This window comes from Duganella zoogloeoides (genome assembly GCF_034479515.1).
In the GTDB taxonomy this organism is placed as follows: domain Bacteria; phylum Pseudomonadota; class Gammaproteobacteria; order Burkholderiales; family Burkholderiaceae_D; genus Rugamonas; species Rugamonas zoogloeoides.
The window spans coordinates 4413444-4528786 of the sequence record NZ_CP140152.1; the positions used below are offsets into that span (position 1 = coordinate 4413444).

A 115343-nucleotide genomic window follows, 5' to 3' on the forward strand; every position below is an offset into this window, starting at 1 on the left:
ATGACCTGACGGCATTGGCATCAGGTCGCGGTGGACTGCGCTGCCTCGTTCCCAATGCCACCAAGTTAAGAGCCGTCATTCCCGCGAAAGCGGGAATCTATGCTGAGCTCATGACCACGCTTCCTGTGGATTCCCGCCTGCGCGGGAATGACGAATCATCAGTTTGCTGTCGGGAAAGGCTTAACTTGGCGGCATTACCGCCTCGTTCCGGGGTTCAGGTTCGGACGCAGGCTCGGGTTCGGGCTCGGGTTCGGCCGGCGGCCGGGCGGGCGGCAATTCCGGCAACGGCTGCGGCAGCGCGGCGCCGGGCGGTGCATCTGCCGGCGCGGCGCCGGTATTGGCGCCTTGCGTGCCCGGCGTGCCGGGGCCGCTGGCCACGAAACGCCACTCCGAAATCTTGCGCTTGCCCGCCAGGCTCTGGAAGCGCGCCGGGAAATTGCCGATTTTGACCGGCCGCGCATCCGACAGGCTGTACACCGCCATCACGCCGGTTGTCCCGCCCAGGTACACGATGCCCCACTCTGCCTTGCCCGTCATCGGATCGACAAAGATCTTGCGCAAGTGGCGGCGCGGCGTGGGAAAACGCGGGTCGCGCAGCAGTTCCTTGAGCGACGGCGGTTGCGGCGGCTGGCCGGCCGGCGTGGCGTCGGCATAGCTTTGCAGCGCATCGCTGAAGGCGCCGCCAATGACCAGCAGTTGCTGCTCGGCGCGGCTGCGCTGGACCGTGGCGCCCAGCTTGAGCGACGCGGCGGCCACCAGCCCGATGATCGCTACCACGATGATCACGCTCAGGTAGGTAAAACCGCCTTCCCGGCGTGGATGTGCTGGCCGGCCGCGCATCACCAGTCGGCGTAAGGCTTGCCGCTGCGGTCATTGCCCGGCGCCCCGCTCCTGATGTCGTACACATTGCCCTTCAGGCCATCCTCGGGCGGCACGATGATCCAGGTACTGTCGCTATCGGTGATCGGATCGCGCGGCAGCGCACGCAGGTATTTTTTCTCCACCAGCTGGTCCAGCGAATCGGGATAGCGGCCCGTGTCACCGTAATATTGGTCGATCAGCCCGCGCAGGTTGCGCAGGTTATCGGCCAGTACCACCTCCCTCGATTTGTCCACGCTGGGGAAGTAGCGCGGCACGGCCAGCGTGAGCATCAGCGCGACGATGCCCAGCACCACCAGCAGTTCGATCAGTGTGAAGCCCCTGGCCGTTTTTTTCATGATCACCACTTTTTGTAGGGCACGCCGTTCAGGCCCGCTTTCTCGCTCAGGCTGTAGACGTCGTAGACATCGTCGCCCTCGCGCGGATCGTCGGCTTCGCTGGCGTAGCTGCGCTTGCCCCAGGTTTGCGCATCGGTCAGCGCCGCATCGGGATTGAACGGATCGCGCGGCACCCGGCGCAGGAAGTAAATCTTGGCCTGCTTGGGGTTCTGGATGTCAGGCACGCCCTCGACCAACACGTCGAGGCGGCCCGGGTAGCCGGTGGACGTCACGCTGCGCGTCACCCGCCCCTGGTCGTAAGCCAGCTTGTACGCGTCGATGGCGCTGCGGATCTGTTGCAGCGCCTCGCGCAAGTCCTGCTCCTGGCGCCGCTGCACCACCACTTGCGCGGTCGGAATCACCAGTGCGCCCAGCAGGCCGACAATGGCCAGCGTCACCAGCAGTTCGATCAGGGTAAAGCCGCGCGCGCGCATCGTTGTCAGGTCCCGGTCATTGCAGCGGGCGGGGCTGGCCCGACGCCGGCGGCAACGGCGCGGGCTGGCCGCGCGACAGCGGCACATCTTGCACCGGCGGCGGTACCGAGGGGATCGGTGATTCTTCCACCGGCGCTGCTGGCGCAGGCGTAGCTGGCGGTGCAGGTTCGGCCGGCGGCGCGGCCTGCTCCGCCGGCTGACCCGATTGTGGCGGCTGCTGTTGCTGCTGCAATTGCTGTTGCTGCTGCATTTGCTGGAACTGCTGCTGTTGCAGTTGCTGCGGCGACGGACCGGAAGGCTGCGACGGCGACAACGTCACCGGCGCGGTTTGCGCAGGCGGCGCCAGTTCGACCACCGCGCCCACGCCCGGCCGTGGCTGGGCGCCCGGTAGCGCCGGCATTTGCACGGCGGGACGCGCGCTCAGGTCGGGGCGGCGGCGGAAGCTGGCGTCGGTGCCGGCCGAGAATTCCGAGGCGGAGGCCTCGGGCCGCTGCACGTTGCGGATCAGGCGCGGCGTGATCGACAGCACGATCTCAGTCTTCTGGTTGTCGTCGCGCTGGGTGCCGAACAGGCGGCCCAGGATCGGCAAATCACCGGCGCCGGGAATCTTGTTGCCGGTGCCGCGCTGCTCGTTGTTGATCAGGCCCGCGAGCACCTGGTTCTCGCCATCCTTCAGTTGCAAGGTGGTGCTGGCCTGGCGCGTGCCCAGCTGGTACGCGGTGCTGCCATTTTTGGTCGTCAAGGTGCTGACCAGGTTGCTCACTTCCAGCTCCACCTTGATGGCAATTTCGTCGTTCAGGTAAATGGTCGGCTCCACCGCCAGTTTGAGGCCTACATCGACATAGGTCACGCTCTCGCTGGCAAAGCCACCCACGCCGCCCGACACGGTGGGCGTGACCACCGGCAGCTTGTCGCCGATGACGATATTCGCCTTTTGCTTGTTGCGTACGCGGATGCGCGGATTGGCCAGCAGGTTGGAGTCGGTGTCGGTCTTGTTGATGTTGATGGCGCCGCTGATCCCGGACAGCAGGATGCGGTCCGAGTTCAGGTTGCGCAACTCGTTGACCGTCAGATCGCCGGCAAGGTCGGTCAGCGGGTTGATGCCGATGCTGGTCGGCCACTGCACGCCGAGGTTCATCAGCGTGCTGCGTTTGACCTCCAGGATTTCCACTTCCAGCATCACTTCCGCTTCGGGCATGTCCTGGGTGGCGATCACGCGCTCGGCCAGGCGGATCGCCTCCGGGTTGTCGCGCACGATCAGCAGGTTGAGCTTTTCATCGACCACCACGTCGCGCGTCTTGAGGATGGTCTTGAGGGTGTTGGCCACCATCTTGGCGTCGGCGTTGGCCAGGTAGAAGGTCTTGACCGTCATCTCCTGGTATTCCTTCTGCTTGGCGGCCGTATTCGGATAAATCAGTACCGTGTTGGCGTCCATCACCTGCTGCTCGAGCTGGTTGGTCAGCAGCAGGAAATAGATCGCCGCCTCGACGGTGCTGTTACGCAGCAGGACCGTGGTGCGCTGGTCGGTCTTGACGTCCTTGTCGAACACGAAGTTCAGGTTGGAGCGGCGCGAGATCACCTCGAACACCTGCTTCAGCGGTGCATCGCGGAACTCGATGGTGATCGGCTGCTTGTATGCTTTTGCCAGACCGGTTTCGACGGCGGACGGCGCGGTCTTTTCCGTCACCTCGCGCAGCAACTGGCGCGCGGGCTCGTTGGACGGCGTCTCGGTCAGCAGTGCATTGAGGCGCTGTTTGGCCAGGTCGTATTCGCCCCTGGCCACATGCTCGCGCGCGATCGCCAGCAGCTTGGCCTGGCGGGCGTTGCGCTCGAGCGTGCGCAAGCCGGCGCGGGCGCGCTCGTTGGCCGGATCGAGCGCCAGGGCGCGGCGCCAGCCCTGCTCGGCCAGCTCGGGCTGGCCGTCGGCCAACTGGCGTTCGGCCGCGCGGATAAAACCCTGCGCCGCGCGGTCGCGCGCCTGCACGTACGCGGCGCGGTATTCGGCGTTGGTCGGCTCGGCCTTGAGCGCTTCCTGGTACTTGAGCAAACCTGCCTCCACCTGGTCCTGCGCCATCAGCGTATTGCCGTCGCGGTAGGCCATCTGGCCGGCGCAGCCGCCCAGCGCCAGCACCAGGGCCAGCAGCGGCGGCAACGCAAATTGCCGGCCGGTTTTTTTTACATGGCTCGCCATTAGTCTATTGCTCCAATATTTATCTGTTGCACCTGGTTCAATGGCAGGTAAGTCACGGTGAGCAGCGGCGGCGCGATGCGGTCGACGCGCCAGGCACCCTCGATCACGCTGTGGTTGCGGGCGATATAGGTCTTGTCGCCGCGCGCCAGGTACACCTCCCAGGCGCCATCCTGCACGGCCTTGCCGAAATAGTTGAATGGCACCGGCGGCGCCATCGGCGGTGGCGCCGGTGCGTTGGCGGCCGCGCGCTCGGCGGCCGTGGGCTGCTGCTGTTGCTGCGGCGGATTCCAGTTCTGGCCTAGGAACACGCCCTCCCCGGCGCCGAAGGTGGCGTCACCCGCTGCGCCCACCAGCTGCGCGCGCGGCACCAGGCGCGCGATGGCCACGTCGGGCCTGGCCCCGGCCCCGGCACGGTCGCGCACACGGTCCGATACTGCGATGGCAGGCGCGCCACGGCGCACCACCGGTTCGACGATCTCGCCGGCCGGCGTGCGGTCGCCGAACAGCACCAGCGCGGCAGCGCCGGCCAGGGCCAGTCCCATCACGATGTGGTACGGCTTCATGGCGCATCCTTGAGGTAGAACGTGAAGCGCAAGCGCGCCTCCACCACCGGATCGGCAATGGTCTCGCGGCGGAAGCTCACCTCGTCGAGCGCGGCAAACGGCATGTCGCGCAAGCCGTTCATGGCGAACTGCCATAGCGGCTGGTAGCCGCCCTTGACGGGCAGGGTGACCTGGTACGTGCTCACCCGGCGGGCCTTGTCGTAGCTGGATTTATATTCGCCCTGGTTCAGCGCCAGGCCTGCTTTGGCGGCCAGGTCGAACAGGGTGCGCACCTGCTGTTCGGCGTGGCGTTTTTCGCCCAGCGTGGCATAGAAGTCGGCCAGGTTCTGGTTGGCCGACGGCGGCGGCACCGCCGGCTGCTGCGCCAGCAGCGAGGCTGGCGTGGGCAGCGGTTGCGCCATCAGCCGCGCATGGGCGGCGCGCTGCGGCAGCAGCCAGGCCCAGGCTGCCACCCCGGCCACGCACAGCGCCGCCGCCACGCAGGCCGGCGCACCCACGCGCGCCACCGCCAGCCGCGCCCGCAGGATCAATGCCTGCACGCGGGCTGCATCGACGGCGCCGGTGCCCGTACCTGCGCCGGGGGCGGGCTTCACCGATTGACCCATGTGGCCTCCAGTTGAAAGCGCAACGGCCGATGCGGGTCGGTCTCCTGCACGTCGTGCCGCGTGAGGGCCACTGCGCTGAAAGCTTCCTGCTGCTTGAGTTGCGAGACGTAATCCACCATGTCGTCGCTCGATGCCGCTTCGGCGGTAATCTTGAGCACCTGCTTGCGCGCGTCGGGCTCCAGCGCGATCAGCGCGATGGCCGGTGGCGTGGCCGACGCCACGGCGTCCTGCAACTCGCGCCACGGCAGGTTCAGTTGGGCGATGGCGCCGTTGACGAATGCAGCCTCCGCTTCGGGAATGTCCACCATGGCCACCTGCGCCGGCCGCGCCGACATGGCCGCCGCCCGCTCCTGCACGTGTTGCAGCTGCTGCGCGCGGTCGCGCCGTTCGTCGGCCAGCCGGGTGGCGGACAGCACCGCGCCCGTGCACAGCAGCACGCCCAATGCGCCCACCGCCAGCAGCGCCGGATGGGCGTGGAACAGCGTGCGGCGCAGGCTGCGCGGCGCGAAGTCGATGCGCATGGCCCGTGATCTCTTGGTCATCGTGCGCCTCCCCAGGCCAGTTGCGCCACCGGCGAAAAGCCCGCGTACACCGCCTTCCGTGCGTGGTCGAGCGCCTCGCAGCGGACCGGCGCTGCGGCCGTGCCAGCAGAATTGGCCACCCCGGCCGCGCGCAGCCAGGCTGCCGGCACCGCGCCACAGGCCTGCAACAGCGCTGGCGGCGGCAGGTCGAGCAGCAACGCCTCGCGCTGCAAGGTCTGGGTGAGCCAGGCCTGGTCGGCGCCGGGCGGCACCGGCAGTACCCTCAGTGCGCGCACGCCGTCAGCGGCGACCGGGGCCAGCGTCATCAGGCCGTCGTGCACCAGCGCATACCAGGCGCCGGCTTTGAGGCCGCCGTGCCAGCGGTTCCAGGCGCTGATAAAATGCGGCTCCACGCCGACGACAGCCAACCGGAATTCTTCGGCCACCAGCGTGAGCGACGCCAGCAAGGCGCGCGGCACGGCAGCGGCAAAGAACGGCTGCACCGCGCTCCAGTCGGCGCCGATCTGCCAGGCCGCCGGCGGCTCGCCGTACAGCGACTGGAAGCGCAGGCCGGCGGCAGCTTGCAAGTCGTCAAGCCGGGTGGCGCCCTGCGGTGGCGTCACCCGCCACAGGCGCGCCAGTTCGTCGGCCAGCACGAATGCCGCCGGCCAGCGTTCCACGCCCTGCTCGTTCAACAAGGTGCGCAAGGCGTTGGCGATGGCGTCGAACGGGTGCGCGGACGACGCGGCAATGGTGTGCTCGGCCAGCACCGTGACCGGCGCACCTCGCCAGCGGCTCACGCGCAGCAGGCCCACCGCGTGCGGCGCGATGCCGATGCGCAGCGATTGTCCGAGATGCAGCGATTGTCCGATGGCCATTGTCATGTTACGCATGCAGGGTCACCCGCTTGATCTCGGTGAGCGTGGTGCCGCCGCGCTTGACCAGTTCCAGCGCGGCCAGTCGCAGGCTGCGGGTGCCGTTGGCGTGGGCGGCCTGCTTGATCTGGCGGATCGGCCGCTTGTCGACGATCAGCTCGCGGATTTCGTCGTTGAGGGTGAGGATCTCGGCGATCGAACGGCGGCCCTTGTAGCCGGTACCGCGGCAGTCGCCGCACCCTTTGCCCTGCATGAACAGGTAGTCCTGCGCTTCGGCGCGGGTCAGGCCCACGCTGGCCAGTTCGGCGTCGTCCGGCGTGTACTGCGCGGCGCAGTGCGGGCAGTTGATGCGCACCAGGCGCTGGGCCCAGATGCCGTTCAAGGCCGAAACGAACGCGTACGGATCGATGCCCATGTGGGTAAAGCGGCCGAACACGTCGAACACATTATTGGCGTGCACGGTGGTGAGCACCAGGTGGCCGGTCAACGCCGACTGCACGGCGATTTCCGCCGTTTCGCGGTCGCGGATTTCGCCGACCATGATCTTGTCAGGGTCGTGGCGCAGGATCGAGCGCAGGCCCTTGGCAAACGTCAGGCCCTTCTTTTCGTTGACCGGGATTTGCAGGATGCCGGGCAGCTGGTATTCCACCGGGTCTTCGATGGTGATGATTTTTTCGCGGCCGTTGTGGATCTCGGTGAGCGCGGCGTACAAGGTGGTGGTCTTGCCGGAGCCGGTAGGCCCGGTCACCAGCAGCATGCCGTAAGCCTCCTGCGCCAGCACGCGCAGGGTGGCCAGCGACGGCGCATCGAAGCCGAGGGCTTCGAGCGTGAGCGAGCCATAGGCTTCGATCATGGCGCGCTTGTCGAGGATACGGATCACCGCGTCCTCGCCGTGGATGCTGGGCATGATGGACACGCGCAGGTCGATCTCGCGGCCGCCCGCCTCCACCCGGAAGCTGCCATCCTGCGGCACGCGGCGCTCGGCGATATCGAGTTCGGCCAGCACTTTCAGGCGCGAGATGATTTGCTCCGCTACCTCGATACCGTTGACGGCGGTGGCGTGATCGAGCACGCCATCGACGCGGTACTTCACGGCCAGGCCGCCAGCTGTGCTTTCCAGGTGAATGTCAGACGCGCCGGCCTTGAGCGCATCGTACAGCGTGGAGTTGACCAGCCGCACGGCGGGACTGGCCGCTTCCGACACCGACGCGAACGACAGCACGGCGGCGGTCTTGCCGTCGCGCCGCCCTTCGCTGGCGCCGGGCAGCAGGTTGTCGGTGGCGCGCGCCGACTCCTCCTGCTTGGACAAATAGGCCTGGATGTCGGCCCGCAGCGCCAGCCGCATCGGCAGCGGCGCGTGCGGCGTGGCGCGCGCCTGCGTCGATAACCATGTTTGCAGGTCGAGGTCGAACGGGTCGGCGATTACCGCCAGCAGCTGGCCCGCATGTTCCCCTGCCTGCGCCGGCAGCGTGCGCAGCAGCACGCAGTGGCGCGCCATCGCCTGCGACAGCGGCAGCAGATCGAAGGCCGGCGCGCAGGCCAGCATGTCGGCCGTCTCCAGCACCGGCATGGCGAACGGCTGCGCCAGCGCCTGCACCAGCTGGCGCGGCTCCAGCCCGGCCAAGCCTTCGAGCTCCTCGACCAGTGTGCGCTTCGATTGTGCGCGCAAGTGGCGAGCGCGCGCCAGCAGCGCGGCATCGATCACGGGCGCCATTTCTACAGGCAGCGCGTCGGCGCTCATGACATATCTCCCGCCAGATCGAAGATCGGCATATACAGCAGCACCACGATGGCGCCCACCACCAGGCCGATGCCGGCCATCAGCAACGGTTCGAAGGTACGGGTAAAGCGTTCGATCCAGCGCGTGATCTCGCCGTCGTAGAACGCCGCCGACTGGGTGAGCATCGGGCCCATGTCGCCGGTGCGCTCACCCACGCGCAGCATGCGCAGCGAGATCGGCGTGGTCAGCTGGTGCGCCTCGAAGGCGGCGGACAGCGGCTGGCCCGACTCGATGTCGGCACGCGCCGCCTGCAAGTTCTGGCGCAGCCCGGCCGACACCATGCCCTGCACGGTGTTGATGGCGTGGACGATGGTGATGCCGCCTTCGCTGAGCATGCCGAGCGTGAGGTACAAGCGCGAAAGTTCGTAAATGCGCACCCGCTCGCCGATGGCCGGCAGGCGGCCCAGCAAACGCAGCACGCCGCCGTTGCGCAGCAGCCGCCGCACGCCGAGCACCAGCGCCGTCAGCGCAAAGGCGATCATGCCCAGCAACAGCCCGGTGTGGGCGCCGGCGAACTGGCCCCAGTTGAGCATTTGCTGCGACAGCCACGGCAGGTCGCGCCCGGCGCCCTGGTACACCTCGGCAAAGCGCGGCACCACGTAACCGATCAGGAACAGGCTCACGCCACCGCCAACGAGCAGCAGGATGCACGGGTAGATCGCGGCCGACACCAGTTTGCCGCGCACCAGGTCGATGCGCTGCTGGTAGTCGATGAAACGCGACAACGACCTTGGCAGGTCGGACGTGCCTTCGGCCGCCTTGACGATGCCGATGTACAGCGGCGGGAACAGGTCGGGCTGCTCGGCCAACACGGCGGAAAACCGTTGGCCGTCGCGCAGGCCCGCCAGCAGGCGCTCGAGCACGCTGCGGGTGCCGGGGTTGGCCTCCTTTTCCAGCAGCGCTTCCAGTCCCTCCACGATGCCCAGGCCGGCAGTCAGCAGCGCCAGCAGCTCCTGGCTGAACAGCACCAGCGACAGCACGCTGCGCTTGCCGCCGGCACGCAGTCCCTTGCCGGCCGGCGCGATGGCACTGACAAACAGGCCGCGCGCCTCCACCTGGCGACGCGCATCAGCCTCGTCGCGGCCATCGATGACCAGTTCGGAAATGACCATCTCGGCCGACAAGGTGCGTACGTCAAACTGCATGATGAAGTCGGCTTTCGGTGAAGACTGGGCTATGCGAGACGTTTACTGGGAGACGCTCATTGAGAGACGATATCGGCATCGTCGCCGCTGCCGCCAGGCTGGCCGTCGCGGCCCAGCGAGGTGATCTCGAAATCGGCTTTGGCGCCGGGCGCCTTGTACTGGTAAGCACGGCCCCAGGGATCGGACGGCACCTTGGGCAGGTAGGGGCCGTTCCACTTGGCGCCGGCCGTGGGCGGCGCCACCAGCAGCGCGTTCATGCCCTCTTCCGTGTTTGGATAGCGGCCCACGTCGAGGCGGTAAGTGTCGAGCGCCTTTTCAAATGAACTGATTTGCGCCTTGGCCATCGTCACTTCGGACTTGCCCAATTGCGAGAAATATTTGGGGCCCACGTAGGCCGCCAGCAAACCGATGATCACGATGACTACCAGCAACTCCAGCAAGGTAAAACCGCGCGATTTATTGCTGCCCGCTACCGTCTGCGTGCGCATCTTTACCACATCCATCCAACCACTCCCTTCGTGTTACATGCAACTCTAAAAGTCCTGCTGCGCCATGTGGCTACCACTCGACAAGGCTACCATGCTGTTTGCCGGGAAGACAATCTTTTTCAACGAACACGGCCGCAGATAGTGTGGCACTCACGCCGCAAACGCCAGTTGCCGGGACCAGTGTGGCGGCGGTTGTTCGAACAGCCGCAAGGCAGCGCCGCGCGCTATCGCATGGGTTCGGTTTGAAACGCCCAGCAGGCGGTACAGCCGCTGCAAGTGGTTCTTCACGGTCAGCCCGCTGATGCCGAGGATCTGGCCGATTTCGTCGTTCGTCTTGCCCTCGCGCACCCAGTGCAAAATCTCCACTTCGCGCGCGCTGACCGGCCGGGTCAATACCGTGACGCTGGTGATGGCACAGGCAGCACGCCATTGCGCCAGGTGCTGCACCATCAGGTGCAAGTGCGGCAACAGCAGCGCCAGGAAATACGCATGGCGCGCATGCGGCCGCTGCGGCAAGCCCAGCAACACAAACACGCTGGACCCGCCCGGCAAGCGGCTAGTCGCTTGCAGCGCCAGGTTAGTAAAACCCAATGCGCGCAGCTCAAAACGAAAAGGCGCGACGGATTGCGGGGAGGCGCCATCCCCGGCATCATCACCCGGGAGGACATGAGCGCCTTGGGCGGCACGGGGAGCGTCAGCGACCGGGGAACCGTAGGCGGCATGCGCAGCATCAGCACCATCGGCGCCATCGGCAGCATCGAGCAGCAAAGAGCGGTAACCGTGCTGGCGGCAATGGCGCGCCAGGCGTACCGCCAGCCCCTCGTCGCCGGCCAGGCGATGGCGCAGGCCGGCATCGAGCACCGTGCTGTGCTGGCATTCCATGTGCAGCAACCGGTCCTGGCCGTCGAAGTGCAGCGCCACCAGTACCTGGTGCGGCAACAGCGCCTGCAATGGCCCCTGGGTCCACAGGAAAAACTGCCGCGCATCGTCCACCGGCAGCGCCGCTTCCACCGCGTGCAGCAGGTACTCCTGCTCGCGCTCGCTGAGTATGATCATCGCCGGGGTCATCGATGGCGCGCTCACGCCGCAGCACCGACGAAACGGTAGCCGCTGCCGCGCACGGTCTCGATGCGGCGCTGGTAGCCGGCCGGCTGCAGCGCGCTGCGCAGGCGGCCCACGTGGGTGTCCACCGTGCGCTCTTCCAGGTACACGGCGTTGCCCCAGACCTGGTCGAGCAGTTGTGCACGGCTGTGGATGCGGCCCGGATGACGCATCAGCACGTCGAGCAGCTTGAACTCCACCCGGCCCAGCGCCAGCTCGCGCGCCCCGGCCATCACCCGCAGCGTGTGCGGATCGAGCCGCAGCCCGGCGGTATCCAGAGGGTCGTGTACGCCACTGTGCCAGCCGGCGCTGCGCGGCGCACGACGCAGCAAGGCGTGCACGCGCGCCAGCATTTCGCGTGGACTGAACGGCTTGGTCATGTAGTCGTCGGCGCCGCCCTCGAGCGCCATGATCTTGTCCGCTTCACTGGCGCGCGCGGTCACCATCATCACCGGCAGCGCGCGCGTATGCAGTTGCGTGCGCAGGCGGCGCACCAGCGCAAGTCCGGACAGTCCGGACAGTCCGCGCCGACATTCCGGCAAGGTCCAGTCGAGCAGAATCAGGTCGGGACAGTCGTGTTCGAGCAGCATCAGCGCGCTGGCAGCGTCGGGCGCGCAGCTGACGATGTGGCCGGCCATGCCGAGGTTGAGCGCAATCAGTTGCTGGGTCGCGCGGTCGTTTTCGATAACAAGGATGTGGGCGGCTGGCATGGCATATCCGTGTAAAAATAACACTATGCAATATCCAGCACCCACTGACTAATACGTTTTATTTTTGATATTTATATTATCTTCAAATAAATAACCGCAACTTGGGCGTGCGGGTGTCAGGCGGAGAAGCGGCGCCGGCGCGCCACGCCACCGAGCAGCGCCAGGCCGGCGCCCAGCATCAGCCAGGTCTGCGGCTCCGGCACCGCGCTGACCGACGTGCCGATCTGGTTCGCCAGCGACGAGGCGGTGGCGCCGCCCAGCGACGTCCAGTTCAGCACCACCAGTGCATCGCCGGCTGTGCCCAGCGCCACGGTTTTGCTGCTATCGAACAGCGACACCGCGAATGCCGAACCGAGGCCCGACAGGGACGGATCGAGATCGCCGCTGAAGGTCACCGTAAAACCCACCTTGCCGCCGAAATTGACAGCGTGGAACAGGTCGTTGTAGCCGCTCGCGTCGTCGTTACCGATCACGTAGCCGCCAGCGAGCGAACCGCTGACATTGCCAGCCGTCTCGGCCGTGGTCGGATCGCCAAAGCCGACGAAATTGGTCAGCAGCGCCTGGGCATATGGGGTGCCGCCATTACCGGGGTTGAATTGCAGGTCGATCCAGCCGGTGTTGCCGTTCGCGGTCACCAGCGTACTGGTGTCGAGTTCGATCTGGAACACGGAGGCGGCTGACGCCAGGCTGGTGCAGGCACTCAGTGCCAGGACCAGGGCGGCACGGCGCAGGGAAGTCAGAGCAGGTTTGAACATGGTAAATCCTTAAAAATTGCCGCTGTAAACGGTGGTGGTGTAAGTGATGGCGGCGGTGCCGGTCTTGGTAAAGCTCACCGGTACGGTGATGGTGGCGCCTGGCGCCAGGCTGGCCACTGCTGCCGTCAGGTAAGGCGCCCCGCCCTGGTTACCACTGGCATTGGACAACGCCACGCCGGCCGGCAGGTTTTTCAAGGCGATCTGCAACGGACCGGTCAGCGCAGTGCCGGCGGTGTTGGTGATGCTGACCGTGCCGGTCCACTTGCCGCTGGCGCGGGCGAATACCAGCCCCGAGGCCGCGGTGCGCACGCTGGCCGTCACATCGGCCGGAGCGCCCGCCAGGTTCAGGGTCAGCACCACCGGGTCGTGGTCCGATGCGCGGTATGGCGCGTCGGTGTACTTGTCCTGCGGCTTGCCGTCGGTGTTGTAATCGACCGCCACCGGTTCGTCGGCATTGTTGTGCCACTCGGCCGCATCGGCCACCTGGGCGCTGAGCGCGGTGCTGGCCAGCGCGTGGTCCAGGTAGCCGGCTTCGCCGTTGAACACGTACGAATACGGCATGGCGCCGGCGCCGCGCACGAAGCGCTCGAGCTGGTTCACAAAACCCTGGTTGATGATGGTCTGGATCGGATCTTCGTGGCCGTAGGCATTGAAGTCGCCGATCAAGAGCACTTTCGGGTCGCCGGCGGCAGCCACCACCTGCGGTACGAAGGTGCCGACCAGGCGCTGTGCCTGCCGTACGCGGGTGGGGTTCCAGCAGCTCTGGCCATCGCCTTTGTCGGCTTCGGCAGTGCCAGCGGTCGGGCAACTGCCCTTGGACTTCAGGTGGTTGACCACCACCGTGAACTTGCCGCCGTTGGGCGCGACAAAGGTTTGCGCCATCGGCGGACGGTTGTTGATGGCGTCGCTGTCGGTCAGGGCCGTGCCTTGCAGGGTCAGCGCGGATGGCTTGTAAATCATGGCCACGCGGATGGCGTCGGTGCCGGTGGTGACCGGCTTGGGTACGACCGCGTAGGTTTTGCTGCCCGGTGCGATGGCGGCATTGAGAGCGTCCACCAGCTGCGACACCGAATAATCGCCGTCGTTCTGGATTTCCATCAGGCCCACCACGTCGGCATCCAGTGCTTTCAGCTCGCCGACGATCTTGGCGCTCTGGCGCTGGAATTCGAGCAGGTTGTCGGCGCCACGGCAGTTCGAGCGCGACGGCGTGCCGCTGCCCACGCTGCAACCCTGGCCAGTCTGGCCCAGGTGGTTGCCACCGTTGGTAAATGTGGTGAAGTAATTGAGGACGTTGGCGCTGGCCACCTTGACGTTGCCGCTGGCCAGGGCCGGTGGCGCCGGGCGCGGATTGTCCTGCGAGAACACCGGCGGCACGGTCGGCTGCAGCTTGAAGGCCGCACCGCCACCGCCCTTGGCGCCGAAGTCGATCACGCCGGTCAGGCCAGAGACAGTGTCGCCGGCACGCAGCGAACCGTCAGCACCCAGGTAAGGAATCACGGTAGGCGTGGTGAATATGCCGTCGTCGAGAATGATCTGGTTGCGTGCGTTGGCGGCTGCCAGCGCAACGGCCTCGGACGAGCCCGGGCGGTAGCGGTTGGTCGGCGTTTCCAGCCGGCCCGACGACAGCGTCACCTCGCCGCGATCGGCCAGGTACTGCAATTGCGACACGGTCAGGTTGTTATTGAATCGCACCAGCATGCCTTCCACTTGCGTGAAATCGGCGAATGGCAGTTCGATATTGGTGGGCGCGATGGCAATGCCCTTGGACAGGCCGACGATCTCGGTAACGGTGGTCAGCTCGGTATAGGTATGGCTGCTGCCGGTCGGCACGTAATCGGCCACGGTGCCGGTAATGCGGATACGGTCGCCCACCTGCACGGTGGCGGTGTTGGCGGCCGTGGTAAAGATGAACAGGCCGTCCGAGGTTTGCGGATCGCCGTCGCCCGCCTCGTCCTGGATGAAGAAGCCGGAACCGACCTTGGCGGTAACCACGCCCTCGGTCGTCTGCACCGTGCCGGCCACCGGGCTGGCCGCACCGCTGCCCTGGATTTGCGGGATGGTACGGGTGAGCGTGGCCGGTGCGGCAATCTTGACATTGACCGTGCATACCGCCTGCTGCGACTGGTCGTTGTCGAAGCGGATGCTGACCGGATAGGTGCCGGCCGCCAGGCCGGCTGCCACGGTCAGGTTGGCCGTCGCCGTGCCGCCGGCAGCTGGCGCCGACTGGAAATCGGCCAGCGCGATGCCGCCCGCGGCGCCGGCGGTAATCGTTGCCGCATTGACGATGCCGTCGGCATCGCTGGCCGACAGGCCGGCAGCGCCGCCCAGGCCCACGGCCAGCGCCAGGCTGGCCGGGCAGTTGGCCACGATCGGCGGCTGGGCCGGCACGCCGCACTGCTTGGGTTCGCTGGCAGTGGTACGCGGGCTCGGGGTGCCGGTGGCAAAGTCGCTGGCGTTGTTGTCGGTATCGGTGCAGCCGCCGTTGGCGCGCAAGGCGGCCAGGGTATTGGACAGGCCGGGACCGGTAGCACCTTCGAAGCCGCTGGCGTTATAGCCGAACAGGTCCACCAGTGCGCCGCCGGTCGGGCTGGCGCCGGTGAGCGCGGTGCCGTTCGACACCAGCGCCACCTTGCCGGCGGTGCCGCTCATGGCAAGCGTCCCGGTTAGATAGGGCGTCGGCAGGTCGGTCGTGCCGCCGGTGCCAGCCGCCTGCTGGATCAGGAAATACTGGCCCGGCTCAAGCGGGGGCGTGTTGGCCGGCACCCGGGTGGGGTTCCACGAGGTGCCGCTGGCGCTGGCGTATTGCACGCTCCAGCCGCTGATATCGACGGCGGCGCCGCTGCGGTTGAAAATTTCAATGAAATCGTTTTTATAGGTGGCGCCGCTATTGCCGCCGCCGCCATACACCTGGCTGATGACGACGGGCGCATCGGCGCGGGCCTGGGCGGACAAGGCCGCCAGCAGGGCGGCGGCGATCAGGGTACGGGGGCCGGGGATGGCGGCGGCAGTGCGAATGGAGTTCATGTGCGATCCAGGTTAACAAAATGTTTTGAATATTGTATTTTGTATATTATTGGATCTGCATGACGACATCATGACAGGTGCTTGGTCCGAATGGATCAATCACCCCGGCTCGAACGTCACCGCGCGTAGGGCGCCGCCAGCGGATCGCCGATGAACACGCCCTGCGCCGGCCAGGCCACGCTGCGCCAATAAGCCTCGATGGCGCTGTCGCCGCTCAGGTAGCGCTTGAGCAGCACGGCCGGTTGCGGGAATTTTTGCCAGTGGTTGCACGGTTCGGACACGGTGCCGTAACTGGCGGTGGCGCCCGCCTCGAGCCAGCGCAGGCTGCTCATCTGGCTGCTGCCCAGCAGGTCGCCGCCGGCGGACGTCAGGTGGTCGGCCAGCGCACCGGGCAAGAATTTCAGGGTCTCGAGCTTGTCCACCTTGATCATGCCGGTCTGGTACACCATGATGTCGCTGGCGTTTTCAAGCACGTCGGCGCGCATATTCTTGATGGTCAGTTCGTGCGACTTGACCTTGCCCGATGGCGGAAACAGCCGCGCCCGCGAACTGCGCGCGGTATCCGACGTGGTCAGATAATAGGCGCTGGCTTCCGGCAAGCGGAAGTTGCGGGTGGTGCCACGCGCGATCAGGGCTTTGCCCAGGTCGAGCGACGTGGTGGGCAGCAGCATGCTGATGCGCATGGCGGCGGCCGCCGGCGCCAGCGCGTTGCCGTCGCCGTAGTAGGCGCTGGCCTTGCCGGGGCCGCAAGGCGTGTTGCACTGATCGGCATCGTAGCCCAGCGTCAGCGCCGAGGTGATGGCATTGCAGCCCACCGCGTACGGCGCCGTCCACACCATCAGCACGGCGCGGATCTCGGGCCCCAGCTGCCCCAGGATCTGCTGGCGCAACGGCGCGAAGTCTTCAGGGCTGAGCTTGCGGGCGCGCGGATCGAGCCGCACATGGATGATGTTTTTGTCGGGAACCTGGTGCGCTTCGCGGTACACGGCGGCCAGCGTCACGCTGTTGGGCTCGTTGTCGTTGACGACCAGCGCCAGCTGGCTGGGACCCAGCGCGGCATGGGCGCCGCCAGCAATGGCAGCACCCAGCAGCCCCAGCGACAACAAGATAAATGAACGCATCGCCCCACTCCCATGATCCCCGGTCGGCACGACCTGGCTGGCGCCATTATAGGGGTCTGCGGCGGCGCCCCATAAAAAAATCCCCCGGGCTTACGCGCGGGGGATTTTTGTCAGCGGGGCGGCGTTGCCGCCTCACCTGGCTGCTCAGGCAGCGTTTTTAGCTTTGCGACGGCGAGCCATGAAGCCCAGCAGCGCCAGGCCACCGATCATCATGCCATAGGTTTCTGGTTCTGGTACGGCGGTGACGGTGATGTCGCCGCTGTAGGTGGCGCCGCTGTTTGCGGTGCCGAACAGCGACAGCACGAATGGCGCCTTGTCGGTCGAAGCGATATAACCGAAGCTGTATTTGCCGTAGTTATCGAACGTGCCTTTGGTGCCGTTCAGGTTAGACAGGACGCTATTGAAACTCAGGTTCTGGCTGCTGATGGTAACAACCACGTTGTACCAGCCGGCAGCCAAGCCGGTCAGGGTGATGACGTCGCTGCCGCCGGACAGGATGCCGTCGGTTGGCGTGAACTGACCGTTGAAGTGGTTCTGGTCGCCATTGGTCGGGTTGACGAAGACCGGCACGGATTGATCGGCAGCGGCGGCGCTGAACGAAGCGGCGGCCAACAGGCTTGCTACAAGCATCTTGAATTTCATTTGAAAATTCCCTAAAAGTTATGGCTACGCTACGTCGCCAAAAATGTGTTTTTACAACAACTGTGAGGATGATAGCACAATGAATCCCATGTTCCGTTGCAATTTCCTTACTTTAGATAATTTTTTTGAAACCATTTTGCATTGCGGTATAAACATTTCCTGGCAACACAAAAGAGTTCCACAGTGTGAAAATTTCGTTATGAAAGACACATAAAGCGACGCCGAATTCGAAAATTTAGCGAATAAAATCAAATACTTGCGAAGTGTGATGCAAAAAAGCCTCACAATTGTGATCACTTTGGCATTTATGAGAAGTGTGACGAATGTCGAGGGGGAGGAAGCGAGGAATGAGCGGGGACAAGTAACTTGGTCGGGGCAGCGCCAGAGAGCGCTGCCCCGGATATGACATTATTTACGCTGCGATTTCTACCTCGGACCGCGGTTTGCTGCGACGATCGCGGGCATTGGTCCACTCGCTGGCGGTGTACTCGGACACGTGCTTCATCTCGCCTGCGCGATTGACGCTGTATTCCTTAAAGACGATCATTTCTTCCAGGCTCACGTCCTGGAACACGCGCGTGTACTCGAACAACACGCTGCGCACGATCTTGGCACCGGCGCAAATATGGCTGCCGTGGCCGATCCAGGTTGGTCCGATGATGGTGCTGCCAGCCTCGATCTTGCAACCCGAGCCAATGTACACCGGGCCTTCGATGGTGGTGCCTTCCCAGTCGATGCTGGTGTTCAGGCCAACCCAGATGCCATCGGCCAGCTGGATGCCCGGCACGTCCATGTGGGCCACTTCGCCCATCATCACGCTCTGCGACACTTCCCAGTAATCCTTGACGCTGCCGATGTCGATCCAGTTGAACGTGCGGTTCTGGGCATAGAACGGCACGCCCTGCTCGACCAGCAGCGGGAACAGCTGGGAACCGATGTCGAACACGGTGTTTTCCGGGATCAGGTCGAGGATTTCGGGTTCGAAGATATAGATGCCGGTGCTGACAAAGTTCGACAGCGCTTCTTCCTGGGTAGGCTTTTCCTGGAACTGCTGGATACGGCCATCCTTGTCGCTGACGACCACGCCGTAGCTCGACACCTTGTCATAAGGTACTTCGCGGCAGATCACGGTTGCCTTGGAGCCCTTGCGGCGGTGCTCGAACAGCGCCGATTTCAGGTCGAGGTTGATCACCGCATCGCCGCACAGGACGATAGTGGTGTCATCGAAGAAACCGCCGAATTGCTGGATCTTCTTCATGCCGCCAGCCGAACCGAGCGCTTCGGCCACGACTTCGCCTTCGTTGTTGGTGTATCCCTCGAACGAGTAGCCGATCTGGACGCCGTACTGGTGGCCTTCGCCGAAATAATCCTCGATTTTTTCGTGCAGGTAGCTGACGTTGACCATGATCTCGTTGACCCCGTACTTGGCCAGGTGTTCGATCAGGTAAGCCATCACCGGCTTGCCCAGCACCGGTATCATCGGCTTGGGAAGGTCAAACGTCAGGGGGCGCACGCGGGTACCCTTGCCTGCGGCCAAGATCATAGCTTTCATAATGAGGTCCTCTATCTAGATAGTTAAAAAATGTTTGGAACAGGCGCGCGGCACGCAGTACGTCATGGCGCACAAGCAGCCGCAGCAGCCCGAGTAATCAACCCTGTCGGTTGAATCATGACATACCGTCAACTTCTTGACCAGCCCAAAATGCTGCGTGTGCACATTCGCCCCATGGCGCGCGCTTCGGTGACTGGTCTCTTGCAACGCAATATAGCAGAGCCTACCGATCACGCCCGCTTCGACTGGCAGCAGTGCGCGCGACGCCGGCATTAATATCAATTGAATATCGGCAGTGGTAATAATCTATTTCAATAAAAATATTTCGATAGAACAATATGCTTTTGACACCCCTTCATATTCAAATTAAATAGTAACTAAATTTAATAGTCAGTACGCGTTGAATATATGCCATGTCGCTTGTTTTTTGGTTAAACCGGGTCAAGCAGATCCCGCGCAAACCCTGCAACTGCGGGGCTAATCAAGCTTTTTTATGAGTATGGTCAATACGTCCACAATGTGTTGCACGGGTGCTGCATCCGATCGAATTGAATTGAAAAAAATTTCGCTACGGAAAGGGTTTGTGTATAATAAATTTCAGGTTGCGTCATCGCCCTAATCAGTTTGAAATTTAATTCCAGGAGTTAGACATGTTTCTCAATAAACCGTTTTCTGTGTCCGCGTCCCAGCTCACCAAAGTGATCGGCTGGTCGGTGTTGAGCGCGTGCGCCCTGACCTTGAATGTGCAGGCGCAGACCACCACCACCCCGCCGGTGAGCATGAGCACGCCACCAACGTTTGCCAGCTACACCAATCCGTTCAGCGCGCAATCGCTATGGAATGTGCGTCCGGTGAATCCTGTACTCGACACTTCGTACACCATTCCAACCTCCAGCTACTACCCCGAAATCACCTCCGGGGCCTACTCGACCGGCCTGTTCCTGGCCAAAGAAACCGACCTGCCGATGAAGATTTATGGCCAGGGTGGCGCTAACCTGGTCAACAACCCGGACGCCGGCGGCACCACCGAAGTGACGCTGCCACGCTGGCCAGCCAACACCTTGCCCGCTACCGGTAGCGACGGCCACGCTGATATTTATGACCCGGTGACCAATATCATCCATTCGTTCTGGCAACTGAAAAAAGTCAATGGCAAATGGCAGGCCGCCCTGTACGCGTGGTCGCCGGCCAATGACACTGGCTGGGGTACCCCCGCCCACTTCTACCTTGGTGCCCGCGCTACTGGCGTGGCCGCCTCAGCAGGCTTGATCCGCGCACACGAAGTCAATGACGGCTTGCCAATGTACCGTCACGCGCTGGCCATGTCGCTGACCTACAACGCCCTGTCGGCCACCGAGCCTTATGTTTACCCTGCCACCTCGGCCGATGGTGATGCGGCCAAGACCAATACCGGCAAAATTCCGCAGGGCGCGTTGCTGATGTTGCCAGCGAGCTACGATACCTCCAAGATTTCCAACCTCGCCTTGCGCAAAGTGGCGGAAACACTGAAAAATTACGGTGCGTACGTGGTCGACCGTAACGTGGGCACACCATTCGTCATCAACGTGGAAATCGGCGCCACGCTCGGTCTCCACGCCAAGGGCTGGGACAACAATGTTGCCGCCGAACTGGACCGCATGCGCCAGAACTTGCGCCGCGTCGTCGGTGCACAAAGCTGGCAGGATGGTAATGGCAAAGCGTTCGACGTCAACATGCCAAACCTGAATGCGCTGTCGATGCGCGGTCCGTGGGTCAAGCAGTCGGGCACGGTAGCCGGCACGTTCGACACTTGGTCGCAGTCGCTGGTCTTCCCGGCCTCGCCAACGGAAACGGTCATGGCTAACGGCAACTCAACCGGCCTGAGCAAAGTTAAATGGGGCGCGCCGGTCGTTGGCAGCACGCAGCAACTGAAGATCGCTAATGTCAACGGCGCCACCTTGCGCATGATGTTGTACTCGGGCGGCACCATGGTGTTCGACACCGGCTACCAGGGTAATAACTACACCAAGCGCTTCGTCTGGCCGTCCGGCGCATGGTTCGTACTCTACGCCCGCAATGGCATCAACAAGGCATCGAGCGTGCGTGGCGAACTGGTCACCGTCGAACTAGCACCGGCGACCATCGCCGCTAACGCCGCCAAGGCTGCCACACTAAAAACCTTGCTGCAAGCGTCGCCGACCTACACTGGCTCGCGTACCGGCGTGAAATGATCCATGCGGGGTGCCTCTACTGACCCCGCTTCACATAAGAACTGGCCGACCTCGCGTCGGCCAGTTGCATTTTGCAGTGCATCAAAAAACCTACTGTGCGCCCTGGAAGTGGATTAAAATACATCGATTATTGATCAGATTGCATGCGCCGCTCCCGCGCTGCCACGCACTATGAACCGTTTCAGCCTCAGCTCGCTGGTCCTGCTCGGCCTGACCAGCACCTCGTTTGCCGCCACGCCGCCACAATTTGGGACCGCAGAACATCCATTTGCTGTTGACTCCCCTTGGAATGCCCGTCCGGTAAAACCCGTTTTTGGCACCGCCGAAATTCCCACGTCCGACTATTTCCCCAGCATTGGCGGCGGCCCTTTCTCCACCATGAGCTTCCTGGGAGGTAAAGATTCGCCCTCGCAGGAAGTCTTGGGCGCCAAGGGCAAGCCCGATGTGTGGGATTACAACCAGAACGTCCAACGCGCCATTACCGTTACCCACTGGCCGGCGGGGCTCACGCCCGCCAGTGGCAGCGACGGCCACGCTGATATCGCCGAGCCCGACACTGGCATGCTGCATTCGTTCTGGCAACTGCGCCAGCGTGACGGCCACTGGGCGGCGGTCGGCTATGCCTGGACTCGCCTCAGGGGGCGGGGCTGGGGTGATCCCGCCGATTTTTACCAGGGCACGCGCGCGGTTGGCATTCCGTCCACGGCCGGCCTGATACGTCGCCACGAAATCGACGACGGCCTGCCCACCTACCGTCACGCCTTGGCCATGTCACTTACATATAACGGACTGGCAAGCAAGCCGGCCTATATTTTCCCGGCGACCGCCGCTGACATTGACGCTTCGCGCAATACCGGCAGCATTCCCGAAGGCGCGCTGATGATGCTGCCCCCCGGTTACGATAGCAGCAAGATCAGCAACCAACACTTGCGCAAGGTGGTCGATACCCTGAAAACCTACGGTGCCTACGTGGTCGATCGCAACGACGGTACGCCGTTCTTTATCTTCGTGGAAAATGGGAGCGGCTTCAACTTGCACGGCAATGGCTGGAACGTCGAGGTTGCCAAGGAACTGCAACGCATTCGGGCCAACTTGCGCCAGGTCGTCTCGACAGAAGGCTGGATCGATGGCAACGGCAAACCGATGAAAATGGAAAAGCCAACCAACCTGCTTTCCCTGCGCGGTCCCTGGCGCGGCAAAGGCGGTGAATACGACGCCGTCAACGACCAGCTCACGCTCGCAGCGGGCGCCAAGTCGCGCAGCTCGGTGCTGCGCGACATCGGCCGCGTGAACTGGGCCGCGCCATCCGCTGGCGACCAGTGCCGATTTACCGTACGCGCCACCGGCGGCGCCACCCTGGCGCTGCAAGTACGCAGCGAGGACATGAGCCGCCAGCTGTTCGACAGCGGCCCGCTGGCCGACGGCGCCAGTGCGCTGCTGCCCTGTCCTTCGGGCAAGGCGCGTTACGACCTGATCGCCGCTGGCGGCAGCACCGATGCCACCGTGCGCGCCACGCTGACCAAGCAAGATTAATATGATACGAAAGCACCAATACCATGGCTGATGATGCAGACTGGGCGGCCGACCTGGACCGTTACGGCATGCGCCGCCCTTTCCTCAAGGAACAATCGATCTGGGCCGTGTGGCTGTATCGCCGTGGCCGCCGGCTCGATCGTCGCCCGCCCGGTCTCGGGCGCAAGCTCGGGCTGGCCGTGTACTGGGGCCTGTTCCGGGTGATCGAAACCGTCACTGGCGTCAGTTTGCCCAAGAGCGCGGCTATCGGACCCGGCCTGCGCGTCTGGCACTTCGGCAATATCTTCATCCATCCAGACACCGTGATCGGCGCCCGCTGCACCTTGCGCCAGGGCGTCACCATCGGCAACCGCCACGCAGGCGGCCCCACCCCGGTGATCGGCGACGATGTCGAATTCGGCGCGTATGCGCAAGTGATTGGCGGCGTGCGCATCGGCAACAATGCGCGCATCGGCGCCATGTCGGTTGTCCTGTGCGACGTGCCCGACGGCGCCACCGCCGTTGGCGCCCCGGCCCGCATCATTGCCGCGCGGGAGGCTGCATGATTACTGTATTGAGCATTATTCTGTGCGCCGTGCTGGCGCTGCTGGCGATTCCCGTACTGGTGCTACTGGTGCAGTCGCTGCTGGCGGCCAAGCCGGCCGGCCCGGGTCCGGCCATGACCGGCCGCCGCCCCCGGGTAGCGGTGCTGGTACCGGCCCATAACGAACAGGACGGCATCGGCGCCACCTTGGCCACGCTGCTGCCGCAGATGCTTGCCGGCGACCGCGTACTGGTCGTGGCCGACAACTGCTCCGACAACACTGCCGGCGCCGCCCGCGCGGCCGGCGCCGAAGTGCGCGAACGCCACCATGCCGAACAGCGCGGCAAGGGCTATGCGCTGGACTTCGGCGTGCAATGCCTGGCCGAAGATCCGCCCGAAGTCATGCTCATCGTCGATGCCGACTGCCTGGTCGAGCCGGGCGCCATCGACCGCCTGGCGCGCACCGCGCTGGCCAGTGGCCGGCCGGTGCAGGCGCTGTACCTGATGCGCTCGCCTGCTGGCAGCGGCCCGATGAAGAAAATCGCGGAATTCGCCTGGACCGTGAAAAACCTGGTGCGCCCGCTCGGCTTCCTGCGCCTGGGCATCCCCTGTCCGCTGATGGGCAGCGGCATGGCCTTCCCGTGGTCGGTGATCAGCACCGCTTCGCTGGCCAATGGCCACATCGTCGAAGACATGAAGCTGGGCATGGACCTGACCCGCGCCGGCACGCCGCCGCTGTTCTGCCCGTACGTGCTGGTCTCGAGCACCTTCCCCAGCAGCGACGCCGGCACCCAGAGCCAGCGCCGCCGTTGGGAACACGGCCACCTGAGCATGATCGTCTCGGCCGCGCCACGCTTCCTGTTCGAGGGTCTGATGCGTGGCCGCATGGCCATGGTCGGCATGGCGCTCGACCTGATCGTGCCGCCGCTGGCGCTGCTGTCGCTGGTGGTGATCGCTGCGCTGGGCGCCAGCGGCCTGTTCGCACTGATTACCGGCGCGGTTGCGCCACTGCTGTTTGCGCTGTCGATCGCCGTGGCGATGGGCGTGGCCGTGCTGCTGGCCTGGTGGCGCTACGGCCGCCAGACCCTGAGCGCGGCCAACCTGGCAATGGCAGTGCTGTATATTTTCTGGAAGGTGCCGGTCTATATCGGCTTCCTGATCAACCGCCAGGTCGAATGGGTGCGCTCCAAGCGCGACAGCGAATAACTCTTAAAATACCAAGGAATCCTCATGAAAGTTCTGGTTACCGGCGGCGCCGGCTACATTGGCTCCCATACCTGCGTCGAACTGCTGCACGCCGGTCACGACATCGTGATCGTTGACGACCTCTCCAACAGCACGGCCGATGTGGTCGAGCGCGTGACCACGCTGGGCGGCCGCGCGCCGGTCTTCATCGAGGCCGACATCCGCGACCGCGCTGCCATGGAGCAGGTATTTGCCGCCCACGCAGTGGACGCGGTGATCCACTTCGCCGGCCTCAAGGCGGTCGGTGAATCGGTGGCGCAGCCGCTGCGCTACTACGACGTCAATGTCCACGGCAGCATCGTGCTGCTGGAAACCATGGCCCGCCACAACGTCAGGAAAATCATTTTCAGCTCGTCCGCCACGGTGTACGGCGACCCGGACACCGTGCCAATCCGCGAAGAATCCGCGCTGCGCACCACCAATCCGTACGGCGCCTCCAAGCTGATGGTGGAAAACATCATGCGCGACCACGCTAAAGCTGCGCCCGACTGGGGCATCGTGCTGCTGCGCTACTTCAACCCGGTGGGCGCTCACGAAAGCGGCCTGATCGGCGAGGATCCGCGCGGCATTCCCAACAACCTGATGCCGTTCATCGCCCAGGTGGCCGAAGGCCGCCGCGAGCGCCTGTCCGTGTTTGGCGACGACTACCCCACCACCGACGGCACCGGCATGCGCGACTACATTCACGTGGTGGACCTGGCCATCGGCCATGTCAAGGCGTTGAACAAGCTCGACGACAATCACGGCGTGCTGACCTACAACCTCGGCACCGGCGCCGCCAGCAGCGTGCTCGACATGGTGCGCGCTTTTGAGCGTGCCTGCGGCAAAACCATCCCGTACAAGATCGAACCACGCCGAGCCGGCGACATCGCCGTATGCTACGCTGCCACCGACGTCGCCGAGCGCGAGCTGGGCTGGAAGGCGCAGCGCAACATCGAGCAAATGTGCGCCGACACCTGGCGCTACCAGCGTAGCCTGATACGCTAAGCAGCACCTGCCGCACCACACGGAAGGCCGCTCAATGCAGATTGGGCGGCCTTCTTTCTTATGATGCACCAAGATGCTGCGGCGTTACTCGCCGAAATACTCGCGCCGCATCGACGGGGAGATAAAACTCAGGCGGCGCAAACGACGCAGCAGTTCAACCGGACGTTTCACCAGCCACTTCGGGAAATACTGGGTGAATACGCTGGTCGACTTGCTGTGCGAGCCGACGTGGCCAACGCGGTAGACGGCGCCGACAAAGGGCACAGGCGCCAACGGCTTGCCATTGCTTTCCAGAAAATCTCGGATGAAGATATGGCTGCCCAGCATGCGTTTGATGTACTCATCGGAGGCTTGTTCGAAGCTCGCCGGCAGCTCGTAGAGATCGGCCCTGATCAGATAGCAGGTGCCACACAATTTCGAGAAGTCGGCGAAGCGATAGACATAGTTGCTGCCGTCACCCCATACATAGCCTTCACGGATGTACCAGCCATTGGCTTGCGGATTTGAAGCGGCCAGTGCCGCCAGCTTGTTGCTGATAAAATCGTCGTCATCGACTACCATGACATGCTGCATCGGTCCCGCGTGCAACATGCCCGCTAAGATCCGTCGCCCCTTGTCCAGGCGCACCGCCTCATAAAAAATTTCCTTGTCAACGCTGCCCTGCTCGTGCAAAGGGTTGGACTCGAAGTCGACCCACTTGACATCGAAACCCGCAGGCAAAGCTGGCAAATCGGCCCCACGATTGGCGACGATGATCGCTTTCCAGTCGGTGCTTTCCTGCGACGCAATCGACTTGACGGTCGCAGTGAGGTTGCTCTTGAGCTTGCCCCAATCGCGAGCATTGTCCTGGTGGCGGACGGGAATTACAAAGGTCAGTGCTTTTTTCATTTTTGATTCACATCAGTCTGGGCGCTGCAAAAAGAAAGCGGAGGATGGTGTGCAGGCACAACGTCACTGGCCACGCTTGATCAGCACAGCCAACTTGGCCGCTTCGGTATCGATCGAATGGCGCTCGACCGCGCGCAGGTGGGCGCGTTCGCCCATGATCGCGATCTGGTCGAGCGGCGTGGCGAGCACACGCTCGAGGCCGGCAGCGACGGCATCGACATCGCCTGCCGGGATCAGCCAGCCGTTTTCGCCGTCACGCACCAGCTCAGGAATGCCGGCCACGTAAGTGGTGAGCACCGGGCGACGCAGCGTCATCGATTCCATGACCACCACGGGCAGGCCCTCGGCAAAGCTCGGCAAGGCCAGCGCGCGCGATGCCAGGATTTCCTCGCGCACTTGGTCGCTGCTGATCCAGCCGGTGATGCGTACGACATTGTGCAACTGGTGGCGCGCAATCAGGGTTTCGATCTCGCTGCGCATTTCGCCATCACCGGCCAGCACCAGTTCCACGGCGACGCCGCGCGCGACCAGTTGCGCCACGGCGCGCACCAGCAGCAGCTGGCCCTTCTGTTCGCACAAGCGGCCTACACAGACCAGCCGTGGCGCGGCTGGCGGCGGCACGGCGGGACCGGCATGGAACGCCGGCTCCAGACCGCAATGAACGATTTCCACTTTCGGCCAGTCGGTGTACGGAATCCAGCGAAACAGCTGGCTACGGCCAAAGCTGCTGATCGCCACCACGAAGGCGGAACGGGCAATCTTTTCCTTGATGTGCAAAAACTCGGGCTTGTCGAATTCTTCCGGTCCGTGAACCGTAAAGCTGTAGGCCGGGCCACCGAGCGCGCGCGCCAGCATGGCCACCTCGGCCGGATTGGTACCGAAATGAGCATGCAGGTGGCGCACGCCAGACTTGCGCATCCAGCCCAGCATGCGGCACGCTTCGGCCAGGTAGATCAGGTGCAACGGTAACGGCCGGTCGGCACGGCGCGCCATGCGTAGTGCCAGCTTGGCGGCGCCGAGGAAGGATCCCGGTGCGCGTACCAGTTCGCCGAGCATGGCCTTGACCAGGGCTGGCGCGCCGTCGCGCAGCAGGTAGCGGGTTTTTTCGCGTTCACGCAAATCTTCGGCATCAACCAACTGGTCGGCCCAGCCGCGCAGCGCAAAACGCTCGACCTCGAAGCCCTGGCGTTCGAGTGCGAGGATTTCACGACGGATAAAACTATGGCTGACTTTGGGGTACTGATTGATGAGGTAAGCTATTTTCATTGGATGTACTAGTTGACTTTAACGGAGGACGTTACGACCGGATTTCGGCCTCGGACAGGGCTTTTTCCTCCACCACCGGGTCGACCGATTCACGCAACGCTTCCTCGGGTGCCGCGTCTGCGACAACGTCAGCGGTGATAGCAACGGCTGGCATGCGCGACCTGCTGGCGCCGAACCAGCCATTGACCACGTCGGCCCAATGCTTGCCGTGCTTCATGAACCAACTTTCGTAAAACCTGGTCGAACAATAGGCAAGTATGAACAACACGGCGAACAACAGTGGTCGTTTCAGGTATTTGACTATCACGTCGCCGCTGCCCAGCCAGGTGAAGTTCAGCATCGGATGGATTACGTAGAGCGCATACGAAATCCCCGCGACAAATACCAGGGGACGATTATCCAGGCCGTGCACCATGCTGGAGGTGGGCTGCATCAGCGTACCGCCCACCAGCAGCATGGCGAAATAAGGACGCAGGAAATTGAGCCACATGCCCTGCGGCATACTGGAAAAGACCAGCAGCACCGACACTGGCCAGAGCGGCACCACGCGCAGGATATCGCGTGCATGCTTGCCGAAACTGCCGTGATAGACCAGGGCCAGTGTACATCCCGCCAGGATTTCATCGATACGGTAGTAGCTGACACTCGATGCGATCACGCCGTCCCAGACGCGCAGGATGGTAAAACCTACTCCTATGAACGGCAGCAACAACAGGCCCCGTCCGCGCAGGATCGCCACCAGCAGCGCCACGCCGACGTAAAACTGCAGCTCCATGCACAAGCTCCACAGATGCTCGGTCATGGGCGCCAGGTCGTTGGGCATGGCCTGCTCCAACGGCAGGTTGGCGTAGAACAACAGGTGGCTTGCCCACCTGGAAAGCGGCGCCGGTATCAGCAGCAACGCGATGATCATGTACAGCCAGGCCAGCGGCAATACCCGGCAAAAACGTTTGACCAGGAAACCGCCGATGCGCTGATCCCGGAGCAGGAACGAGGTAATCAGAAAGCCCGACAGCGTAAAGAAAATCACCATGCCGAAGACCCCGGCACTGTGGTTGAGCAAAAGATAATGCGGACCCAGTGGCAGCAGGTGCGCAGCCAGCACCAGCAAAATGCTCAAGCCACGCCAGCCGTCGAGGACCGAAAGATGGCCCCCGTGCGGCGTGGCTAAAGCAGGCTCGGGCATTTTTGGATTACTCATGGCTGGCTCAGTAACGAGGCTGAACAGCCGACTGGTATGGCGCCGACATCGGGGCCGCCTGCGAGGCCGACTTGACCGGCGTTGCCGCCATGACGCGCCCCAGCGCGCAGCCGGCGCCCACTGCGAACCACAGGTACCAGTTATATGACAGGTAATAGAACATATTGTCGCTGTAGGAGCAGATCAGGAAACTCAGAACGATCAGGACCAGCGAGAACGCTGCCATCTTGTCGATCTTCAGCAGCGCCGTCAATTGACGGATCATGCTGAGGGATTGCCACAGGAAGGCGAGCAGGCCGATGACACCCAACTCGAAAATCAGCTGAACGTAAACGCTGTGAGCACCGAACTTGGTCTTGCCAGCGAGCGGGAAGAAGATCGGCGAATACTCCTGGAAAGTTTGCAGTCCCAGTCCCGACAAATAGTTGAGGGGAGACATATAGCCAAACGCGCATTCCCACAGGTAAACGCGCCAGGCGTAAGAGTTCAGCACGGCATAGGTAGCCACCTCGTTGCCCTGCCCCAGGTCGAGCAGGCGATCGCCGATGCCGGGGACAAACAGCGCACCGACACCAAGCACCACCATGTAGACCAGGTAGCGGCGCTCGAAAATCAGCGCGTACAACCCGAAGCCGACAGCCGTCGCCAGCCAGGCGCTACGGGTTTTGGTGAGCAACAGCAGCATCAGCAGCAACAGCAGGTAGGCGCCCAGCCCCAGGCGCGCAGCGCCGCTGGCAGTCACCGGCATGGTTTTGAACAAGTAGAAGGCCACGACGATGATCACGGTCAGATAGAACGCCAGCACGTTGGGGTGGGCGAACGTACTTTCCAAGCGGAAGCCGCCGCCGAAATGCAGCGCGATATCGACAAACGAATACAGCACTGGAATCGCCGAGGACCATACCACCAGCCGCATCATGTGACGGAAACTATCGCGGTCGCTGACGCACTGGTAGCCGCCCACGAACATCGCAAAATACGACAGCTGTTGCAGGAACAGACGTATCGATTCGCCAGTGAACGGCGAATGTATCGCGCCAAAGATGAGAACCAGGAGGAACGGTACCCACGCCATGTAGGCACGGCCGGGCAACACCTTGGGCCGTTCGAACACCAGCAGCAATGCCAGCAGAATCACGATGGCATTGATCACGCCACCGATGCCAACCATGTAGCCGCCCAGCGAAAAGCGGGTGAACTCGAGCGCGTTATCTCCTCCCGCGCGCAGCACGACAATGAGCAGCAGCGTGAGCTTGCGGTCGTAAATCACCAGCAGTCCGAACACCATCGCCGCTGGCAATGCCACCAGCTTGGACAAGCTGCCGCCCATCAGGTCCACCAGGATGGGCGTGGCCGCACCCAGCAAACCGGCCAGGCATACTGCCAGCACCACCATCACGTAGACCAGGCGGAACGGGTTCTTGATAAAATCGGGCGCCTTCAACGAGCGCCACGCAGGGCTTTTCAGCAACGCGGGCATAGCATACCTATCTCAAATAATATTTCAGGCCAACTGGGCCGATACGCTCATGCGGCGTTTGCCGGGAAAGCGACGGATCAGCCAGGAACGCACCGCGTTCCATTCGCCGGTCTCTGGGGCATTGGCGGCGCGAAAACGGTTGTAGCGCCACAGCAGGCTGGCTTCGTGCCGCGTGGAAATGGTTTTGCGGTAGGTGAGCTCACGTTCGAGTTCGTCCGACTGGCCCAGCCCGCGCCGCAGTACGTTGGCCATGCGCTCAAATTCAGCGTCGAAATTGCGCTGGCCGTCGACGTCCATCAGGATGCCGCCATGGTTGCAAAATGGTGCAGGGTCGAAATACGGCAACTGGTGCATGGTGCAGAACGCGCGCACCAGGAAACGTGACACATGTAACGACACCTCCATCTGGTCCATGAACCGGGTGGCGCTGACGTTGTTGCCATGCCAGCGGTAGCGAATCAGCTTTTCGGGCACATTGGCGCAGCGGCCCTGGATCGCCAGTTGGCCGAACAAAAAATAATCCTCGGCCAACGACGGCACTTCCAGGCTGTGCTGCGGCGGCAGCACCTTGAGCATGTCGATGCCGTAACGCACGCCCATGCGGCGCACTTCGTCGAAGCGCAGCATCGACGTCGGGTGGGCGATCGGATTACGGAACAGGCTGGCAGCGGCAACGCGCGCGGTGCCGATTGGCATGCTCATTTCGCCGATATTGGCGCCAGCCGCGTCGATCACGTCGGCCTGGCCGCCGATGGCCACGCAGTCGGGCTGGGCGGCAAACGCGGCCAGGCTGACGGCCATGCGCTCGGGAAAACAGACGTCGTCGGCATCATGGCGCAACACGTAGTCGCAGTCAGCCAGGTCGAGGCCGCAATTGAGCAGGCCGGACAATCCCTGCGCTTCGGGGAACGAATGCAGTTCGATGCGCGGATCGCGCTCGTGGTAACGTTCCACCATCTCGCGGCTGCCGTCGGTAGAGCCATGGTCGAGTACCAGAACGCGCCAATCCTGGACGGTCTGCGCCTGGAGGCTGTCGAGCGACTCCGCCAGGAAGTCGACGCCGTTTTTAACCGGCAACAATACGTCTATCTTTGCCACTGTGCAGCTCCTCTAAAACTTGCGCCGTTCCCCTCGCTGCCGACGCTGCCAGTTGTGAGCAAACACGCAAAAATAATATCATGCAAAAAAATACAAAAACAATTGGCTTGCTGCTGCATCCATCGACACTTAGCCGCGATACGGCGTGCGCAGATGCAGCGCCTCGAGTGTCAGCCGGCCCAGCTTCTGGACGCTATGGCGCAAGAACGACACCACGTTGGCGACAGAGCCTTCTGCCTGCAGCGCCGACCAGTAGTAGCCAAAACCACTGCGCGACTGACCGCGATTGAACATGCGGTGACCGATGTCGTAACGCAGCCCGACGATCTCGTGGCGCACCGCCGGCGCCAGCGCCGGGCGCTTGCCGACCAGCGGCGAATCGAGCAATGCCACCAGCACCCGCTCATGGCATTGCAGCGTTTCAACGAAATTGTTGGTCAGGTTGGTCTCATGCGAGGTTTTGTCCACCAGCACTTGCGACTGCAACAGGAAGGCGCCGACATCGGCGCAGCGCAACCACAGGTCGTAGTCTTCAGCCTGGCGGTAGCGCGGATCGAACTGCCCTGCCCGTGCCAGCACCTCGCGGCGGATCACCACGTTCGAGCAGGTACCGACGAAATTGGCTTTCACCAGCGCCTTGAGCGGGTCGTGCATCACGGTGTCGAAAACGATGTCGGGATCGCCCCGGAACTGGTCAAAATGCGCGACCGGGCCGCCGATCGAATGGTCGATCACCGTGTAATTACAGGCCAGAAAGCCCACTTCGGGATGACGCTCAAGCAAGGCCAACTGTACTGCCAACTTGTCGGAAGACCATAAGTCGTCAGCATCAAGAAAGGCGATCAGCCTGCCCTGGCTGGCGGCGATGCCGACGTTGCGCGCATTCGACACGCCACCGTTGGGGATGCTGATGACGCGGACCGCATCGCCGAACTGGGCCAGCTGGCCCATCGTATCATCACGCGAGCCGTCGTTGACCACGATCAGTTCGAAGTCGCTGCAGGTCTGCGCAAGCACCGTCCTGACCGTATCGGCAATAAAGGCCGCGCCGTTATAGACAGGAATGACGACGGAAAAAGTCACGGACATCTAACACTTACCTCTAAAATAAATTGGCGGATCCCGGCGCGGCGCACCGACTGTCCATTCAGCGTACAACCAGCGCGTGACCACGTGCATCGGACGCCGCCACCAGTTGACGCAGGAATTCCTGTTGCACGACATAGGCCGCCGGCGCCTCGGTGTCGTCGCGTACCAGCATCGATGCGCGCACCAGGATGCCATCTGCAACCTTGCCACGCAGGCCATCGCGGAAAATCTGCATGCGCATCGCAAAACCACCCTGAGGGTAGGCGTCGCTGATGCGGGTCCAGTACGTGACCGCTTCAAGCCGGCCCTGGCCGGTAGCCAGCATGTGCTTGCCCGGCAACGCCGGTGCGCCGGCCGACATCGTCAGGGGTGCTGGCGACAACGACATCACCTTGTAGCCTTGCGCCGGATAGCAAATTTCAGGCAGGTGCAGCTTGACGTCCTGGCGCTGCTCCTTGGCGTAGGCCAGCGCCAGCATGACCTGCTGGCCCTGACTGTTGACATAGGTGCGCATCAACACGTCATCATACGGTTGCTCAAGGCTGCGACCGCCATCTTCGGCGGTGGACAGCTCGGCCTGGGTGACCACGCCCTGCAGCTCGCGCCAGTCGCCAAAGCGGGTTGGCACGCTGGCGGCCAGGTCGATAGTTTGCGGATTCGGCGTGAACTTCGGCGTAAGGGCCCAGGCGCCCCCTACTGCCAGCAACATGCCAGCCAGCAGCAGGACGGCAGGACGGGTGGCGATCTGGCCCAGTTGCGCCCAGGCGCCCGGTGCCAGAGATGGCAGTTGCAGACCGGCGCCTTCGTCGCTGGCGCCGCCACGGCGGACCATCCAGCTCAATGCACTATCGACGCCGATGATCAGCAGCAGCGCCGACAGGAACAGTACCAGTCCCGAAAAACCGTGCAGGAAACCTTGGCCGGCTGCATCGCCGAAATGATACGTGATGAGCGACAGGAAAATAATGCGGATGGTATTGGCGGCAAACGAGATCGGGATAATCAGCATGGCCAGCAATACGTTGCGCACCAGCGAAGGATGGCGTACCAGGTTCATGTACAGCAGGCCCAGCGCTTCAAGCGTAAACAGCGAATTCAGGCCGGCGCAAGCATCGGCCACCAGCAGTTGGTAATGGCCGATGGTAAGGATTACGCCGCTGCGCGCGATCGGATAGTTCATCCAGTACAGCAAGTGTTCGGTGGCAGCCGACACGGCGATCTTCATCGGCAAGGTCACCACGTCGACAATCGATGCCGGCAGCGGAATCATGAACATCATGAAGAAGAACGCGAACCACATGCGGCTCCAGGTGCGCACGCCGAACAGCGCAATCATCAGGCCAGCCAGCACCAGGATCAGGGAACCGACTTCCAGCACATGCACTTGCTGCGAACGGCCCAGCACGTAGCACAGCAGGCCCAGCGCCACGACCGGGTAGCCCAGGGCGGGCTTCGGATTGCGCTCGAACATCTTCTGCGAAATCAGCTGGCGGGTTCGAAAATACAGGAAACCGAAGGCCACGGTCATGACGATCGGGCCGTGCGCATTGCGGTCCGAACTCCACGGTCCATGGAACAGGTCGATCAACGTCGGTACATACAGCGCCGCCAGGCCGGCCAGCAGCACGAGCCAAGGAGCGAGCGCAGCAGGCGAAGGCGAAGGTGTCGCGGTAGGGTTGAGCGTATGAGCCATGGCCATATCAAATCAGATCAAAAATTGTTGAGTACGGAACCAACGACATGCACGCGCGCTTCGTTCAGGGAAGCGACCAGGTCGTGCACCTTGCCTACGTGGGTCACGTCCTGGCGAGCCACCACCACGGCGGCACCGGTACGACCGGCTACCATCTGGGCATCGGAAGAATCGCCGCCTGCCGGCGTGTCGATCAGGATCACGTCGTACTGGTCTGCCAGCGTGCGCAGCAACTGGCCCAAGGCCGGGCGGCCCAGCAATTCGGACGGATTCGGCGGCGGTGCACCGGCAGTCAGTACCGACAGGTCGAGCAACGAGGAAACGCGCTGTACCGCTTCGACACTATTACGGCCGGATAACACCGACGACAGGCCGACGCGGTTTTCCAGGCTGAAGATTTCGTGCTGGGACGGGTGGCGCATATCGGCGTCGATCAGCAGCGTGCGCTGGCCTTGCTGCGAGAACACCACCGCCAGGTTGGCAGCGAGGAAGCTGCGGCCGTCGCCACGCTCGGCGCCGGTGACGGCCAACGCTTTACGTTCCTCGCCGGTATCGAACCATCGCCACATCAGCTGGTTGCGCAGGGCGCGCAGCGATTCCACGCGCTCGGTAAACGGCTCGTAGGCGGCGACAACCGATTCGCTGATGGCGCTTTCGCCGCGCAGAAGATAAGGGTAGTCGTACTGGCGCGACAGCGCAAATTCGATGTCGGCTTCGGTCAGCACACCCAGCGCCAGCGCGGCGTCGCCGAAGCGCACATTGCGCTCGACCTGATGCCGCATCACACGCTCGGCATCGGCCACCGACAGACGGCCCATCTTGATCAGGATGGCGCCGATCGAGCGGTCTGGCACGGATGAGGCTGACGATTTTTCACGCATATCGGTGACGATATACGGTTGGATGGGTGGATTCTGGTTCATGGAATTACTCCGTAATAATCTGGTGTCGGCGGTCACTGCTGCGGTTGCGGCAACATGGCTGGCGGCGGGCTGTTCTTGCTGCGCTTGCCGATACGCGGCTTGGCAATCGTGCCCAGCACCGGCAGACCGAAGACGTCCGCCATGTGCGCGGCCGAGCGCACGCGCTGGTCGAGCAATTCGAGCACCAGCACCACGCCAGCGCCAAGGATGGTACCGATAACGATGGCCAGCGCCAGGTTGACGATCAGGCGCGGCGACGTCGGGCTGCCCGGCACTTCGGCCGTGGACAGCACGGCGATATCGGACTGGCGGGCCTGGCCTTCGAGGTTGGTCTGGTTATAACGCTGCATCGCGCTTTCGTACGAGCGGCGGGCATTGTCCACTTCGTTGCTGAGAACTACGAACTCGTCGCGTGCGCCGTTCAATTCCAGCACGCGGGCTTTTTGGGCCGACAGGGCCGAGCGCAGTTCGTTTTCACGCTGCCGGTAGATATTGCTGCTACTGGCCACGCCGGTCGAGGCGATGCGGATCTGCTCGTCCAGGTTCGAACGCAGCTTGTCCACTTCGGACTTGGCCGAGATGTATTGCGGGTGATTCGAGGCCAGACGCTGGGAGGTATCGGCAAACCGTGCTTCTGCCGTGGCCAGCTGCGATTTCAGGCTCTGGATCAGGCCGTTGTTGAGAACGTCTGGCGAGGCGCCTGCATTGCCGGTGGCCTGACGCGAACGCGATTCCGCTTCCATCAGTTGGCCCTGCACCTGCACCAGTTGGCTCGACAGCTCGTTCAGGCGCGCGGTCTCGACATCGACGCGGTTGTCGGCGCTGTAGATGTTGTTTTCTTTCTGGTACTTCGACAACCGGCTCTGCGCCAGTTCGTACTGTTCGCGCAACAACTTGATCTGGGTGTTGATGAAGCCCGATGCCTGCAGTGCCGGATCGGTCTTGAGCTGCACCGTGAAATCGAGGTACCCCTGCGCGAAGGCATTGGCCACCGCTGCAACAAACTGCGGATCGTTGCCACGGAAGTTAATGGTCAGCACGCTGCTGTCGCGCGACGGCTCCACGTCCACCTTGGCCAGCAGCAGACCTGCCAGCCATTCCTTGATCGAACCCTGGCCACCGCGCGCTTCGCGGAACTGCTCCTGCACGGCAGCGCTTTCCGCCAGGCGCAGGTTTTCCACGGCCTTGAGCGCCACGCTCTTGCTGCGGATGATGTCGGCCTGGGTGGCAACATAGCCGGTCATCAGTTGCACTGGCAACGTCACCCCGGTGATGGGATCGACGCCCTTGGTATTGAGCACCAGCGAAGTGCTGGCCTTGTAGACCTTGGGCATCATGGCGGTGATGGCCAGCGCAGCTGCCACCGTGACTGCCAGGATCAGTAAAACAATCTTGTAGCGGGCGCGCAGGGCAAGAAACAAATGAGTGAAATTCATGGTGATCTTTCTCGGTGAAGGTCAGGCAACATCGGCCTTAGAACAGGCTCTCGCGCACGTACAGCACATCGTTGGCGCGAACCAGGTCATCGTATTTCGCTTCGATGATCTCGATCTTGCCGGTAGCGTCACGACGCTTGATACGCAGGCCGCGCTCGGTGCCGCGCTGGGTGAGGCCACCGCCGGCCGCCAGCGCCTGCAACACCGTCATCGAACGTTCAATGCGGAAGATGCCCGGACGCTGTACTTCACCGTAGATGTAGAAGCGCGGGGCGCGTTCGATATACACCACGTCGTTGCCGCTCAGTTCCAGGCTCGCCGTCTGGTCGCCACCACTGAAGACATCGGTAATATCGATCACTTGCTTGGTGGTCTTGCCGTCTGCGGTGCGCAGCACCGTCACCTGGTCGCCGCCTTCGGAATTGACGCCGCCGGCCAGTGCCAGCACGTCAAGCAGATTGCGGCTGGCGTCGAGCGGGAAACGGCCCGGGCGATTGACCTGGCCCAGTACCGACACTTGCTGACTCTGCAGCGAGGTGACCAGCATGTTGACTTGCGGATTTTTGACAAAATTGCCGGACACCAGTGCCGCAGCGATTTTTTTCTCGGCAGCAGCTGCCGACAGGCCAGCCACGCTGACCTGGCCGATCAGCGGAAAGGTGATGGCGCCGTTGGCGCTGACACGGGTTTCCAGGTTCAGGTCGGGATTGTTGTAGACGGAGATCTTGACCACGTCGCCGGTACCCAGTACCAGTTCGTTTTGCGGGGCGGCATTCGCGGTGCCCAGCACCAGGGCCAGCAGTGGCCCCATCATCCAGAGTGCGATTTTTTTCATCATGTGCTCAATCGTAAGTTAGGTTGTTGTCAGTACCGTTATTTCAGGCCAGCCACGCCGCGTGCATGAACGTCTGCGTCCTTGTCGGCCGCAGTGGCGGGTGCTGCGGGTGCGCTCGTGGCAGGAACGGCTGGCGCCGGGCCTGGTTCGTCGGCCTTGTTCTGGTACTCGATCTTGGTGGCTGCGCGCAGACGCGCCAATTCGGCGGTGGCCGCGTCCTTGACACGCGTGTTGGTCAGGAACTGGCCAATCTGCGCTTCGGATGCTTGCAGGGTGACCGGCGTGTCCCTGATCTCGGTTACCGTCATCAGGGTGCTGCGATCGCCTTCGCGGACGATAAACAGTTGGCCTTTCGGCAGATTGACGATTTTTTCGCTCAGCGCTGGCGCCAGGTCCGCAGTGCTGCGACTGATCTGCTGGCGGGCGTACTTGATATTATTGCGGTCCATGAACGCCGCTACCTCGTCGATCGATTTGGCGCTGTCGATTTCCTTCTTCAGGTCATCGGACAAGTCGCTGGTGGCAAGGTTGAGCTGGCGCAGTTCCATGGTCTTGCGCTGCGCGAACAGGGCCGGGTTCTTGTCGAAATATTGTTGGATTTCGTCGCGGGTAGGCTTGGCCGGGGTCCCGGTCTTTTTTTGCATGTAGGCCTGGGCAATAATCAGTGCCTTGGCGCGTTCGATGGCCTGCACCACTTTCGGGTCACGATCGACCTTCTCTTCCATGGCCTGGTTGAGCACGATCTGGCGGTCCACCAGCGATTCCAGCACCTGCTTGCGCGCCTGCGGTTGTTGCGCGGCCGGCACGTTGACGCGCTGCAGCTCTTCATTCAATTGCAGCGCAGTGACTTCTTCCTTGCCGACCTTGACCAGCGCCTGGCCCGACTTGCTTTCGCTTTTGCCGCAAGCCACCAGCGAAACGGCCATGGTCACTGCCAGCGCTGCTGAACCGAGCGTACGCTGCATCTGGGTACCGCAAAATGTATTGTGCTTCAAGATAGTTTCCTCGTTAATCTCGTTGGTTCCATGCGCAGCGTGCGGTCTACGCAAATAATTGCTATTTACCCAAGTTGCGTGCACAAAAAGCAATGTGAGGGTGGGATTATCACACAACTCTCTGCAATGCAGCATTTTTTATTTGTAAGAATGTTATCGCTGGCATCGATGGCTGCCGCAGCAGGCATCAATGCGCATTTTCACGCTTCAAAACCACCAGCACCGTGCGGACAATGATCCACATGTCGAGCCACACCGACCAATTACGCAGGTAGTCGAGGTCATACTGGATACGCGCCTGCATCTTGTCGAGCGTGTCGGTTTCGCCACGCAGTCCGTTGACTTGGGCCCAGCCCGTGATGCCAGGTTTGGCCTTGTGCCGCAACATATATCCCTTGATCAGCTTGCGATACTGCTCGTTGTGCGCAACCGCGTGCGGTCGAGGCCCCACGATACTCATCCTGCCTTGCAAAACGTTGATGAATTGCGGCAATTCATCAAGCGATGTACGACGCAGGAAGCCGCCGATCTTCGTTAACCGCTGGTCGCCCTTCTTGGCCTGCACCACCTTGGCGCCGTCCTCGGCTACCGTCATCGACCTGAATTTATAGACCAGGATTTCTTCGCCATACAGCCCGTACCGGCGTTGGCGGAAAATCACCGGGCCCGGCGACGTCAGTTTCACGGCCAGGGCAATGGTCAGCATGATCGGCGTGAGCATGATCTGGATGATCAGTGCCAGCACGATGTCGCTGATCCGCTTGATCATGCTGTTAAAACCTGTGAATGGCGATTCGCGGATGCCGATCACCGGCATGCCGCCCAGACTGGCGAAGCGCGCCTGCATCAGATCGAAAATATAGATATCAGGCAGGAAGTATACCGAGGCCGTGGTGTCTTCGAGCTCTTCGAGCAGCTTCATGATACGCGGCTGTGCCGAGATGGGCTGGCTGATAACGATCATCTTGATATTGTGCTGCCGTACGTATGCGGGAATGTCGTTCATGCGGCCCAGCATCGGATACGTCATGTTCGTCGGGCGCCGTTCATCGGCGCGATCGTCGAAATAGCCATGCACCGCCATGACCTGGCTCTCGTGGCGGTTGATCGTGGCGGCAAAGCGCACACTGACGTCGTTGGCGCCGATGATCACGACGGACGTCTTTTGTCCCTCGACCGGGGCGGCCCCCACCTTGAGTACCGCCAGGTGTCCCAGCATCAGCACCAGAGGAGTGCAAATGCACCAGGCCAGCAGCACATTGCGGTCGTAGTGCACGAGCATGCCGCTGCTGACGCTGATCAGCGCCAGCACCGTCACGGACAATAACCAGCCAAGTACGATGTCGCGCGCGACCTTGTGCAACTGGCCGGTACGCCAGGTGCGGTAAGGATCGACGTATTTGTACAGGGACGATGAGACAAAAAACGCCAGCACCATCAGAACCAGGTAATAGCCGTTGAAGCCGGTGCCCAGAACGAGAGTGCACAGGTACAACATGCCCATGATGACGAGCGGATCGACAACACGCTCGAAAAAGGAGACGAGAGGGATTTCGTTGACGTTCATGAGACTTAGAAGCTCACGGTAGCGTTAAAGGCAGCACCTTTGGCACGGAAGCTGCCCGTCCGGGCAGCAGTGCTGCCATCGCGTTCGGCATGGAAGGCAGTCAGTCCCAGGCTGAGGTTGCGCAGCGGTTTATAGGTGACGCCGAGGTTGACCGTCTTACTGGTGTCAGTCAGCCCGGTCAGGTTCTGGACTCCTTGCAACGGCTTGAAGTCGCGCTTTTCGTTTTTATAGGCGGCATTGACGTCGATTTTCGAAGTGGCCGACCACTTGGCATTAATGCTTTGCCCCGTCGACAGGGCAGTATTGACGAACACCCCCTCTGCGGCACCAAACTCGCGCCAGACCATGCCCGTCAGCTGTACCGCGGAAAATTTATTGTAGTTGACAATCAATCGGCCGTTGGTGCCTGAAGCGTTGCGCAGGCTGGAGGAGTTGACCTCACGCCGCGCCCAGCCGCCCACGAATGTCACCTGGGAAATGCCGGAAACGTTCCACACCACGTTGAGCTTGAGCTCATCCTGACTGAAGCCATTGTCGATAGACGTGCCGTTATTGAGCGCCTGGACCGGGTATTTACCCTTGATCTGGCGTGCAAGAAGGCCGAAAGTGCTGTTACTGGGCGCCAGATAATCAAACCCGGTTTCGACGGTGTCTTCAGTACGATTGTTAAATTGCTGGGACGGCAGGTCAAAATCGAAATCTTCCGATGTGTAACCGGCACGTAACTGCCACGATGGGTGCAGTCGCCACGCCAGGTTGCCGTATTGTTTTTTCTGGACGCGCAGATTACGAGCTGCAACTTGGAAGTCTGCAAACGAGGCCAGCGACTGGCTGTAGGTCGCGCCGACGTGGCCGCTCAGGGTACGCGCAATGCGCCAATCGAGGTCGAGCACGCCTTCCTTGCCGGTGTAGTCGAGTTCTTCAAAACGATTGAATGTCACCTTCGTAGCGCGCAGACTACCGGTCAGGCGCTGGCGCCCGATCGGGCGGTCGATACCGACGCCGACCACGGCCGAGCGATACGTATCGGAGGCGTTGTCGCTACCGACAACGGACAGATCACGGCGTAACAGGTTGTCATCATAAGACACGACCGCAGCCGCGAATGGGGTCAGGGTATCGCTGATCTCGGCCTGGGCATGGGGGGCATAGAGGCTGCCAATGACCAACGGCAGCGTGAGCAGCTTCCCGGCGCGGGGTACGCGGCGCCTCACCACGTGGTCACCTTGCGCAGGACAACGCAGGACATCGGTGTTTGCAGGTAACTCAACATTTTTTGCTCTTATTCGAAAGGGACAGGAGGCGCGCCGCTCTATATGTAGTGCACTGCGTCAATTAATATAATTGATATTCAACAGGTGTTGCCAGATGCTAGCACTAACCATGGCAAAACGGCCACACGGGAGAAGTTTGTTGCGTGCGCGCCATCATGTATCGATCTCAACGATCAAAATCGATAACACAATGACACGCAGAATACCGAAAAAATTATATTGCATGCAATCATTGCTGTCTATATCGCATCGCAGCATTTTTTTTTGCAAGCCACCTGCCGCGAGCGAACAGGTGTCAGCCGCGCTGGCGCGCCTCGATTTGCTCCCATTTTTCCAGCGCTGCCAGCAGCTCTTCTTCGATCTCGGCAACGCGGGCATTCACGCGCTTGGCTTCACTGGCATTTTTCTTGTAGAAGTCTGCATCGCTCAGTTGCAGATTCAAGGCGGTCTGCTCGTCTTCCAGTGCGGCGATCAGCTTGGGCAGCTCGTCGAGTTCGCGCTGCTCCTTGAAACTGAGCTTTTTGACCTTGCCGGCAGAACTGGCAACGGCAGCGGCAGCGGCCGGCGCTTCAGCCTTGGTCACTGCTGGACGTACTGCAGGCTGTTTGGCGATGGTGTCGCGTACGCGCTCCCAGTCCGTGTAGCCGCCGACGAACTCGCGCCAGTGCCCCTCGCCCTCGGCCACGATCACTTGCGTCACCACGTTGTCGAGGAAGGTGCGGTCGTGACTGACCAGGAACACGGTGCCGGTATATTCTTCCAACAATTCTTCCAGCAATTCCAGCGTATCGATATCGAGATCGTTGGTGGGCTCATCGAGCACCAGGCAGTTGGCCGGCTTGGCAAACAGGCGCGCCAGCAGCAAACGGTTGCGCTCGCCACCGGACAGGGTCTTGACCGGCGACCGCGCACGCTCGGGCGAGAACAGGAAATCGTTCAGGTAGCTCATCGAGTGCTTGCGCTGGCCATTGACTTCCACCCAATCGCTGCCAGGCGAGATGGTTTCGATCAGGCTCGCCTCTTCGTTGAGCTGGGTGCGCATCTGGTCGAAGTATGCCACTTGCAGCTTGGTGCCCAGCTTGGCGGAGCCGCTGTCGGGCGCCAGCTCGCCCAAGATCATCTTGAGCAAGGTGGTCTTGCCGGCGCCGTTGGCGCCGATCAAGCCGACTTTGTCGCCGCGCAGGATAGTGCCGGTGAAGTTTTCGACGATCACGCGGTCGCCGAAACGCTTGCTGACGTTTTCCAGCTCGGCCACGATCTTGCCAGAGCGCTCGCTCGACCCCACTTCCAGCTTGACCTGGCCCTGCTGATCGCGGCGGGCGCTACGCTGCAGGCGCAACGCTTCGAGACGGCGCACACGGCCTTCGTCGCGCACGCGGCGCGCCTTGACGCCCTTGCGGATCCAGACCTCTTCCTGGGCCAGGAATTTGTCAAATTTGGCGTTTTCAACCTCTTCGTTTTCCAGCTGCTCGGCCTTGCGGGTCTGGTACGTGGTGAAGTTGCCCGGGTAAGACAGCAGACGTCCACGGTCAAGTTCGATAATCCGGGTGGAGACATTGTCGAGGAACGAGCGGTCGTGGGTAATAAACAACACGCTGCCACGGAAGTCGCGCAGCAGGCCTTCCAGCCAGACAATGGAACTGAAATCGAGGTGGTTGGTCGGTTCGTCGAGCAGCAGCACGTCGGGAGCCGAGACCAAAGCGCGCGCCAGCGCCACCCGCTTTTGCATCCCGCCCGAGAGCGTCTTCATCAGCATGTCGCCGGTCAGGTTCAGTTTGTCGAGCACGGTTTCCACCTTGTTCGACAGGCTCCACGCATCGGCAGCATCAAGCTTGACCTGGATGTCATGCATGCGCTCCATGACGGCGTCGTCATTGCCTTGGCCGAACTGCCCGGTCAGCGCATCGTATTCCTTGAGCAAGCCCGGCAGCTCACCCATGCCGGACGCCACGGCGTCGTGCACGGTCATTTCCGGATCGAACACCGGCTCCTGCTCGACGTAGGCGATCTGCAAGTTTTGTTGCATCACGAGCAGACCATCGTCGAGCTTGAAACGGCCCGAGATAATTTTGAGCAAGGACGATTTGCCGGTGCCGTTACGGCCGATCAGGCCGACCCGTTCACCGGTTTCCAGCGAAAACTCGGCATGGTCGAGCAAGGCCACGTGGCCAAAAGCCAGTTGGGCCGAAGAGAGAGAGATGACTGCCATAGGAAATAAAAAAATGCGCGATGCGCCAGGCGCCGCGTCGTGGTGATGAGAGAAGCCTGCATTGTACCGATAGTCCGATCATCGGTGCCAGATAACGATCACGGGGCGGGGAATGGTGCACCTGGTGCGCGGTCGGCATGCTGCAGGCCGCCGCGCCGGGATAAAAACGGGTTCAGCGATACTTGAAGCACATGCGCAGAAACACCATGATGTCCCAGGTGTAGCGGCGCAGCAGGCGGCGCGGCTCCAGGCTCAGGCGGAACAACCACTCGAGCCGCAGGCGCTGCATGATGCGTGGCGCGCGTGGCTTGTCGCCGGCCCAGAAATCGAACAGCGCGCCCACACCCATCAGGATGCCAGCTTTCAATGCGCTGCGATGGGCGAGAATCCAGCGTTCCTGGATCGGATTGCCCATCGCCACCAGCACCACCTCGGCGCCGCTGGCGTAGATGCGCTGGTCGATATCGCCCGCCGTGCGCAGGCCGTCATAGCCGTCGCAACTGCCCACCACCTGCTGGCCTAGCCTTTGCTCGACATGGACCACGGCGCGCGCCAGGATCTCCGGCTTGCCGCCCACCATGAACACTTTAAGCGGACGCGGACTGCGGCCAAACAGTAGCGGTGTGAAGTCAGTACCGTTGAGGTTGTCTGCAAAGCGCTTGCCGTGCAACAGCTTGGCCGCGATGTCGAGGCCGATGCCGTCGTTGACCAGCAACACGCCCGGGTCGTTCACATGGTCGAGCAGGAAGCGGCACTTGACCACCAGATTGGTATTGGCAAAAAACAGCGCAGTCTGTTCGCCGCGCGCCAATCGTTCAAGCAGACGTGCGGCCAGCGCGTCGGCGGTGGTGCTCAGCACCGGAAACTGGCTGATCGACAAGATGTCGGCGCGTGCGTTCATGTTCAACCCGCCGCACGGATGCGCGGCGCGGCGGCGCCCAGGTCGGCCTTGAGCAGCTCGACTTTTTCCAGCATGCGGCTGTGGGCGCGTTCCATGTTGGCGTCGCCGCTGAGCTGCGGTTCGATCCGGCTAAGCTTGAGCAAGCTCTCGGCTGCGCCGTGCGCGAAGCGCTTGGACATCAGGTTGAGCCAACGGCGGTTGGCGCGGATGCGGACCACCAGCGCCTCGTTGGGGCCGGCTCTTTTCATCAGCGCCTCGACCATGCTGGATGCGGCCAGCGGTTGCGGACGCAGGTCGAGGTCGAGCGCCGAGGCCCAGTCGAACCACTTCATGTGGTGGCGCTGCTGGATCGGCTCCACCGCCACGAACGGCACCCGCAGCGCGTCAGCCACGATGGCCCCGTGCATCGCTTCGGTAATCAGCAATTCGGAGCTGAGAATATCCTGCAAGGTCTGGTCGACGGTGGCGGTCGGGTCGATATAGTGGACGCCGGCGAGCTGGCACGCAAGGCGCCAGTTGCCATCGTACGTGCTCTCGAAGTGTGGCATGAACGACACCTTGTGCAACTTGGCGGGGCGCTCTGTGATGCACGAGCGCAGCAAGATGGCGGAGTCACCCAATGCCATCGACGGGTCGAGTTTGCATTCGCGCGCCGTGTGCAGGCCGCGCACGAAATAGAATTTCCACTTCTCGTCGATGACCGGCAGCGGGGTATACCCCCCATAACCGGCGCCGAACACGATCTTGTTGGCCTGTTTGGGATGGGAATCGAAAATAATCGAGCCGATACCGAGGAACATCTCGTTCTGATTATCGTCCCACACGCCCGGCAGCAGCTTCGGCCACATCCATGGGTTGAGGTCATCACCAAAGTTTGGCTTGTCGCCCCGGTAGTAGTAGAGTTTCATTGTATATAGTCGATAAATGGTTAGGACAAATTACGCGGCTTTGGTACGAGAAATGACATTGTTGACAATACTGAGCAACTCGTCGGCCGCGGTGCGGTACAGCAGCATGACCAGGGTGATAAAGGTCGCTACCACCACCAGGCCGCCGACGATCAGGCGTAGAAGCAAATTCCAGTCCATCACCACGTAATGGCGTATAGCATAGCCAGCCGCCGCCGACAGCAGGGCCAGGCTGACCGGCCGCAACAGCTGCAACGCATAGAAGCGAAACTTCATCTGCAATGCCTTGCATACCTGGTACACCACCCAGCCCCATAACACGTAGGCGCGAATGACGATGGCGGCAGCAATGACTTCAATGCTCTGGCCGGCCACCATACTCAGCACGGCAATATTGGCCACCACCTGCATGATCTGGTAGCGGGTCCACACACCCGGCTTCCACATGCTGCGCAGCAGCCCGCCCTGCAGGATGCCGATAGTCTGGATGATTCCCAGCAATAGGAACCAGCGATAGACCGGCACGGCCTGTTCCCATTTCGGGCCGAACAGCAGCGGCACGAAATCATCGGCTGTCACCCACAGCGCGGCGATCAGCGGCAACACCATCATCGTCACCAGCCGCACCGCTTTAAGGAATGCCGCCTGCAAGCGCTGACGATCGTCCTGCATTTGCGAAAACGCCGGCAGCGAAACATTGGAGGTGGCACCGACCAGCACTTCAATGATCACGTCGTTGAGGCGTTTGCCGAAACCGTAAAGGCCAAGGTCGGCCAGTGTGAGGCGCGAGGCGATGAAGAACCGGTCGACCGTCTGCCCCAGCGCTTCCATCAACTGCCACATGATCACGTGCGGCGAGTACCCTTTGAGCAGTTGCAAGTCGTCACGGTGCCAGCGCAGTGCATAGCGCTGCTTGCCGGTGTACAGCAAAGCGAACGCGCTCAGCAGCGAGGTGACAAGCTGTGAAATCACCAGCGACAACATGCCGAACCCGAGGAACAACAGCGACACATTGACCACGGTGGAGGCGATATTGGCACCGATCGACACCCGTGCCAGAAAACGAAAATCGAGCTGGCGCACCCGCAGGGCATTGGGTACCGACATGGCCGTGTCAATCAGCAACTTGAGCGCCAGCACCACGATACACATCCCCACACCCGGCGTCTCCCCATTACGCTCGAGGAACAGCGCCACACCGAGCATCACCGTGCACAGTAGGGCCCCAACCATCAAGCTGAACGTGAATACCGAGTTGATCAGACTGTTGGTCAGCTCCTTGGCCTGGACCACCGGCTCCTTGTAGGCATTCAATGCCAGCCACTGGGTGCCGGTAAGCACCATCATTGCCAACAAAAAACTACCATAATCATTGGGCGATACAAAGCGGCCCACGACTGCGAAATTAATCAATGACATCACGGCAGTAGTACCCTGCCCGACAATCGCCCAGATCGCGCTGCGACCTACCTGTCTGCTAAAACTCATATGAATGGTGACCGCTGAATGTTGCTATGCAAAAAAAATATTGCCGGAGGGATCTAAAACTTGCTAGTCGTGTCGATTTCACCGACTCATCGTCTTTCCGAATCATAACACCATGACAATAGCGCACAACATTTTACTCTAGCGTGTCGCAGCCCGTCGGCTATAATGCCGTCGCGTCCTCCCCGTAGCACAATGGATAGTGCACATGCCTCCTAAGCGTGGGATACTGGTTCGATTCCAGTCGGGGGGACCACCTCCTGCTGCCCTTGCTGCGCTTCCTGCCCGCCCATCGCACCATCATCCCGTCCGCCAATTACCTTTCGGTAACTTTCGTTCCAGTATAAAACCAAGTTTACATGGTGGTTTATTTTGCAACGCAATATGTTTTTAAAGACATAAATTTTGACCAAAAGTCGGGAAAATGCCGCGCACGATTGGACGTCATTTGATATTTCTCTTAAGCTAAGTATGGACTTTTTGATACGTATCTAGGAGGAAACATGTCCGGCGAGGCTATTGCTCACCAGGGATCCGGCACCCGACTTGCCTTCATCGACATCGCCAAGGGGCTCGGCATTATCCTGATCGTGCTGGGGCACAATCAGGCCTTCCTGTTCCGTTTCCCCGACGCCGCCGATTTCCTGATGGCCTTCCGCTTACCGTTTTTCTTCTTCATGGCGGGCGTGACCTTCTCGGCCCGCACCAAGACCCTCAAACAAGTGGCACTCCAGCGTGCCGATGCCTGGCTCAAACCGGTGATGGTCGTGGTAATCGTTACCGGCTTGCTGCACGCGGTGTTTGGTGACCGGTCACCGCAAGCCATCCTGCTCGGCTTGATCTACCCTGCCGGCTTCACGCTCAATCCCGTGCCGCTGTGGTTTCTGACACACCTGTGGCTGCTGTACGTATTCAGCACCCTGCTGCTGCGCGCCGACAAACTGTTGCTGGACAGCCCGGTCAAGCGCGCGCTGTTGCTGATAATCCTGGCTGCAGCCGGCTACTTTGTGATGGACGCGTTTGCCGATGCCTCCATCGTTCCGGAGTGCCGCAGCCAGTCCGAATTCAGTGCCTCGCTGCTTACATGCGGTCTGCCGTTCAGCGCCGACCTGCTCTTGATGACCAGCTTCTACTTTTTACTCGGCAATTTTCTGGCTGTACAAGTGAAGCGGTTTCAGATCAATCTGGTCTGGGCCGCGGTGGCGGCGATTGCCATGGTGGTATTCCAGTTCGGCTTCAGCTACACCATCGATTTCAATCTGCGCCATTACGACGCGCCAGTCGCAACCACCCTGCAGGCGCTATGCGGTATTTATCTGATGCTGTGCGTGTGCACCCTGCTGAGCCGCATCGGGCTCGCAGCCAACGTTCTGCGTTACTTCGGCAGCGCCAGCCTGTTCATCCTGCTGTTCCACGTAAGCATCTTGCATGTATTTCTGCCCCTTTTCCAGCGCGACATACGTTCCAGCGTCATCATCGTGGCGCTGTCCTTGCCGCTCGCGCTGTGCCTGTCGGCCTTGATGTGGGAATGGTGCAAACGCAGCAAGATATTGTCCGCGCTCGTCCTACCGCGCAAATGGCAGCGAACCGGGGGGCCGGCAACGCCCGGCGCCGCAGCGGCGCCGGCAGGTTCCACCGCGCACAGATCGTAAATCATTGCAAATTTTTCTACACCAATATACGATACGACAACTTGCATCAAGACAGCCTGTGCTGACTCCCCCTGAACAACTATGGTAAAAACAACATGAATCGCCAGATTGATCGCCCTGAAGTTCAATTTTTAGCGATAAAGAATAAGAACCTTCAGTGCCTGGCGTCGCTTATCCTGAGCGTGATCTTTTTTTCGCTCACCGCGGTCTGGAACCGCTTTCCTTTCGTCTTTTCCGATAGCGGCACCTATATCGACGTCGCCATCACCCACTTCTGGCCCGGGGACCGCAGTGCACTGTATTCACTGTTCATCTACCCCTTGCATTGGAAAGTGACATTGTGGCCGGTGGTGGTGGTCCAGGCTGCCATGACTTGGTACCTGGTACGGGCTTTTTTCCGCACGTTTGCCAGCGCGTTTCGCGAAGAACAAGTAGTGCTATCGGCCCTGGTGCTGGGCCTCTGCTCCAGTGCGCCGTGGTTCGTGGGCCAGATCATGCCCGACGTCTTCGCCGCCCTGCTGATCCTGGCGATCGCCACGGCCGTGATTGGCCAGAACCGCCTGGCGAAGATTGACCGCCTGGCCATCCCGTTGCTGATCGCATTCTTTATCACCACTCACCTCTCCTACCTGATCATTGCGTCAGGGACGCTGGCTTTGTGCCTGCTGATCCGCTTGCTGTCGGACCGAACGGTCACGCCCATGGCGCGCGTATTTACCAAGGTGAATATATCGATGGTGGCGGCGATTGCGCTGGGTGTGGCGATGATGTTGTCGTTCAATATCGTCACCAAACGCGGTGCGACGCTTGCGTCCACCGGTAACGTGATGTTGCTCGGCAAGCTGATTGACCAAGGGATTGCGCTCGATTACATGACCGAAGCCTGCCCGTCGCACGCCTGGCCCATATGCGCTAGCTTGCCCAAGCTAAAAGAAATCAAGGCCCGCGCAGTTGCCCAGGGCAAACCCATCGGCGCGGTGTCGGACACATTCCTATGGGGCGGTCCGTTGGTCGACCTCGGTGGCATGACGGCGGTCAGCAAGTATGCATCGGAGATCACCAATGGCGCGATGCGCGCTTATCCAGCACAGTTTATCGAGGAAGGCGTGCGCGGCTTCCTGGCGCAGACCGTCACGTTCCAGGTCGGCGACGACATGCTGCGCTACACCTCCGACACCAGCATCCACCAGATCATCGAGCGCCATTTTGACGCCGCCACCTATGCGGCGTTCCAGTCATCGCGGCAGTACCAACAGCGCCTGCACGTGGATCGGTTCCGGGTCGTCGACAACGTGCTGCTCGCGCTGTCTGCGTTGGTGGTCGCGGGGTACCTGCTGCTACACTGGCGCAGCAATGTGCAACTGGCACAGTTCACACTGGTCGTGCTGGGCGGCATGGTGCTCAACACCATGGTTACCGGCGCCCTCTCTGCGGTCCATGACCGCTATGGCAGCCGCGTGAGCTGGCTGGTGCCGCTGATCGCGCTGTTCATCGTATCGGAATACATAAGAAACAAAACTGGTACCGTACGGGTAGTGGAGACAGGGAAACCGCGCGACACGATGTCGCCTGCCCGCAGCGTGTAATCAGAAAATATCACCGCGGCAATGAGCCCGGCCTGTCCAAGTTTATTTAAAGGTTAGTCAACATGTCGTTCAAAGCTGAACTGTATTCGGATGTCTCGGTTGCGGTACTGGTACCCTGCTACAACGAAGCAACCACCATCGCCAAGGTCGTGCGCGACTTCAAGGCGGCACTGCCCAACAGCACTGTCTACGTCTACGACAACAACTCCAAGGACAATACCGCTGGCATTGCTGCCGCCGCCGGTGCGGTAGTGGTCCACGAGGCGCTACAAGGCAAGGGCAACGTGGTACGCCGCATGTTTTCCGATATTTCAGCAGACGTCTACATCATGGCTGACGGCGACGATACCTACGACGCTTCGGTGGCGCCACAGATGATCCAGTTACTGCTCGACAAGAACCTCGACTGCATCAATGGCGTGCGCCACTCGACCGAGATCGAGGCCTACCGTCAGGGCCACAAGTTCGGCAACTGGATGCTGACCACCATCGTGGCCAAACTGTTCGGCAATTCCACCAAGGACATGCTGACCGGCTACCGCGTGTTTTCGCACAAGTTCGTCAAATCGTTCCCAGTCGTCTCCAAGGGATTCGAAATCGAAACTGAGCTGACCGTGCACAGTCTCGAACTGCGCATGCGCAGTGAAGACGTCGACACCGCTTACGGCGTCCGACCCGAAGGCTCGGCGAGCAAGCTGAGCACCTACAAGGACGGCATGAAAATTCTGTGGATGATTTTCAAGCTCATCAAATTGGAACGCCCGACATTATTCTTTAACACGGTCAGCCTGATTTCAGTGGTGCTCTCCCTGGCGCTGTTCTATCCGGTACTGATGGACTACCTGCACACGGGCCTGGTGCCGCGTTTGCCTACCGCCATCCTGTCGGGGCTGGTCATGCTGCTGGCCTTGTTCAGCTTTGCGGTAGGCCTGATCCTGGCCTCGGTGACCCAAGGGCGCCGCGAAACCAAGCAACTCAGTTTCCTGGCCACACCGCGCCGCGCGCCCAAGCCCGGGATTGGCTCTTGAACAAGCAATTTCTGTCCAAATTTGCCAAGTTCGCGCTGGTGGGCGGTGGCGTCGCCCTGTTCGACGCGGCATGCTTTTGGCTGGCATTAAAACTGTTTCACAACAGTGTGGTTGCCCGCACGATCAGCGTTCTGCTGGCAATCACTTTGTCGTGGCTGATCAACCGCAGATTCACCTTCCACGCCACGGCAATCCCGCCTGGCTGGCAGGAATGGTTGCGGTTTGCCCTGTCGCAGTTCCCCGGAGCCTGCACCAATGCCGTGGTGTCGGTCATCGCCTACCACTACCTGCCTTATGCCCAGAATAACGCCTGGTTGTCGGTGGCGTGTGGCAGTGCGGCAGGCCTAACGATTAATTTCCTTATGGCTAATTTCTTCGTCTTTCAACGGCCTCCCAGCCAGTCATGACGCCAGTGGGAGCGGCTGCCCGCCCCATTTTCCGGCAAATGACTTCCTCTATGAAACTTTTATTGCAATTGTAATATTTCTGAAAAAAAATTTCACAAAACATCGTCAAATTGCCTTAAAATAAGTTTCATAACAGCATAAAACTTCTCCAGGTCAGTTACAGCCTTTTAATTTTCAAGGACTGTACATGAGAAACCGCGCCACTTGGCTGCACAGCATTATCGCATCGGGCATGTTGCTCGCTGCCTCTACCGGCATCATGGCAAGCGCTGCACAAGCGCAGACCGGTTACACCGCCACCACCGGATTTGGCACGTTTTACAAACCTTTCCAGGCTGATTCTCCCTGGAATAGCCGGCCTGTCAATCCATTTTTGGGAACGTATCAGCTTAGAAAGCCACTGCTCAATCCCGACTGGATACCATCCATCTCCGACGGCGCCTATTCCGTCGGCGTGTTCATGGCGCGCGCCAGCGATGGTCCGATGACCATCTACGGCAAGCCCGGTACGGCTGGCGTAGGTGACCCGGACACCGGCCAGTACCATGACATCACGATTCCACGCTGGCCTGACAACGTGGTGCCCGCGACGGGCGAGGACGGCCACGCCGAAGTTGTCGATACGGTCACCGGGGTGATCCATTCGTTCTACCAGCTCACCAACAAGAATGGCAGGTGGACCGCCACCATGTATGCCTGGACGCGGCTTGAAGGCCGGGGCTTCGGCGATCCGGCACACTGGAGCCAGGGAGCGCGCTCGGCCGGCGCGCCCCCGACTGCCGGGTTGATCCGTCTGCACGAACTGAACGATAACAAGCCTCATTATGAGCACGCGCTGGCCATTTCGCTGCCAGCCCACACGTTGTCGAATGGAATTACCCGGGCCAGCTATGTTTATCCGGCCACCACGGCCGATACCAATGCCTGGTTGAATACGGGTAAGATCCCGCTCGGTACCCGGCTGATGCTGCCGGCGTCGTTCGATACGTCCACTTTGAGCACGGCGGCACTGCGCAAGATCGCCAATACGCTCAAGCTGTACGGCGCTTACGTGGTAGACCGCAATTATGATACGGCGTTCAGCCTGTACGTTGAGAAAGGCGCCAACTTCAACATCATGCCCAACGGTCAGTGGAATACGCGGGTAGTGTCGGACCTGGACCGCATCAGGGCAGGCATGCGCGAAGTGCTGGGCGCTGACAGCTGGCTGGACGGCAACGGTGCGCCCAAGGGAGGCCCGGGAGGCAAAGGCCTGTTATCGATGCGCGGCGACTGGCTGTTGCCAGGCACCTCGACGCCGAGCGGCGCCAAGTACGACACCTGGATGCAGGCGGTGAAATTCCCTAACACGGCCAGGAAGATCACCACTGTGAACTACAGCAACGGCATCAGCAAGGTCGCTGGCTCGAACCCTGCCGCACGGACCCCGATGCGCTTTTCCGCCGTCACCGCAGGTGGCGCAATGATCCGCCTGCAACTGTGGAAAGGCTATTCATTGGCCTACGACAGCGGCTACCTTGCCAACGGCTCGGAGGTGAAGTTCGAGTGGCCGACCGGTGCGCCGGCGGCACTGTCGGTACGCTTGCTGGCCGAGAGCGGCGTCAATACCGCGTCCCATGCGCGCGGCGTACTGGAACCGCAGTAGCGCTGCAGGTCACGGCACCACCGCCGTAACTTCAATCTCGACCCGGGCGCGCTCCTCCACCAGCCCGGCCACCTGCACCGCCGTCATGGCGGGATAGTGGGCGCCGATCACCTCGCGGTAGGCGGCGCCCACCGCCTTGTAGGCGCCCGTGTATTCCTTCGTATCGAGTACGTACCAGGTCATGCGGACGATGTGCTCGGGCCCCGCGCCCGCTTCGGCCAGCACGGCGACGATATTTGCCAAAGCCTGGCGCACCTGGCCGGCAAAATCGTCGGTGTGGAATACGCCCTGCGCATCCCAGCCGATCATGCCGCTGACGTACACCGTGCGGCCGCTGGCAACCACGCCATTCGAATAGCCGCGTGGACGCGGCCAGCCCGGTGGCAGCAAAAACTCCATCACGCCTCCCCTTTTGCCGACGCGGCCTCGCGCAGCAGCTCGCGCGCGATGATCAGTTGCTGCACTTCGGTCGCGCCTTCGTAGATGCGCAGCGCGCGGATTTCGCGGTACAGGCTCTCGACCGGCTGCTCGCTCACCACGCCCAGGCCGCCGAACATTTGCAGCGCGGCGTCGATCACCTGCTGCGCCGTTTCGGTGGCGGTGAGCTTGGCCATGGCCGCCTCCCTGGTCACCTTGCGGCCGCAGTCACGCTGCCACGCGGCGCGATACGTGAGCAAGGCGGCGGCGTCGATGCCGGTGGCCATGTCCGCCAGCTTGGCCTGCGTGAGCTGGAAGTCCGACAGCATCTGGCCGAACATCGACCGCTGCGTGGTATGGGCCAGTGCTTCGTCCAGCGCCCGGCGCGCAAAGCCCAGCGCGGCCGCAGCCACCGACGTGCGGAACACGTCGAGCGTGGACATCGCCACCTTGAAGCCCTGCCCTGCCGCGCCGATGCGCTGCGCGGCAGGGATGCGGCACCGGTTGAACCGCAGGCGTGCCAGCGGATGGGGGGCGATCACGTCGATCCGTTCGGCGATCTCGAAGCCGGGCGTGTCGGCATCGACGATCAAGGCGCTGATGCCGCGCGCGCCGGGCTGCTCGCCGGTACGCGCAAACACCACGTAAAAGTCGGCGATGCCGCCGTTGGAAATCCAGGTCTTCTCGCCGTCCAGCACGTAGTGTTCGCCGTCCGGCGTGGCCGCGCACTGCATGGCGGCGACGTCGGAGCCGGCCTGCGGTTCGGACAGCGCAAAGGCGGCAATCGCCGCGCCACTGGCCACGCGCGGCAGGTAGCGGCTGCGCTGGTCCTCGCTGCCGTGCAAGCTGATGGCGCCCGCGCCCAGGCCCTGCATGGCAAACGCGAAATCGGCCAGGCCATCGTGGCGCGCCAGCGTTTCGCGGATCAGGCAGATGGCGCGGGTGTCGATGGCGTCGGCATGGCCGCCGTGCGCCACGCCCGCCACCGCGTGGCGCAGCCAGCCGCTCTCGCCCAACTGGCGCACCAGCTGGCGGCAGGCACCGTCAACGCCGGCGCGGTCGTGGGGGGCATGGGCCAGGTGCTGCTGGCTCCAGGCGTCGAGCGCCGCTTCCAGCGCTGCATGGTGCGGCGCGAAGAACGGCCAGTCGAGATAAGTTTTATCAGGCATCGTGATCCCTCAATCGCCTTCGAAGACCGGCTTTTGCTTGGCCACGAAAGCGTGGTAGGCACGGTGAAAATCGTTGGTGGCCATGCAAATGGCCTGCGCCTGCGCTTCCGCCTCGATGGCCTGGTCCACGCCCATGTTCCACTCCTGTTGCAGCATGGTCTTGGTCATGCCGTGGGCGAAGGTGGGACCATCGGCCAGCCCGCGCGCCATGGTGAGCGCCGCGTGCGACAGCGCTTCGGGTTCGTGCAGACTGTTGAAAAAGCCCCAGCGCTCGCCCTCGGCGCCGCCCATCGAGCGGCCGGTGTACAGCAGCTCGGCTGCGCGCCCCTGGCCGATCACGCGCGGCAGCAAGGCGCAAGCGCCCATGTCGCAGCCGGCCAGGCCCACGCGGGTGAATAAAAACGCGGTCTTGCTGCGCACCGTGCCGAAGCGGATGTCGGCCGCCAGCGCCAGCATGGCGCCCGCGCCCACGCATACGCCATCCACTGCCGCCACCACCGGTTGCGGGCAGGCGCGGATGGCTTTCACCAAATCGCCAGTAAGCCGCGTGAACGCCAGCAGGCCGGGCATGTCAAGCTGCGTGAGCGGGCCGATGATGTCGTGCACATCGCCGCCGGAGCAGAAGTTTTCGCCGGCGCCCGTGATCACCACGGCCTTGATGTCGGTGGCCATGGGCAGCGCGCGGAACAGGTCGCGCAGCTCGGCGTACGAGTCGAAGGTGAGCGGATTCTTGCGTTCGGGACGGTCGAGCGTGAGCGTGGCCACGCCGCCGCTCACGTCGAACTGGAAATGGGTGGACTGGTAGCCGGCCAGTTGCCGGTTGTGGCCGGGCAGTTGCTGTGCCTGGCCGGGAAGATAACGCATGGTGGTTCCTTATTTGTCGTCGCGCGCATGCAGGCTATGCTTCATGTGCGACAGCAGTTCGATCAATTGGGTCTTGTCGGCGCCGGAGACGTCCTGCAGCAGTTCGGCAATCCACTCCTCGTGGACCTGCGCCATGGTGGCAAACGCGCGGCGGCCGGCGGCGGTGAGCTTCACGCTGAATACGCGGCCGTCCTTCGGATCGGGCACGCGCACCACCAGCTTTTCCTGCTCCAGCTGGTCGGTGATGCCGGTGATGTTACCGCCGGTGACCATCATGCGTTTGGACAGCTCGCCCATGCGCAAGCCTTGCGGGTGGCGCTCCAGTTGCGCCATCAAGTCGAAGCGCGGCAAGGTGATGCCGAACGTGGCGCGCAGCCGGCTGCGGATCTCGTTTTCGATCTTGACCGTGCACGAGAGCATGCGCAGCCACAGCTTGAGCGACTGGTGGTGATCTTGCGTCAGGCGGCTGGCCAGGTCGAGCACCGGTTCCGGCTGGTCGTCGCTATCGTTATGGTCGTCGTGTTCGGTCAGGGGCATGGCGCTTCTCGATTTACATCACTTCACCGCCGGCGACGGCGATGGCTTGTCCATTCATGGCGCCGGACTCCGGCAGGCAGAGCCAGGCTACGGCATTGGCCACTTCGCCCGTTTGCACCAGCCGCTGTTGCGGATTGCCGGCGGCCAGTTCGGCGCGCGCCTGCTCTGGTGTGCGGCCGGTCTTGGCGACGATGTTGGCGACCGCCTCGCGCACGATGTCGGTGTCAGTATAGCCGGGACACACGGCATTCACCGTCACGCCCCGCGTGGCCACTTCCAGCGCCAGCGCGCGCGTGAGCCCCACCACGCCGTGCTTGGCGGCGGTGTAGGCGGCGGCGTAGCGGTAGCCGGTGAGGCCCGCCGTGGAGGCGACGTTGACGATGCGACCCCACCCGGCATCGAGCATCGCCGGCAGCGCGGCCTGGGTGCAATGGAACACACCGCCAAGATTCACATCCAGCATGCGCTGCCACAGCGCGGCATCGGTTTTCAGCAGCGGCGCGGATGCCGCCTGGCCGGCATTGTTGACCAGAATGTCGATGCGGCCAAGGGCGCGCGCCGCAAGGTCGAAGCCGGTGCGAACGGACTCCGGATCGGCCACATCGAACGCCTGCACGTTGATGCTGCCAGCGCCAAATTCATGGGCCAGCGCAGTTTGCATGGCGGCCAGTGCTGCGGCATCGCGCCCCGCAATCGTCACGCGTGCGCCGCGCGTCAGCAAGGCGTGTACGCAGGCGGCACCGATGCCGCGCGCGCCGCCGGTCACCAGCGCGTGTTTGCCGGCCAGCGGCAAGGTGGTGTCGCTCATAAGGCTTCTTTCGTGTCGTTATTCAGTTCAGCAGCACGTTCGAGCTGGCGCTTGGCGGCAGCGTATGGCCGGGGCCAGCGCAGCGCACGGTAGCCGCTGGCCGCCGCCTCGCCCAGCGTCCACGCCGGGTTGGCCAGGTACGGACGGCCGATCGCGCACAGGTCGGCGCGGCCGGCGGCAATGATGCCATTGATCTGGTCGGCGCTGGTGATGGCGCCCACCGCAATCGTGGCGATGCCGGCTTCGTTGCGGATGCGGTCGGCAAACGGCGCCTGGTACATGCGGCCGTACACCGGCTGTTCGCGCTTGCTGACCTGCCCCGACGAACAATCGATGATGTCGGCGCCGGCCGCCTTGAACAGGCGGGCAATCGCCACCGCGTCGTCGGGCGTGGTGCCGCCATCGACCCAGTCGGTAGCGGACAGGCGCACGCTCATCGGCTTGTGCGCGGGCCACGCAGCGCGCATGGCGGCAAACACGCGCAGCGGATAACGGCAGCGGTTCTCCAAGCTGCCGCCGTAGTCGTCGCGGCGATGATTGGTGAGCGGCGAGATGAACGACGACAGCAGGTAGCCATGGGCACAATGGAGCTCCAGCCAGTCGAAGCCCGCGGCGTCTGCCGCCAGCGTGGCGCGCACGAAGTCGTCCAGCACGCGGTCCATGTCTTCAAGCGTCATCGCGCGCGCGGTTTGCGACACACCTTCCAGGTACTGCTGTTCGGATGCCGCCAGCAGCGGCCAATTGCCGCTCTCGAGCGGCTGGTCGATACCGTCCCACATCGGCCGGGTGGAACCTTTGGCACCGGCGTGGCCCAGTTGCAGCGCGATGGCACTGTCGCTGTGCTGGTGGACGAAATCGACGATGCGGCGCCAGGCCTGCGTGTGCTCCGGCGTGTAGAGACCGGGACAGGCGGGCGTGATGCGCGCGTCGGCGGATACCCCGGTCATCTCGGCAAACACCAGCGCCGCGCCACCCAATGCGCGCGCGCCCAGGTGGGCCAGGTGGTAGTCGCCGGCCACGCCATCGATGGCGCTGTACTGCGCCATCGGCGAGACCAGCACGCGATTCTTGAGCACCAGGCCGCGCACCTTGAACGGCGTGAACATCGGCGGCGTGGGCGTTGCGGGCGCAGGCACGCCGGCCTGGGCGAAGGCGCGCGCGGCAAACCACGCTTCGTACCCATCCACGTAAGCGGGATCGCGCAGGCGCAGGTTGGCGTGCGACAGGCGCTGGCTGCGGGCAAGCATGGAATAGGCGAATTGCGGCGCCGCCATGCCCTCGTAGCGCGCCACGTTCTCGAACCACTCCATCGAATTGCGCGCCGCGCTTTGCAGCTTGAGTACTTCCACCGTCCGCACTTGCTGGTACGCGGCCAGCGCCGGACGCAGCGCACCCTGCTCACCGATGCAGCGCGCCAGTTCGATCGCGTCTTCCAGCGCCAGCTTGGTGCCGGAGCCGATCGAGTAATGCGCCGAGTGGGCGGCGTCGCCCATCAGCACCACCGGCACTTCGCCATGCCAGTGCACCCACTGCCCGCACACCAGGCGCGGGAACGTGATCCAGCTTGCCGCGCCGCGCTGGTGGGCGTTATTGGCCATCAGCGGGTAGCCATCGAGCTGCACCGCAAACAGCCGCTCGCAAAACGCGATCGACTGTGCCTGGCTCATGTCGGACAGCCCCGATGCGCGCCATACCGACTCGGGCGTTTCAACGATGAAGGTGGAGGTGTCGGCATCGAACTGGTAGATATGGGCCTGGAACCAGCCATGCAGCGTGTGCTGGAAAGCGAACGTAAAGGCATCGAATTTCTTGCGCGTGCCCAGCCACACGAAGCGGCAATGCCGGTCTTCCATCTGCGGCTGGTAGCTGGCCGCGTAGCGCGCGCGGATGCGGCTGTGGATGCCGTCGGCAGCGATCACCAGGTCGGCGTTGTAGCGCGCGGCCAGCACGGCGTCATCCGCGACATCGGTTTCGAACACCAGTTCCACGCCCAGTGCTTCGCAACGGTGCTGAAGGATGTTGAGCAAATGCTTGCGGCCGATGCCGCAAAAACCATGGCCGCCGGAGGTAATGGTTTGCCCCTGGAAGCGCACGTCGATGTCGTCCCAGCGGTTGAAGGCGGTCATGATGGCGTGCGCGGTGGGCGCATCGGCGCGCACCAGGTTGTCGAGTGTCTGGTCGGACAACACCACGCCCCAGCCGAAGGTGTCGTAGGCTCGGTTGCGTTCGACCACGGTGATGCGGTGCGCCGGATCCTGCTGCTTCATCAGCAGCGCAAAATACAAACCGGCGGGACCGCCCCCGATGCAGACGATGTTCACTGGCCGCCCTCCGCGCCAGTGCCTACGCCTGGCAAGCGCAGCTTGAAGCGTTGCAGCTTGCCCGTCTCGGTGCGCGGCAGGGACGCCAGGAAGCGCACCGCGCGCGGGTACTTGTACGGTGCGATCTGGCTCTTGACGAAGTCCTGCAACTGCGCCACCAGTTCCGCCGACGGCACAACATCAGCCTTGAGTACCACGTGCGCTTCGACGATCTGGCCGCGCTGTTCGTCGGCGCGGCCCACCACGCCGCATTCGGCCACGGCCGGATGGCGCAGCAACGCGTCTTCCACTTCCGGCCCGGCGATGTTGTAGCCGGCCGAGATGATCATGTCGTCGGTGCGCGAGCGGTAGTAGAAATAACCGTCGGCGTCCGTTTCGTAGGCGTCACCCGTGAGGTTCCAGCCATCTAGCACGTAGTCGGCCTGGCGCGGGTCGTCGAGGTAGCGGCAGCCGGTTGGCCCCTTCACGGCCAGGCGGCCGATCACGCCCGGGCCCACCGGCCGGCCGTCGTAATCGAGCACGCAGGCCTGGTAGCCGGGCACCGGTTTGCCGGTGGCGCCGGGGCGCACGTTGCCGTCGGCGGCAGAAATGAAGATGTGCAGCAGTTCGGTGGCGCCGATACCGTCGATCATTTCCAGCCCGGTGGCACTGCGCCAGGCATCGCGCGTGGCGGTCGGCAGCGCCTCGCCGGCCGACACGCTGCGGCGCAGCGTGCTGAGGTCATAGCGAAAGCCCGGCGCCCAGGCCCCGCCGGCAGAGACGCTGCGCCGGCTGGCCGGGTCGCAGGCGCCGATCAGCGCCGCCATTTGCCGGTAGAACGTGGGCGCGGTAAAGCACACGGTGGCGCGGTGCGCGGCGATGGCAGCGAGCAGCATTTCGGGCGTGGCCTTTTCCAGCAGCACTGCGCAGGCGCCCACGCGCAGCGGGAACAACAGCAAGCCGCCGAGGCCAAAGGTAAAAGCCAGCGGCGGCGTGCCGATGAAGATATCGTCGGCGCGCGAACCGAGCACCGAGCGCGGAAAGCAGTCGCAGATGGCCAGCACGTCGCGGTGAAAATGCATGGTGCCCTTGGGGATGCCGGTGGTGCCGGACGTAAAGCTGATCAGGCAGATGTCGTCGAGCGCGGTGTCGGCAGCGGCAAATTGCGCCGGCTGCGCCGCCATCAGCGCTTCCAGCGATTCGGGCGAGTCGGGCGATAAGCTGTCATGGCCGGCGCCGCCGAAGTACACGGTGCGGGTGCGCGCCGCAGGCGGCAGCTCCACCGCGTCGAGCTCCGCGCGCAGCGATTGCGCGCACAGCACGGCGTCCACTTTCGCCTTGCCGGCAATGGCGCCCAGCTCACGCGCGCGCAGCAGCGGCATGGTGGGCACGGCGATGCAGCCGGCCTTGATCACGGCCAGCACGCACGCCGCCATCAGCGGCGTATTGGTCCCCCGCAGCAGCACGCGGTTGCCGGTTTCCAGCGCCAGCGGACCGCGCAGCACATGGGCGATGCGATCGACCTGGGCACGCAGCTGATCGTAGGTCCAGCTAGCGTGTTCACCGCGCAGCGCCACACGTGCGCCAGCCGCGTGGTCGAGCAGTTCGGCCGCGCAGTTGAGACGCGCAGGGTAGTTCAGTTCGGGCAGGTCGAAGCGCAATTCCGGCCACAACGCCAGCGGCGGCAGGTGGTCGCGCGCAAAGGTGTCGGTGTGGGCAGTGGGAGCGAAGGCTGGAATTGTCATGGTAGCCCTGAAGTCGGATCGGGATATCCACCCGCAAGCAGATACTTTAAACCTAAACTATCTCGACTTCAAGACCTGCTGCCCGATTTACATCAAACCGGCCTGCCTGACCAGGCCCGCCTGCTGGTCCACCGCGCGCAGCACGTCGTCCAGCACGGCCTGCACCGCCTCGTTGGACAGCCGCGTGGCAGGGTCGGCCAGCAAGCCCTTGAGCGCGCCGGCTGCACCGTCGAGCCCCAGCGTAACGCAGCCGGCCAGCAGGCGTTCTACGCGCACTTGCGCGCCCTGCTGGTCGCCCCGGCCCAGCAGCGCTTCGAGGTCGGTGGCGGCGGCGGTCAGCTGGTTGTGGAAGCCGTTCAGGTACACCAGCAGCCGCTCGCCGTTGATGCCCAGGCGGTTGAGCGTGGCGGCCGGATCCTCGGCGTGGTGGGCACTGCCATTGGCCGCCTGGTCGAGAAACGCGGTCAGGTGCACCCGCACCTGCTCGGCCTGGAACGGCTTGACGATGTAGCCGGCGGCGCCAGCGCTCGACGCTTCCTGCATCACGTCTTTTTCGGTGGCGGACGTGACCAGCACGAATGGCATGGCAGCGAGCGCGGGCGCGCTTTTGACCCGCTGCAGCAGTTCGAGTCCGGACAGGTGCGGCATGCGCAGGTCGCAAAAACAGATCGCCGGCCGCAGCCCGCCTTCGAGCTGGTTCCATGCGTCGAGCCCGTCTTCCGCTTCCACGATGTCGAACTTGCCGCAACTGTCGATCAGGTGCATCAGCACCATGCGCGAGACGACGTCGTCGTCAACTACCAGAACTTTCATGTCTCTCCTCGTGCCTCGCACTGTCTTTCCACATGCTTAACAGTGCCTGAATCATACATGACACGCAAGCGAATTTTCTGCCGTGCAGCGGACATCCTCACGCACTCTCAAACCCGGCTGGCCTGGTCCAGCAGCATCCGCAAGCGCGGCAGCGCAACCTCGATCTGCTGCCACTGGCCGTGGTCGGCGCAGGTTTCGAGCTCACCGCACAGCGCTTGCAGTTCCTGCTCTTCCAGGTAGCCGGCACTGCCCTTCATGCCATGCAGCAGGCGGCCGGCGGTATCGGCGTCGCCGGCCGCCAGCGCCGCTTCCAGGTCGGCCAGGCGCAGCGGCGCGTCCTGGCGGAAGGCGCCGCGCAGGCGCGCCTTGAGGTCGCCGCTGCCGCTGTGCTGCGCCAGCCGTGCCGTGTCCGGCGCTGCCGGCTCGACGCCGAACATGGCGTCGAGGTCCGGTGTGCCTGCGCGCGACGGGGTTCCCTGGGTGGTGACCTTGTGCGCCATCGGCGGCAGGTGGAAGCCGCGCTGCAACTGGCGCTCGATCGCGCGGCTCAGCTGAAAGTGCAGCTTTTCCTCGTCGATCGGCTTGGTGAGGAAATCGTCCATGCCGGCCGCCAGGTAGCGGCTGCGGTCTTCCTCGCTGGCGTTGGCGGTGAGCGCGATGATCATCAGCTCCTGGTCGCGCACCGGCGCATCTTCCGGCCCGCCGGCGCGGATCAGGCGGGTGGCGCTGGCGCCGTCGAGTTCCGGCATGCGGCCATCCATCAGTATCAGGTCGTAGCGCGTGAGCGCGCAGGCCTTCACCGCCAGCGCGCCGTTGGCGGCGATATCGACCTTGTGGCCCAGGTCCTCGAGCATCATGCGGATGATGATCTGGTTGGTCGGAAAATCTTCGGCGCACAGCACCCGCAACTGGTGGCTGTGCGGTTCGCGCGGCACATGTGTCACCGTCGGCGGCGCCACGCCGTTGGCCAGCGGCAGCTCGAACATGAAGGTACTGCCGGAGCCGGGCGCGCTCACCGCGTTGATGCTGCCGCCCATCAGTTCCACCAGCTGGCGGCAAATCGCCAGTCCCAGGCCGGTGCCGCCGTAGCGGCGCGTGGTGGAGGCGTCGGCCTGCTCGAACTTCTGGAACAGGCGCGGAATGGCTTCGGCGTCGATGCCGATGCCGGTGTCCTCCACCAGGAAGCGGATGCGATTGATCACGCCCTTGCGGCCGGCCAGCGCAGCGATATCGTCCGCCGTCTCGCCCTCTTCCGGCAAGCGTTCCACGCGCATGGTCACGGTACCGCTGCGGGTGAACTTGAAGGCATTGCCCACCAGGTTCACCAGCACCTGGCGCAGCCGCGTGGGGTCGCCCACCACGAATTGCGGCAGGTCGTCGCCGAACACCAGCTCGAAGCCTACGCTGTGCGCGGCGGCCTGCTCCTCGAACAGGCTCACCACGTTTTCCACGGTGGAGGTCAGCGAAAAATCGATGTTCTCAATGGTGAGCTTGCCCGCCTCGATCTTGGAAAAATCGAGCAGGTCGTTGATGATGGTGAGCAGCGACTGGGCATTGGCCTGGCCGCGCAGGATCTGTTCGCGGGTGCCGTCCTGCAGCGATGGGTCGCGCAGCGAGAAACCCAGCATGCCGATCACGCCGGCCAGCGGCGTGCGCATCTCGTGGCTCATATTGGCCAGGAATTCGGACTTCTGGCGGGTGGCGTCTTCCGCCTTCTGCTTGGCCTGGCGCAGGCGTTCGTCGTTGTCCTGCAAGGCGCGGTTGGCCAGCGCCAGCTCCTCGGTATGCAGCCGCACTTGCCGCTCCTGCAGCAGCAGCTGGCCCTGGGTCTGGCGCAGCGTTTGCAGCGTGTCTTCGAGCTGATGGTATGCGCGCGCGTTTTCCAGGCCGGCGGCGGCGTGCGAAGCCAGCGTTTGCAACATGTCGAGGTGCACCTGGCGGTACACATTGCGCGCCACGCTCTGCACGCTGAGCAGGCCTACCACGCGGTCGCCCACCACCAGCGGCGCATACATCATCGACTTCGCCCCCGGCATGCGCACGCCATCCTCGCGCACGCACGGCGCCAGCGCACCAAGACCGGTATCGTCCATATACCTTCGATACTCGGTGTCGAAATCGTTGATCAGGAGCGGCTTGCCGTGGGTAAGGCACCACACGGCCAGCTGGTTCGGATCGTCCAGCTGGCGCTGGTATGGCATGGTGCGCACACCCGCCTCCACCGCGAACGGGAAGTGGATCACGCCGTCCTGCTCGCGCACGAAACCGATGCCGAAGATCTCTGCCTGCATCAGGTCATGCACGTGGCGGTACAAGGTGCTCATCAGGGTTTCCATGTCGAGCGTGGCGCTCATTTCGCGACCCAGTTCGCTCAGCACGGAGATGTTGCGGTGCGCCTTTTCCACTTCCTCGGTTTGCCGCTCGGCGTCGAGGCGGCGCTGCTCGGCCTCGGCGCGCTGCGACTCCGCCTCCAGCCGGCGCAGTTCGAGTTCGTGCTTTTGCTGTTGCAGCAGGCGGTTCTTGTGCTGTACCTCGGCCGTGCGCGACTCGACCAGTTCCTCGAGCCGCTGCTGCTGGCGGTGCAGGCTGCGCATGCGCGCCTGGTAGGCGGCATAGGCGGCGCCGAGCAGCAGCAGCGTGACCAGGGCGCGGAACCACCAGGTTTTCCAGAACGGCGGCAAGATGGTGATGCGGAGCGTGGCGGCGTTGTCGTTCCACACGCCGTCCTTGTTGGCGGCTTTTACGCGGAACACGTACTCGCCGGGATCGAGGTTGGTGTAGGTGGCAAAACGCTTGGTGGCGTCGGTCACCACCCAGTCCTCGTCGAACCCCTGCAACTGGTAGGCAAAACGGTTGCGCTGCGGCGCCGCGTAGTGCAGCGCCGCGAACTCCAGCGAAAACACCGAATCGGCCTGGCGCAAGGTCAGTTCGCCGGTGTGCTCGATGGCCGTCTTGAGCACATCGGCATGGTCGCCCTGCCCCGCCTTGAGCGACTTGTTAAACACCTGGAAGTCGGTGATGGCCACCGGCGGCGCCACGCTGTTTTCGCGCACCGCCTGCGGCGCGAACGCGGTGATGCCGTTGAAGCCGCCGAAGTACAGCGTGCCGTCCGGGGTGCGCAACGCCGAACCGTCGAAGTACGCGCCTTCGATGGTGCCGTCGGCATCGCTGTAATTGCGCACCATGCCGGTGGCGATATTGAACTTCGACAGGCCGCTGTTGGTGCTCAGCCACAGGTTGCCGACGCTATCGGGCAGGATGGCGGCGATGGCGTCGTCGGCAATGCCGTCCTTGCGCAGGTAGCGGCGGAAGGTGATGGTGCCGTCGGCGGCCGTCTCCATGCGGTTGAGGCCAGCCGCCGTGCCCACCCACAGCGTGCCGGTATCGTCTTCGTACAGGCTGTGCACCTCGTCGTGGCTCAGCGACTGCGGGTCGGTGGGGTTGCGGCGGAAGTGGCGGAACGTACCGGTCTTGCGGTCGAGCAGATCGAGGCCGTTGAAGCTGCCCACCCACAGCCGGCCGCGCCGGTCTTCCAGGATCGGCCGCACCACGTTGTCGGCCAGGCTGGCGCTGTCGGCCGGGTTGTGGCGGTATGTGTGCACGTCCATGGTCTTCGGATCGAGCCGGTGCAGGCCGCCACGGCTGGCAATCCACAGCAGGCCGGCGCGGTCGGCCACGATGTTGCGAATGGTATCGCTGGCCGGATCGCCGCGCACGAACGACAGCGTGCGGATGGTGCCGGTGGCCGGGTCGAGATGGTTGACGCCGGCGCGCCCACCGATCCACACCGCGCCGGTGCCGTCAGGCGCGCGCCACAGCGCTGTCACCTGGTCGTCGCTCAAACTGTCGGGCCGCGCCGGATCGTGGCGCCATACCTTGCTGCGGCCGGTCTTCGGATCGTACAGGTTCAAGCCGGCGCCGGTGCCCAGCCACAGGCGGCCATCGCCATCCTGCGTGGCGGCCGTGGCGATGGCGCGCACCTTGTTGTCCGACAGCGCGTCCGAATCCTCGGTATGGCGCACGATGCGGGCAAAGCCGCCGCTGCCCATGTCCACCCGGCTGGCGCCATCGTTCCAGGTGCCCACCCAGAAGGTGCCGACGCGGTCGCGGAACAGCGCCGACACCTGGTTGTCCGCCAGGCTGTGGCTGTCGCTGAACTGGTGGCGGTACTGCACCAGCCGCTGCTCGGCCGGCAGCCAGCGCAGCAGGCCGTCGGCATGGGTGCCGATCCACAGCTGCTTTTCGATGTCCTCGTACAGCGCGGTGATGCTGGCGCCCGGCCGCAGTCCTTCGGCGGTGCCCAGGCGCCATCGCTGCGGTTCGCCCTTGTCGCCGATGCGCCACTGTTCCAGCCCGCCCATGGTGCCCACCCACAGCACCTGGTTGTGGTCCACTTGCAGCGCCAGCACGGCATTGAAACGGCTGTCGCCGCCGGCGTCGAGGCGGTAATGGACAAACCGGGTGGCGCCCGGCGCGAGCATGTCGAGCCCGGTGGCGGTGGCCACCCACAGGCGGCCGGCAGCGTCGCGCGCCAGCGCGTTGACCTGGTCGTTGACCAGGCTGCCCGCATCGGCCGGGTCGTGGTGCCAGCTGGTGAAGCGCCCGGTGGCAGGATCCAGGTGATGCAGGCCATCGGCAGTGGCTACCCACAGGCCGCCCAGGCCATCGTCGGCGATGGCGCGCACGTGGCGGTTGCCGTTGCCGCGCTGCACCGGCGCCGTAGGCAGGTAGTGGACAAACGTGCGGGTGGCGGGATCGTAGCGATCGAGGCCGCCGTCGGTGCCCACCCATAGCTGCCCCGAGGGATCAACGTGCAGCACCCGCACCCAGTTGTCGGCCAGCGTGCGCGGGTCGGACACGGCGCTTTTATAGGTCACGGTGCGGTAGCCGTCGAAGCGCGTGAGGCCGGCCTGGGTACCGAGCCAGATAAAACCCTGCTTGTCCTGGGCGATGGCCAGCACCGACTCCTGCGCCAGCCCGTGCTCCACGCTCAACTGCTCGAAGCGCAGCGTGCGCGGCGGCGGCCCGCCCCATGCGGCAGCCGCACCTAACACCCACAACAGCAGGGCCGGCGCCAGCAGATGTCTCCACAGATGGTTCAGGGCGTACAAAAAGCGGGGTCTCCCCAAGGGGGTGTGCTCAGGATTCGAAGAAGGCCAGCACGTCTTCCTTGCGCGCCTGGGTATCGCGCTGACCCAGACGGATCAAGTCGCAAGTATACGACGATTCGAACAACAAATACGAAGCAAGCGCCGCGCCGCGCGTTTCAGTGGCGCCAATTCCCGACAACATGGTGCGGATCGGCGCCGGCAGGCTGCCGATGTGGCGGCTGGCGATATCGTCGAGCCGCTCCGATGGCGCAATCACCAGCAGCTTGACCGGCTTGAGCGGGGTCTGCTCGAGCAGTTCTTCCGGCAGCAGCGACAGGGTTTTGTTCACCCGTTCGAGCCGCTCGATATCGACCGCCAGCGAATCGAGGAAGATCGAGGACATGGCATGGCCGGCGATCTGCGCCAGGCTCGGATAGCGCGCCGCGCCCCGCTCCGGCATGTTGCGCGACGCCTCGGTCAGACGGCCCGCACCGACTACCAGCACCTTGCGCGCCCCCAGGTGGATGGCCGGCGAGATCGGCGCCAGCTGGCGCATGGAGCCGTCGCCGCAGTATTCGCGGTGGCCGCCGATGAACAACGGCGTAGCAGGAAAAATGAACGGGATTGCCGACGACGCCAGCAAGTGCTCCACGCCGATCTGGTCCTGCAATGCGAGGCGCTGCATGCGCACCCACGGTGCGATGTCGGCGGCGGTCTGGTAAAAAGTAAGGTGGTTGCCGGCGGTGTAGGACGAGGCGGTGACTGCCAGCGCGTGCAGCAGCCCTTCGGACAGCACAGCATCCAGCCGGGGCAGGTCGAGCATGCGATGCAGCAGGCCGACCAGCGGAGTGTTGTCCAGCAGCGACGCCGGCGGCGCCGCCCGCCACTTGCGCAGCAGCCAGCCGAACGACAGCAGCGAGAGCCAGCGCGCGCCCGAGCGCAGCACGCCCAGCGAATCGGCGCGGTACACCTGCGCCACTTCGATGTTCTGCCACACGTCGAGCAGCTTTTGCACGCCCTCGCCGAAGTTGTCGGCACGGCAGGCCAGCGCGGTGGCGTTGATGGCCCCGGCCGACGTGCCGCAGATGATATCGAACGGGTTGCGCGCCGGCGGCCAGCCCGCTTCCCACAAGATCTCCGAGATGGCCTGTAACACTCCCACCTGGTAGGCCGCGCGCGCGCCGCCGCCGGTGAGGATCAGGCCGGTTTTCTTTTGACGTCCCATGGCCCCAGATTAGCAGGGTATTCGCGGTTTGGGAAAGCCCTTTCGGCGCGGCCGGTCGCGCGGTCAGTCGCCCCGTCAGTCACCCAGCACGATGCCTTCGCGGCGCGGATCGGCGCCGCCATACCACTGCGCCCTGCCGGCCACCACGCGGCGCTCGATGCCCTGCAGGCCGGAGTTCTGCTCGGTCTCGCGCACGTCGTGGCCGCGCGCCTTCAGTTGCGCGATCACCTCGGCGCTCACGCGGTTCTTTTCCAGCTCGGTCGGGCCGTTACGGCTGCCGAGGTTGGGCAGGCTGATGGCCTGCTGCACGTCGAGCTTCCAGTCCAGGGTACCGACCAGCACCTTGGCCACGTAATTGATGATGGTGGAGCCGCCCGGCGAGCCGGTAGCCAGCACCAGCTTGTGCGTGCCCTTGTCGAACACCAGGGTTGGCGACATGGCGCTGCGCGGGCGCTTGCCGGCCTGCACCCGGTTGGCGATCGGGCCGTTCTCGTCCTGCGAATCGAACGAGAAGTCAGTGAGCTGGTTGTTGAGCATGAAGCCATCGACCATCTGGCGCGATCCGAAAGCGTCTTCCACCGACGTCGTCATCGACAGGCCACCACCGAAGGCGTCCACCGCCACCAGGTGCGAGGTCGAGGGCTTGTCGATGGCGGTGTCGGCGCCCCACGCCACGTCCATGGTGTCAGGCGTGCCGTAGCTGGCGCGCCCCATCGACTGGCCGCCGATCAGGGCGGCGCGTTTGGCCAGGTAGCGCTTGTCGAGCAGGGCCGAGACGCCTTTGCCCGGCAACGGCACGAAGTCGGTGTCGGCCACGTAGCGGTTGCGGTCCGCGTAGGCCAGGCGCCCCGCTTCGCTGAACAGGTGGATGCCGTCGGCAGTCAGCTGGCCGTTGACCGGCTTGTACGGGCTGATGTCCTTCACTTCCAGGATGCCCAGCATCTGCGCAATCGCGATGCCGCCCGACGATGGCGGCGGCGCGCCGCACACGGTCCACGCCTTGTAGTCGCTGCAGATCGGCGCGCGTTCCTTCGCCTGGTAGCCGGCGATGTCGGCGGTGGTAAGCTTGCCCGGGTTGGTCGGATGGTTTGACACCTTGGCGACAATGTCGCGCGCGATACGCCCCTTGTAAAAGGCATCGGCGCCGCCGTCGGCGATCTCGCGCAGGGTGCGCGCCAGTTCCGGGTTTTTCAGGATGTAGCCGACCGGGCGCGGTTGGCCCGCGTCGTCAAAAAAGTAGGCGCGCGCCACCGGGTCGCGGGCCAGGTACTTGTCCCACTTGAGCAGCGCGTTCAGGCGCGGGCTGACGGCAAAGCCGTCGTCGGCCAGCTTGATGGCCGGCGCAAACAGGGTTTTCCATGGCAGGCGGCCGTGCTGCTTGTGCGCCAGTTCCAGCATGCGCAGCACGCCGGGCGAGCCGACCGAACGGCCGCCGACCACACCGGTCTCGCGCGAGACCGGTTTGCCATCCTTATCCTGGAACAGGTGCTCGTCGGCGGCGGCCGGCGCGGTTTCGCGGCCGTCGTACGACTGCACACGCTTGCCGTCGGAGTACAACAGGAACGAGCCGCCGCCGATGCCCGACGATTGCGGTTCGACCAGCGTGAGCACCAGCTGGGTGGCAATCGCCGCATCGATGGCGGCGCCGCCCTGCTTGAGGATCTGATAGCCGGCCTGGGTGGCCAGCGGATTGGCGGCAGCCACCATGAACTTCTGCGCCGACTTGCCGGCCTTTTCGGCATAGCCGGTGGCGATTTCTGGCGCCACGTCGTGATTAATGCCGGGGACTTTGGCCGGCGCCTGCAACTGGGCATAAACGGGAGCGTGCAAGGCGCCCAGCATGGCGGCGGCAAGCGCCAGGGTCTTCAAACGAATCATGGGTTCTCCGGATCGGGGCGCGCAACCTGCGGCGCGCCTGAACGGCCATCGTACACGAAATCGTTTAAATGGTTTACAGGTGAACTACTACTGAAGCTTATGCTTTTTTGTTATTTGGCGGCCATGCGGATCGCACCGTCCAAGCGTATCACCTCGCCATTGAGCATGACATTTTCAAAAATCGCCCGTGCCAGTTGCGCATACTCGTCCGGCTTGCCGAGCCGTGGCGGGAACGGCACCATGGCGCCCAGCGCATCACGCACCTCTTGCGGCATGCCCAGCATCATCGGCGTTTCGAAAATGCCGGGCGCGATGGCCATCACGCGGATACCGCTGCGCGCCAGGTCGCGCGCCATCGGCAGCGTCAGGCCGGCTACTGCCGCCTTGGACGATGCGTACGCCGCCTGCCCCATCTGGCCATCGTACGCCGCTACCGACGCGGTATTGATGATCACGCCGCGCTCGCCGTTGTCCAGCGGCGCGGTCTTGCCCATCGCTTCGGCCGCCAGGCGCGCCATGTTGAAGGTGCCCACCAGGTTGATCGCCACCACGCGCTGGAACAGCGCCAATGCATGGGCGCCTTCCTTGCCGACCGTTTTGGCGGCCGGCGCGATGCCGGCGCAGTTGACCAGGCCGCGCAGCGGTCCCAGCGCGGTCGCCGCTGCCACCACCGCCTGCGCATCCGCTTCGGAAGTGACATCGCAGCGCACGAACACGCCATCGAGTTCCGCCGCCAATGCCCGGCCGCCGTCTTCCTGCACGTCGGCCAGCACCACCTTGCCGCCGGCCCGCGCCAGCATGCGCGCGGTGGCCGCACCCAACCCTGAGGCGCCGCCGGTAATGATGAATACCTGGTCTGCAATCTGCATCATGTCTCCCGTATTTGACGTTTACGTAAACGTAACACAGTAATGCTCGCGGTGGAAAGCGAAGATAGCGCCAGCAACATGCCGAAAGAACTTTATTTTCTAATAATTCAAAGATAAAATGTGAATGATTGTCATTCTCATTGCGACGTGCGATCGCATTTTACTCACCACCCAGCAGACCGGAAGGCAGCCAGGCAACACCACTTCTGGAAAGCTCATGTCTATTCGTCCCCCTCTCCTCGCCACCGCGTTGGCCCTCGCCGTCAGCAACGCCTGGTCCGACAACCTCGCCGCCGAAGCCGAAGCCGTGCTGCCGGTGGTCGTCATCACCGCGTCCGGCGCCGCCATCGACATCAAGGATGCGCCGGCCAGCATCAGCGTGATCACCCGCGAGGAAATCGAACGCCAGCCCGTGTACGACCTCAATACGCTGCTGCGCCGCATCCCCGGCGTTACCGGCGGCACCAGCCCGGTGGGCGAGCAGTCGAAAATCAAGCTGCGCGGCCTGCCGGAAAAATACACGCTGATCCTGGTCGATGGCAAGCGCGTGGGCAGTTCATCCGACACCGCCTACCGTCCCGATCTCGGCCGCCAGGACCTGAACTGGATTGCACCCGAGATGATCGAACGGATCGAAGTGGTGCGCGGCCCGATGTCCTCGCTGTACGGTTCGGACGCCATGGGCGGCGTGATCAACATCATCACCCGCAAGGTGCCGGGCACATGGCATGGTTCGGCCACGGCCAATTACACGCGCCCGCAGGATAGCGGCCGCGGCGACGCCAACCAGCTGGGACTGAACGTGGCGGGGCCGCTGTCGGACACGCTGGGCATGCGCTTCGGGCTCAGCCAGAGCAAGCAGAACGCCGACGAGGCGGTACGCGCCAACGCCGGCGGCATCGGCGGTGAACGCAACCGCACAGCCACCGGACAACTGGCCTGGAAGCTCGGCAGCCGGCAGAGCCTGACCTTCGATGCCAGCTACGGCCGCCAGGAAGCGACGCCATCGTCCACGCTCAAGCCCAACGGTACGCCGCTGTTCAGCGCCTGGGGCGCCAGCGAACTGATCCGAAAAAGCGCCAGCATCGGTTACGAAGGCCGCTTCGTTGTGGGCACCGCCAAATTCACGCTGTACCACAACGATTTCGACAACCGCTTCGCCGGCACCACCGCCCGCGCCAAGGACACCACGCTCGACGCCACGCTGGAAAAACGGCTGGGCTGGGGCGTCGAGCAATTGCTGGTGATGGGCGCGCAATGGAAAGACCAGGAGCTGACCAACACCGACACCATCGGCACCGTCCCCACCGATTACCAGGGCAACCGGGTGCAGGGCGCCACGCTGTCGGGCACCACGTCGGCGCTGTTCGCGGAAGACCAGTTGTTCCTGCGCGAGAACCTGAGCGCGACCGTCGGCCTGCGGCTCGACCATCACAGCAAGTTCGGCAACCACTACAGCCCGCGTCTATACCTGGTGTACCACCCGGCGCCTGAATGGACCGTACGCGGCGGCATCTCGCAGGGTTTCCGCGCCCCGAGCCTGAAAGAAAACTCGCCGTCGGCCGCCACCAACTCCGGCGGCAACGGTTGCCGCAGCCTGGTGCCGCTCGGCTACATCACGGGCGGTTGCTACATGGCCGGCAATGCCGACCTCAAGCCCGAAACCAGCACCGCCGGCGAACTGGGGGTGGCATACGAACGTAACGGCTGGGACGTGGGCGTGACCTGGTTCCGCAACGACTTCAAGAACAAGATCGACTACGCGCCGCTCGGCTTTTTCCAAAACCTGTGGTGGACCCGCCTGACCAACATCCAGAAGGCGCGCACCAGCGGACTGGAGGCGACGGCCACCGTGCCGCTGACAAAGGACCTGAACTGGCGCAACAACGTCACGTACATGAAGGAAGCGAAAAACCTGACCACCGGCGCCAACCTGCTGGCCACGCCTAGGTTGTCGTGGTACTCGGCACTGGGCTGGCAGGTGACCGACGCCCTGTTCGGCGAGATTTCGGCCCAGTACACGGGACGGGAGCTCGATGCCGGACCGCTGTACCGCGCCTACACCATGGTCGATACGGTGGTGTCGTACAAGGTGACGCCGCGCTGGACCGTGCGCGGCGGCGTGGAAAACGTGCTGCGCAAGGGACCGGTCGCAGACACCGGCCGCGAAACCTATTACGTGCCTGGCCGGCGCATGTTTGCCGGCCTGACGACGCGGTTCTAGGACAGGTAGCCAGTCAGCAATGGACGAACGCGTCGTTGCGCGAACACAGCTTGCTGCCGGGGCTGACCACGGTGATCAGCACTGGATGAACGCGCCGTTGCGCGAGCACAGCTTGCCGCTGGGGCTGACCACGGTGTTGCCGGGACCGTTGTTGTAGCGCTGGCCGTTGGGGCCGTTGCAGCCGGCGGCGTCGCAACCGGCAGTGGGTACCGGCGCGCCGGGCCGGGCGCCGGGATCGGAGCGCGGTGGTGTGGACGGCATGGGCGGTGCAGGCAGTACGCGGGAGGGCGTGGCGGGCGAGGTTGGCGCAGTGAGCGCCCGCGATGGCGTGGCGGGCGTCATCGGCGTGGGCGTTACGCGTGATGGCGGCTGCGCCTGGTCGCGCGGGTCGCTTTCGGCCGGCGACACCCGTTCGATCGCCTGCGGCACCGGGCGCCGTGGCATCGGGTCGAGCGCCTTGGCGGTGCGGCACGGCTCCTCGGCCAGGTGCTTGCCGTCGTCGCTGAGCTTACATGGCGGCAGCTTGGCGTACGCCTCTTTCTCGGTATCGACTTCGGGTGCGCGCGCCTGCGGTGGCTGCTGCGTGGACTGTCGTGCCGGTTCCGCCGGCTGCTGCGCCCAGGCGCCGGCGCACAGCAGCGCGGCGGCCAGGCCGGCGGCCGCGCTGGCGCCCAGCCGTGCGGCGAAAGTTGGTTGATGCATGGTGGTCTCCTCCTGCTTGGTATCACGCCAGCCTACCTTGTTCGGGGCGGGCCTGGCGCGCGTCAGGAGGTGTGGTTCAGCGCCTCGGCTCGGCGGGAACGGCGATGATGTCAGGCGCCACCACGACAGCCGGCACCACGATCGCCGCCGGTACGGGGGCATGCGCCACCACCGGCACGCTCACCGCCAGCCAGCCCGAGGCCGGCAACAGCGGCACCAGCAGCAGCGCCACGATGTTGATGATCTTGATCAGCGGGTTGATGGCGGGACCGGCCGTGTCCTTGTACGGGTCGCCCACGGTATCGCCGGTGACGGCCGCCTTGTGCGCTTCGGAACCCTTGCCGCCGTGGTGGCCGTCCTCGATGTATTTCTTGGCGTTGTCCCAGGCGCCGCCGCCGGTGGTCATGGAAATGGCCACGAACAGGCCGGTGATGATGGTTCCCATCAGCATGCCGCCCAGCGCGGCCGCCCCCAGCAGCATGCCGACGATCACCGGCACCACCACCGGCAGCAGCGACGGGATGATCATTTCGCGGATCGCCGAGGCGGTGAGCATATCGACCGCCTTGTCGTACTCGGGCTTGGCCGTGCCTTCCATGATGCCCTTGATGTCGCGGAACTGGCGCCGCACCTCCACGACCACGGCGCCGGCCGCGCGCCCCACCGCTTCCATCGCCATGGCGCCGAACAGGTACGGGATCAGGCCGCCGATGATGAGCCCGACGATCACCATCGGGTTGGACAGGTCGAACAGCACGCTGCGTCCGGCGGACTCCAGCGCGTGGGTGTAGTCGGCAAACAGCACCAGCGATGCCAGTCCCGCCGAACCGATCGCATAACCCTTGGTAACGGCCTTGGTGGTATTGCCCACCGCGTCGAGCGGATCGGTAATGGCGCGTACCGAATCGGGCATGCCGGCCATTTCGGCGATGCCGCCGGCGTTGTCGGTGATCGGACCGTAGGCGTCAAGCGCCACCACGATGCCGGCCATCGACAACATGGCCGTGGCGGCAATCGCCACGCCGTAGAGCTGCCCCAACTGGTACGAGACCAGGATCGCCGCGCACACGGCCAGCACCGGGTAGGCAGTGGACTTCATCGACACCCCGAGGCCGGCAATGATGTTGGTGCCATGGCCGGTGGTGGACGCCTGGGCGATATGCTTGACCGGCGCGAAGTCGGTGCCGGTGTAATACTCGGTGATATACACCATCAGCCCGGTGAGCACGATACCCACGACCGTGCAGCCCAGCAGGCGCAGGCGCACCGACGGGTCGGCCCACACGTACCAGGTCACCGCGATAAAGCCCAGCAGCGACAGTCCGGCCGCCCACCACAGCCCTGTATACAGCGCCGCCATGATCTTCTTGCCGGGTTTGGCCTTCACCATCGAGCAGCCGATGATGGACGCGATGATCGATACCGCCCCCAGCAGCAGCGGATAGACCACGGCAGCCACCGGCGCGCTCACCATCAGCAGCGCCCCCAGCAGCATGGTGGCGATCAGCGTGACCACGTAGGTTTCAAACAGATCGGCCGCCATGCCGGCGCAGTCGCCGACGTTGTCACCGACGTTGTCGGCAATCACGGCCGGATTGCGCGGATCATCCTCGGGAATGCCGGCTTCGACCTTGCCCACCAGGTCGGCGCCCACGTCGGCGCCCTTGGTAAAGATGCCGCCGCCGAGGCGCGCGAAGATCGAAATCAGCGACGCCCCGAACGCCAGCCCGATCAGCGGCTCAATTAACTGGTGGGTGTTGACGGTGGCGGCGGCCAGGTCGGACGGCAGGCCGGCGGTGAGGTACATATAGAACAGCACCACGCCCAGCAGCCCCAGGCCGACGACCAGCATGCCGGTAATGGCGCCGCCGCGAAACGCCACGTCGAGCGCGGCGTTCATGCCACGGGTGGCCGCCTGCGCGGTGCGCACATTGGCGCGCACCGAGACGTTCATGCCGATGAAGCCGCAGGCGCCCGAGAGCACGGCGCCGATCAGGAAGCCGAGCGCGGTATTAAAGTCGAGGAAGATGGCAATCAGGATCAGCAGTACCACGCCGACCAGGCCGATGGTGCGGTACTGGCGCGCCAGGTAGGCGGCGGCGCCCTGCTGGATAGCCAGCGAGATTTCCTGCATGCGCGCGTTGCCGGGGTCCTGGCGCAAGATCCAGCTACGCGACCACAGGCCGTAAATGACGGCGATAACGCCGCAACCCACTGCTAACCACAAACTGGCTGCCATAGTGTCTCCCCTTTTTGTTATCGAGCGAACTGCGGAACAAACACACAAAACGTCAAAGCGGGGAAATATGAACAGCCATGAAAAAAGCGGACGCTCGGTCCGCTTTCAGGTCTTATTCAGCCAGCGCTGCAAACACGCTGTCGCGGATTTGCTCCACCGCGCCTACCCCGGTGATACGGCGATACTTCGGTGCGCCGTCGGCGCCCGACTTGGCCCAGTCGTTATAGTAGCCAAGCAGCACTTCGGTCTGGTTGTGGTACACGTCCAGGCGTTTTTTCACGGTCTCGGCCTTGTCGTCGTCGCGCTGCACCAGGTCTTCGCCGGTAACATCGTCCTTGCCGTCGACTTTAGGCGGGTTGAACTTGACGTGGTACACACGGCCCGAGCCCGGATGGCAACGGCGGCCGTCCATGCGTTCGATGATCGAGTCGTCCGGTACGTCGATTTCGAGCACGTAGTCGACATTGATGCCGGCTTCCTTCATGGCGTCCGCTTGCGGAATGGTGCGCGGGAAGCCGTCGAACAGGTAGCCGTTGGCGCAATCGTCCTGCTTCAGGCGTTCCTTGACCAGGCCGATGATCAGGTCGTCGGAGACCAGGCCGCCGGCGTCCATCACCTGCTTGGCCGCCAGGCCCAATTCCGTACCGGCCTTGATCGCGGCACGCAGCATGTCGCCGGTGGAGATCTGCGGAATATTGTATTTCTCTTTGATGAAATTAGCCTGGGTGCCCTTGCCGGCTCCGGGTGCTCCTAACAGAATCAGACGCATGAAGTTTCCTAAAAACAGATTTTTGGAGGGTGTGGTTAGTGGTGTTAGTTGTTGCATGGACACAGTATTAATACTGATTATCCGACTATCTTGGTACGAAACTTACCACAAAACTTGGCCCATCAGCCAGTTTGATACCGTTTATACCGTTTGTCACAGGCAAAAACGCGTTCCTGTGGGGATATTCGTATGAATAATGCACCAGCGTGACGCCGCAGCGCACCGCCATGGAACGTTATAACAGGCCCATGGGCCTGTTTGGTTTGATATGGATCAAGCCCCCACCTTCTCACGGCTGGCGGCACAGGCAGGCAAGTGCGGACGCTCAGTCCGTTTTGTCCTGCAGGGTACGGGCCTCGTCGGCCCACATGATGGGGATGCCGTCACGAATAGGGAACGCCAGGCGGTCGCCCTTGCAAATCATTTCCTGGGCCTTCTTATCGTACTCCAGGGGGCCTTTGCAGACCGGGCAAACCAGGATATCAAGCAATCTAGCGTCCACGACATTTCTCCACAATTTGGTCGGCCAGCGCGCCATCGATGTGCGCCGTGACCGGGACGACCCATAGTCGCGGGTCGCCTCTGAGTTCTTCAATTTGCGCACATTTTACTGCATCCTTCTCGGTGATCAAGATCACATCGGCGTGCAGCGCAGCGAAAGGCCGGTCGCGGAAGTCATGGTGGTCGGGCAGCGCCAGCTCCTGGACGTTCAAACCGGCCGCCTTGAGCATGCCGAAAAACCGCGCCGGGTTGCCGATGCCGGCAGCTGCGGCCAGGCGCTGGCCGGGCTGCGCGAGGTCGGCCAGCACCTTGCGCCGGCTGCGGTCGGCCAGTTGCTCGGCATGGCTGCCGGCCAATGTCATCCGGATCGGCGCCGGATAGTGTCCCGCCGCGCTACCCGGTAACTGCGCCCGTACGGAGGCCGCTCCCGCCTCGGGGATTGCCGCCAGCGGCGCGCAGCCGACCGAACGCACCAGTGCATCGGTGAGCACCGGCGCATTGATCACCGTGAAATCGCGCCGGCGCGACACCGGTTCGCGCAGCGGCCCGGCCGGCAGCAGCCAGCCGTTGCCGGCGCCGCGGCCATCGAACAGGATGATTTCGAGATCGCGCTGCAGCGCGTAGTGCTGCAAGCCGTCGTCCGTGAGCAGCACGTCGAGGTCGGGATACGCGGCCAGCAGCGCGCGGCCGGTGGCGGCGCGGTCGCGCCCCACCATCACCGGGCAGCCGGTGCGCTGGCGGATCAAAAGCGGCTCGTCGCCCACCTCGGCCGGGGTGGAATCGCGTCCGACTTCACGCGCCGTGTCGGCCGCGCTGCCGTGGCCGCGCGAGATCACGCCGGGCCGCATGCCGCGCGCCTGCAAAGCCTGCACCAGCCAGATCGTCAGCGGCGTCTTGCCGGTGCCGCCGATGTAGATGTTACCGACCACGACCACCGGCACCGGCAGCCGCGACGACGCCAGCCAGCCGGCGCGAAACAGCGCCGCGCGCGTGCCGCTCACCGCGCGGAACAGCAGCGACACCGGCCACAGCGCGCAAGCGAGCGGCCCGCGGCGCAACCAGTTGCGGGTGAGCGTCGCTTCCAGCGAAGATGGTTTGGGGGGATTATTCGACAATACCTGATTCCTCAATGCAGCCGGCGCCTGCGCTGCGCAGCAACGCATCGCCGCGCCGGCGGGGCACCGCTACTTGCCGCCGCCGGTCTGCGCCGCAAATGTCAGCTTTTCGAAGCCGGCCACGCGCGCCGCTTCCATCACGTTTACCACCATCTGGTGCATGGCGAACTGGTCGGCGTTGACGATCACCACCGGCTCCTTGTCCTTCAAGCCGCCCTTCTCCGCCGCGCCGCGCAACGCCTGCGCCAGGCCGGCCACGTCGCGGAACGATACCGGGTCGCCGTTGATCGTGTAGTTGCCCTTGGCGTCCACCGTCACATTGAGCTCGAACGGCTTTTCTTCGGGCTTTTGCGCCTCGGCCGTCGGCAGCGTGATCTGCAGTTCGGTGAACTTGCTGTAGGTGGTGGAGACCATCAGGAAAATCAAAATTACCAGCAGCACGTCGATGAACGGGATCAGGTTGATTTCGGGGTCTTCCCGGCCCTTGCCTTTGCGGAAATTCATGCCCGCTCCTTACTTGCGCTGGCGATGCACGACATCGACGAACTTGACGGCCTGCTGCTCCATCTCGATCACGAAGCTGTCCACCAGCGCGCGGAAGTGGCGATAAAACACCAGCGTGGGCATGGCAATCGCCAGGCCGAAGCCGGTGTTGTACAGCGCCACCGAAATACCGTGGGCCAGTTGCGCCGGATTGGCGCCCGACGGGTTTTGCGAGCCAAAAATCTCGATCATGCCCACCACCGTGCCGAACAGGCCCATCAGCGGGGCCAGCGTGGCGATGGTGCCGAGCGTGGTGAGAAAGCGGTCGAGCGTATGGGCCACGCCGCTACCCGCTTCCTCGATCGACTCCTTCATCACGTCGCGCGGCGCATCGACGTTGCGCAGCGCGGCCGACAACACCACGCCCAGCGGCGAACTTTTTTCCAGCTTGTCGAGGATATCGGGCGTGATATTACCCCCGCGATAAACCTGCACCACCTCGTCGAACAGCTTTTTCGGCAAGATTTTTGCGCGGCGCAGGGACAGCAAGCGTTCGATGATCAGCGCCGTGGCGACGATCGATGCAATCAACAACAACCAGATGGGCCAACCTGCAGCTTGGAAAATGGCGAGCAAAACGAACTCCTGTGGATGAATTGGAACGGGTTTTACCCCGAAGGCGCAATGTATCTTGTTGAGCCACAGACGGCAAGGGACACTTATGCCCACATTCTGTTGATAAGATTGTGCGCAAGCACCAGCGCAGCGAATCAAGTCTTTGATTTACAACGATATTTTTCCCATGCACGAATTTGACGCACCCTGACTGCGCCGGCGCCAATATTACACTGGTAAACTTCTGCACAATTTTTGTGGATAAAATTGTGCGCAATCTCACTGCTATGCTGCAAGAGTGTTGATTCATAAGGGTATTTTTGCCATGAGTAAAAAACTGGCAGAACCACCTTTGACGACCATCAACCCGGTTTTCCACCCCGTTCAATACGCAGATGACTGCCATCTACCGGCTGCTGACCATGCTTGTGCACTTCTGCACATATTGTGTGGATAAGATTGTGCGCAAGGCGCTCCCGCAATACGCAAGTCATTGATTCTAAATAAAAAATTTATGCTGCGCAAAAATAAGGCAGCTATTTTTCCAACGGCTGCGGTGGATAAGCGCGGAGTTCTGCACACCTTCTGTGGACAAAATTGTGTGTAATAGCCCTAAGTGGATCCTAAGTCATTGATTTGTCACAAATTACCGTTGCAGCATAAATTTTAGGCACACCATACAATAGCGCTTGGCCGCCCCGGTTATCCAATGTATGAACAGTTTATGTGGATAACTTTGTGCGTAACCATGGTCCGCCAGACTAAAGTCCTTGATCCATAAGGGTTTTTTCCAGATGCAAGTAAATCAGGCAGCCATATTTTTCGTTTAAAATCATGGACCTATCTATAATAGCTACAGCTGTTTATACAAAATGACCGCTGTGTGACCAGATTCACATAGTGTGGATAGTTTTCATGAATGAAACGATGAACTTCGACGAACCCACCGACTCCACCGCCACCGGCACGCCCGTGATCACCGTCTCCGCGCTCAACCAAGCGGTGGCGCGCCTGCTCGAACGCGCGTTTCCGCTTACCTGGATCGCGGGCGAAATCTCCAACTTCACCCGCGCCAGTTCCGGCCACTGGTACTTCACGCTCAAGGACAATGCCGCGCAAGTGCGCGCCGTGATGTTCCGGGGCCGCGCCCAGTACGCCAACTTCACCCCGCGCGAAGGCGACAAGGTCGAAGTACGGGCGCTGGTCACGCTGTACGGTGCGCGCGGCGACTACCAGATCAACGTGGAAGCGATCCGCCGCGCCGGCGTCGGTTCGCTGTTCGAAGCGTTTTTGCGCCTGAAGGAAAAGCTCGACGCCGCCGGCCTGTTCCACCCCGACCGCAAGCGTGCATTACCCATGTTCCCGCGCACGGTGGGCATCGTCACCAGCCCGCAGGCGGCCGCACTGCGCGACGTGCTGACGGCCCTGCGCCGGCGCGCGCCGCACGTCAACGTCGTGCTCTACCCCACGCCGGTGCAGGGCCAGCTGGCGGCGCAAAAGATCGCTGCCGCCATCGACACGGCCTCGCTGCGCAACGACTGCGATGTCCTGATCGTGTGCCGCGGCGGCGGCAGCATCGAGGATTTATGGTCGTTCAACGACGAGGACGTGGCGTACGCGGTGGCCAACTGCCGCATGCCGGTGATTTCCGGCGTGGGCCACGAGACCGATTTTACGATCTGCGATTTTGCCGCCGACCTGCGCGCGGCCACGCCCACGGCGGCGGCCGAACTGGCGGTTACGCCGCGCGCCGACTGGCTGGCGTCCTTGCGCACCGACGCCACCGACCTGCGCCGCGCCATGCGCCGCGCGCTCGGCGACTCGGCGCAAACGCTCGACGGCTACACGCGCCGCCTGCTCAACCCCAACGCCCAGATCCGCCAGCAGCGGTTAAAACTGCTGGCGCTATCGACCGCGATGATGCACGCCAACCGAGCGCCGCTCACGCGCGCGCGCCACCAGCTCGACCGCCTGGGCGAACGCATGGCCGCCTGCACGCCCGACACCCGTGCCGCACACGCGTCGCTGGCCACCCTGCGCCACCGCGCCGCCATCGGCATGGCGCGCACGGTGCAGCAGCGCCGCGCGGCATTGGCGGCGCTGGCGGCGCAGCTGGAGTTGTTGAATCCGCAGAGGACGCTGGAGCGGGGATATGCGATCGTTACCGACGAGGCGGGAGCAGTGGTGAGGTCGCCGGGGCAGATTGTGGCGGGCAGCACACTGGGCGTGCGTGTGGCCGAGGGCACGGCGACCGTGAACATTGCGGCGGTACGCTAGCAAACTGGATTCCCGCCTGCGCGGGAATCCAATGTCAGGCGCCCGACAACATCGCCGACATGCCGATCAGCACCGGGTATTTTTCCGTGATCACGTACGTCGGGATGTGCGCCAGGTAGTCCGAAAAGCGCCCCTTCTGCTCGAACCGCGCCCGGAACCCCGAGCGCTCGAAAAATTCGCTCATCTGCAGCACGGTGCGCCCGCCGATATAGATGCCACCCTTGGCGCCCAGGGTGAGCGCCACGTTGCCGGCCACCGTGCCCAGCATCTCGCAAAACGCCTCGAGCGTCTCTTCGCACACGGGGCACAGCCGGTGCAGGCCGCGCTCGACGATCTCCTGCGTGGTCAGCACCTGCGGCTCGATCCGCGCCCGTTCGCACAGCGCCCGGTAAGCGAGGCCCAGGCCGATGCCCGACACCAGCCGCTCGCTCGAGACGTGTTCATGGTGGCGGCGCGCATAGCGCAGGATGTCGATTTCGCGCTCGTTCATCGGCGCGAACGTGGTGTGGCCGCCTTCGCTGTCAATCGCGATCCAGCGCTCGCCCACCGGCACCAGGTACGACACGCCGAGGCCGGCGTCCGCCCCCACCAGGCCGATCACGGCGCCGTCTCTAGGCGCGCCGCCGCCCACCTGGTGCTTGTTCTCGGGCGCCAGGTGCGGCAGCGCGGAAGCCAGAGCGCGCAGGTCGTTGACCACCACCAGCGACTTCAAACTGAATTGCGAGCACACGGCTTCGATCGAAAACGACCAGTGGTGGTTGGTCATGGTGACCCAGTCGCCGTCGATCGGGTTGGCGATCGCAATGCCGGCGTAGCGCGCCTGGTAGCCGCCCGCCGCCACCGTGGCCGGCTGCGCCAAATAGGCCACCAGCGCCGCGCCCAGCGTGGGATAGGCGGCGCAGTCGGCCACCCAGACCGCGTCAATCTGCTGCGGGGCGGTTTCCACCGCAAAGCTGGCGCTGCTGCCGCCGATGTCGGCCAGCAGGCGCGGGCCGCTGGCGCCGTGTGAAAAGTTCGATTCCATGTCTCTGACCTCTGTTTATTCTTGTTGTGTATTCAGCCAAATCTTCACGCAACCTGGGCTGAACAAATCGGGCCGATTATAAGTCAGGCCCCTAAATATGGTAATCTTCGCTGAAAAGGATTTCATAATACTTCGTCAAGGACTGCACGTTGCCAGATACTTCCCCCTCCTCCGGCCCATCGACATTAATGGACGTTGCCCGCCTGGCGGGGGTCTCACCGAGTACCGTCTCGCGCATCCTCAACGGCACCGCCAAGGTCTCCGACGACAAGCGGCTGGCCGTGCTGGCTGCCATCGAGAAGGTCAGCTTCGCACCGAACCAGATGGCGCAGGGGCTCAAGAAGGGCCGCTCCCTGACCATCGGCATCGTGGTACAGGATATTTCCTCGCCGTTCTTCGACGAGACGCTGCGCGGCATCGACGATGGCCTCAAAGGCACTGGCTACGCGTCGGTGATCGTCAGCGGTCACTGGAACGCCGATGAGGAAGCGGACCGCGTGCGGCTGCTGCTGGCACGCAAGGTCGATGGCATCATCCTGCTGTCGGGCCGCATTTCCGACGAGGCCGTGCTGGGCTTCTCTGGCCAGCGGCCGATCGTCTCCACCGGCCGCGCGCTGCAAACCCGCACCGCGCTGGGCTTCAAGACCGACAACGAATATGGCGCCTGGCTGGCTGTGCGCCACCTGGTCGAACTGGGCCACCGCCGTATCGCCTTCATTTCCGGCCCCGCCAACAACCACGACGCCGACGAACGCCTGGCCGGCTACCGCCGCGCGCTTATTGAGGCGCAGATCGACATCGACCCGGCTCTGATCGTGGAAGGCAATTACCACGAAGCGAGCGGCATGATGGCGATGAACCGCCTGTTCGACACCCACCAGCAATTCACCGCCGTGTTTGCTGCCAACGACCTCACTGCCTACGGCGCGCGCCTGGCCCTGTATCGCAAAGGCATCCGCGTGCCCGACGACATCTCGCTGGTCGGCTTCGATGACCTGCCCGGCTCGTCGTACACCACGCCGCCGCTGACCACGGTGCGCCAGCCGATGTACGACATGGGCCGCATCGCCACCCAGGCGCTGCTGCGGCTGATCAATGGCGAAACCGTGCAGGGCGAGATCCCTCCCGTCGAACTGGTCGTCCGCGAAACCACGCGTAGAGTACGTTGATCCCACACGCCTTCCGGGGCCATTTTGGCAACCGGGCGGCATCCCCCGTACAATAATGACGTTTCGCCAAAAACCACCTGGTTTCTGATAAACCCCATCCCATAAAGGAAGCTCCATGGAACATACCCTGCCACCTCTGCCATATGCCATCGACGCCCTGGCGCCACACATCTCGCAAGAAACGCTGGAATACCACTACGGCAAGCACCATCAGACCTATGTGACCAACCTGAACAACCTGATCAAGGGCACCGAGTTCGAAGAACTGCCACTGGAAGAAATCGTCAAGAAATCGTCGGGCGGCGTCTTCAACAATTCGGCACAAGTGTGGAACCACACCTTCTACTGGAACAGCCTGACCCCGGGCGGTAAAGCCGTGAGCGGCGCGCTGGCCGACGCCATCAACGCCAAGTGGGGTTCGTTCGACAAGTTCAAGGAAGAATTCACCAAGTCGGCCGTGGGCAACTTCGGTTCGAGCTGGACCTGGCTGGTGAAAAAGGCTGACGGTTCGCTGGACATCGTCAACACCTCGAACGCCGCCACCCCGCTGACCACCGATGCCAAGGCACTGATCACCTGCGACCTGTGGGAACACGCTTACTACATCGACTACCGCAACGTGCGTCCTAAGTACATCGAGACCTTCTTCGCGCTGGCGAACTGGGACTTCGCAGCCGCCAACTTCAACTGACCGAAGACACTCCGGCTGCTTTAAGCTAAAAAGCCCGAACCCTGCAAAGGGTTCGGGCTTTTTTACGTCCATAAAAACTCAAGGCCGCGCGGTCGGTACCCCACCGGTGCGCCGGCCCAGTTCCTCGCCGCCTTCGATATCGCCCTTCACTTCGGTATCGCTGTCGCCGCGGCTGTCGTCGGGCTCGGACTCGATGCCGACGTGGTCGTCGGGCACGCTGCCGTCGTCATCGAGCGGCACCGGGTCGCGGAAGTCGCCATCGACCATGCGGTCGGACGACGGCATCGCTTCCACGTGGTCGAAACCAATATCGCCCGCTTCCAGCGTTTGCGAGCCGACATCGATACGCTCGCCCGTACCTTGCGCATCGGTATCGCTGTCGAGGGCCAGGTCGTGGTCATTGGCCACGTCGCTGCCGCTGTCGGAGTTGTCGCTCGGTCCCAGGCCACGGGTGCCGTGGCCGCTGCCCAGGCTGCGGTCTTTGCCTCCAAGGATGTAGTCCGGGTCCAGGGTGCTGTCTGCCATGATCTGCTCCTTCAACTGTAAAACACCATTGCACCACGGTCGGCACCCGCACTCGGTGCGGCCACGCGCACATTGCGGCACTTGGCTATCGTGCAGATAGGAATTTTTTACTTTACAAATGTACTATTCAGGGATATAGTTACATTCATCAACCACATCACTGACCAGGAGCCATCATGAGCACCACCACCAAAGACCTGCTGCGCGCTGCCGCCACCGTCGTCTTCGCCATTGCCGCCACCGCCACGACCGTGAGCAGCGCCTTCGCTGCCGAAGCGGCCGTCACCAACACCACCGTCGTCGCCAAGTCCGACCAGCCACACCAGCTGACCCGCGCCGAGGTGCAGGCGCAAGTGATCGAAGCGCGCAAGAACGGCACCCTGCTGGAAACCGAGGCCGACTTCGACGTCGCCCAGACCCGCCAACACGTCGCCAAGTAAGCCGCAATGATCTTCGCCATGAACTCGCCCGCCCGTCCACAGGTCCGCCCCCTCGCCACAGCACTTTTGGCCTGCGCGCTGGCGGTGCTGGCCGGCTGCGCCGACATGGGCAAGATCGAGCCGCAGGCAGTCGCCATCAAGCCGCTGGAACTGAACGCCGGCAAGGCCATTGCAGACGCCGGCGCCGATGCGAGTGTGACATGGCCGACGCAAGCCTGGTGGGAAGCGCTGCACGACGAGCAATTGAACGCCCTGGTGGCCACGGCAATCGCCGGCAGCCCCAACTTGCGCGCGGCCGAAGCGCGCGTGCGCCAGGCCGAGTCGCTGGCCGGCGTGGCCCGTGCCGGCACGCTGCCGAAAGTGGATGCGTCGGCCAGCATCGACCGCGAACTCTATACGGGCAATGGCGCGATTCCCGCCGCCCTGGCCGGCAAGACCGCGTGGAAGAACACGGCCATGCTGTCCGGTTCGTATGACCTCGACCTGTGGGGCCGCAACCGCGACCTGCTGGCCGCCGCGCTCGACGATGTGCGCATGGCCTCGGCCGAAGCGCAAATGGCGCGCCTGACCCTGGAAACGGCCATCGTGCGCGCCTACATCCAGTTATCGCTCGACTACACGCTGCAAGACAGCGTGGCCGAGAACCTGGCCCAGCGCCACCGCATCCTCGAGATCACGCGCCAGCGCCGCGCCGCCGGCCTGGCGACCGAGCTGGAAGTGGCAAACATCGAAACAACGCTGCCAGCTGGCAAGCGCGAGCATGAACAGATCGGCTCGTCGATCGCCCTGCTGCGCAACCAGCTGGCAGCCCTGATCGGCAAAGGACCGGGCGACGGCGAGTCGATCGCCCGGCCACAGCTGACCTTGCAAGACGGCGCTGGCGCGCGTGTTCCCGCCACGCTGCCTGCCGAACTCGTCGGTCGCCGGCCCGATATCGTGGCCCAGCGCTGGCGCGTGGAAGCGGCCGGGGCGCGCATCAACAGCGCCAAGGCCGACTTTTATCCGAACGTGAACCTGGCGGCGTTTGTCGGTTTGCAGTCGCTGGGCTTCCCGCGCTTTTTGGAAAGCCACTCGAAGATGGCCGGCGTCACCCCGGCGATCAGCCTGCCGATTTTTGAAGGCGGCCGCCTGCGCAGCCAGCTCGGCAACCAGACGGCGCTGTACGACGTGGCCGTCGAGCAGTACAACGGCGTGGTGATCCAGGCCATGTCGGACGTGGCCAACGCGCTGGTGCGGATCGAATCGGTCAAGCAGCAAGATCAACTGGCGCAGCAGGCACTGGCCTCGGCCCGGCGCCAGCAGCAGCTGGCTGAACGGGCTTACAAGGCCGGTATGACCGATTCGCTCAACGTCATCAACGCCCAGCTGACGTTGCTGAACGAGCAGCAGCAAATGGCGCAAGTGGCAAGCAAACAACTCGATAACTATGCATTGCTGATGACGGCACTGGGTGGAGGGGTAAAACTGGATTGATCCCCAGTTTCTAATAGTACAATCGTCCTTTTACGATGAGCAGAGGAGCAAGGCAATGAGTAGTAGTTTCGACGCGACCAACAAGCGCCTGAAAAACATCCATGCCCGTATCCCTGAGTTTCCAGAGGATCTCATGCGGTTGCTGCGCATGACCTATCACGTCCAGAAGCGCATCAAGGACCTGAGCAACGCAGCATTGCGCAAACACGATCTGGTGGACACCAGTTATATGGTGCTGGCGGTGTTGTATGGATCGGAAAATGAAACCTCCACCGCCTCCACGCTGGGTGAAGCCTGCATGGAGAAACCGGCCAACCTGACGCGCGTGTGCAACGACCTGGAAAAACAGGGGTTGATCTCGCGCGGCAACCGTCCCGGCGACCGGCGCTGCGTGATGATCACGCTCACCGACGCCGGCCGCGAGATGGCCGAAAAAGTGATGCCCGAAGTCTGGGGCACCACCACGCGTGCGTACGACGGCTATGCCGCATCGGACATCGCCGCACTGGAAACCCTGCTCGCAAGGCAGCTCGACAACCTGGAAACACTCACTTAGGCAAGCAAACATGACCTCTCCCCGCGCCGCCACTCCTGACACACACCAGAACGCGGCGCGCGGAGCGTTTCACTGGGTCGCCAGCGAAACGGCGGCCTGGTACGGCGTCGAAGGTCCGCGCCTGATGTACGTCGTCAAGGCCATGCTGGCCGCCTTTATCGCGCTGTGGCTGGCGTTCCGCCTCGAACTCGACTCGCCCTTCACCGCCCTGGCCACCACCATCATCCTGGCCCTGCCCAGCAGCGGCATGGTCCTGGAAAAGGCGTTCAATCGCTTGCTCGGCACCCTGGTCGGCTGTACCGCCTCGGTGATCCTGGTGGCGTTGTTTCCGCAGTCGCCGGTGCTGCTGTTTAGCGGCGTGGCGCTGTGGATCGCGCTGTGCACGGGCGGCGCCGCCATGCACCGCAACCAGCGCTCGTACAGCTTTGTGCTGGCCGGCTACACCGCCTGCATGATCGCGGTGCCCGCCATCGACAACCCGGCCCACGTGTTCACGCTGGCCGTCACCCGCCTGACCGAGGTAGGCCTGGGCATCATCGTCGCCACCGTGGTGCACGACGTGATTTTCCCGCGCCGTCATTCGCAGACGGTGATGCGCACCGTGCAGGCGCGCTACACGAGCTTTATCGGCTTTTGCCAGAAGGTGCTGGAGCACCGCCTGTCACCGGCCGAGACCGAAATCAGCCACCTGAAATTCGCCGCCGATATCGCCGCGCTGGAATCGGGCCGCGCCGCTGCCTATTTCGAAGCCGGCCACGCCAGCGCGCACACGCGCCAGCTGCATGCATTCAACGCCGCCTTCATGGACGTGCTCACCACCTTTTATACGCTACACCGGCTGATCCACCGCCTGCGCGCCAATAACGCAGTGCCGGTCCTGGCGCTGGTCGAACCGATCCACGCCAGCATGGCGGCAGCGCTCAAGGACGATTTGACCGCCGCGCGCATGGCGCAGATGCGCACCGGGCTGGCCGCCGACATCGCCGCCGCCCGTGCACAGGTGGAGAGCGGCGCAGCACTGGAGCGCCCGCAGCGGATCGACTTCGACACGGCGGTGGAACTGCTGCAACGCTTCGCGCGCGACCTGGGCGAATTCGCCGCGCTGTACCACGGCCTGGCTGAAGACAAGCGCCAGCAAGTGAGCGATCCGGTCAGCTACACGCCGCGCACGCCGCCGGCCATCGTGCTGGCATCGAGCTTCCGCGCCGGTGCCACATTGCTGGTCGCCGCCGGCGCCTGGTACTGGCTGGCCTGGCCCGGCATGGGCAACGTGATCCTGATGGCGACGATTTTCTGCGCGCTGGCGTCGTCGTCGCCACGCCCCACCGCCATGGTGCACCAGGTGCTGATCGGCTTCCTGATCGCCGTGCCGCTGTGCTTTGTCACCGAGTTCTGGCTGGTGGCGCGCGCCGACGATTTTGCGCCGATGGTGCTGGCCACCCTGCCGATTTTTGCGCTGGGCGCCTACATCACCACCATCCAGAAATGGGCCGGCATCGGCATCGGCCTGGGCCTGTTCCCGGCCACCCTGCTGGTGCCCACCAACCAGATGCACTACGACGTCGAATCGTTCCTGTCGAGCGAACTGTCGCTGATCATGGGCGTGGTGGTGGCGTACGTGATGTTCGCGGTGGTGCTGCCTGAGCATACGATGGGCCAGCGCGATCACGTGGCCGCCGCCCTGTGGCGCGAAGCGCGCAGCGCCTGCACGGCCAGGCTGGGACGCCTGAAGCGCCGCTTCGACAACCGCGTGCGCGACCTGCTGAGCCAACTGAACGCCGCGTCCGGCCCGGCACCGAACGACGCCGCCCGCGCCGTGGTGCGCCAGGGTTTGACCCTGCTGGAACTGGGCCACGCCGTGATCGAACTGCGCCAGCTGATCGCGGCCTCGCAGGGCGGCCCGGTGCGCCACAGCCTGCAGCAGGTGGTGGCGCGCGTGGCCGACTACCTGCACACGCCGCAGCGCGCCCAGGGCCAGCTGGCGCTGGAGGCCATCCTGCAAGCGGGGTCCGCCATCCGCGTCGTGCTGCCCGAGGCCGCCAACGACCGCGTACCCGCACTAAATACCGCGCTGGCCGACCTGCATTCCATTTATACGTCCTTGCTGGACCAGATTTCAACAGGAGAACCCCGCCATGCCGCGTGATATCAACTTTTTCGGCGTGCTGCTGCCCGGCGTGCTGCCGCTGTTTTTGCTGACGCTGGTGCTGCAAGTGGCGCTCGACAGCGTGCTTACCCGCGTGGGCGTGTACCGCCATAGCTGGCATCCGGCGCTGGTGCGCGTGTGCCTGTTCGTCTGCATCTTCAGCGCCCTGCTGATCACCCTGTATCAATAACTTTTGCGAGATCAAACGTGAGCGCATCCAAAATCTTCCGCTTCTTCCTGACCATGCTGTTACTGGGCGCCGCCCTGTTCCTGGGCCGCATGGCCTGGGACCGCTACATGGATTCCGCCTGGACCCGCGACGGCCGCGTCAAGGCCGACGTGGTCACCATCAGCGCCGACGTGGCGGGCACCGTCACCGAAGTGCTGGTGCGCGATAACCAGTTTGTCCACAAGGGCGACGTGCTGTTCGTGGTGGACAAGGCGCGCTACGAGAATACGCTGGCGCAGGCCAACGCCGCGCTGCGCGCGCAGCAGGTGGAAAAAGGCCGCCGCACCAAGGAAGCCAACCGCCGCAATGCCCTTGACGCCTCGATCATTTCGGCCGAAAACCGCGAGACCGCCGAATTCGCGGTAGGCACGGCGTCGGCCCAGTACCAGGCGGCGCTGGCCGCGCGCGACATGGCTGCGCTCAACGTCGAGCGCACCACCGTGCGCGCGCCGGTTACCGGCTACGTCACCAACCTGAATGTCCACGCGGGCGACTTTGCCGCCGTGGGCGCGTCCAAGCTGGCCGTGATCGACAGCGCCTCGTTCTACGTGGTGGGATATTTTGAAGAGACCAAGCTGCCGCTGCTCAAACTGAACGACAAGGTCGAAATGCGCCTGATGAGCGGCGACATCGCCCTGCACGGCCACATCGAAAGCATCGCGCGCGGCATCACCGACCGCGACGCCAACCTGGGCCGCGAACTGCTGGCCGACGTCAACCCCACGTTCAGCTGGGTGCGGCTGGCGCAGCGGGTGCCGGTGCGCATCCACATCGACCAGCAGCCCAAAGACGTGACGCTGGTGGCCGGCACCACCTGCACGGTGGTGATCCACCGCCAGGCGTAAAAAAAGCCCGCTGACGCGGGCTCCTGATGACGGGCATTACACCTCGGGGGACGTATGCGTGAGGGCGTAGTGCAGGTGCTGCCACCAGTGCTCGCGCGAATCGACCATGCGCAGGCATTTCTTGTCCACCTCGGTGGGAAACACCTTATCCTGGCACTGCCTCGTCATCAACGCATTGCGCTGGTTCTCGGCATTGACCAGCGCTGCCGACAACCATATCACCAGCCCGAGCAGCAGCACGGCCGTGGTCCAGGCGATATGGTTGATATAGGAAAATTCGTACAGGTTCTCGATGGCCGGTGCTGATTCCTTGTAGATATGCATCACCTTGCCTTCGGCATCCTTGCGTTCCTTGCTGATTTCTTTCATCGCTCATCCCATCGAATAAAACCGCGCCCGCGTCGCAGACGTGCCACGACGCGAGGTTACCACTGTTTCGCTTAAAAGTCGTAGCGGGCCGAGAGTTTCAGCTGGCGGCCGTCGGCAGTGTAGATGCCGCCGTTGCCGAACACGCAGTTGAATGCCTGCGAATAGTAACGCTTGTCCGTCAGGTTCTGGCCCGACAGCGCCAGCTCCCACTGGCCGAACTTGCGCGCGTAGCGGGCGTCGAGCGTGGTGTACGACGGGATCTTGCTCGAGCAGCTGTTGGCGTAATCGTCGCCATAGCGCTGGTCATCGACCCACTGCACGCCGATGTCGGCGCTCTGGCCGTTGGCCGGCATCCAGCTCAGGCGCGCGGTCACGGTATTCTCGGGCACCAGCGCAATCTGCTTGCCGTGGTTGGCGCCGGCGCGGAACTTGGCGTCCACGTACTGGTAATGCGCGCTCACGCTCCAGTCGGCGGCAATGCGCTGCTCGGCATCGAGTTCGAAGCCCTGGCGCCTGGTCGGGTCGAGGTTGGCGTTGGCGCCGAACGGCGGCACGGTCGGATCGTAGAAGATCTCATCGGTCAGGTTGCTGCGGAAGATACGCGCGGTAGCCTTGCTGCCGGCGCCCATGGCGTAGGTGGCGCCCAGTTCCAGGTCCTTCGATTTCTGCGGACGCAGCACCTGGTTGACGACCGGCGTGCCGGCGTTGTCGTCCGCGTTGGCCAGGCGATAGCTCTGGCCTGCCTTGCCGAACACGGTCAGCCCGCTGACCGGCATGTAGCTCAGCTGGACCTCCCACGCGTTTACGCCCTGGGTGGTGTCGTAGCCGGTGGTGGCAAAGCCCAGCGGATCGCGGAATTTTTTGTCGAACAGTTCGCGGCGCACGCCGGCCGAGATGCGGCCTTCGTGCACCGGATCGAAGCGCAGTTCGTCGCGAAGGTAGATGGCTTTCGATTTCTGCTCGGCGTCGGCGGCGGAAAAATCGGCGGTAGTGGTGCGCTCCCACTTGGTGAAGTCGGCGCCGAACACCAGTTCATTGACCATGCCGCCCACTGCACCGAGCTTGCGCACGCGCGGCGAGAACTGCCACTGTTTGGTTTCGTAGCTGCTGACCGACGGGCCGAATGCGTAGTTGTACAGCGCGTCGACGGTCTTTTTGCGGTAGGACAGCTCGGCTGCCACGTCGTGGCCGGCCACGCGGTACTCGCCGAAGGCAGTCAGGCGGTCGCTGTCGAGCGAGCCGTAATCGTTGGGAGAGAAGGTCTGGCGTGGATTGGCGTTGAACTGCGCTTCGGTCAGCGCGCCGGGCAGGCGCGAGTCCTGGCGCGCGCCTTCGTAGCGCACACCCACGCGGCCGGCATCATTGTGCCATTGCAGGCCGCCGCTCAACTGGGTTTGCTTGAAGTCGTTGTTGTCGCGGTAGTTGTCGGTGCGCTGGTGGCCGGCGCTGACATCGGCCGAAAAGTCGGCCCACGACTGCGCCACGGTGGCGCGCGCTTCGCCGGCGTTGAAGCTGCCGCCTTCGACGAACACGCTGCCGCTGCCGGCGCGCTGGTTCGGGCGCCTGGTGACGATGTTGATCACGCCGCCGGTGGCGCCGTCGCCATACAACACGCTGGCGCCGCCGCGCGTGATCTCGATGCGCTCGACGCTGTCGATCGGGATCGTGGACAGGATGGCGTTGGCTTGCTCATTCTCCGAGAGGCGCACGCCATCAACTACGATCACCATGTTCTGGGCGCTGTTGGCGCCGAAGCCACGCAGGTCGAGTCCGAAGTCGGGGCTGCCGGTGAGGCTCTGGCGGCCGTACACGCCGCCGATCTTGCGGATCGCGGCGTTGACGTCGCCAGCGCCGGCGCGGCGGATCTCGTCGGCCGTGATCACGGTGGCGCCGATCGGTGCGAGCGACGGATCGGCATCGAAACGGGCGCCGGTGATGGTCACGGGATTCAATTCCTGTGCAACTTGCGCCAGGGCGGCGGGCGCGGTGAAGCAGAGGGAAATGGCGGCGGCCAGCAGGCGCGGACGAAGAGAGATAGACATGGGATGAATGACCAGTGAAACGGGAAGGCGCATATTATACGCGTGATATTTTTACTTCTCCTGCGATCCAGATTATGGATCGATACTATCGATATTTCCGCCATTGTCGACGGCATCGCCCGTCCCTATATTGGCAGATTGAATTGCACGGAGTTGACCACCATGACCCTCCCCACCTATTTCCTGTCGCACGGCGGCGGCCCCTGGCCGTTCATGATGGACCAGGTAGGCCACCTGTACGCGCAGCTCGATGCCTCCCTGCGCGACATTCCGCGCCAGATTGGCGGCAAGCCGCGCGCGGTGCTGGTAGTCACCGCGCACTGGGAAGGACGCGACTTCCTGCTGTCATCGTCGGCAAAACCGCCGATGATTTACGACTACGGCGGCTTCCCGCCACACACGTACCAGGTGCAGTACCCCGCCCCCGGCTCGCCCGAACTGGCGGCGCGCGTGCAGGCGCTGTTGCAGGCCGGCGGCCACCCGGCATCGCTCGACGACGGGCGCGGCTTCGACCACGGCACGTTTTCCGCCATGGTGCCGGTGTTTCCGGACGCGGACGTGCCGGTCGTGCAGCTCTCGCTCAAGCACGGACTCGATGCGCGCACCCATATCGAAGCGGGCCGCCTGCTGGCGCCGTTGCGTGATGAAGGGGTGCTGATCGTGGGCAGCGGCCTCAGTTACCACAACCTGCGCGCGTTCAACGCCCAGGGCGCGGCAGCGTCGCATGCGTTCGACGACTGGCTGCGCGCGGCGATGGCGCTGCCCGCGGCCGAGCGCACGCAAGCCTTGCTGAAATGGGATCAGGCGCCGGGGGCGCGCATGGCGCATCCGCGGGAGGAGCATTTACTGCCGCTGATGGTGGTGCTGGGTGCGGCCGAAGACGATACGGCCACGATGCCCTATCATGAAGATGCGTTCATGGGTGCGCTGGCGGTAAGCAGTTTTAAATTTGGCTAGTTGACGCTGATGCAGTCGTCCCCGCGAACGTAACCGCCGCCGCCGCTGACCGCCGCTCCGTCATCCCCGCGTTCGCGAGGATGACGACTCTACATGAATCGGCGAGGTCTCGAGACCATGGCCTGCTGTTACGTCCCGCGCTTGCCGTTGGCGGCATTGCGCGCCTTCTCGGCCGCAGCCGCCGCCTTCTCGGCATTCTTGATCGCCATCTCCGCCTCGTGCGCCGCCAGGCGCTCCGCGCGCGAGGCCGGGGTTTCCAGCGAAATGCGACCGAGCACGCCGCTGCGGTAGTCGCCGAGGAAGGTGTGCGACGCCTTTTCGAAATCGTAGTCGCCACCTTTCTGGCGGAAGCCGCGCTTAGCCGCGATGCCTTCCACCACGGCGATGCCATCAAAACTCTCGATGTCCTTGAAACCGTAGCGCGCCACCAGCAGTTCCGGGTAGTAGCGCAGCATCTCGTCGGCCAGGTACACGGCCACTTCTTCCTCGATCAGCGCGTTGGAGCCGATCGCGTGGCTGGCGGCCAGCATCAGGCCGTCGGTGGGCAGCGCGATCTTGGGCCACAACATGCCGGGGGTATCGACCAGGATGGTGTTCTTGTCGAGGTAGAGCTTTTGCTGCTGCTTGGTCACGGCCGGCTCGTCGCCCACCTTGGCCACGCGCTTTTTCAGCAGCGCGTTCATCAGCGTCGATTTGCCGACGTTGGGAATCCCCATGATCATGATGCGCAGCGGCTTGGTCGGCACGCTGCGGTGCGGCGCCAGCTTGCGCGCCAGGTCGAGCACGCGCGCCACGTCGGCCGGCTTCTTGGTCGTCATCGGGTACGCGGTCACGCCGTCCTGGGCATTATAAAAGTCGGCCCAGCGCGAGGTGGCGTCCGTGTCGGCCAGGTCGATCTTGTTGAGGATTTTCAGGCACGGCCGCTGGCGGAACTTGCGCAGCTCCTCCACCATGGGGTTGGTGCTGGCCTCGGGCAGGCGCGCATCGACCACCTCGATCACCAGATCGATGTTTTCCATCTGCTCCGCCGCCTTCTTCTTGGCGGCGTTCATATGCCCCGGGTACCATTGTATCGACATGCTCTGACCTTCAAAATCGTTCTGACAATCCGCTATTTTACCTGCTGGCCGGTGCGGGATTCGGATATCATGGTCCGTCTTGCTTTTCCCTAATCATATAAACAATATTGTCATCCGGAGTTTTTAACGATGAATAGTGCGGCACTGTCCAATCCGCGGGAAATCACCATCCGCGGGATCTTCCTCGGCATACTCATCACGCTGGTGTTTACCGCCGCCCAGGTGTACCTCGGCCTGAAGGTGGGCCTCACCTTCGCCACGTCGATTCCGGCGGCGGTGATCTCGATGGCGCTGCTGTCGGCGTTCAAGAACGCCACCATCCAGGAAAACAACATCGTCCAGACCATCGCCTCGGCCGCCGGCACGCTGGCCTCGGTGATCTTCGTGCTGCCCGGCCTGTTAATGGTCGGCTGGTGGGCGCACGTGCCGTTCTGGCCCACGTTTGGCGCCTGCGCCATCGGCGGCGTGCTCGGTGTGATGTACACGGTGCCGCTGCGCCGCGCGCTGGTGTCGCAATCGACGCTGCCTTACCCCGAAGGCGTGGCTGCCGCCGAAGTACTGAAAGTCGGCACGGCCACCCGCGAGGGCGCCAAGGAGGGCAAGGCGGGCCTGCAGGCAGTGCTGCTCGGTGCAATCGCCTCGGCTGTCATGGCCCTGGGCGCGGCCGCCAAGGTGATGGCCGCCGAACTGACCTTTTACTTCCGCACGGGCGCCGCCGGCGCCACCGGCATCGGCGCGGCCGGTTCGCTGGCGCTGATCGGCGCCGGCCACCTGATGGGCATCACGGTCGGCATCGCCATGCTGGTCGGCCTGGTGATCGCCTGGGGCATGCTGGTACCGCTGCTCACGTCGCTGGCGCCCGCCGCTGCCGGCGTCGGCGCCGAGGCCCACGCGCTGGCGATCTGGAGCAAGGAAGTGCGCATGATCGGCGCCGGTGTGATCGGCGTTGCCGCCATCATCACCCTGGCCGGCCTGGCCAAGCCCATCATCGGCGGCCTCAAGTCCGCGATGGACACCGCGCGCCGCGCCAAGCAGGGCGGCGCCGTCATCGACCGCACCGAGCAGGACATCCCGATCTTCATGGTGGGCCTGGTGACCCTGCTGGCGATGGTGCCGGCAGGCTGGCTGCTGGCCAGCTTCCTGCAGGGCGGTCCGCTGGCCGAACTGGCGTGGCCGCTGGTGGCCGTGGGCGTCGGCTACATCCTGGTCGCCGGCATCTTTGCCGCCGCCGTGTGCGGCTACATGGCGGGCCTGATCGGTTCGTCCAACTCGCCGGTGTCCGGCATCGCCATTTTGACCATCCTCGGCGCCGCGCTGACGGTGGGCATGGTCGGGCGCAGCGTGATGGGGCCGGAAGTGGCGCACGCGCTGATCGCCTACGCGCTGTTCGTCACCACCGTGGTGCTGGCGGTGGCCGTGATCGGCAACGACAACCTGCAGGATCTGAAGACCGGCCAGCTGGTCAACGCCACGCCGTGGAAGCAGCAGGTAGCGCTGCTGATCGGCGTGTTTGCCGGTTCGTGCGTGGTGCCGCCGGTGCTGGAGCTGCTCAACCACGCCAACGGCTTCGTCGGCGCACCGAATCTCGATTCGATCTCCGACCAGCCGCTGGCCGCGCCGCAGGCGCAACTGATTTCCACGCTGGCCAAGGGCGTCATCGGCGGCCGGCTGGAATGGAACTTGCTGGGCTATGGCGCGCTGATCGGCCTGGGCCTGGTCTTGATCAATTTCTTCCTGAAGAAGTCGTCGAACGACAAGTACAGCCTGCCGCCGCTGGGCGTGGGCCTGGCGATCTACCTGCCCAGCGCCGTGATCACCCCGGTGGTGCTCGGTGCGGTACTGGGCTACTATTTTGAAAAATCGGTCGGCAATTCGCCGGCCGGTGAAACCGCCAAGCGCCTGGCCGTGCTGATCATGTCGGGCTTCATCGTGGGCGAGAGCCTGTTCAACGTCGCGCTGGCCGGCCTGATCGTGGTCTCGGGCGAAGGCGAACCGCTGGCGATTGCCACGTCGCTGACCGAGGCGCACACCATGCTGATCTCGCTGGTGGTGGCCGTGTTCGTGGTCACCGGCCTGTACCGCTGGGCAGGCAAGCGTGGCAAGGAAGTGACCGCCTAAGCATCCCGGTCCCATACAATGCCGCCCCGCACTCGCGCCGGGCGGCATTTTTTTTCGAAACAAATATTGCATACAGGATAGACAGGCATCATTGCCAAGATTATAATTATTCATCTTCCAACTTCCAGCTCTGCACATGCGCCGTCTTCCCCTGTCCTGCCTCTTCGCGCTGGCCTGCGCCCTTACCGGTGGCGCCCCGGCGCTGGCGGCACCACTGCCGCCCGTGTCGGCTTTTTTTGAAACACCACACCTGAGCCATGTAAAGATCTCGCCGAAAGGCAGCATGGTGGCGATGGCAGTCAGGCAGGACGACAGCACGCTGGCCATCGAGGTGCGCGATGCGGACAACCCCGGCAAGGGCACCCGGTTGGCGCTGGTGGACAACGTCAATGTCGGGATTTCGGATATCCATTGGATCAATGAAAAGCGCCTTGGCTACACGCTCAAGAACCTGCGCAACAACAGCACCACGCTGCTTGACGAATTTGCGATCGATGTCGATGGCAATGAGCGACGCCACCTGATCAGCGGCAGCTGGAACTTCCAGAAGGAAGCCCCAATCGGCAGTCTCATCAGCAGCCGCACGCTGCCTGCCGGGCATATGTATGTGGATTCCGTCCATGACGGTTCGGACGACATCCTGATCGCCAAGTTCATCTGGAACAATACCGAGATCATGTCCGAATCGTCGCGCCTGTACCGGCTCAACACCCGTACCCAGCGTCTCACTTCAGCCTTCGAGGGTTCACAACCACCTGCCATCAAGCGCTGGATGACCGACAACGCCGCGGTGCCGCGCATCGTCACGTCGCGGGTGGGGGGGCGTTGCACCAGCTTTTACCGCAAGCCCAACGACACGACCTGGACCGACATCGACAGCGGCGAATGCCTGGGAGACGGCAAGCGTTTCACCCCGCTGTTCTTCGACGGCAGCGACAGCGTGTACGTGCAAGCGGCGCACCAAGGCTACGGAGCGTTGTACCGTTACGATCTCGCGGCCATGAAGCTGGACCCGGAACCGGTGGTGAGCACCCCGGGATTCGACTTCAGCGGCGAACCGGTCATCGATTTCGACAGCAAACGCTTGCTGGGCCTGTACCTGACCACGGACGCCAACACCACCATCTGGTTCAACGCTGCGCTCAAAGCGGACCAGGCAAAAATCGATGCCGCCCTGCCCGGCATCAACCGCATCAATTGCGCGGCGCACTGCCTGGCCTCGCCGATCCTGCTGGTGCGCCGGGAAACCGACCGCATGCCGTCCGAATACGTGTTGTACACGCGCGCCACCGGCAAGATGATCGGCCTGGGCAGCATCCACCCCGAGATCAAGGCGGGGCAAATGGGCGAGCGCAGTTTTCACCGCTACAAGGCCCGCGACGGCCGCGAAATCCCGGTCTACGTCACGCTGCCGGTCGGCAAAGCGGATGCACCGCGGCCAGCCGTGGTGCTGGTGCACGGCGGCCCCATGGTGCGCGGCAGTTCGTGGGAGTGGGATGACGAAGCGGCCTTCCTCGCCTCACGCGGCTACGTGGTGATCCAGCCCGAGTTCCGGGGCGGCGACGGCTTTGGCAGCGCCCACCTGACGGCCGGGTTCCGCCAATGGGGCGCCGCCATGCAGGACGACCTGGCGGATGCGGCGCAGTGGGCCGTCAAGCAAGGCTGGGTGGACCCCGGCCGTATCGGCATCATGGGCGCGAGCTATGGCGGCTATGCCACGCTGATAGGGTTGATCAAGGACCCGCAATTGTTCCGCGTGGGTGTGGCCTGGGCCGGCGTGACCGACCTGGGACTGATGTTTACGTCGTCCATGTCGGACGCCACCAGGGAAAACCTCGACTACAGCATGCGCACCACCATCGGCGATCCCGATACCGATGCCGAACTGTTCCGCAAATATTCGCCGCTGCAGCGCGCGGGCGAACTGAAGCAGCCATTGTTGCTGGCGCACGGCGTGGACGACAAGCGCGTACCACTGGAACACGCCACCAGGTTCTACCGCGCGGTCAAGTCGAACAACCCGAAGGTGGCACTGATCACCTATGACGACGAGCAGCACGGCTGGCGCAAGCAGGAAACCCGGCTCGACTTCTGGAAGCGCGTCGAAACCTTCCTCGACACCAACCTCAAGCAATAAAGGCCGTTAAATCTCGGCCAGCGCCTTCAGGTGCGCGACCACGCTGCGACCGAGGGCGGACAAGTTGTAGCCTCCCTCCAGACAGCTGACGATGCGCCCTCTGGCATACAGGCGGGCGACTTCCATCAGCTGTTCGGTCATCCACGCATAATCCGCTTCCACCAGGCCCATGCCGCCGAGGTCATCCTCGCGGTGGGCATCGAAGCCGGCCGAAATAAAAATCATCTCGGGTTTGAACGCGTGCAGCGCCGGCAGCCATTGCTCGGTGACGATGCGGCGCACGTCGTCGCCTTTCGACGCCAGCGGCACCGGCACGTTGACGCGGTTGGGCGTGATCGGCAGCGGCTCGTTGTACGGATAAAACGGGTGCTGGAAGAAGCTCACCATCAGCGCGCGCGGCTCGTCGCGGAACGCTTCTTCGGTGCCGTTGCCGTGGTGGACGTCGAAATCGACGATCGCCACCCGCGCTAGCCCGCGCGCGTCGAGCGCGTGCTTGGCGGCGACCGCCACGTTGTTGAACAGGCAGAAGCCCATCGGCTCCATCGCGCGTGCGTGGTGGCCGGGCGGGCGCACCGAGCAGAAGGCGTTGTCGATTTCGCCGTCGATCACGGCGTCGGTGGCCGCCACCGCCGCGCCGGCCGCGCGCTGCGCCGCCAGCCAGCTCCAGGCATTGAGCGAGGTGTCGCCGTCGAGCGGATAGGTGTCGCCCGGCTCGGGCACGTTGTCGCGGATGATGGCAATCGCGTTGCGGGTGTGATTGCGTTCGAGGTCGGCGGCAGCGACCAGCGGCGCTTCGCGGTAGTCGAGCAGGTCGCTGATGTGGGAGCCGATCAACTGGTCGGAAATCGCCTGCAGCCGCGCGGGCGACTCGGGGTGCCAGTCGCCCATGTCGTGGCGCTGGCAGTCTGGATGGCTGTAAATGGCGGTGGTCATGACTCTCTTGTGTCTCCGGCGCAGTTTCTCGCATAGAATCAGCTGTATCAAGGTACCCGGCTGTTCCATGCTTTCTATGCGCTAATCTACCACATATCATGTACACAAAATTGCACGAAGCAGCACGGCAGGTAGCCAGCATCATCGTCGGCAAGGACTTGCAGATCCGCCAGGCGCTGGCCTGCCTGCTGGCCGGCGGCCACCTGCTGGTGGAGGACGTGCCGGGCGTGGGCAAGACCACGCTGGCGCACGCGCTGGCCATTTCGCTGGGGCTGCGCTTCAACCGCATCCAGTTCACCAGCGACCTGCTGCCGGCCGACGTGAACGGCATTTCCATCTACGACCGCGAGCAGAACGGTTTCGTGTTCCACCCCGGCCCTATCTTCACGCAAGTGTTGCTGGCCGACGAAATCAACCGCGCCACCCCGAAAACCCAGTCCGGCCTGCTCGAAGCGATGGAAGAGCGCCAGGTCAGCGCCGACGGCGTCACGCGCGAACTGCCCGCGCCGTTCTTCGTGATTGCCACGCAAAACCCCACCCACCAGATCGGCACCTTCCCGCTGCCCGAATCGCAGCTGGACCGCTTTTTGATGTGCCTCTCGCTCGGCTACCCGGACGCCGCCGCCGAACGCGCGCTGCTGCTCGGCGAAGACCGCCGCGCGCTGCTCAAGACCCTGCCGGCGGCAATGACGTCGCACGAACTGGCAGAGGCCCAGCAATCGCTGCGCGCCCTGCACGTGGCGCCCACGCTGGCCGACTACGTGCAGCGCCTGGCCGCCGCCTCGCGCCAGAACGGCATGTTCGCCGAGGGCCTCAGTCCGCGCGCAGCGATTGCTCTGTTGCAGGCCGCGCGTGCCTGGGCCGCGCTGGAAGGCCGCAACCACGTGCTGCCCGAGGATGTGCAGGCGGTGCTGGCGCCCGTATGCGCGCACCGGCTGCGGCCTGTCAAGGTCGCGCACGGCACAGCGCTGGCCAGTCGCGACCTGGTGCTGCAATGGCAAAAATCGGTGCCGGTGTAGCGGCCATGGCAGCCCGGGCGCAACTGCAGGCCTGGTACCGCCACCGCCGCGAACGCTGGCTGGTCAGGCGTGACCGGGGCGACTCCGGTGCCGCCACCGGCATCACGCTCACCCCGCGCCGCGTCTACATCCTGCCCACCCGCCCCGGCCTGGGCTTTGCCGTGCTGCTGCTGTTGATGCTGATCGGCGCCCTCAACTACAACTTGGGCCTGGGCTTCGCGCTGACCTTTTTCACCGGCGCCTGCGCGGTGGCCGACATGTTCCTCACCACCCGCAACCTGGTGGCGCTGAAGCTGACGGCCGGCCGCGCCGCGCCGGTGTTTGCAGGCGAGCAGGCGCAGTTCGAAGTGCAGCTGCACAATCCCACCCGGCGCGACCGCTTTGCAATCGTTATCGGCTTTGACGATGACGCCAGCTGGAAGTCCGCCGCGTCCGCCGCGGTTTCCCCGCCGCCCCCCCACCCGACCGATGTGGCGGCCGGCGCCACCAGTGCTGTCGTGCTGTCGGCGCCGGCGCCCGCGCGGGGCTGGCTGGCCGCGCCGCGCATCCGCCTGGCCACCAGTTTTCCGCTCGGGCTGTTTCGCGCCTGGTCGTACTGGAAGCCGGCCCGGCCGAAGCTGGAGCTGGCGATACTGGTGTACCCGGCGCCCGAAACGCCGGCGCCGCCGCTGCCCTCGCACGGCGCCGCCAGCGAGGACGGCCACGGTGCCGTGGGACTCGATAACTTCGCCGGCATCCGCCCTTACCAGCAGGGCGACCCGATGCGGCACCTGGCCTGGCGCCAGATCGCGCGCCACGATCCGGCGCTGGGCGGCCAGCTGGTGACCAAGCAGTTCGACGGCGGCGCGGTGGCGGAACTGGCGCTCGATTTCGCCGAACTGCCGGCCCACCTGGGCCTCGAACTGCGCCTGTCGCGCATGACGCAATGGGTGCTGCAAGCGGAACTGCGCGCCCTGCCCTACAGCCTGCGCCTGGGCGCCGCGTCGTACGGCCCGGCGCTGGGCGACGCCCACCGCGCCGCCTGCCTGAGCGCGCTGGCGCTCTACGAAGGTCCCGCATGAAGCCGGCCGTGTTCGACCGCCTGCAACAGCTGCCGCGCGAAAAATCGGACACCCTGCTGTTGCTGGTGGCCGCGCTGATGGTGCTGGTTCCCCATTTCGGCCACCTGCCGCTGTGGAACAGCCTGGCGGTGTGCGCAATCCTGCTGTGGCGCGCGGTGCTCACCTGGCGCGGCCGGCGCATGCCGTCGATCCGGGTACTGCTGCCGGTGTCGGTCGCCAGCATGGCTGGCGTGTACGCCAGCTACGGCACCGTGGTGGGACGCGATCCCGGCGTCGCCATGCTGGCGCTGCTGCTGGCCTTTAAACTGCTGGAGATGCGCGCACGGCGCGACCTGTTCGTGGTGGTGTTCCTGGCGCTGTTCGTCCTGCTGACGAATTTCTTTTACTCGCAAAGCATGCCCACCGCGCTGTTCATGGTGGCCACGCTGATCGTGCTGCTCACCGCGCTGCAAACGTTTCAGTACACGGGCGTGGTGCCGCCGCTGGGTCAAAGACTCAAATTATCGGCGCGGCTGTTCGCGCTGGCCGCGCCGCTGGCGGTGCTGATCTTCATCGTTTTCCCGCGCATCCAGGGGCCGCTGTGGGGCATGCCCGGCGACGCCGCCGGACGCACCGGCCTGTCCGACAGCATGGCGCCCGGCACGCTGTCGTCGCTGGCGCAGTCCGAGGAGGTGGCGTTCCGCGTGCGCTTCACGGGTTCGCAGCCGCCGCAGCACCAGCTGTACTGGCGCAGCATCGTGCTGGGCGCCTACGACGGCAGCACCTGGACCCGCGTGCCGCGCCTGCGCGGCGTGCAGCGCCCAGACATTGCCATCGCCTTGCGCGGCGCGCCGGTGCGCCAGGAAATCACCATGGAACCGAGCGGCCAGCGCTGGCTGGCGGTGCTGGAGCTGGGCGGTCCGCAAGTGGCGATGCCGGGCTACGGCGTGCGCGATTCGGACGAGATGGAATACTTCACCACCACCCCGGTGAATCGCCGCGCACGCTACAGCGTGACGTCGTACACCGACTACGCGCTGCAGGCGAATGCGCAGCCGCCAAGCCTGGTGCGCTGGCTGGAGCTGCCGGCCGGCTTCAACCCGCGCACGCTGGCGCTGGCGCGGCAACTGCGGCAAGATTCACCGCAACAAGACGGCGCTGGATTATCGCGGCAGGTACTGGACAAATTCCGCCGCGAAGCCTTCAGCTACACGCTGCAACCGCCATTGGGCGGACGCGACCTGGTGGACGACTTCCTGTTTACCAGCCGTGCCGGTTTTTGCGAACACTACGCCGGCGCCTACGTGGTGCTGATGCGCGCCATGGGCGTGCCGGCGCGGGTGGTCACCGGCTACCAGGGCGGCGAGCGCAATCCCGTCGATGGCTACCTGACCGTGCGCCAGTCCGACGCCCATGCCTGGGCCGAGATCTGGCTGCCGGGCCGGGGCTGGCTGCGCGTCGATCCCACCGCAGCCGTGGCGCCGGAGCGCGTGACCCGCAACCTGGCGCGTGCACTGCCGGCGCCGGTGGGCTTCAATCCCCTGTTCGCGCTGCAAAACGATCCCGATTCGTGGCTGGCAGCGTTCAGATTCCGCTATGCGGCACTCAATAATGCTTGGAATCAATACGTCCTCGATTACAATCCCGAGAGGCAGCGTAGTTTCCTTGCAGAATTAGGCGGATTGTTGCTCACCTGGCGCACGGCGCTGGCAGCGCTGCTGGTGGCCGGCTTGCTGGCTTTGTGGCAGTGGCGGCGCCAGCGGCGCGCGGCCGATCCGCTCGAGGTCCTGTACGATGCCTTTTGCCGGCGGCAAGCGCGCCATGGCGACCCGCGCCAGCCGGACGAAGGCCCGGCCGCGTATGCCGCCCGCCTGCGCACGCGGCCGGCAAGTGCGGAACAGCACGCCGCCGCCGACCGGTTTTTGTTACTGTACGGGACACTCAAATACGCCGCGCCCGATACCGAATCACGTACAGCGTCGCTGGCGACGCTTAAAACACTGTTACCCCTATGCCGATAAAACCTCTGATTGCTCCCCTGCTGGCCTCCCTGCTGCTGACCTGCGCCGCCGGCGTCCATGCGCAAGGTGTGGACCGCTACGGCTACAAGCTGCCCCCGTCGCAGCACAAGAAAACCGCGCCCAAGAAAAAGGCCGAACCCAAGCCCGCGCCCAAGCCCGGCACCGATTACGTCGGCGAATACGTCAACTTCGGCGAGTGGAAGGAAGTGCGGACGTTCCTCGATGACGTTGCCATCCGCAACGGTTTCGACCGCAAGGAGCTCGACACCGTGATCAACCAGGTGCGCTACCTGGACTCGGTGGTGCAACTGGTCAAACCGGCGCCGCCGGGCAAGCCGAAAAACTGGCAGGCCTACCGCGCCCTGAACGTCGATCCGGTGCGCACCAGCGCCGGCGTGCGGTTCTGGAACGAGAATGCCGAAGCGCTCGCGCGCGCCGAATCGCTGTACGGCGTGCCGGCCGAGATCATCGTTGCCATCGTCGGCGTGGAAACCGTGTACGGCCGCATCACTGGCCGCTTCCGCGTGCTCGACACCCTGACCACGCTGGCGTTTTCCTATCCCGAGAGCCCGACGCGCGAAGCGCGCATGGCGTATTTCAAAAGCGAGCTGGAAGCGGCGCTGCTGTTCGCCCGCGCCGACGGCCTCGAGCCGCTTTCGATGCTCGGTTCGTTTGCCGGCGCCATGGGCATGCCGCAGTTCATGCCCAGCAGCGCGATGAAATACGCGGTCGATTTCGATGGCAGCGGCAAGATCGACCTGCTCGGTTCGAGCACCGACGTGGTCGGCAGCGTGGCGTCGTTCCTGGCCGCCCATGGCTGGCAGCGCCAGGTAACGGGGCCGATCGCCTACCCGGTCAAAGTCTCGGCTAACCGCGCCTGGGAGCCGCTATTGCAACAGGGGTTGACGGCAAAATACAAGCCGCAGGACTTGTCGGCAGCGGGTGTCGTCCCCACAGTAGCATTGCCGGATCAGAATTTGTATGGCCTGGTAGACTTGCAAAATGGTGGCGAGGCGACCGAATATTGGGCTGCCAATCCGAATTTCTTTGCCATTACCCAATACAACCGCAGCTACTTCTATGCGATGTCGGTCGTGGACCTGGGACAGGCGATCAAGGATGCGCGTGGCAATAACGGCGCTGTAGGGGCTGGTCTATAAGGATGTAAGGAAGCGTAAATGCTCTTGAGACAAGTTCTTGAGAGCACTATCTTAATTACTAAATAGAAATTATCTTCCGTGCGACAACTAACTTAGCACGGCAAAAAAATATCCTGCACACCAACAGAATTGCCTTACAATTAAGTTTAGTTGCTAATATGATGTGGGCACCGAAGCTTAGCACAAGAAGCGGTGTATAATTCTCACACAATGTTGCATCTTGACAACAAGATCACACACGCAAAGCTTTTTTTAATTGCTGCTGAGTATTATATGGCGCGATGTTGTATAATTGTGTATATATTATGAAACTTTTTATCCCGGAATTCCGTCCGTGTGTGAATTTTCCTGAGTAAGGAAGAACATTACGCAGCAAAGCGAGCTCCGAGTGTTGTACTTAGCAGGACAACTTTACAGAAGGAAAAGACGAAATCATGACAAACCAAGTCGGCATAGATATGAACAACGATGCGGATGGCGATGACCTGCTGCAATACAATCCCAACCGCCTGCTCGATACCCTGATCGAGAACCTGCGTCTGAAAAACGATGCGGCCTTGTCGCGCGCGCTGGAAGTTGCGCCGCCGGTGATCTCGAAAATTCGTCACCACCGTCTGCCGGTCGGCGCCTCGCTGCTGATTCGCATGCACGAAGTGAGCGATCTGAGCATTCGCGACCTGCGTTACTTGATGGGCGATCGCCGCAACAAGTTCCGCATCAGCGACAAACAGTTCAAACCGAAAGATCCGGTCGATTCCGGTTCGGGCAGCCAGGGTTAATTCACCCCGGTCGTCACATCATCCCGGCCCCTTATCCAGGGGCGCGGGATTGTTTGCTTTAAGTTTCTGCATCAACGTTCTATATCAGGCCGGGAACACACCGGTCGACAGGTAGCGGTCACCACGGTCGCAGACGATGAACACGATCGTCGCGTTCTCCACCGTTTGCGACAGGCGCAGTGCGATCTCGCAGGCGCCCGCTGCCGAAATTCCGCAGAAAATCCCCTCTTCCGCCGCCATCCGGCGCGCCATGCGTTCGGCTGCTGCCTGCGAAACCGATTCCACCTTGTCCACCCGCGTGCGGTCGTAGATCTTCGGCAGGTAGGCTTCCGGCCATTTGCGGATGCCGGGTATCGACGAACCTTCTTCCGGCTCGGCGCCGATGATCTGCACGCCCGGGTTTTGCTCTTTCAGGTAGCGCGACACGCCCATGATGGTGCCGGTGGTGCCCATGGCGCTGACGAAGTGCGTGACGCGGCCTTCGGTGTCGCGCCAAATTTCGGGGCCGGTGCTGTCGTAGTGGGCACGTGCATTGTCCTGGTTGCCGAACTGGTCGAGGATGATGCCCTTGCCGTCTTTTTGCAATTGCTCGGCCATGTCGCGCGCGTATTCCATGCCGCCGGTCTTGGGCGTGAGCATGATCTGGGCGCCGTAGGCGGCCATGCTCTGGCGTCGTTCCACGCTGAGGTTTTCCGGCATCAGGAGCAGCATCTTGTAGCCGCGCAGCGCGGCCGCCATGGCCAGCGCGATGCCGGTGTTGCCGCTGGTCGCTTCGATCAGCGTATCGCCGGGCTTGATGTCGCCGCGTTCCTCGGCGCGCTTGAGCATGGACATGGCCGCGCGGTCCTTGACCGAACCGGCCGGGTTGTTGCCTTCGAGCTTGCCCAAAATGATATTGTTGCGTGCCGCCGCCTCGGCGCCCGGCAGGCGGGTCAGCTGCACCAGCGGCGTATTGCCGATCGTATCTTCCAGAGTCTTGTAAGCCATCGTTTTCTTTGTCGGTGAGTGCGTCAGAACAGCCATTTTAATCCGAGTTGGGCTTGCGTGTATTGCAAGCACCACGATGGCCCCTCCCGAAAGGTCAAGGCGCGCCAACTCTTCACACGCACGCCACGCCTTGCGCTAGACTTCCATCCAATCGCCACCCCGGCGCACCCACTTCTTTCCACATCATGGCCATCTCCCCGCTCGACCCCATCGCCGCAGAAACGCACGACGCCCTCGCTTCCACGGCCACGGCTACCGCGTCCGCTCCCACGCTCGACCTGGAAAAGCGCGGCTACCAGATCTTCCCTACCCTGAGCCCCGGCGACATCAAGCACATGCTGCGGTTCGGCCAGGCGCGCACGTACCAGGACGGCGAACCGGTGATCGAAGCAGGCAAAACCTGCTATGGCCTGATGCTGGTGCTCAAGGGTGCGATCGCCATGTACCGCACCAACGGCCTCGACGACCCGCTGCTGTTCATCACCCACACCGTCGGCCAGTTCGCCGGTGAGGTGGCGCAACTGTCGGGCCGCTCGCCGCTGGCCAACGGCTACGCAGCCGGCACCACCGAGGTGCTGGTGGTGCCGCCGGAATCGCTGCGCGCCTTGCTGGTCGCGCATGCCGACCTGGGCGAGCGCATTGTGCGGGCGTTGATCCTGCGCCGGGTGGGCCTGATCGAGCAGAACTCGGGCGGCCCCACCATCATCGGCGCGCGCAGCCAGGGCCGGGTACACGCGCTGCAAAGCTTCCTGTCGGCCAATGGCCACCCGTACAGCGTGATCGACCCGGCCGAAGACCTGCGCGCGGCCGACCTGATCGCCCTGCACCAGGCCAGCGGCGACGACCTGCCGCTGGTGGTCTGCCCCGACGGCGCCATCAAGAAAAACCCCACCGTGGTGGACATGGGCCGCTGCCTGGGCATGCTGCCCGAACTGAGCGAAGACAAGGTGTGGGACGTGATCGTGGTGGGCGCCGGTCCGGCCGGCCTGGCGACCGCCGTGTATGCCGCATCCGAAGGGTTGTCGGTGCTGGCGCTGGAAACGCGCGCCTACGGCGGTCAGGCGGGCGCCAGCGCCCGTATCGAAAACTACCTGGGTTTTCCCACCGGCATCTCGGGCGGCGCGCTGGCAGGCCGTGCGTACGTGCAGGCGCAGAAGTTCGGCGTCGAGATCGCCATCCCGGCGCCCACCGGCCGCCTGATCTGCGACACCTGGCCGCTGCAAGTGGAAATGTGCGGCAGCTACCAGAAGCTCAAGGCGCGCACCGTGGTGCTGTCGTGCGGCGCGCGCTACCGCCGGCCGTCGCTGGCCAACCTCAAGCAGTTCGAGGGCAAGGGTGTTTACTACTGGGCGTCGCCGATCGAGGCCAAGCTGTGCCGCTCGGAAGAAATCGTGCTGGTCGGCGGCGGCAACTCGGCCGGCCAGGCTGCCGTATTCCTGTCGGGCCATGCATCCAAGGTGCACATCCTGATCCGCCGCGACAGTCTGGCCGCCACCATGTCGAGCTACCTGATCGAACGCATCGAAGCCACGCCCAATATCGAGCTGCACACGCACAGCGAAATCGTGGCGCTGGAAGGCAACGACGACGGCCTGAAACAGATCCGCGTGCGCAACGCCAAAACCGAACAGGAAACCGACTACGATGTGTGCCGCGTGTTCCTGTTCATCGGCGCCGATCCCAACACCGCGTGGCTCAGCGACTGCGGCGTGGACGTGGACGACCACGGCTTCATCCGGACCGGTTTCGATGTCGCCAAGGCGCAATGCCGCGCCAACTTCGAAAACGGCGTCTATCCGCGCGAGCTGCCCAGCCGCGCAGCGCTGGAAACCAGCGTGCCGGGCGTATTTGCCATCGGCGACGTGCGCGCCGCCTCCACCAAGCGCGTGGCAGCCGCCGTGGGCGAAGGTGCTGCGGTGGTCTCGCAGATTCATCAGTTCCTGGCTAATCTGCCGGCGGACAAGCGGGCGTTGGCGGCCGAGCCGGCAGCCATCGCCGCATCAGCGCCAGCTGCGGCGGTGTAAGCCGCCGGGCCGCTGGCTGGCTACATTGGCCCGATCATTGAGACGTTTAACGCCTGCTTACTGTCCTGCGGCCTTGATCACATCGATTTCGTAATCGCCATCGTCGACCAGCCGCTCCCAGCCCGGCCAGCGGTTGATGCCCTTGCTGCGCATCACCGACAGCATCAGGCTCTGGCCCGGAACCTGGCGGTCCGGTTGCTGCTGATAAAACGGATCGGCAAACGCCTGGGCCGGCGGGATGATGGTCCAGCCCATGTCCTTGAACTGCGCGAGCGCGTCCCTGAGCCATAGCGCGTTGACCAGATTATGGTGCAGCAGGATTACCTGCGGGATATCGCGGCCCTCGTGCTGGCGCGACAGGTCGCGGTAGGCGTTGGCGCGCTGGCGCAGGTGGTTGAGGTACGCCTGGCGGATCACCGTGACGTCGGCCTTGGGATTGGCTTTGAGTATCTCATTGAGCTTGTCGTCAAGCCGCCAGTCGCTGGTATCGAGCGACACGTAGCCGTTGCGATAGCCATGCTGCTTGAGAAAGGAGCGCATGCCGTCGCGCTTTTCCGGCGTGTTGCCCTCGCGCAGATAGGTGTAGCGGAACCACGGCTGGTAGCCGGGCAGCGGCGCGATGATGCGGTCGCAGTCGAGCACTTCCTGCTGATACTGCGCCAGCGTGACGGTGGTGCTGTTCAGGTCCGGGTGCGTCATCGTATGGTTGCCCACCGCATGGCCGGCTTCGCCCCAGGCGCGCGCCAGGGCCAGGCCGGCCGGCTCATTGGCGCCGTTGCCGCAGGTGACGAACAGCGCGGCCGATACGTGGTGCGCGGCCAGCGCGTCGAGCAGCGCCTGGTTGCGCTGCTGCGGCGACAGCAACGGCGTTTGCTCGAGGCGCGGGCCGTCGTCAAACGTGAAGGCGACTGTTTGGGCGGCAGCTGCGCCCAGTGCGAACAGCGTGGTGGCCAAGGCCAGCGTGAGTCGTTTCATGCAGTTTCCTTGAGGCGTCGTAGTTGCGCGGCCTGGTATGCGCCGAAGGCGTCGTTGAACAGGCAGCGGATCAGCGGGTCGTCGGCGATATCGGCATCCTCGGGCGCACCGGCGATGCGCACGTACATCGACGTCAGCGACTCGCCCAGCGCCAGGCCGGCGTACAGCTTGGCGGCGGGGATTTCGGTGGTCCAGCCCTGAAGCTGCGCATCATCCGGCATGACGCTCGCGGCTTCGATACGATCGACCTCGATGCTGCCGGCGCCGATGCCGCTGGCTTCGATGCGATCGCTTTCGGTACTATCGCCTTCGCCCCCGTCGCTTTCGATTCGGCTGGCTTCGATACAATCATGCTCAATGCTGTCACCGTGAATACGGAAGCGGAAGCTCTGCCCTGCCCCGTCATGGTCGTAGACCGTCAGCTGCCAGATGCGCGGCGCGATAAAATAGCTGTCGTCGGGCAGCTCCATCTCTTCATATTTTTGCAGCAGGCCGCGCTGGCAGAACGCCTGCACCAGCGCCATTTGCTCGGCGGTGAGCGCGGCAAAGCGGCGCGCGATGGCGGCGGTCGGTGGCGGCGTGATGGCCGGGTCGTACTCGAAATCGACATCCTGGTCGCCCACCGGCAGCACCCACGGCAACGGCGCGACCGGTGTCAACGCCTGCGCGGTCAGCTCGAACGCCACCGAGGGATTGATGCGCACTACCTGCGCATTGGGCAGCCAGGCGCCCACCTCTTGGGCAAACTGGCGGTAGGTGATCGGGAACATGGCGTGGTTGTACCACGACCATGGCTCCTGCACGAACTGGCACGAGCTGGGCACCACATAGCGCGGCGCCAGTGCCTGCAATTGCTCGGGCCACTCGTCAGGCAGCGCCACCGCCGGCGTGGCAGGCGGTGGCGCTGCGCGCACGCCGACTGACACGGGCGCGCATGCTGCCGCCAGCCCCGGTGCCGCTTGATCGCGCCAGGCGCGCCCCGGCGCGATCACGTCCACTTCGCGCATGGTCTGGAATGGCCACAGCACCATGTCCCACGGCGCGTAGCCTTTCAATTGTTCCAGCGTTTGCGGGTCCATCCACGCATCGACCACGTTGAGCACATTCAGGCCCTCGGCGCGGATGTGGAACATCGAGTCGACTTCGTCGTCGAGCGCGCGGCGGGCGATGATTTCGAACCCGCCCACGTGCACCGGCTGGTCGATCGCCAGCGACTGCACGTTGCTGAAGCCGAGTTCGCGCAGCATGGCGAACAGTTCGTCGAACAGGCAGTACATGTACACGGGCGTGGTGCGCGCCAGCAGGTGCAGGCTGTCGAACGAGCAGTGGTCGTCGTGGAAGTGCGAGATGAAGATGGCGTCGGGCGTGAGCTGCCTAACTTGGTCGAGGTCGAAACGGACGCCGGGAAACGCGTGGCAGTTGCGGCTGAACGGGTTTTCAAAGATGGGGTCGAACAGGATCTGCGTGCCGCCGGACTCGAAGACGTAGCCGGCGTGGAGGATGCGGGAGATTTTCATAGAAGCCATTTGATGTAGCTCTTTGCGCCAACCGCAAAGCCGTCATCCCCGCGCAGGCGGGGATCCAATTTGTGTGCGCAGTGTTGGCTTTGATGACAACGGCGGCGTACGCGCAATTGGATTCCCGCCTGCGCGGGAATGACGAAGCACATAGTAGCGACTTATTTAGCCGCAGCCTTGGGCTTGGCCGGCGTGCCGCCCGCCACTGCCGCGCCATCCTTGCCCTTGCCATTGACCACCAGCCCCGCCGCCGACAGCTTGAGCGCATTCTTCTCGCCCACGCCTTTTACCCGCTGCTGGAAATCGCTCCAGTCCTTGAATTCGCCCTTCTTGCGCTCTTCCAGGATGGCCTTGGACTTGGCCGGGCCGATGCCGTTGACGCTGTCGAGCGCGGCCGCGTCGGCCTTGTTGACGTCCACCTGGGCGAAAGCAAAGTTCATCGTGGCGACCAGCGCTGCGACCACGAGCATGAGTTTCTTCAACATGACATTCTCCGTTAGGGTTGATGCAGGAGCGACCATCGCACCCTGCACACTCCCTAACGCCAGCGCTTGCGCCAAGTTGACCCGTCCGGTTGAGGAAGGTCAAGCCGGCGCAGCCATATTGAGCGACCTCAGCCGAAAAGCTCTTCGCGCGTCACCGTCGCCGTGCCCAGCTTGCCCACCACGATGCCGCCGGCGCGATTGGCCGTCTGCACCGCCTCGTTCCAGCCGGCGCCCGCACCCAGCATGCAGGCCATGGTGGCGATCACGGTGTCGCCCGCGCCCGAGACGTCGAACACTTCGCGCGCGGCGGCCGGCATGTGGTATTGCCCGCCGTCCGTGTACAGCGTCATGCCCTCTTCCGAACGGGTGAGCAGCAAGGCGTCCAGGCGCAGGTCGGCGCGCAGTTGCTGGGCCTTGGCGGTCAGCTGTTCTTCGCTGGCCCAGGTGCCGACGATCTGGCGCATTTCCGATTTGTTTGGCGTCAGCACGGTGGCGCCCGCGTAGCGCGAAAAATCATCGCCTTTCGGATCGACCATCACCACCTTGCCGGCGGCGCGCGCCGAGGCGATCATGTCGGCCACGGCCACCAGGCTGCCCTTGGCGTAGTCCGACAGCACGATCACGTCGTAGTCAGGCAGCAGGGTCTTGAATTGTTCGAGCTTGTCGCGCAGCACCGTGTCGGTGGGCGCTTCCTCGAAGTCGATACGCACCATTTGCTGCTGGCGGCCGATCACGCGCAGCTTGACGATGGTGGAAATCGCGTCATCGCGCTGCAGGTAGCTGTGGATGCCGCCGCTCTCGAGCATCTGTTCCACTTCGTTGCCCGCCTCGTCGGCGCCCACCACGCCCAGCAAGGCCGTGTGCGCGCCCATCGCGGCGGCATTGCGCGCCACGTTGGCGGCGCCGCCCAGGCGCGCTTCGCGCTGGCTGACGCGCACGATCGGCACCGGCGCTTCCGGCGAAATGCGGTTGACGTCGCCGAACCAGTAGCGGTCCAGCATGACGTCGCCCACGATCAAGATGCGCACCGGGGTCAGGTCCGGTGCGGTATAAGTCGTCAGGTCGTTGGCCATCTTAGTTCATCACGTTGAGTTCTTCGGTGCGGCGCGGCGGGTAGGTCTCCCAGCGGCTGCAACCGGGGCACTGCCAGTAGAACTGGCGCGCCTTGAAGCCGCAATGGCTGCACTGGTAACGCGCCAGCTTTTGCGTGTAGCCGTGCACCAGGTTCTTCACCATCGACAGCTCGGAGACGATCGACGCCGGTGCATCGACCAGTCGCGCTTCCAGCAGGCGATCAAGCCCCAGCAGGGTCGGCGTACGACGCAGCTCGTTGACCACCAGCTCCTTGGCCTCGGCCACGCCGTGCAGCTCCATCACTTCCTTGTACACCACTTCGAGCAGGTCGATCGACGACGCCTGCTCCAGGTACGATTTCAAGAGGTTGACGCCTTCCTGCGGCCGGCCCACCTTGCGGTAGCCGTCCATCATGCGCTGGGCCACCAGCGCCGTGTGCGGCACGCTGATCTGCTCCACGCGGCGCCAGGTCAGCAGCGCGCCTTCGACGTCGCCCTTGGCCAGCTGGGCGTCGCCGGTGAGCAGCGTGGCGCGCACGTTGTTACGGTCGGCCGCCAGCGACTTGTCGAGCAGTTCCTCGGCCTGGTCCACGTGCAGGTGCACCAGCGCGTCCTGCGCCATCTCGCAGTAGAACTGCGCGATTTCCTTTTGACGCGAACCGGCGCCCGATTCCTGCAGGCCCATGGCCGCTTCGATCGCGCGAGGCCACTCTTTTTCGCGCTGGAAGATCTCCAGCAACTGGCGGCGCGCCTGGGCGCCGTACTGGCCGTCGATCAGGCGGTTGAAGGTTTCCTCGGCGCGGTCGAGCAGGCCCGCTTTCAGGTAATCGACACCGAGTTCGTACTCGGCGTGTTCCTTCTGCTCCTGCGGCAGGTCAGGGCGCGCCAGCAGATTCTGGTGCACGCGGATGGCGCGCTCGGTCTCGCCACGGCGGCGGAACAGGTTACCGAGCGCGAAGTGCATGTCGGCCGATTCCGGGTCCAGCCGCACGATCTCGATAAAGGCGTCGATCGCCTTGTCCGGCTGGTCGTTGAGCAGCAGGTTCAGGCCCTTGAAGTAACCGCGCGGCAGGGTGCGCGATTCGGCCATCAATTGACGGATATCGACCCGCGCCGCCAGCCAGCCAAGGCCGAAGAAGACCGGGATACCCAGCAACCAGAAGAGTTCAAATTCCATGCTTTATTCTTTGCGTGAGACGAAGGAGGTACAACTCAGGGAGCGAGGACGCTGTCGGGCTGCGGCTGGGCATTGGCCCGCTGCGCCGTCGTTTGCATCGTCGTGATGGTGGATTTGTGTTTATTGGTTTCGCGGCGATAGCGAAACACCGTGGGCGTGAGCGCCAGCACGCCAAGCACGGCGCCGGCCACGAAACACCCGAGCAGCATCAGCACCAGCGGGCCGCGCAGCTCATAGTGGAGAAACAGGTGCAGATCGACTTCCTGCGTATTTTTCAGGGCGAAGCCAAAAAACAGGACGAATAGAACGAGTCCAACGAGGGTGGATACAAATTTCATCAGCCTGATTCCTGATCGGATTTTCCAAGAGCGCCAGTATGGCATTAGAACCGCTAAAAAAAAAGCGGCATCCGAGGACGCCGCTTTTTCATTTAAACCGTCACAACCTCAGTCCTCGATGATCGGCTGCCCGACCATCGCGTCGACCCGCTCGCGCAACTGCTTGCCGGGTTTGAAGTGGGGTACCCGTTTTTCAGGCACCATCACCTTGTCACCCGACTTGGGGTTACGCCCGATGCGTGGCGGCCGGCTGTTGAGGGCAAAGCTGCCAAAACCACGGATCTCGATGCGTTGACCGGTCGCCAGGGCGTTGGTCATCGCATCAAGAATGGTCTTGACCGCGTACTCCGCATCTTTGGCCACCAGCTGAGAATAACGCTCAGCCAGGCGGTTGATGAGTTCGGACTTAGTCATCGACTGGTTCAGTGTTACTTAGTTCTTGTTATCGAACTTGGCTTTCAGCAGTGCGCCCAGGCTGGTGGTGCCCGACGCTGCGCTGCTGTCCGAAGCCATCGACTTCATCGCTTCTGCGGTTTCTGCGTTGTCTT

98 protein-coding genes and 1 tRNA gene (1 of these 99 only partly in view) are annotated in these 115343 nt (G+C 63.6%); 30 read left to right on the forward strand and 69 right to left on the reverse strand.

The annotated features are described in order from the left end of the window. Window positions 1–180 precede the first annotated feature (180 nt). The 18 genes from SR858_RS19520 to SR858_RS19605 form a co-directional block, all read right to left on the reverse strand. Window positions 181–840, reverse strand: a complete 660-nt coding sequence (locus tag SR858_RS19520; protein ID WP_019921876.1) for a type II secretion system protein — start codon at window positions 838–840, stop codon at window positions 181–183. Then, entirely contained in the window at window positions 840–1217 is a 378-nt protein-coding gene (locus tag SR858_RS19525; protein WP_040377749.1) for a type II secretion system protein, read from the reverse strand. The genes SR858_RS19520 and SR858_RS19525 overlap by 1 nt, the downstream gene beginning before the upstream one ends. 2 nt (window positions 1218–1219) lie before the next feature. After that, on the reverse strand, window positions 1220–1690 hold the full coding sequence (locus SR858_RS19530; protein ID WP_019921874.1) for a type II secretion system protein: 471 nt from the start codon (window positions 1688–1690) through the stop codon (window positions 1220–1222). A gap of 16 nt (window positions 1691–1706) precedes the next feature. After that, window positions 1707–3881: a secretin N-terminal domain-containing protein gene (locus tag SR858_RS19535; protein WP_019921873.1), complete on the reverse strand. Its 2175-nt coding sequence runs from the start codon at window positions 3879–3881 to the stop codon at window positions 1707–1709. Continuing rightward, window positions 3881–4444: a hypothetical protein gene (locus tag SR858_RS19540; protein WP_019921872.1), complete on the reverse strand. Its 564-nt coding sequence runs from the start codon at window positions 4442–4444 to the stop codon at window positions 3881–3883. Before SR858_RS19540 ends, SR858_RS19535 begins: the two co-directional genes overlap by 1 nt. After that, the gene (locus SR858_RS19545; protein ID WP_019921871.1) at window positions 4441–5049 is read right to left on the reverse strand and encodes a hypothetical protein; all 609 of its coding nucleotides are present in this window, start codon (window positions 5047–5049) and stop codon (window positions 4441–4443) included. Before SR858_RS19545 ends, SR858_RS19540 begins: the two co-directional genes overlap by 4 nt. Further along, window positions 5034–5591: a PilN domain-containing protein gene (locus SR858_RS19550; RefSeq protein WP_026637289.1), complete on the reverse strand. Its 558-nt coding sequence runs from the start codon at window positions 5589–5591 to the stop codon at window positions 5034–5036. The genes SR858_RS19545 and SR858_RS19550 overlap by 16 nt, the downstream gene beginning before the upstream one ends. Further along, window positions 5588–6463, reverse strand: coding sequence for a hypothetical protein (locus SR858_RS19555; protein ID WP_322533786.1), 876 nt, complete (start codon window positions 6461–6463; stop codon window positions 5588–5590). Before SR858_RS19555 ends, SR858_RS19550 begins: the two co-directional genes overlap by 4 nt. After that, window positions 6456–8186 (reverse strand): GspE/PulE family protein, encoded by a 1731-nt coding sequence (locus SR858_RS19560; protein WP_019921868.1) that lies wholly within the window; start codon window positions 8184–8186, stop codon window positions 6456–6458. Before SR858_RS19560 ends, SR858_RS19555 begins: the two co-directional genes overlap by 8 nt. Then, window positions 8183–9370, reverse strand: coding sequence for a type II secretion system F family protein (locus tag SR858_RS19565; RefSeq protein ID WP_019921867.1), 1188 nt, complete (start codon window positions 9368–9370; stop codon window positions 8183–8185). The genes SR858_RS19560 and SR858_RS19565 overlap by 4 nt, the downstream gene beginning before the upstream one ends. A 56-nt stretch (window positions 9371–9426) precedes the next feature. Then, a complete protein-coding gene (gene gspG / locus SR858_RS19570; protein ID WP_019921866.1) occupies window positions 9427–9873 on the reverse strand; it encodes a type II secretion system major pseudopilin GspG in 447 nt (148 codons plus the stop codon). Window positions 9874–10008: 135 nt separating this feature from the next. Further along, on the reverse strand, window positions 10009–10914 hold the full coding sequence (locus SR858_RS19575) for a LuxR C-terminal-related transcriptional regulator (protein ID WP_019921865.1): 906 nt from the start codon (window positions 10912–10914) through the stop codon (window positions 10009–10011). Between the two features lie 23 nt (window positions 10915–10937). Next, window positions 10938–11669, reverse strand: a complete 732-nt coding sequence (locus tag SR858_RS19580) for a winged helix-turn-helix domain-containing protein (protein WP_019921864.1) — start codon at window positions 11667–11669, stop codon at window positions 10938–10940. A gap of 116 nt (window positions 11670–11785) precedes the next feature. After that, a complete protein-coding gene (locus SR858_RS19585) occupies window positions 11786–12424 on the reverse strand; it encodes an NF038129 family PEP-CTERM protein (protein WP_019921863.1) in 639 nt (212 codons plus the stop codon). A gap of 9 nt (window positions 12425–12433) precedes the next feature. Next, window positions 12434–15448, reverse strand: a complete 3015-nt coding sequence (locus SR858_RS19590) for an ExeM/NucH family extracellular endonuclease (protein WP_019921862.1) — start codon at window positions 15446–15448, stop codon at window positions 12434–12436. A 116-nt stretch (window positions 15449–15564) separates the two neighbouring features. After that, window positions 15565–16569: a TIGR03790 family protein gene (locus tag SR858_RS19595; RefSeq protein ID WP_019921861.1), complete on the reverse strand. Its 1005-nt coding sequence runs from the start codon at window positions 16567–16569 to the stop codon at window positions 15565–15567. A 144-nt stretch (window positions 16570–16713) separates the two neighbouring features. Next, the gene (locus tag SR858_RS19600; protein WP_019921860.1) at window positions 16714–17211 is read right to left on the reverse strand and encodes an FxDxF family PEP-CTERM protein; all 498 of its coding nucleotides are present in this window, start codon (window positions 17209–17211) and stop codon (window positions 16714–16716) included. A 412-nt stretch (window positions 17212–17623) separates the two neighbouring features. Continuing rightward, complete coding sequence (locus SR858_RS19605) at window positions 17624–18763, reverse strand: sugar phosphate nucleotidyltransferase (protein ID WP_026637287.1); 1140 nt, start codon at window positions 18761–18763, stop codon at window positions 17624–17626. Between the two features lie 650 nt (window positions 18764–19413). Here SR858_RS19605 and SR858_RS19610 point away from each other — a divergent pair. From SR858_RS19610 to galE, 5 genes are all read left to right on the forward strand, one after another. Continuing rightward, entirely contained in the window at window positions 19414–20973 is a 1560-nt protein-coding gene (locus tag SR858_RS19610; RefSeq protein ID WP_019921858.1) for a hypothetical protein, read from the forward strand. A 171-nt stretch (window positions 20974–21144) separates the two neighbouring features. Then, the gene (locus tag SR858_RS19615) at window positions 21145–22506 is read left to right on the forward strand and encodes a hypothetical protein (protein WP_019921857.1); all 1362 of its coding nucleotides are present in this window, start codon (window positions 21145–21147) and stop codon (window positions 22504–22506) included. Window positions 22507–22529: 23 nt separating this feature from the next. After that, window positions 22530–23051 (forward strand): serine acetyltransferase, encoded by a 522-nt coding sequence (locus tag SR858_RS19620; protein ID WP_019921856.1) that lies wholly within the window; start codon window positions 22530–22532, stop codon window positions 23049–23051. Then, on the forward strand, window positions 23048–24235 hold the full coding sequence (locus tag SR858_RS19625; protein WP_019921855.1) for a glycosyltransferase family 2 protein: 1188 nt from the start codon (window positions 23048–23050) through the stop codon (window positions 24233–24235). Before SR858_RS19620 ends, SR858_RS19625 begins: the two co-directional genes overlap by 4 nt. 24 nt (window positions 24236–24259) lie before the next feature. Beyond that, window positions 24260–25261: a UDP-glucose 4-epimerase GalE gene (gene galE / locus SR858_RS19630; RefSeq protein WP_019921854.1), complete on the forward strand. Its 1002-nt coding sequence runs from the start codon at window positions 24260–24262 to the stop codon at window positions 25259–25261. An 84-nt stretch (window positions 25262–25345) separates the two neighbouring features. Here galE and SR858_RS19635 read toward each other — a convergent pair whose 3' ends face one another. The 17 genes from SR858_RS19635 to SR858_RS19715 form a co-directional block, all read right to left on the reverse strand. Beyond that, the gene (locus tag SR858_RS19635) at window positions 25346–26149 is read right to left on the reverse strand and encodes a hypothetical protein (protein ID WP_019921853.1); all 804 of its coding nucleotides are present in this window, start codon (window positions 26147–26149) and stop codon (window positions 25346–25348) included. A gap of 63 nt (window positions 26150–26212) precedes the next feature. Further along, complete coding sequence (locus SR858_RS19640; RefSeq protein WP_019921852.1) at window positions 26213–27415, reverse strand: glycosyltransferase family 4 protein; 1203 nt, start codon at window positions 27413–27415, stop codon at window positions 26213–26215. A 31-nt stretch (window positions 27416–27446) separates the two neighbouring features. Then, window positions 27447–28601: an acyltransferase family protein gene (locus SR858_RS19645; RefSeq protein WP_084669952.1), complete on the reverse strand. Its 1155-nt coding sequence runs from the start codon at window positions 28599–28601 to the stop codon at window positions 27447–27449. A gap of 22 nt (window positions 28602–28623) precedes the next feature. Next, window positions 28624–30096: an O-antigen ligase family protein gene (locus SR858_RS19650; RefSeq protein WP_019921850.1), complete on the reverse strand. Its 1473-nt coding sequence runs from the start codon at window positions 30094–30096 to the stop codon at window positions 28624–28626. Between the two features lie 24 nt (window positions 30097–30120). Next, a complete protein-coding gene (locus SR858_RS19655; protein ID WP_026637285.1) occupies window positions 30121–31194 on the reverse strand; it encodes a glycosyltransferase family 2 protein in 1074 nt (357 codons plus the stop codon). Between the two features lie 129 nt (window positions 31195–31323). Further along, the gene (locus tag SR858_RS19660; RefSeq protein ID WP_322533791.1) at window positions 31324–32277 is read right to left on the reverse strand and encodes a glycosyltransferase family 2 protein; all 954 of its coding nucleotides are present in this window, start codon (window positions 32275–32277) and stop codon (window positions 31324–31326) included. Between the two features lie 64 nt (window positions 32278–32341). Further along, a complete protein-coding gene (xrtB, locus tag SR858_RS19665; RefSeq protein ID WP_051120307.1) occupies window positions 32342–33976 on the reverse strand; it encodes an exosortase B in 1635 nt (544 codons plus the stop codon). A gap of 17 nt (window positions 33977–33993) precedes the next feature. After that, window positions 33994–34899 (reverse strand): chain length determinant protein tyrosine kinase EpsG, encoded by a 906-nt coding sequence (epsG, locus tag SR858_RS19670; RefSeq protein WP_019921846.1) that lies wholly within the window; start codon window positions 34897–34899, stop codon window positions 33994–33996. 32 nt (window positions 34900–34931) lie between these two features. Beyond that, window positions 34932–36335: a chain length determinant protein EpsF gene (gene epsF / locus SR858_RS19675; protein WP_026637283.1), complete on the reverse strand. Its 1404-nt coding sequence runs from the start codon at window positions 36333–36335 to the stop codon at window positions 34932–34934. Between the two features lie 37 nt (window positions 36336–36372). Then, the gene (gene epsE / locus SR858_RS19680) at window positions 36373–37170 is read right to left on the reverse strand and encodes a polysaccharide export protein EpsE (protein ID WP_019921844.1); all 798 of its coding nucleotides are present in this window, start codon (window positions 37168–37170) and stop codon (window positions 36373–36375) included. 38 nt (window positions 37171–37208) lie between these two features. Beyond that, a complete protein-coding gene (locus SR858_RS19685) occupies window positions 37209–38165 on the reverse strand; it encodes an EpsD family peptidyl-prolyl cis-trans isomerase (protein WP_019921843.1) in 957 nt (318 codons plus the stop codon). Between the two features lie 187 nt (window positions 38166–38352). Next, window positions 38353–39732 carry an undecaprenyl-phosphate glucose phosphotransferase gene (locus tag SR858_RS19690; RefSeq protein WP_019921842.1) on the reverse strand — a complete coding sequence of 460 codons (1380 nt, stop codon included), beginning with the start codon at window positions 39730–39732 and terminating at the stop codon, window positions 38353–38355. Between the two features lie 5 nt (window positions 39733–39737). Further along, entirely contained in the window at window positions 39738–40949 is a 1212-nt protein-coding gene (epsL, locus tag SR858_RS19695) for an XrtB/PEP-CTERM-associated polysaccharide biosynthesis outer membrane protein EpsL (RefSeq protein ID WP_019921841.1), read from the reverse strand. A 352-nt stretch (window positions 40950–41301) separates the two neighbouring features. Further along, complete coding sequence (locus SR858_RS19700; protein WP_019921840.1) at window positions 41302–43215, reverse strand: ATP-binding cassette domain-containing protein; 1914 nt, start codon at window positions 43213–43215, stop codon at window positions 41302–41304. Window positions 43216–43387: 172 nt separating this feature from the next. Next, complete coding sequence (locus SR858_RS19705) at window positions 43388–44116, reverse strand: WecB/TagA/CpsF family glycosyltransferase (RefSeq protein WP_019921839.1); 729 nt, start codon at window positions 44114–44116, stop codon at window positions 43388–43390. Window positions 44117–44118: 2 nt separating this feature from the next. After that, window positions 44119–45024: a polysaccharide pyruvyl transferase family protein gene (locus SR858_RS19710; RefSeq protein WP_019921838.1), complete on the reverse strand. Its 906-nt coding sequence runs from the start codon at window positions 45022–45024 to the stop codon at window positions 44119–44121. Between the two features lie 30 nt (window positions 45025–45054). Further along, complete coding sequence (locus tag SR858_RS19715; protein WP_084669950.1) at window positions 45055–46512, reverse strand: oligosaccharide flippase family protein; 1458 nt, start codon at window positions 46510–46512, stop codon at window positions 45055–45057. 178 nt (window positions 46513–46690) lie between these two features. On the opposite strand from SR858_RS19715, the gene SR858_RS19720 reads away from it, so the two are divergent. From SR858_RS19720 to SR858_RS19745, 6 genes are all read left to right on the forward strand, one after another. Further along, window positions 46691–46765: transfer RNA gene (locus SR858_RS19720), tRNA-Arg, on the forward strand. A gap of 247 nt (window positions 46766–47012) precedes the next feature. After that, window positions 47013–48161, forward strand: coding sequence for an acyltransferase family protein (locus tag SR858_RS19725; protein ID WP_019921836.1), 1149 nt, complete (start codon window positions 47013–47015; stop codon window positions 48159–48161). A gap of 95 nt (window positions 48162–48256) precedes the next feature. Continuing rightward, window positions 48257–49747, forward strand: coding sequence for a hypothetical protein (locus tag SR858_RS19730; RefSeq protein WP_154819930.1), 1491 nt, complete (start codon window positions 48257–48259; stop codon window positions 49745–49747). A gap of 62 nt (window positions 49748–49809) precedes the next feature. Then, on the forward strand, window positions 49810–50775 hold the full coding sequence (locus SR858_RS19735) for a glycosyltransferase family 2 protein (protein ID WP_019921834.1): 966 nt from the start codon (window positions 49810–49812) through the stop codon (window positions 50773–50775). Continuing rightward, window positions 50772–51182: a GtrA family protein gene (locus SR858_RS19740; protein ID WP_019921833.1), complete on the forward strand. Its 411-nt coding sequence runs from the start codon at window positions 50772–50774 to the stop codon at window positions 51180–51182. Before SR858_RS19735 ends, SR858_RS19740 begins: the two co-directional genes overlap by 4 nt. Window positions 51183–51369: 187 nt before the next feature. Beyond that, window positions 51370–52827, forward strand: a complete 1458-nt coding sequence (locus tag SR858_RS19745) for a hypothetical protein (protein ID WP_040377748.1) — start codon at window positions 51370–51372, stop codon at window positions 52825–52827. Window positions 52828–52836: 9 nt separating this feature from the next. On the opposite strand, the gene SR858_RS19750 is transcribed toward SR858_RS19745, so the two are convergent. The 12 genes from SR858_RS19750 to SR858_RS19805 form a co-directional block, all read right to left on the reverse strand. Next, complete coding sequence (locus SR858_RS19750) at window positions 52837–53226, reverse strand: RidA family protein (protein ID WP_019921831.1); 390 nt, start codon at window positions 53224–53226, stop codon at window positions 52837–52839. Continuing rightward, window positions 53226–54413 (reverse strand): acyl-CoA dehydrogenase family protein, encoded by a 1188-nt coding sequence (locus SR858_RS19755; protein ID WP_019921830.1) that lies wholly within the window; start codon window positions 54411–54413, stop codon window positions 53226–53228. The genes SR858_RS19750 and SR858_RS19755 overlap by 1 nt, the downstream gene beginning before the upstream one ends. A 9-nt stretch (window positions 54414–54422) precedes the next feature. Then, the gene (locus SR858_RS19760) at window positions 54423–55277 is read right to left on the reverse strand and encodes an enoyl-CoA hydratase family protein (protein WP_019921829.1); all 855 of its coding nucleotides are present in this window, start codon (window positions 55275–55277) and stop codon (window positions 54423–54425) included. Between the two features lie 9 nt (window positions 55278–55286). Then, on the reverse strand, window positions 55287–55814 hold the full coding sequence (locus SR858_RS19765; protein WP_019921828.1) for a MarR family winged helix-turn-helix transcriptional regulator: 528 nt from the start codon (window positions 55812–55814) through the stop codon (window positions 55287–55289). Between the two features lie 13 nt (window positions 55815–55827). Continuing rightward, on the reverse strand, window positions 55828–56622 hold the full coding sequence (locus SR858_RS19770) for an SDR family NAD(P)-dependent oxidoreductase (protein ID WP_019921827.1): 795 nt from the start codon (window positions 56620–56622) through the stop codon (window positions 55828–55830). Then, the gene (locus SR858_RS19775) at window positions 56619–58943 is read right to left on the reverse strand and encodes a bifunctional salicylyl-CoA 5-hydroxylase/oxidoreductase (RefSeq protein WP_019921826.1); all 2325 of its coding nucleotides are present in this window, start codon (window positions 58941–58943) and stop codon (window positions 56619–56621) included. The genes SR858_RS19770 and SR858_RS19775 overlap by 4 nt, the downstream gene beginning before the upstream one ends. Beyond that, the gene (locus SR858_RS19780; protein WP_019921825.1) at window positions 58940–60667 is read right to left on the reverse strand and encodes an AMP-binding protein; all 1728 of its coding nucleotides are present in this window, start codon (window positions 60665–60667) and stop codon (window positions 58940–58942) included. Before SR858_RS19780 ends, SR858_RS19775 begins: the two co-directional genes overlap by 4 nt. An 87-nt stretch (window positions 60668–60754) precedes the next feature. Then, entirely contained in the window at window positions 60755–61480 is a 726-nt protein-coding gene (locus tag SR858_RS19785) for a response regulator (RefSeq protein WP_019921824.1), read from the reverse strand. 107 nt (window positions 61481–61587) lie between these two features. Beyond that, window positions 61588–66591 carry a two-component regulator propeller domain-containing protein gene (locus SR858_RS19790; protein WP_019921823.1) on the reverse strand — a complete coding sequence of 1668 codons (5004 nt, stop codon included), beginning with the start codon at window positions 66589–66591 and terminating at the stop codon, window positions 61588–61590. Window positions 66592–66619: 28 nt separating this feature from the next. Continuing rightward, entirely contained in the window at window positions 66620–67795 is a 1176-nt protein-coding gene (locus tag SR858_RS19795) for a patatin-like phospholipase family protein (protein WP_019921822.1), read from the reverse strand. A 75-nt stretch (window positions 67796–67870) separates the two neighbouring features. Beyond that, the gene (ggt, locus tag SR858_RS19800; protein WP_019921821.1) at window positions 67871–69673 is read right to left on the reverse strand and encodes a gamma-glutamyltransferase; all 1803 of its coding nucleotides are present in this window, start codon (window positions 69671–69673) and stop codon (window positions 67871–67873) included. Between the two features lie 110 nt (window positions 69674–69783). Then, window positions 69784–70542 (reverse strand): SDR family NAD(P)-dependent oxidoreductase, encoded by a 759-nt coding sequence (locus tag SR858_RS19805; RefSeq protein WP_026637281.1) that lies wholly within the window; start codon window positions 70540–70542, stop codon window positions 69784–69786. Window positions 70543–70759: 217 nt separating this feature from the next. On the opposite strand from SR858_RS19805, the gene SR858_RS19810 reads away from it, so the two are divergent. Continuing rightward, window positions 70760–72766 (forward strand): TonB-dependent receptor domain-containing protein, encoded by a 2007-nt coding sequence (locus SR858_RS19810; RefSeq protein WP_026637280.1) that lies wholly within the window; start codon window positions 70760–70762, stop codon window positions 72764–72766. Window positions 72767–72841: 75 nt separating this feature from the next. On the opposite strand, the gene SR858_RS19815 is transcribed toward SR858_RS19810, so the two are convergent. The 7 genes from SR858_RS19815 to SR858_RS19845 form a co-directional block, all read right to left on the reverse strand. Continuing rightward, on the reverse strand, window positions 72842–73468 hold the full coding sequence (locus SR858_RS19815) for a hypothetical protein (RefSeq protein ID WP_051120305.1): 627 nt from the start codon (window positions 73466–73468) through the stop codon (window positions 72842–72844). Between the two features lie 76 nt (window positions 73469–73544). Further along, on the reverse strand, window positions 73545–75707 hold the full coding sequence (locus tag SR858_RS19820) for a sodium-translocating pyrophosphatase (RefSeq protein ID WP_026637279.1): 2163 nt from the start codon (window positions 75705–75707) through the stop codon (window positions 73545–73547). A gap of 112 nt (window positions 75708–75819) precedes the next feature. Then, complete coding sequence (gene adk / locus SR858_RS19825; protein WP_019921817.1) at window positions 75820–76476, reverse strand: adenylate kinase; 657 nt, start codon at window positions 76474–76476, stop codon at window positions 75820–75822. A gap of 325 nt (window positions 76477–76801) precedes the next feature. After that, window positions 76802–76978, reverse strand: a complete 177-nt coding sequence (locus tag SR858_RS19830) for a Trm112 family protein (protein WP_019921816.1) — start codon at window positions 76976–76978, stop codon at window positions 76802–76804. After that, window positions 76968–78092 carry a tetraacyldisaccharide 4'-kinase gene (gene lpxK / locus SR858_RS19835; protein ID WP_019921815.1) on the reverse strand — a complete coding sequence of 375 codons (1125 nt, stop codon included), beginning with the start codon at window positions 78090–78092 and terminating at the stop codon, window positions 76968–76970. Before lpxK ends, SR858_RS19830 begins: the two co-directional genes overlap by 11 nt. A gap of 69 nt (window positions 78093–78161) precedes the next feature. After that, window positions 78162–78596, reverse strand: a complete 435-nt coding sequence (locus SR858_RS19840; protein WP_019921814.1) for an ExbD/TolR family protein — start codon at window positions 78594–78596, stop codon at window positions 78162–78164. Window positions 78597–78605: 9 nt separating this feature from the next. After that, window positions 78606–79211, reverse strand: coding sequence for a MotA/TolQ/ExbB proton channel family protein (locus tag SR858_RS19845; protein ID WP_019921813.1), 606 nt, complete (start codon window positions 79209–79211; stop codon window positions 78606–78608). A gap of 906 nt (window positions 79212–80117) precedes the next feature. Between SR858_RS19845 and xseA the strand changes: the two genes are divergently transcribed. Beyond that, the gene (gene xseA / locus SR858_RS19850) at window positions 80118–81467 is read left to right on the forward strand and encodes an exodeoxyribonuclease VII large subunit (protein ID WP_026637278.1); all 1350 of its coding nucleotides are present in this window, start codon (window positions 80118–80120) and stop codon (window positions 81465–81467) included. A 34-nt stretch (window positions 81468–81501) separates the two neighbouring features. On the opposite strand, the gene glk is transcribed toward xseA, so the two are convergent. Next, window positions 81502–82491 carry a glucokinase gene (glk, locus tag SR858_RS19855; protein ID WP_019921811.1) on the reverse strand — a complete coding sequence of 330 codons (990 nt, stop codon included), beginning with the start codon at window positions 82489–82491 and terminating at the stop codon, window positions 81502–81504. A 188-nt stretch (window positions 82492–82679) separates the two neighbouring features. Between glk and SR858_RS19860 the strand changes: the two genes are divergently transcribed. Together SR858_RS19860 and sodB are read left to right on the forward strand one after the other, a co-directional pair. Then, entirely contained in the window at window positions 82680–83660 is a 981-nt protein-coding gene (locus SR858_RS19860) for a LacI family DNA-binding transcriptional regulator (RefSeq protein ID WP_019921810.1), read from the forward strand. 115 nt (window positions 83661–83775) lie between these two features. Beyond that, window positions 83776–84351, forward strand: coding sequence for a superoxide dismutase [Fe] (gene sodB, locus SR858_RS19865; RefSeq protein ID WP_019921809.1), 576 nt, complete (start codon window positions 83776–83778; stop codon window positions 84349–84351). 78 nt (window positions 84352–84429) lie between these two features. Here sodB and SR858_RS19870 read toward each other — a convergent pair whose 3' ends face one another. Then, entirely contained in the window at window positions 84430–84876 is a 447-nt protein-coding gene (locus SR858_RS19870) for a hypothetical protein (RefSeq protein ID WP_051120304.1), read from the reverse strand. 176 nt (window positions 84877–85052) lie between these two features. Between SR858_RS19870 and SR858_RS19875 the strand changes: the two genes are divergently transcribed. Genes SR858_RS19875 through SR858_RS19900 form a run of 6 tightly spaced genes read left to right on the forward strand, consistent with a single transcriptional unit; the run spans window position 85053 to window position 90565 of the window. Then, window positions 85053–85316, forward strand: coding sequence for a DUF4148 domain-containing protein (locus tag SR858_RS19875; RefSeq protein WP_019921807.1), 264 nt, complete (start codon window positions 85053–85055; stop codon window positions 85314–85316). Between the two features lie 18 nt (window positions 85317–85334). Continuing rightward, on the forward strand, window positions 85335–86789 hold the full coding sequence (locus SR858_RS19880; RefSeq protein WP_026637276.1) for an efflux transporter outer membrane subunit: 1455 nt from the start codon (window positions 85335–85337) through the stop codon (window positions 86787–86789). A gap of 55 nt (window positions 86790–86844) precedes the next feature. Next, on the forward strand, window positions 86845–87345 hold the full coding sequence (locus SR858_RS19885) for a MarR family winged helix-turn-helix transcriptional regulator (RefSeq protein WP_019921805.1): 501 nt from the start codon (window positions 86845–86847) through the stop codon (window positions 87343–87345). A 10-nt stretch (window positions 87346–87355) separates the two neighbouring features. Beyond that, window positions 87356–89491 (forward strand): FUSC family protein, encoded by a 2136-nt coding sequence (locus SR858_RS19890; protein ID WP_019921804.1) that lies wholly within the window; start codon window positions 87356–87358, stop codon window positions 89489–89491. Next, window positions 89481–89681: a DUF1656 domain-containing protein gene (locus SR858_RS19895; RefSeq protein WP_019921803.1), complete on the forward strand. Its 201-nt coding sequence runs from the start codon at window positions 89481–89483 to the stop codon at window positions 89679–89681. The genes SR858_RS19890 and SR858_RS19895 overlap by 11 nt, the downstream gene beginning before the upstream one ends. A 17-nt stretch (window positions 89682–89698) precedes the next feature. Then, complete coding sequence (locus SR858_RS19900; protein ID WP_019921802.1) at window positions 89699–90565, forward strand: efflux RND transporter periplasmic adaptor subunit; 867 nt, start codon at window positions 89699–89701, stop codon at window positions 90563–90565. Window positions 90566–90601: 36 nt separating this feature from the next. On the opposite strand, the gene SR858_RS19905 is transcribed toward SR858_RS19900, so the two are convergent. Then, window positions 90602–90934, reverse strand: a complete 333-nt coding sequence (locus tag SR858_RS19905) for a hypothetical protein (RefSeq protein WP_019921801.1) — start codon at window positions 90932–90934, stop codon at window positions 90602–90604. A 71-nt stretch (window positions 90935–91005) separates the two neighbouring features. Continuing rightward, on the reverse strand, window positions 91006–92976 hold the full coding sequence (locus SR858_RS19910) for a TonB-dependent receptor (protein ID WP_322533807.1): 1971 nt from the start codon (window positions 92974–92976) through the stop codon (window positions 91006–91008). Between the two features lie 162 nt (window positions 92977–93138). On the opposite strand from SR858_RS19910, the gene SR858_RS19915 reads away from it, so the two are divergent. After that, entirely contained in the window at window positions 93139–93933 is a 795-nt protein-coding gene (locus SR858_RS19915; RefSeq protein ID WP_040377789.1) for a DODA-type extradiol aromatic ring-opening family dioxygenase, read from the forward strand. Between the two features lie 128 nt (window positions 93934–94061). Here SR858_RS19915 and ylqF read toward each other — a convergent pair whose 3' ends face one another. Continuing rightward, complete coding sequence (ylqF, locus tag SR858_RS19920) at window positions 94062–94985, reverse strand: ribosome biogenesis GTPase YlqF (RefSeq protein ID WP_019921798.1); 924 nt, start codon at window positions 94983–94985, stop codon at window positions 94062–94064. A gap of 156 nt (window positions 94986–95141) precedes the next feature. Between ylqF and SR858_RS19925 the strand changes: the two genes are divergently transcribed. Both SR858_RS19925 and SR858_RS19930 read left to right on the forward strand, forming a co-directional pair. Beyond that, on the forward strand, window positions 95142–97130 hold the full coding sequence (locus tag SR858_RS19925; protein WP_019921797.1) for an OPT family oligopeptide transporter: 1989 nt from the start codon (window positions 95142–95144) through the stop codon (window positions 97128–97130). Between the two features lie 136 nt (window positions 97131–97266). After that, window positions 97267–99267 carry an alpha/beta hydrolase family protein gene (locus SR858_RS19930; protein ID WP_019921796.1) on the forward strand — a complete coding sequence of 667 codons (2001 nt, stop codon included), beginning with the start codon at window positions 97267–97269 and terminating at the stop codon, window positions 99265–99267. Between the two features lie 6 nt (window positions 99268–99273). Here the strand turns inward: SR858_RS19930 and SR858_RS19935 are convergent, their stop codons facing one another. Further along, complete coding sequence (locus SR858_RS19935; RefSeq protein WP_019921795.1) at window positions 99274–100200, reverse strand: histone deacetylase family protein; 927 nt, start codon at window positions 100198–100200, stop codon at window positions 99274–99276. Window positions 100201–100298: 98 nt separating this feature from the next. Here SR858_RS19935 and SR858_RS19940 point away from each other — a divergent pair, with 98 nt between their 5' ends. From SR858_RS19940 to SR858_RS19960, 5 genes are all read left to right on the forward strand, one after another. Then, window positions 100299–101219, forward strand: coding sequence for an AAA family ATPase (locus SR858_RS19940; protein ID WP_019921794.1), 921 nt, complete (start codon window positions 100299–100301; stop codon window positions 101217–101219). 5 nt (window positions 101220–101224) lie between these two features. Next, window positions 101225–102280 (forward strand): DUF58 domain-containing protein, encoded by a 1056-nt coding sequence (locus SR858_RS19945; RefSeq protein ID WP_019921793.1) that lies wholly within the window; start codon window positions 101225–101227, stop codon window positions 102278–102280. After that, window positions 102277–104280: a transglutaminase family protein gene (locus SR858_RS19950; RefSeq protein ID WP_019921792.1), complete on the forward strand. Its 2004-nt coding sequence runs from the start codon at window positions 102277–102279 to the stop codon at window positions 104278–104280. Before SR858_RS19945 ends, SR858_RS19950 begins: the two co-directional genes overlap by 4 nt. After that, window positions 104271–105440 carry a lytic murein transglycosylase B gene (gene mltB / locus SR858_RS19955; RefSeq protein ID WP_019921791.1) on the forward strand — a complete coding sequence of 390 codons (1170 nt, stop codon included), beginning with the start codon at window positions 104271–104273 and terminating at the stop codon, window positions 105438–105440. Before SR858_RS19950 ends, mltB begins: the two co-directional genes overlap by 10 nt. Window positions 105441–105874: 434 nt before the next feature. Next, a complete protein-coding gene (locus SR858_RS19960; RefSeq protein WP_026637273.1) occupies window positions 105875–106219 on the forward strand; it encodes a hypothetical protein in 345 nt (114 codons plus the stop codon). 84 nt (window positions 106220–106303) lie between these two features. Here SR858_RS19960 and cysM read toward each other — a convergent pair whose 3' ends face one another. Then, window positions 106304–107206: a cysteine synthase CysM gene (gene cysM, locus SR858_RS19965; protein WP_019921789.1), complete on the reverse strand. Its 903-nt coding sequence runs from the start codon at window positions 107204–107206 to the stop codon at window positions 106304–106306. Between the two features lie 185 nt (window positions 107207–107391). Here cysM and SR858_RS19970 point away from each other — a divergent pair, with 185 nt between their 5' ends. After that, entirely contained in the window at window positions 107392–109230 is a 1839-nt protein-coding gene (locus SR858_RS19970) for an FAD-dependent oxidoreductase (protein WP_019921788.1), read from the forward strand. Between the two features lie 57 nt (window positions 109231–109287). On the opposite strand, the gene SR858_RS19975 is transcribed toward SR858_RS19970, so the two are convergent. The 8 genes from SR858_RS19975 to rpsA form a co-directional block, all read right to left on the reverse strand. After that, on the reverse strand, window positions 109288–110205 hold the full coding sequence (locus tag SR858_RS19975) for a polysaccharide deacetylase family protein (protein ID WP_019921787.1): 918 nt from the start codon (window positions 110203–110205) through the stop codon (window positions 109288–109290). Then, complete coding sequence (locus SR858_RS19980; protein ID WP_019921786.1) at window positions 110202–111722, reverse strand: MBL fold metallo-hydrolase; 1521 nt, start codon at window positions 111720–111722, stop codon at window positions 110202–110204. The genes SR858_RS19975 and SR858_RS19980 overlap by 4 nt, the downstream gene beginning before the upstream one ends. Window positions 111723–111883: 161 nt before the next feature. Then, window positions 111884–112207: a ComEA family DNA-binding protein gene (locus tag SR858_RS19985; protein WP_019921785.1), complete on the reverse strand. Its 324-nt coding sequence runs from the start codon at window positions 112205–112207 to the stop codon at window positions 111884–111886. Between the two features lie 128 nt (window positions 112208–112335). After that, window positions 112336–113280 carry a D-glycero-beta-D-manno-heptose-7-phosphate kinase gene (rfaE1, locus tag SR858_RS19990; protein WP_019921784.1) on the reverse strand — a complete coding sequence of 315 codons (945 nt, stop codon included), beginning with the start codon at window positions 113278–113280 and terminating at the stop codon, window positions 112336–112338. Window position 113281: 1 nt separating this feature from the next. After that, a complete protein-coding gene (lapB, locus tag SR858_RS19995) occupies window positions 113282–114457 on the reverse strand; it encodes a lipopolysaccharide assembly protein LapB (RefSeq protein WP_019921783.1) in 1176 nt (391 codons plus the stop codon). Window positions 114458–114492: 35 nt separating this feature from the next. Beyond that, a complete protein-coding gene (locus tag SR858_RS20000; protein WP_019921782.1) occupies window positions 114493–114795 on the reverse strand; it encodes a LapA family protein in 303 nt (100 codons plus the stop codon). A 108-nt stretch (window positions 114796–114903) separates the two neighbouring features. Continuing rightward, window positions 114904–115209, reverse strand: coding sequence for an integration host factor subunit beta (locus tag SR858_RS20005; RefSeq protein ID WP_008446215.1), 306 nt, complete (start codon window positions 115207–115209; stop codon window positions 114904–114906). 18 nt (window positions 115210–115227) lie between these two features. Then, window positions 115228–115343, reverse strand: partial view of a 30S ribosomal protein S1 gene (gene rpsA, locus SR858_RS20010; protein ID WP_019921781.1) — the 3' portion only. The gene runs 1561 nt beyond the window's last position; only the last 116 of its 1677 coding nucleotides appear in the window; the start codon falls outside the window, past its right edge — the gene reads right to left on this strand; the stop codon is at window positions 115228–115230.

What these genes read in the sequence shown, in the direction of transcription:
- SR858_RS19730 (WP_154819930.1), top strand. Translation starts at nt 48,257, where the DNA reads ATGAATCGCCAGATTGATCGCCCTGAAGTTCAATTTTTAGCGATAAAG.
- SR858_RS20000 (WP_019921782.1), bottom strand. Translation starts at nt 114,795, where the DNA reads ATGAAATTTGTATCCACCCTCGTTGGACTCGTTCTATTCGTCCTGTTT.
- SR858_RS19625 (WP_019921855.1), top strand. Translation starts at nt 23,048, where the DNA reads ATGATTACTGTATTGAGCATTATTCTGTGCGCCGTGCTGGCGCTGCTG.
- SR858_RS19810 (WP_026637280.1), top strand. Translation starts at nt 70,760, where the DNA reads ATGTCTATTCGTCCCCCTCTCCTCGCCACCGCGTTGGCCCTCGCCGTC.
- SR858_RS19540 (WP_019921872.1), bottom strand. Translation starts at nt 4,444, where the DNA reads ATGAAGCCGTACCACATCGTGATGGGACTGGCCCTGGCCGGCGCTGCC.
- SR858_RS19905 (WP_019921801.1), bottom strand. Translation starts at nt 90,934, where the DNA reads ATGAAAGAAATCAGCAAGGAACGCAAGGATGCCGAAGGCAAGGTGATG.
- SR858_RS19785 (WP_019921824.1), bottom strand. Translation starts at nt 61,480, where the DNA reads ATGAAAGTTCTGGTAGTTGACGACGACGTCGTCTCGCGCATGGTGCTG.
- SR858_RS19645 (WP_084669952.1), bottom strand. Translation starts at nt 28,601, where the DNA reads ATGCCCGAGCCTGCTTTAGCCACGCCGCACGGGGGCCATCTTTCGGTC.
- SR858_RS19860 (WP_019921810.1), top strand. Translation starts at nt 82,680, where the DNA reads ATGGACGTTGCCCGCCTGGCGGGGGTCTCACCGAGTACCGTCTCGCGC.
- SR858_RS19575 (WP_019921865.1), bottom strand. Translation starts at nt 10,914, where the DNA reads ATGATCATACTCAGCGAGCGCGAGCAGGAGTACCTGCTGCACGCGGTG.
- ggt (WP_019921821.1), bottom strand. Translation starts at nt 69,673, where the DNA reads ATGATTCGTTTGAAGACCCTGGCGCTTGCCGCCGCCATGCTGGGCGCC.
- SR858_RS19585 (WP_019921863.1), bottom strand. Translation starts at nt 12,424, where the DNA reads ATGTTCAAACCTGCTCTGACTTCCCTGCGCCGTGCCGCCCTGGTCCTG.
- SR858_RS19930 (WP_019921796.1), top strand. Translation starts at nt 97,267, where the DNA reads ATGCGCCGTCTTCCCCTGTCCTGCCTCTTCGCGCTGGCCTGCGCCCTT.
- SR858_RS19875 (WP_019921807.1), top strand. Translation starts at nt 85,053, where the DNA reads ATGAGCACCACCACCAAAGACCTGCTGCGCGCTGCCGCCACCGTCGTC.
- SR858_RS19870 (WP_051120304.1), bottom strand. Translation starts at nt 84,876, where the DNA reads ATGGCAGACAGCACCCTGGACCCGGACTACATCCTTGGAGGCAAAGAC.
- SR858_RS19555 (WP_322533786.1), bottom strand. Translation starts at nt 6,463, where the DNA reads ATGCGTAACATGACAATGGCCATCGGACAATCGCTGCATCTCGGACAA.
- SR858_RS19735 (WP_019921834.1), top strand. Translation starts at nt 49,810, where the DNA reads ATGTCGTTCAAAGCTGAACTGTATTCGGATGTCTCGGTTGCGGTACTG.
- SR858_RS19635 (WP_019921853.1), bottom strand. Translation starts at nt 26,149, where the DNA reads ATGAAAAAAGCACTGACCTTTGTAATTCCCGTCCGCCACCAGGACAAT.
- SR858_RS19980 (WP_019921786.1), bottom strand. Translation starts at nt 111,722, where the DNA reads ATGAAAATCTCCCGCATCCTCCACGCCGGCTACGTCTTCGAGTCCGGC.
- SR858_RS19945 (WP_019921793.1), top strand. Translation starts at nt 101,225, where the DNA reads ATGGCAGCCCGGGCGCAACTGCAGGCCTGGTACCGCCACCGCCGCGAA.
- SR858_RS19795 (WP_019921822.1), bottom strand. Translation starts at nt 67,795, where the DNA reads ATGGGACGTCAAAAGAAAACCGGCCTGATCCTCACCGGCGGCGGCGCG.
- SR858_RS19725 (WP_019921836.1), top strand. Translation starts at nt 47,013, where the DNA reads ATGTCCGGCGAGGCTATTGCTCACCAGGGATCCGGCACCCGACTTGCC.
- rfaE1 (WP_019921784.1), bottom strand. Translation starts at nt 113,280, where the DNA reads ATGGCCAACGACCTGACGACTTATACCGCACCGGACCTGACCCCGGTG.
- SR858_RS19535 (WP_019921873.1), bottom strand. Translation starts at nt 3,881, where the DNA reads ATGGCGAGCCATGTAAAAAAAACCGGCCGGCAATTTGCGTTGCCGCCG.
- SR858_RS19755 (WP_019921830.1), bottom strand. Translation starts at nt 54,413, where the DNA reads ATGCCTGATAAAACTTATCTCGACTGGCCGTTCTTCGCGCCGCACCAT.
- SR858_RS19545 (WP_019921871.1), bottom strand. Translation starts at nt 5,049, where the DNA reads ATGGGTCAATCGGTGAAGCCCGCCCCCGGCGCAGGTACGGGCACCGGC.
- SR858_RS19975 (WP_019921787.1), bottom strand. Translation starts at nt 110,205, where the DNA reads ATGAAACGACTCACGCTGGCCTTGGCCACCACGCTGTTCGCACTGGGC.
- SR858_RS19550 (WP_026637289.1), bottom strand. Translation starts at nt 5,591, where the DNA reads ATGACCAAGAGATCACGGGCCATGCGCATCGACTTCGCGCCGCGCAGC.
- SR858_RS19780 (WP_019921825.1), bottom strand. Translation starts at nt 60,667, where the DNA reads ATGACAATTCCAGCCTTCGCTCCCACTGCCCACACCGACACCTTTGCG.
- mltB (WP_019921791.1), top strand. Translation starts at nt 104,271, where the DNA reads ATGCCGATAAAACCTCTGATTGCTCCCCTGCTGGCCTCCCTGCTGCTG.
- SR858_RS19890 (WP_019921804.1), top strand. Translation starts at nt 87,356, where the DNA reads ATGACCTCTCCCCGCGCCGCCACTCCTGACACACACCAGAACGCGGCG.
- SR858_RS19820 (WP_026637279.1), bottom strand. Translation starts at nt 75,707, where the DNA reads ATGGCAGCCAGTTTGTGGTTAGCAGTGGGTTGCGGCGTTATCGCCGTC.
- SR858_RS19885 (WP_019921805.1), top strand. Translation starts at nt 86,845, where the DNA reads ATGAGTAGTAGTTTCGACGCGACCAACAAGCGCCTGAAAAACATCCAT.
- SR858_RS19760 (WP_019921829.1), bottom strand. Translation starts at nt 55,277, where the DNA reads ATGCGTTATCTTCCCGGCCAGGCACAGCAACTGCCCGGCCACAACCGG.
- SR858_RS19935 (WP_019921795.1), bottom strand. Translation starts at nt 100,200, where the DNA reads ATGACCACCGCCATTTACAGCCATCCAGACTGCCAGCGCCACGACATG.
- sodB (WP_019921809.1), top strand. Translation starts at nt 83,776, where the DNA reads ATGGAACATACCCTGCCACCTCTGCCATATGCCATCGACGCCCTGGCG.
- SR858_RS19565 (WP_019921867.1), bottom strand. Translation starts at nt 9,370, where the DNA reads ATGCAGTTTGACGTACGCACCTTGTCGGCCGAGATGGTCATTTCCGAA.
- SR858_RS19960 (WP_026637273.1), top strand. Translation starts at nt 105,875, where the DNA reads ATGACAAACCAAGTCGGCATAGATATGAACAACGATGCGGATGGCGAT.
- SR858_RS19750 (WP_019921831.1), bottom strand. Translation starts at nt 53,226, where the DNA reads ATGGAGTTTTTGCTGCCACCGGGCTGGCCGCGTCCACGCGGCTATTCG.
- SR858_RS19590 (WP_019921862.1), bottom strand. Translation starts at nt 15,448, where the DNA reads ATGAACTCCATTCGCACTGCCGCCGCCATCCCCGGCCCCCGTACCCTG.
- SR858_RS19580 (WP_019921864.1), bottom strand. Translation starts at nt 11,669, where the DNA reads ATGCCAGCCGCCCACATCCTTGTTATCGAAAACGACCGCGCGACCCAG.
- SR858_RS19610 (WP_019921858.1), top strand. Translation starts at nt 19,414, where the DNA reads ATGTTTCTCAATAAACCGTTTTCTGTGTCCGCGTCCCAGCTCACCAAA.
- adk (WP_019921817.1), bottom strand. Translation starts at nt 76,476, where the DNA reads ATGCGTCTGATTCTGTTAGGAGCACCCGGAGCCGGCAAGGGCACCCAG.
- xrtB (WP_051120307.1), bottom strand. Translation starts at nt 33,976, where the DNA reads ATGGCTCATACGCTCAACCCTACCGCGACACCTTCGCCTTCGCCTGCT.
- SR858_RS19595 (WP_019921861.1), bottom strand. Translation starts at nt 16,569, where the DNA reads ATGCGTTCATTTATCTTGTTGTCGCTGGGGCTGCTGGGTGCTGCCATT.
- xseA (WP_026637278.1), top strand. Translation starts at nt 80,118, where the DNA reads ATGAACTTCGACGAACCCACCGACTCCACCGCCACCGGCACGCCCGTG.
- SR858_RS20005 (WP_008446215.1), bottom strand. Translation starts at nt 115,209, where the DNA reads ATGACTAAGTCCGAACTCATCAACCGCCTGGCTGAGCGTTATTCTCAG.
- epsG (WP_019921846.1), bottom strand. Translation starts at nt 34,899, where the DNA reads ATGAACCAGAATCCACCCATCCAACCGTATATCGTCACCGATATGCGT.
- SR858_RS19600 (WP_019921860.1), bottom strand. Translation starts at nt 17,211, where the DNA reads ATGAAATTCAAGATGCTTGTAGCAAGCCTGTTGGCCGCCGCTTCGTTC.
- SR858_RS19640 (WP_019921852.1), bottom strand. Translation starts at nt 27,415, where the DNA reads ATGAAAATAGCTTACCTCATCAATCAGTACCCCAAAGTCAGCCATAGT.
- SR858_RS19530 (WP_019921874.1), bottom strand. Translation starts at nt 1,690, where the DNA reads ATGCGCGCGCGCGGCTTTACCCTGATCGAACTGCTGGTGACGCTGGCC.
- SR858_RS19525 (WP_040377749.1), bottom strand. Translation starts at nt 1,217, where the DNA reads ATGAAAAAAACGGCCAGGGGCTTCACACTGATCGAACTGCTGGTGGTG.
- epsF (WP_026637283.1), bottom strand. Translation starts at nt 36,335, where the DNA reads ATGAATTTCACTCATTTGTTTCTTGCCCTGCGCGCCCGCTACAAGATT.
- SR858_RS19690 (WP_019921842.1), bottom strand. Translation starts at nt 39,732, where the DNA reads ATGAACGTCAACGAAATCCCTCTCGTCTCCTTTTTCGAGCGTGTTGTC.
- SR858_RS19605 (WP_026637287.1), bottom strand. Translation starts at nt 18,763, where the DNA reads ATGAAAGCTATGATCTTGGCCGCAGGCAAGGGTACCCGCGTGCGCCCC.
- SR858_RS19715 (WP_084669950.1), bottom strand. Translation starts at nt 46,512, where the DNA reads ATGAGTTTTAGCAGACAGGTAGGTCGCAGCGCGATCTGGGCGATTGTC.
- gspG (WP_019921866.1), bottom strand. Translation starts at nt 9,873, where the DNA reads ATGGATGTGGTAAAGATGCGCACGCAGACGGTAGCGGGCAGCAATAAA.
- SR858_RS19970 (WP_019921788.1), top strand. Translation starts at nt 107,392, where the DNA reads ATGGCCATCTCCCCGCTCGACCCCATCGCCGCAGAAACGCACGACGCC.
- SR858_RS19765 (WP_019921828.1), bottom strand. Translation starts at nt 55,814, where the DNA reads ATGCCCCTGACCGAACACGACGACCATAACGATAGCGACGACCAGCCG.
- SR858_RS19815 (WP_051120305.1), bottom strand. Translation starts at nt 73,468, where the DNA reads ATGCATCAACCAACTTTCGCCGCACGGCTGGGCGCCAGCGCGGCCGCC.
- SR858_RS19950 (WP_019921792.1), top strand. Translation starts at nt 102,277, where the DNA reads ATGAAGCCGGCCGTGTTCGACCGCCTGCAACAGCTGCCGCGCGAAAAA.
- cysM (WP_019921789.1), bottom strand. Translation starts at nt 107,206, where the DNA reads ATGGCTTACAAGACTCTGGAAGATACGATCGGCAATACGCCGCTGGTG.
- ylqF (WP_019921798.1), bottom strand. Translation starts at nt 94,985, where the DNA reads ATGAACGCCGCCAAGAAGAAGGCGGCGGAGCAGATGGAAAACATCGAT.
- SR858_RS19895 (WP_019921803.1), top strand. Translation starts at nt 89,481, where the DNA reads ATGCCGCGTGATATCAACTTTTTCGGCGTGCTGCTGCCCGGCGTGCTG.
- SR858_RS19880 (WP_026637276.1), top strand. Translation starts at nt 85,335, where the DNA reads ATGAACTCGCCCGCCCGTCCACAGGTCCGCCCCCTCGCCACAGCACTT.
- SR858_RS19520 (WP_019921876.1), bottom strand. Translation starts at nt 840, where the DNA reads ATGCGCGGCCGGCCAGCACATCCACGCCGGGAAGGCGGTTTTACCTAC.
- SR858_RS19700 (WP_019921840.1), bottom strand. Translation starts at nt 43,215, where the DNA reads ATGGCAGTCATCTCTCTCTCTTCGGCCCAACTGGCTTTTGGCCACGTG.
- SR858_RS19910 (WP_322533807.1), bottom strand. Translation starts at nt 92,976, where the DNA reads ATGTCTATCTCTCTTCGTCCGCGCCTGCTGGCCGCCGCCATTTCCCTC.
- SR858_RS19925 (WP_019921797.1), top strand. Translation starts at nt 95,142, where the DNA reads ATGAATAGTGCGGCACTGTCCAATCCGCGGGAAATCACCATCCGCGGG.
- SR858_RS19705 (WP_019921839.1), bottom strand. Translation starts at nt 44,116, where the DNA reads ATGAACGCACGCGCCGACATCTTGTCGATCAGCCAGTTTCCGGTGCTG.
- SR858_RS19805 (WP_026637281.1), bottom strand. Translation starts at nt 70,542, where the DNA reads ATGCAGATTGCAGACCAGGTATTCATCATTACCGGCGGCGCCTCAGGG.
- lapB (WP_019921783.1), bottom strand. Translation starts at nt 114,457, where the DNA reads ATGGAATTTGAACTCTTCTGGTTGCTGGGTATCCCGGTCTTCTTCGGC.
- SR858_RS19710 (WP_019921838.1), bottom strand. Translation starts at nt 45,024, where the DNA reads ATGAAACTCTACTACTACCGGGGCGACAAGCCAAACTTTGGTGATGAC.
- SR858_RS19770 (WP_019921827.1), bottom strand. Translation starts at nt 56,622, where the DNA reads ATGAGCGACACCACCTTGCCGCTGGCCGGCAAACACGCGCTGGTGACC.
- SR858_RS19940 (WP_019921794.1), top strand. Translation starts at nt 100,299, where the DNA reads ATGTACACAAAATTGCACGAAGCAGCACGGCAGGTAGCCAGCATCATC.
- SR858_RS19840 (WP_019921814.1), bottom strand. Translation starts at nt 78,596, where the DNA reads ATGAATTTCCGCAAAGGCAAGGGCCGGGAAGACCCCGAAATCAACCTG.
- SR858_RS19745 (WP_040377748.1), top strand. Translation starts at nt 51,370, where the DNA reads ATGAGAAACCGCGCCACTTGGCTGCACAGCATTATCGCATCGGGCATG.
- SR858_RS19915 (WP_040377789.1), top strand. Translation starts at nt 93,139, where the DNA reads ATGACCCTCCCCACCTATTTCCTGTCGCACGGCGGCGGCCCCTGGCCG.
- glk (WP_019921811.1), bottom strand. Translation starts at nt 82,491, where the DNA reads ATGGAATCGAACTTTTCACACGGCGCCAGCGGCCCGCGCCTGCTGGCC.
- galE (WP_019921854.1), top strand. Translation starts at nt 24,260, where the DNA reads ATGAAAGTTCTGGTTACCGGCGGCGCCGGCTACATTGGCTCCCATACC.
- SR858_RS19985 (WP_019921785.1), bottom strand. Translation starts at nt 112,207, where the DNA reads ATGTTGAAGAAACTCATGCTCGTGGTCGCAGCGCTGGTCGCCACGATG.
- SR858_RS19650 (WP_019921850.1), bottom strand. Translation starts at nt 30,096, where the DNA reads ATGCCCGCGTTGCTGAAAAGCCCTGCGTGGCGCTCGTTGAAGGCGCCC.
- epsE (WP_019921844.1), bottom strand. Translation starts at nt 37,170, where the DNA reads ATGAAAAAAATCGCACTCTGGATGATGGGGCCACTGCTGGCCCTGGTG.
- SR858_RS19615 (WP_019921857.1), top strand. Translation starts at nt 21,145, where the DNA reads ATGAACCGTTTCAGCCTCAGCTCGCTGGTCCTGCTCGGCCTGACCAGC.
- SR858_RS19620 (WP_019921856.1), top strand. Translation starts at nt 22,530, where the DNA reads ATGGCTGATGATGCAGACTGGGCGGCCGACCTGGACCGTTACGGCATG.
- SR858_RS19560 (WP_019921868.1), bottom strand. Translation starts at nt 8,186, where the DNA reads ATGAGCGCCGACGCGCTGCCTGTAGAAATGGCGCCCGTGATCGATGCC.